General features: G+C 45.3%; 111 protein-coding genes, 1 rRNA gene and 5 pseudogenes (2 of these 117 cut by a window edge). 37 read left to right on the plus strand and 80 right to left on the minus strand.

Features of this window, described 5'->3' with window-relative positions:
* Together PUN35_RS10120 and PUN35_RS10125 are read right to left on the minus strand one after the other, a co-directional pair.
* A 16S ribosomal RNA gene (locus PUN35_RS10120) occupies nucleotides 1-1510 on the minus strand; it reaches 40 nt to the left of the window's first position.
* A gap of 291 nt (nucleotides 1511-1801) precedes the next feature.
* The gene (locus PUN35_RS10125) at nucleotides 1802-2686 is read right to left on the minus strand and encodes a nucleotidyltransferase-like protein (RefSeq protein ID WP_003243727.1); all 885 of its coding nucleotides are present in this window, start codon (nucleotides 2684-2686) and stop codon (nucleotides 1802-1804) included.
* Between the two features lie 207 nt (nucleotides 2687-2893).
* Here PUN35_RS10125 and PUN35_RS10130 point away from each other — a divergent pair, with 207 nt between their 5' ends.
* Nucleotides 2894-3247 (plus strand): YgzB family protein, encoded by a 354-nt coding sequence (locus PUN35_RS10130; protein ID WP_014479226.1) that lies wholly within the window; start codon nucleotides 2894-2896, stop codon nucleotides 3245-3247.
* A gap of 34 nt (nucleotides 3248-3281) precedes the next feature.
* On the opposite strand, the gene perR is transcribed toward PUN35_RS10130, so the two are convergent.
* Both perR and bcp read right to left on the minus strand, forming a co-directional pair.
* Nucleotides 3282-3719, minus strand: a complete 438-nt coding sequence (gene perR / locus PUN35_RS10135) for a peroxide-responsive transcriptional repressor PerR (protein WP_003223285.1) — start codon at nucleotides 3717-3719, stop codon at nucleotides 3282-3284.
* A gap of 122 nt (nucleotides 3720-3841) precedes the next feature.
* On the minus strand, nucleotides 3842-4315 hold the full coding sequence (gene bcp, locus PUN35_RS10140; protein WP_003233532.1) for a thioredoxin-dependent thiol peroxidase: 474 nt from the start codon (nucleotides 4313-4315) through the stop codon (nucleotides 3842-3844).
* Between the two features lie 151 nt (nucleotides 4316-4466).
* Between bcp and PUN35_RS10145 the strand changes: the two genes are divergently transcribed.
* Together PUN35_RS10145 and PUN35_RS10150 are read left to right on the plus strand one after the other, a co-directional pair.
* Nucleotides 4467-5756: a glutamate-1-semialdehyde 2,1-aminomutase gene (locus PUN35_RS10145; RefSeq protein ID WP_014479225.1), complete on the plus strand. Its 1290-nt coding sequence runs from the start codon at nucleotides 4467-4469 to the stop codon at nucleotides 5754-5756.
* Nucleotides 5757-5976: 220 nt separating this feature from the next.
* Nucleotides 5977-7038, plus strand: a complete 1062-nt coding sequence (locus PUN35_RS10150) for an aromatic acid exporter family protein (RefSeq protein ID WP_014479224.1) — start codon at nucleotides 5977-5979, stop codon at nucleotides 7036-7038.
* A gap of 76 nt (nucleotides 7039-7114) precedes the next feature.
* On the opposite strand, the gene PUN35_RS10155 is transcribed toward PUN35_RS10150, so the two are convergent.
* The 5 genes from PUN35_RS10155 to fabL form a co-directional block, all read right to left on the minus strand.
* On the minus strand, nucleotides 7115-8857 hold the full coding sequence (locus PUN35_RS10155) for an ABC transporter ATP-binding protein (RefSeq protein WP_009966836.1): 1743 nt from the start codon (nucleotides 8855-8857) through the stop codon (nucleotides 7115-7117).
* Nucleotides 8858-8944: 87 nt separating this feature from the next.
* On the minus strand, nucleotides 8945-9475 hold the full coding sequence (locus tag PUN35_RS10160; protein ID WP_003223272.1) for a nucleoside tri-diphosphate phosphatase: 531 nt from the start codon (nucleotides 9473-9475) through the stop codon (nucleotides 8945-8947).
* 143 nt (nucleotides 9476-9618) lie between these two features.
* Entirely contained in the window at nucleotides 9619-9879 is a 261-nt protein-coding gene (locus PUN35_RS10165) for a YgaB family protein (protein WP_003242708.1), read from the minus strand.
* Between the two features lie 172 nt (nucleotides 9880-10051).
* The gene (gene sspE / locus PUN35_RS10170; protein ID WP_003233541.1) at nucleotides 10052-10306 is read right to left on the minus strand and encodes a gamma type acid-soluble spore protein SspE; all 255 of its coding nucleotides are present in this window, start codon (nucleotides 10304-10306) and stop codon (nucleotides 10052-10054) included.
* A 68-nt stretch (nucleotides 10307-10374) separates the two neighbouring features.
* The gene (gene fabL / locus PUN35_RS10175; RefSeq protein WP_003223262.1) at nucleotides 10375-11127 is read right to left on the minus strand and encodes an enoyl-[acyl-carrier-protein] reductase FabL; all 753 of its coding nucleotides are present in this window, start codon (nucleotides 11125-11127) and stop codon (nucleotides 10375-10377) included.
* Between the two features lie 82 nt (nucleotides 11128-11209).
* Here fabL and PUN35_RS10180 point away from each other — a divergent pair, with 82 nt between their 5' ends.
* Entirely contained in the window at nucleotides 11210-11434 is a 225-nt protein-coding gene (locus PUN35_RS10180) for a hypothetical protein (protein ID WP_003233542.1), read from the plus strand.
* Between the two features lie 7 nt (nucleotides 11435-11441).
* On the opposite strand, the gene mutY is transcribed toward PUN35_RS10180, so the two are convergent.
* Nucleotides 11442-12551, minus strand: coding sequence for an A/G-specific adenine glycosylase (gene mutY / locus PUN35_RS10185; protein WP_014479222.1), 1110 nt, complete (start codon nucleotides 12549-12551; stop codon nucleotides 11442-11444).
* A 215-nt stretch (nucleotides 12552-12766) separates the two neighbouring features.
* Here mutY and PUN35_RS10190 point away from each other — a divergent pair, with 215 nt between their 5' ends.
* On the plus strand, nucleotides 12767-13750 hold the full coding sequence (locus PUN35_RS10190) for a metal-dependent hydrolase (RefSeq protein ID WP_014476212.1): 984 nt from the start codon (nucleotides 12767-12769) through the stop codon (nucleotides 13748-13750).
* Here the strand turns inward: PUN35_RS10190 and PUN35_RS10195 are convergent.
* The 6 genes from PUN35_RS10195 to PUN35_RS10220 form a co-directional block, all read right to left on the minus strand.
* On the minus strand, nucleotides 13743-16328 hold the full coding sequence (locus PUN35_RS10195) for a YfhO family protein (RefSeq protein WP_014479221.1): 2586 nt from the start codon (nucleotides 16326-16328) through the stop codon (nucleotides 13743-13745). The two genes, PUN35_RS10190 and PUN35_RS10195, sit on opposite strands and share 8 nt — an antisense overlap.
* A gap of 71 nt (nucleotides 16329-16399) precedes the next feature.
* Nucleotides 16400-17389: a glycosyltransferase family 2 protein gene (locus PUN35_RS10200; protein ID WP_003244113.1), complete on the minus strand. Its 990-nt coding sequence runs from the start codon at nucleotides 17387-17389 to the stop codon at nucleotides 16400-16402.
* A gap of 230 nt (nucleotides 17390-17619) precedes the next feature.
* Nucleotides 17620-18480 carry an epoxide hydrolase EphM gene (gene ephM / locus PUN35_RS10205; protein ID WP_014479220.1) on the minus strand — a complete coding sequence of 287 codons (861 nt, stop codon included), beginning with the start codon at nucleotides 18478-18480 and terminating at the stop codon, nucleotides 17620-17622.
* Nucleotides 18467-18799, minus strand: coding sequence for an SdpC immunity protein SpdL (gene spdL / locus PUN35_RS10210; RefSeq protein WP_014479219.1), 333 nt, complete (start codon nucleotides 18797-18799; stop codon nucleotides 18467-18469). The genes ephM and spdL overlap by 14 nt, the downstream gene beginning before the upstream one ends.
* An 84-nt stretch (nucleotides 18800-18883) precedes the next feature.
* Nucleotides 18884-19402 (minus strand): SH3 domain-containing protein, encoded by a 519-nt coding sequence (locus PUN35_RS10215; protein WP_014479218.1) that lies wholly within the window; start codon nucleotides 19400-19402, stop codon nucleotides 18884-18886.
* A gap of 144 nt (nucleotides 19403-19546) precedes the next feature.
* Entirely contained in the window at nucleotides 19547-19816 is a 270-nt protein-coding gene (locus tag PUN35_RS10220) for a YfhJ family protein (RefSeq protein ID WP_003243789.1), read from the minus strand.
* Nucleotides 19817-19940: 124 nt separating this feature from the next.
* Here PUN35_RS10220 and PUN35_RS10225 point away from each other — a divergent pair, with 124 nt between their 5' ends.
* A complete protein-coding gene (locus PUN35_RS10225; protein WP_003223241.1) occupies nucleotides 19941-20093 on the plus strand; it encodes a small, acid-soluble spore protein K in 153 nt (50 codons plus the stop codon).
* Between the two features lie 31 nt (nucleotides 20094-20124).
* Here PUN35_RS10225 and PUN35_RS10230 read toward each other — a convergent pair whose 3' ends face one another.
* The 3 genes from PUN35_RS10230 to recX form a co-directional block, all read right to left on the minus strand.
* Nucleotides 20125-21318, minus strand: a complete 1194-nt coding sequence (locus PUN35_RS10230) for an MFS transporter (protein WP_003243500.1) — start codon at nucleotides 21316-21318, stop codon at nucleotides 20125-20127.
* Nucleotides 21319-21460: 142 nt separating this feature from the next.
* Nucleotides 21461-21775: a YfhH family protein gene (locus tag PUN35_RS10235; protein ID WP_003244592.1), complete on the minus strand. Its 315-nt coding sequence runs from the start codon at nucleotides 21773-21775 to the stop codon at nucleotides 21461-21463.
* Nucleotide 21776: 1 nt separating this feature from the next.
* Nucleotides 21777-22571: a recombination regulator RecX gene (gene recX, locus PUN35_RS10240; RefSeq protein WP_014479217.1), complete on the minus strand. Its 795-nt coding sequence runs from the start codon at nucleotides 22569-22571 to the stop codon at nucleotides 21777-21779.
* Nucleotides 22572-22659: 88 nt separating this feature from the next.
* Here recX and PUN35_RS10245 point away from each other — a divergent pair, with 88 nt between their 5' ends.
* The 3 genes from PUN35_RS10245 to PUN35_RS10255 all read left to right on the plus strand — a co-directional run bounded on the left by PUN35_RS10245 (nucleotide 22660) and on the right by PUN35_RS10255 (nucleotide 23993).
* Nucleotides 22660-23571 (plus strand): TIGR01777 family oxidoreductase, encoded by a 912-nt coding sequence (locus PUN35_RS10245; RefSeq protein WP_014479216.1) that lies wholly within the window; start codon nucleotides 22660-22662, stop codon nucleotides 23569-23571.
* Between the two features lie 54 nt (nucleotides 23572-23625).
* A complete protein-coding gene (locus PUN35_RS10250) occupies nucleotides 23626-23736 on the plus strand; it encodes a YfhE family protein (protein ID WP_003223230.1) in 111 nt (36 codons plus the stop codon).
* Nucleotides 23737-23801: 65 nt separating this feature from the next.
* Nucleotides 23802-23993 (plus strand): YfhD family protein, encoded by a 192-nt coding sequence (locus tag PUN35_RS10255; protein WP_014479215.1) that lies wholly within the window; start codon nucleotides 23802-23804, stop codon nucleotides 23991-23993.
* A 38-nt stretch (nucleotides 23994-24031) separates the two neighbouring features.
* Here the strand turns inward: PUN35_RS10255 and PUN35_RS10260 are convergent, their stop codons facing one another.
* From PUN35_RS10260 to PUN35_RS10275, 4 genes are all read right to left on the minus strand, one after another.
* The gene (locus tag PUN35_RS10260) at nucleotides 24032-24616 is read right to left on the minus strand and encodes a nitroreductase family protein (protein WP_033881364.1); all 585 of its coding nucleotides are present in this window, start codon (nucleotides 24614-24616) and stop codon (nucleotides 24032-24034) included.
* 87 nt (nucleotides 24617-24703) lie between these two features.
* A complete protein-coding gene (locus PUN35_RS10265) occupies nucleotides 24704-25585 on the minus strand; it encodes a PhzF family phenazine biosynthesis isomerase (RefSeq protein WP_014479213.1) in 882 nt (293 codons plus the stop codon).
* A gap of 114 nt (nucleotides 25586-25699) precedes the next feature.
* Nucleotides 25700-26731 carry a FecCD family ABC transporter permease gene (locus PUN35_RS10270; protein ID WP_003233568.1) on the minus strand — a complete coding sequence of 344 codons (1032 nt, stop codon included), beginning with the start codon at nucleotides 26729-26731 and terminating at the stop codon, nucleotides 25700-25702.
* Complete coding sequence (locus PUN35_RS10275) at nucleotides 26728-27729, minus strand: FecCD family ABC transporter permease (protein ID WP_003233570.1); 1002 nt, start codon at nucleotides 27727-27729, stop codon at nucleotides 26728-26730. The genes PUN35_RS10270 and PUN35_RS10275 overlap by 4 nt, the downstream gene beginning before the upstream one ends.
* 132 nt (nucleotides 27730-27861) lie before the next feature.
* Here PUN35_RS10275 and PUN35_RS10280 point away from each other — a divergent pair, with 132 nt between their 5' ends.
* On the plus strand, nucleotides 27862-28839 hold the full coding sequence (locus tag PUN35_RS10280; protein ID WP_014479212.1) for an ABC transporter substrate-binding protein: 978 nt from the start codon (nucleotides 27862-27864) through the stop codon (nucleotides 28837-28839).
* A 17-nt stretch (nucleotides 28840-28856) separates the two neighbouring features.
* On the opposite strand, the gene mprF is transcribed toward PUN35_RS10280, so the two are convergent.
* On the minus strand, nucleotides 28857-31427 hold the full coding sequence (gene mprF, locus PUN35_RS10285; RefSeq protein WP_014479211.1) for a bifunctional lysylphosphatidylglycerol flippase/synthetase MprF: 2571 nt from the start codon (nucleotides 31425-31427) through the stop codon (nucleotides 28857-28859).
* A gap of 171 nt (nucleotides 31428-31598) precedes the next feature.
* Between mprF and PUN35_RS10290 the strand changes: the two genes are divergently transcribed.
* Together PUN35_RS10290 and PUN35_RS10295 are read left to right on the plus strand one after the other, a co-directional pair.
* Nucleotides 31599-32081 (plus strand): MarR family transcriptional regulator, encoded by a 483-nt coding sequence (locus PUN35_RS10290; RefSeq protein WP_003233577.1) that lies wholly within the window; start codon nucleotides 31599-31601, stop codon nucleotides 32079-32081.
* A gap of 111 nt (nucleotides 32082-32192) precedes the next feature.
* Nucleotides 32193-33749 (plus strand): annotated as a pseudogene (locus PUN35_RS10295) (MFS transporter).
* Here PUN35_RS10295 and bstA read toward each other — a convergent pair.
* Nucleotides 33746-34282, minus strand: coding sequence for a bacillithiol transferase BstA (bstA, locus tag PUN35_RS10300; RefSeq protein WP_014479208.1), 537 nt, complete (start codon nucleotides 34280-34282; stop codon nucleotides 33746-33748). The pseudogene PUN35_RS10295 and the gene bstA sit on opposite strands and share 4 nt — an antisense overlap.
* 122 nt (nucleotides 34283-34404) lie before the next feature.
* On the opposite strand from bstA, the gene PUN35_RS10305 reads away from it, so the two are divergent.
* Nucleotides 34405-35658 carry an MFS transporter gene (locus PUN35_RS10305; protein WP_014479207.1) on the plus strand — a complete coding sequence of 418 codons (1254 nt, stop codon included), beginning with the start codon at nucleotides 34405-34407 and terminating at the stop codon, nucleotides 35656-35658.
* Nucleotides 35624-36241 (plus strand): TetR/AcrR family transcriptional regulator, encoded by a 618-nt coding sequence (locus PUN35_RS10310; RefSeq protein ID WP_014479206.1) that lies wholly within the window; start codon nucleotides 35624-35626, stop codon nucleotides 36239-36241. The genes PUN35_RS10305 and PUN35_RS10310 overlap by 35 nt, the downstream gene beginning before the upstream one ends.
* A 35-nt stretch (nucleotides 36242-36276) precedes the next feature.
* Here the strand turns inward: PUN35_RS10310 and PUN35_RS10315 are convergent, their stop codons facing one another.
* On the minus strand, nucleotides 36277-37365 hold the full coding sequence (locus tag PUN35_RS10315; RefSeq protein WP_014479205.1) for an acyltransferase family protein: 1089 nt from the start codon (nucleotides 37363-37365) through the stop codon (nucleotides 36277-36279).
* 188 nt (nucleotides 37366-37553) lie between these two features.
* Nucleotides 37554-38186 carry an esterase EstB gene (gene estB / locus PUN35_RS10320; protein ID WP_014479204.1) on the minus strand — a complete coding sequence of 211 codons (633 nt, stop codon included), beginning with the start codon at nucleotides 38184-38186 and terminating at the stop codon, nucleotides 37554-37556.
* Nucleotides 38187-38478: 292 nt separating this feature from the next.
* Here estB and padR point away from each other — a divergent pair, with 292 nt between their 5' ends.
* Nucleotides 38479-39027 (plus strand): transcriptional regulator PadR, encoded by a 549-nt coding sequence (gene padR / locus PUN35_RS10325; RefSeq protein WP_014479203.1) that lies wholly within the window; start codon nucleotides 38479-38481, stop codon nucleotides 39025-39027.
* 72 nt (nucleotides 39028-39099) lie between these two features.
* On the opposite strand, the gene lnrN is transcribed toward padR, so the two are convergent.
* The 17 genes and pseudogenes from lnrN to glvA all read right to left on the minus strand — a co-directional run bounded on the left by lnrN (nucleotide 39100) and on the right by glvA (nucleotide 61020).
* A complete protein-coding gene (lnrN, locus tag PUN35_RS10330; RefSeq protein ID WP_014479202.1) occupies nucleotides 39100-40257 on the minus strand; it encodes a linearmycin resistance permease LnrN in 1158 nt (385 codons plus the stop codon).
* A 13-nt stretch (nucleotides 40258-40270) separates the two neighbouring features.
* The gene (gene lnrM / locus PUN35_RS10335; RefSeq protein WP_014479201.1) at nucleotides 40271-41461 is read right to left on the minus strand and encodes a linearmycin resistance permease LnrM; all 1191 of its coding nucleotides are present in this window, start codon (nucleotides 41459-41461) and stop codon (nucleotides 40271-40273) included.
* An 11-nt stretch (nucleotides 41462-41472) separates the two neighbouring features.
* Nucleotides 41473-42408 carry a linearmycin resistance ATP-binding protein LnrL gene (gene lnrL / locus PUN35_RS10340; RefSeq protein ID WP_014479200.1) on the minus strand — a complete coding sequence of 312 codons (936 nt, stop codon included), beginning with the start codon at nucleotides 42406-42408 and terminating at the stop codon, nucleotides 41473-41475.
* Between the two features lie 147 nt (nucleotides 42409-42555).
* On the minus strand, nucleotides 42556-43218 hold the full coding sequence (lnrK, locus tag PUN35_RS10345; protein ID WP_014479199.1) for a two-component system response regulator LnrK: 663 nt from the start codon (nucleotides 43216-43218) through the stop codon (nucleotides 42556-42558).
* A complete protein-coding gene (lnrJ, locus tag PUN35_RS10350) occupies nucleotides 43215-44417 on the minus strand; it encodes a two-component system sensor histidine kinase LnrJ (RefSeq protein WP_033881373.1) in 1203 nt (400 codons plus the stop codon). Before lnrJ ends, lnrK begins: the two co-directional genes overlap by 4 nt.
* 123 nt (nucleotides 44418-44540) lie before the next feature.
* Nucleotides 44541-45772: pseudogene (locus PUN35_RS10355) on the minus strand (Gfo/Idh/MocA family protein).
* 9 nt (nucleotides 45773-45781) lie between these two features.
* The gene (locus tag PUN35_RS10360) at nucleotides 45782-46723 is read right to left on the minus strand and encodes a sugar phosphate isomerase/epimerase family protein (RefSeq protein WP_003244504.1); all 942 of its coding nucleotides are present in this window, start codon (nucleotides 46721-46723) and stop codon (nucleotides 45782-45784) included.
* A 26-nt stretch (nucleotides 46724-46749) separates the two neighbouring features.
* Nucleotides 46750-48198: a sugar porter family MFS transporter gene (locus PUN35_RS10365; RefSeq protein WP_003244331.1), complete on the minus strand. Its 1449-nt coding sequence runs from the start codon at nucleotides 48196-48198 to the stop codon at nucleotides 46750-46752.
* Nucleotides 48199-48372: 174 nt separating this feature from the next.
* Nucleotides 48373-49317, minus strand: coding sequence for an AraC family transcriptional regulator (locus PUN35_RS10370; RefSeq protein WP_003243004.1), 945 nt, complete (start codon nucleotides 49315-49317; stop codon nucleotides 48373-48375).
* A gap of 93 nt (nucleotides 49318-49410) precedes the next feature.
* Nucleotides 49411-50268: a catechol 2,3-dioxygenase gene (catE, locus tag PUN35_RS10375; protein ID WP_014479195.1), complete on the minus strand. Its 858-nt coding sequence runs from the start codon at nucleotides 50266-50268 to the stop codon at nucleotides 49411-49413.
* Nucleotides 50269-50285: 17 nt separating this feature from the next.
* Nucleotides 50286-50690 carry a DoxX family oxidoreductase CatD gene (catD, locus tag PUN35_RS10380; RefSeq protein WP_014479194.1) on the minus strand — a complete coding sequence of 135 codons (405 nt, stop codon included), beginning with the start codon at nucleotides 50688-50690 and terminating at the stop codon, nucleotides 50286-50288.
* 153 nt (nucleotides 50691-50843) lie between these two features.
* Nucleotides 50844-52658, minus strand: coding sequence for an ABC transporter ATP-binding protein (locus tag PUN35_RS10385; RefSeq protein ID WP_014479193.1), 1815 nt, complete (start codon nucleotides 52656-52658; stop codon nucleotides 50844-50846).
* Nucleotides 52652-54373, minus strand: a complete 1722-nt coding sequence (locus PUN35_RS10390) for an ABC transporter ATP-binding protein (RefSeq protein WP_014479192.1) — start codon at nucleotides 54371-54373, stop codon at nucleotides 52652-52654. Before PUN35_RS10390 ends, PUN35_RS10385 begins: the two co-directional genes overlap by 7 nt.
* Before the next feature lie 414 nt (nucleotides 54374-54787).
* On the minus strand, nucleotides 54788-57121 hold the full coding sequence (locus PUN35_RS10395) for a peptidase G2 autoproteolytic cleavage domain-containing protein (RefSeq protein WP_014479191.1): 2334 nt from the start codon (nucleotides 57119-57121) through the stop codon (nucleotides 54788-54790).
* Between the two features lie 122 nt (nucleotides 57122-57243).
* Nucleotides 57244-58827: a PTS maltose transporter subunit IIBC gene (gene malP, locus PUN35_RS10400; RefSeq protein WP_014479190.1), complete on the minus strand. Its 1584-nt coding sequence runs from the start codon at nucleotides 58825-58827 to the stop codon at nucleotides 57244-57246.
* A 14-nt stretch (nucleotides 58828-58841) separates the two neighbouring features.
* Nucleotides 58842-59606, minus strand: coding sequence for a MurR/RpiR family transcriptional regulator GlvR (gene glvR, locus PUN35_RS10405; RefSeq protein ID WP_014479189.1), 765 nt, complete (start codon nucleotides 59604-59606; stop codon nucleotides 58842-58844).
* Nucleotides 59607-59670: 64 nt separating this feature from the next.
* Nucleotides 59671-61020, minus strand: coding sequence for a maltose-6'-phosphate glucosidase (gene glvA / locus PUN35_RS10410; RefSeq protein WP_014479188.1), 1350 nt, complete (start codon nucleotides 61018-61020; stop codon nucleotides 59671-59673).
* A gap of 335 nt (nucleotides 61021-61355) precedes the next feature.
* Between glvA and PUN35_RS10415 the strand changes: the two genes are divergently transcribed.
* From PUN35_RS10415 to PUN35_RS10440, 6 genes are read left to right on the plus strand one after another with little or no spacing between them, the layout of a single operon-like run.
* Nucleotides 61356-61670 carry a WXG100 family type VII secretion target gene (locus PUN35_RS10415; protein WP_003243177.1) on the plus strand — a complete coding sequence of 105 codons (315 nt, stop codon included), beginning with the start codon at nucleotides 61356-61358 and terminating at the stop codon, nucleotides 61668-61670.
* Between the two features lie 5 nt (nucleotides 61671-61675).
* On the plus strand, nucleotides 61676-62899 hold the full coding sequence (locus PUN35_RS10420) for a hypothetical protein (RefSeq protein WP_014479187.1): 1224 nt from the start codon (nucleotides 61676-61678) through the stop codon (nucleotides 62897-62899).
* A gap of 11 nt (nucleotides 62900-62910) precedes the next feature.
* Nucleotides 62911-63678 carry a hypothetical protein gene (locus PUN35_RS10425; protein ID WP_014479186.1) on the plus strand — a complete coding sequence of 256 codons (768 nt, stop codon included), beginning with the start codon at nucleotides 62911-62913 and terminating at the stop codon, nucleotides 63676-63678.
* Between the two features lie 31 nt (nucleotides 63679-63709).
* On the plus strand, nucleotides 63710-64267 hold the full coding sequence (locus tag PUN35_RS10430; protein WP_003244496.1) for a YfjD family protein: 558 nt from the start codon (nucleotides 63710-63712) through the stop codon (nucleotides 64265-64267).
* Nucleotides 64268-64276: 9 nt separating this feature from the next.
* Nucleotides 64277-64819, plus strand: coding sequence for a YfjD family protein (locus PUN35_RS10435; protein WP_014479185.1), 543 nt, complete (start codon nucleotides 64277-64279; stop codon nucleotides 64817-64819).
* Nucleotides 64820-64872: 53 nt separating this feature from the next.
* Nucleotides 64873-65199, plus strand: a complete 327-nt coding sequence (locus PUN35_RS10440; protein ID WP_014479184.1) for a YnfA family protein — start codon at nucleotides 64873-64875, stop codon at nucleotides 65197-65199.
* Between the two features lie 35 nt (nucleotides 65200-65234).
* Here PUN35_RS10440 and PUN35_RS10445 read toward each other — a convergent pair whose 3' ends face one another.
* The 12 genes from PUN35_RS10445 to PUN35_RS10500 all read right to left on the minus strand — a co-directional run bounded on the left by PUN35_RS10445 (nucleotide 65235) and on the right by PUN35_RS10500 (nucleotide 78625).
* Complete coding sequence (locus PUN35_RS10445) at nucleotides 65235-65414, minus strand: small acid-soluble spore protein H (protein ID WP_014479183.1); 180 nt, start codon at nucleotides 65412-65414, stop codon at nucleotides 65235-65237.
* Nucleotides 65415-65467: 53 nt separating this feature from the next.
* A complete protein-coding gene (acoR, locus tag PUN35_RS10450; protein ID WP_014479182.1) occupies nucleotides 65468-67285 on the minus strand; it encodes an acetoin dehydrogenase operon transcriptional activator AcoR in 1818 nt (605 codons plus the stop codon).
* Between the two features lie 116 nt (nucleotides 67286-67401).
* A complete protein-coding gene (gene acoL / locus PUN35_RS10455) occupies nucleotides 67402-68778 on the minus strand; it encodes an acetoin dehydrogenase complex dihydrolipoyl dehydrogenase (protein ID WP_014479181.1) in 1377 nt (458 codons plus the stop codon).
* Between the two features lie 20 nt (nucleotides 68779-68798).
* On the minus strand, nucleotides 68799-69995 hold the full coding sequence (acoC, locus tag PUN35_RS10460) for an acetoin dehydrogenase complex dihydrolipoyllysine-residue acetyltransferase (RefSeq protein ID WP_014479180.1): 1197 nt from the start codon (nucleotides 69993-69995) through the stop codon (nucleotides 68799-68801).
* A gap of 13 nt (nucleotides 69996-70008) precedes the next feature.
* Nucleotides 70009-71037 (minus strand): acetoin:2,6-dichlorophenolindophenol oxidoreductase subunit beta, encoded by a 1029-nt coding sequence (gene acoB, locus PUN35_RS10465; protein ID WP_014476166.1) that lies wholly within the window; start codon nucleotides 71035-71037, stop codon nucleotides 70009-70011.
* 3 nt (nucleotides 71038-71040) lie between these two features.
* Nucleotides 71041-72042 (minus strand): acetoin:2,6-dichlorophenolindophenol oxidoreductase subunit alpha, encoded by a 1002-nt coding sequence (gene acoA / locus PUN35_RS10470; RefSeq protein WP_003242898.1) that lies wholly within the window; start codon nucleotides 72040-72042, stop codon nucleotides 71041-71043.
* 230 nt (nucleotides 72043-72272) lie between these two features.
* Nucleotides 72273-72962 (minus strand): YfjL-like protein, encoded by a 690-nt coding sequence (locus PUN35_RS10475; protein WP_014479179.1) that lies wholly within the window; start codon nucleotides 72960-72962, stop codon nucleotides 72273-72275.
* A 29-nt stretch (nucleotides 72963-72991) separates the two neighbouring features.
* Entirely contained in the window at nucleotides 72992-73444 is a 453-nt protein-coding gene (locus PUN35_RS10480; protein ID WP_014479178.1) for a DUF6884 domain-containing protein, read from the minus strand.
* Between the two features lie 195 nt (nucleotides 73445-73639).
* Nucleotides 73640-74617, minus strand: a complete 978-nt coding sequence (locus tag PUN35_RS10485; RefSeq protein ID WP_033881375.1) for a tRNA dihydrouridine synthase — start codon at nucleotides 74615-74617, stop codon at nucleotides 73640-73642.
* A 747-nt stretch (nucleotides 74618-75364) separates the two neighbouring features.
* Complete coding sequence (locus PUN35_RS10490) at nucleotides 75365-75649, minus strand: YfzA family protein (RefSeq protein WP_021481197.1); 285 nt, start codon at nucleotides 75647-75649, stop codon at nucleotides 75365-75367.
* Nucleotides 75650-76247: 598 nt separating this feature from the next.
* Complete coding sequence (rlmD, locus tag PUN35_RS10495; protein ID WP_003233644.1) at nucleotides 76248-77648, minus strand: 23S rRNA (uracil(1939)-C(5))-methyltransferase RlmD; 1401 nt, start codon at nucleotides 77646-77648, stop codon at nucleotides 76248-76250.
* Nucleotides 77649-77761: 113 nt separating this feature from the next.
* Complete coding sequence (locus PUN35_RS10500; protein ID WP_014479176.1) at nucleotides 77762-78625, minus strand: DNA-3-methyladenine glycosylase family protein; 864 nt, start codon at nucleotides 78623-78625, stop codon at nucleotides 77762-77764.
* Between the two features lie 117 nt (nucleotides 78626-78742).
* Here PUN35_RS10500 and corA point away from each other — a divergent pair, with 117 nt between their 5' ends.
* Together corA and PUN35_RS10510 are read left to right on the plus strand one after the other, a co-directional pair.
* Nucleotides 78743-79702, plus strand: a complete 960-nt coding sequence (corA, locus tag PUN35_RS10505) for a magnesium/cobalt transporter CorA (RefSeq protein ID WP_014479175.1) — start codon at nucleotides 78743-78745, stop codon at nucleotides 79700-79702.
* A gap of 98 nt (nucleotides 79703-79800) precedes the next feature.
* The gene (locus tag PUN35_RS10510) at nucleotides 79801-80661 is read left to right on the plus strand and encodes an NAD(P)-dependent oxidoreductase (protein ID WP_014479174.1); all 861 of its coding nucleotides are present in this window, start codon (nucleotides 79801-79803) and stop codon (nucleotides 80659-80661) included.
* 36 nt (nucleotides 80662-80697) lie between these two features.
* Here the strand turns inward: PUN35_RS10510 and pdaA are convergent, their stop codons facing one another.
* A complete protein-coding gene (gene pdaA, locus PUN35_RS10515) occupies nucleotides 80698-81489 on the minus strand; it encodes a delta-lactam-biosynthetic de-N-acetylase (RefSeq protein WP_014479173.1) in 792 nt (263 codons plus the stop codon).
* 100 nt (nucleotides 81490-81589) lie between these two features.
* Nucleotides 81590-81775, minus strand: a complete 186-nt coding sequence (locus tag PUN35_RS10520) for an SE1561 family protein (protein WP_003223132.1) — start codon at nucleotides 81773-81775, stop codon at nucleotides 81590-81592.
* A gap of 144 nt (nucleotides 81776-81919) precedes the next feature.
* Between PUN35_RS10520 and yfkAB the strand changes: the two genes are divergently transcribed.
* Entirely contained in the window at nucleotides 81920-83041 is a 1122-nt protein-coding gene (gene yfkAB / locus PUN35_RS10525) for a radical SAM/CxCxxxxC motif protein YfkAB (protein WP_003233655.1), read from the plus strand.
* Entirely contained in the window at nucleotides 83042-83884 is an 843-nt protein-coding gene (mscC, locus tag PUN35_RS10530) for a mechanosensitive ion channel protein MscC (protein ID WP_010886444.1), read from the plus strand.
* Nucleotides 83885-83922: 38 nt separating this feature from the next.
* Here mscC and PUN35_RS10535 read toward each other — a convergent pair whose 3' ends face one another.
* Both PUN35_RS10535 and cax read right to left on the minus strand, forming a co-directional pair.
* Nucleotides 83923-84717 (minus strand): YfkD famly protein, encoded by a 795-nt coding sequence (locus PUN35_RS10535; protein WP_003233657.1) that lies wholly within the window; start codon nucleotides 84715-84717, stop codon nucleotides 83923-83925.
* Between the two features lie 70 nt (nucleotides 84718-84787).
* Nucleotides 84788-85843, minus strand: a complete 1056-nt coding sequence (gene cax, locus PUN35_RS10540) for a calcium/proton exchanger (RefSeq protein WP_003233658.1) — start codon at nucleotides 85841-85843, stop codon at nucleotides 84788-84790.
* A 167-nt stretch (nucleotides 85844-86010) separates the two neighbouring features.
* On the opposite strand from cax, the gene PUN35_RS10545 reads away from it, so the two are divergent.
* Nucleotides 86011-87186 (plus strand): MFS transporter, encoded by a 1176-nt coding sequence (locus PUN35_RS10545; protein ID WP_003243008.1) that lies wholly within the window; start codon nucleotides 86011-86013, stop codon nucleotides 87184-87186.
* 23 nt (nucleotides 87187-87209) lie between these two features.
* Here PUN35_RS10545 and PUN35_RS10550 read toward each other — a convergent pair whose 3' ends face one another.
* The 4 genes from PUN35_RS10550 to yfkJ are packed head-to-tail and all read right to left on the minus strand — an operon-like array spanning nucleotide 87210 to nucleotide 89043.
* Nucleotides 87210-87332, minus strand: coding sequence for a hypothetical protein (locus PUN35_RS10550; RefSeq protein ID WP_014479171.1), 123 nt, complete (start codon nucleotides 87330-87332; stop codon nucleotides 87210-87212).
* A gap of 51 nt (nucleotides 87333-87383) precedes the next feature.
* Nucleotides 87384-88211 carry a YihY family inner membrane protein gene (locus PUN35_RS10555; protein ID WP_014479170.1) on the minus strand — a complete coding sequence of 276 codons (828 nt, stop codon included), beginning with the start codon at nucleotides 88209-88211 and terminating at the stop codon, nucleotides 87384-87386.
* A gap of 23 nt (nucleotides 88212-88234) precedes the next feature.
* Nucleotides 88235-88555, minus strand: coding sequence for a hypothetical protein (locus PUN35_RS10560; protein ID WP_003233665.1), 321 nt, complete (start codon nucleotides 88553-88555; stop codon nucleotides 88235-88237).
* Nucleotides 88556-88572: 17 nt separating this feature from the next.
* Nucleotides 88573-89043 (minus strand): protein-tyrosine-phosphatase, encoded by a 471-nt coding sequence (yfkJ, locus tag PUN35_RS10565; RefSeq protein ID WP_014479169.1) that lies wholly within the window; start codon nucleotides 89041-89043, stop codon nucleotides 88573-88575.
* A 202-nt stretch (nucleotides 89044-89245) separates the two neighbouring features.
* Here yfkJ and PUN35_RS10570 point away from each other — a divergent pair, with 202 nt between their 5' ends.
* Both PUN35_RS10570 and PUN35_RS10575 read left to right on the plus strand, forming a co-directional pair.
* Nucleotides 89246-89461 carry a DUF1128 domain-containing protein gene (locus tag PUN35_RS10570; RefSeq protein WP_010330293.1) on the plus strand — a complete coding sequence of 72 codons (216 nt, stop codon included), beginning with the start codon at nucleotides 89246-89248 and terminating at the stop codon, nucleotides 89459-89461.
* 109 nt (nucleotides 89462-89570) lie between these two features.
* Nucleotides 89571-90761 carry an MFS transporter gene (locus PUN35_RS10575; protein WP_014479167.1) on the plus strand — a complete coding sequence of 397 codons (1191 nt, stop codon included), beginning with the start codon at nucleotides 89571-89573 and terminating at the stop codon, nucleotides 90759-90761.
* A 65-nt stretch (nucleotides 90762-90826) separates the two neighbouring features.
* Here PUN35_RS10575 and PUN35_RS10580 read toward each other — a convergent pair.
* Nucleotides 90827-91977 (minus strand): IS3 family transposase gene (locus tag PUN35_RS10580; RefSeq protein ID WP_087614160.1). Its coding sequence is split into 2 segments (ribosomal slippage): nucleotides 90827-91704 and nucleotides 91704-91977, totalling 1152 coding nucleotides; the frame shifts between segments, so codons are not numbered across the junction.
* 113 nt (nucleotides 91978-92090) lie between these two features.
* Complete coding sequence (gene yfkM, locus PUN35_RS10585) at nucleotides 92091-92609, minus strand: general stress protein 18 (RefSeq protein WP_014479166.1); 519 nt, start codon at nucleotides 92607-92609, stop codon at nucleotides 92091-92093.
* A gap of 242 nt (nucleotides 92610-92851) precedes the next feature.
* Between yfkM and PUN35_RS10590 the strand changes: the two genes are divergently transcribed.
* Nucleotides 92852-97240 (plus strand): multifunctional 2',3'-cyclic-nucleotide 2'-phosphodiesterase/3'-nucleotidase/5'-nucleotidase, encoded by a 4389-nt coding sequence (locus PUN35_RS10590; protein WP_072592514.1) that lies wholly within the window; start codon nucleotides 92852-92854, stop codon nucleotides 97238-97240.
* A 36-nt stretch (nucleotides 97241-97276) separates the two neighbouring features.
* Here PUN35_RS10590 and PUN35_RS10595 read toward each other — a convergent pair whose 3' ends face one another.
* The 4 genes from PUN35_RS10595 to treP form a co-directional block, all read right to left on the minus strand.
* On the minus strand, nucleotides 97277-97942 hold the full coding sequence (locus PUN35_RS10595; RefSeq protein WP_014476144.1) for an NAD(P)H-dependent oxidoreductase: 666 nt from the start codon (nucleotides 97940-97942) through the stop codon (nucleotides 97277-97279).
* Nucleotides 97943-98081: 139 nt separating this feature from the next.
* A complete protein-coding gene (gene treR, locus PUN35_RS10600; RefSeq protein WP_003233679.1) occupies nucleotides 98082-98798 on the minus strand; it encodes a trehalose operon repressor in 717 nt (238 codons plus the stop codon).
* Nucleotides 98799-98818: 20 nt separating this feature from the next.
* Nucleotides 98819-100504 carry an alpha,alpha-phosphotrehalase gene (gene treC, locus PUN35_RS10605; protein WP_014479164.1) on the minus strand — a complete coding sequence of 562 codons (1686 nt, stop codon included), beginning with the start codon at nucleotides 100502-100504 and terminating at the stop codon, nucleotides 98819-98821.
* Nucleotides 100505-100574: 70 nt separating this feature from the next.
* Nucleotides 100575-101987 carry a PTS system trehalose-specific EIIBC component gene (gene treP, locus PUN35_RS10610; protein WP_014479163.1) on the minus strand — a complete coding sequence of 471 codons (1413 nt, stop codon included), beginning with the start codon at nucleotides 101985-101987 and terminating at the stop codon, nucleotides 100575-100577.
* A 188-nt stretch (nucleotides 101988-102175) separates the two neighbouring features.
* Here treP and PUN35_RS10615 point away from each other — a divergent pair.
* Nucleotides 102176-102361, plus strand: a pseudogene (locus tag PUN35_RS10615) (spore germination protein); the annotation flags it as partial.
* Between the two features lie 255 nt (nucleotides 102362-102616).
* Nucleotides 102617-102889, plus strand: a pseudogene (locus PUN35_RS10620) (spore gernimation protein); the annotation flags it as partial.
* On the opposite strand, the gene PUN35_RS10625 reads toward PUN35_RS10620, so the two are convergent.
* The 3 genes from PUN35_RS10625 to PUN35_RS10635 all read right to left on the minus strand — a co-directional run bounded on the left by PUN35_RS10625 (nucleotide 102886) and on the right by PUN35_RS10635 (nucleotide 104974).
* Nucleotides 102886-104301: an alanine/glycine:cation symporter family protein gene (locus PUN35_RS10625; RefSeq protein ID WP_033881273.1), complete on the minus strand. Its 1416-nt coding sequence runs from the start codon at nucleotides 104299-104301 to the stop codon at nucleotides 102886-102888. The pseudogene PUN35_RS10620 and the gene PUN35_RS10625 overlap by 4 nt on opposite strands.
* Nucleotides 104302-104425: 124 nt before the next feature.
* Nucleotides 104426-104818 (minus strand): DnaJ family domain-containing protein, encoded by a 393-nt coding sequence (locus PUN35_RS10630; RefSeq protein WP_003233692.1) that lies wholly within the window; start codon nucleotides 104816-104818, stop codon nucleotides 104426-104428.
* 18 nt (nucleotides 104819-104836) lie between these two features.
* The gene (locus PUN35_RS10635; protein ID WP_072592513.1) at nucleotides 104837-104974 is read right to left on the minus strand and encodes a hypothetical protein; all 138 of its coding nucleotides are present in this window, start codon (nucleotides 104972-104974) and stop codon (nucleotides 104837-104839) included.
* Nucleotides 104975-105074: 100 nt separating this feature from the next.
* Between PUN35_RS10635 and ltaS the strand changes: the two genes are divergently transcribed.
* Nucleotides 105075-107024: a lipoteichoic acid synthase gene (gene ltaS, locus PUN35_RS10640; RefSeq protein ID WP_014479159.1), complete on the plus strand. Its 1950-nt coding sequence runs from the start codon at nucleotides 105075-105077 to the stop codon at nucleotides 107022-107024.
* 32 nt (nucleotides 107025-107056) lie between these two features.
* Here the strand turns inward: ltaS and nagE are convergent, their stop codons facing one another.
* A complete protein-coding gene (nagE, locus tag PUN35_RS10645; protein WP_014479158.1) occupies nucleotides 107057-108415 on the minus strand; it encodes an N-acetylglucosamine-specific PTS transporter subunit IIBC in 1359 nt (452 codons plus the stop codon).
* Nucleotides 108416-108586: 171 nt separating this feature from the next.
* Here nagE and map point away from each other — a divergent pair, with 171 nt between their 5' ends.
* The 4 genes and pseudogenes from map to PUN35_RS10665 all read left to right on the plus strand — a co-directional run bounded on the left by map (nucleotide 108587) and on the right by PUN35_RS10665 (nucleotide 110278).
* Nucleotides 108587-109336: a type I methionyl aminopeptidase gene (gene map, locus PUN35_RS10650; RefSeq protein ID WP_003233698.1), complete on the plus strand. Its 750-nt coding sequence runs from the start codon at nucleotides 108587-108589 to the stop codon at nucleotides 109334-109336.
* Between the two features lie 81 nt (nucleotides 109337-109417).
* Complete coding sequence (locus tag PUN35_RS10655) at nucleotides 109418-109732, plus strand: DUF3243 domain-containing protein (RefSeq protein WP_014479157.1); 315 nt, start codon at nucleotides 109418-109420, stop codon at nucleotides 109730-109732.
* A 106-nt stretch (nucleotides 109733-109838) separates the two neighbouring features.
* Nucleotides 109839-109984: pseudogene (locus PUN35_RS10660) on the plus strand (hypothetical protein).
* A 156-nt stretch (nucleotides 109985-110140) separates the two neighbouring features.
* Nucleotides 110141-110278, plus strand: a complete 138-nt coding sequence (locus PUN35_RS10665) for a YflJ family protein (protein ID WP_003239885.1) — start codon at nucleotides 110141-110143, stop codon at nucleotides 110276-110278.
* 40 nt (nucleotides 110279-110318) lie between these two features.
* Here the strand turns inward: PUN35_RS10665 and PUN35_RS10670 are convergent, their stop codons facing one another.
* A complete protein-coding gene (locus PUN35_RS10670; protein ID WP_014479155.1) occupies nucleotides 110319-110984 on the minus strand; it encodes an MOSC domain-containing protein in 666 nt (221 codons plus the stop codon).
* A 66-nt stretch (nucleotides 110985-111050) separates the two neighbouring features.
* On the opposite strand from PUN35_RS10670, the gene PUN35_RS10675 reads away from it, so the two are divergent.
* Nucleotides 111051-111326, plus strand: coding sequence for an acylphosphatase (locus tag PUN35_RS10675; RefSeq protein WP_003233709.1), 276 nt, complete (start codon nucleotides 111051-111053; stop codon nucleotides 111324-111326).
* Here PUN35_RS10675 and nosA read toward each other — a convergent pair.
* The 5 genes from nosA to PUN35_RS10700 all read right to left on the minus strand — a co-directional run.
* Nucleotides 111317-112408, minus strand: a complete 1092-nt coding sequence (gene nosA, locus PUN35_RS10680) for a nitric oxide synthase (protein ID WP_014479154.1) — start codon at nucleotides 112406-112408, stop codon at nucleotides 111317-111319. The genes PUN35_RS10675 and nosA overlap by 10 nt on opposite strands.
* A gap of 118 nt (nucleotides 112409-112526) precedes the next feature.
* Nucleotides 112527-113321, minus strand: a complete 795-nt coding sequence (locus PUN35_RS10685; RefSeq protein ID WP_014479153.1) for an MBL fold metallo-hydrolase — start codon at nucleotides 113319-113321, stop codon at nucleotides 112527-112529.
* Nucleotides 113322-113376: 55 nt separating this feature from the next.
* Entirely contained in the window at nucleotides 113377-114678 is a 1302-nt protein-coding gene (gene citM / locus PUN35_RS10690) for an Mg(2+)/citrate complex secondary transporter CitM (protein ID WP_003242978.1), read from the minus strand.
* A 43-nt stretch (nucleotides 114679-114721) separates the two neighbouring features.
* Nucleotides 114722-114847 (minus strand): hypothetical protein, encoded by a 126-nt coding sequence (locus tag PUN35_RS10695; RefSeq protein WP_003233716.1) that lies wholly within the window; start codon nucleotides 114845-114847, stop codon nucleotides 114722-114724.
* A gap of 26 nt (nucleotides 114848-114873) precedes the next feature.
* Nucleotides 114874-115343, minus strand: the 3' end of a protein-coding gene (locus PUN35_RS10700) for a tripartite tricarboxylate transporter substrate binding protein (RefSeq protein WP_014479152.1). 490 nt of this gene lie beyond the right edge of the window; only the last 470 of its 960 coding nucleotides appear in the window; the start codon falls outside the window, past its right edge — the gene reads right to left on this strand; it ends in the stop codon at nucleotides 114874-114876.

The following is a 115343-nucleotide window of genomic DNA, read 5'->3' on the forward strand; positions in this document are numbered from 1 at the left end:
TGTTACGACTTCACCCCAATCATCTGTCCCACCTTCGGCGGCTGGCTCCTAAAAGGTTACCTCACCGACTTCGGGTGTTACAAACTCTCGTGGTGTGACGGGCGGTGTGTACAAGGCCCGGGAACGTATTCACCGCGGCATGCTGATCCGCGATTACTAGCGATTCCAGCTTCACGCAGTCGAGTTGCAGACTGCGATCCGAACTGAGAACAGATTTGTGGGATTGGCTTAACCTCGCGGTTTCGCTGCCCTTTGTTCTGTCCATTGTAGCACGTGTGTAGCCCAGGTCATAAGGGGCATGATGATTTGACGTCATCCCCACCTTCCTCCGGTTTGTCACCGGCAGTCACCTTAGAGTGCCCAACTGAATGCTGGCAACTAAGATCAAGGGTTGCGCTCGTTGCGGGACTTAACCCAACATCTCACGACACGAGCTGACGACAACCATGCACCACCTGTCACTCTGCCCCCGAAGGGGACGTCCTATCTCTAGGATTGTCAGAGGATGTCAAGACCTGGTAAGGTTCTTCGCGTTGCTTCGAATTAAACCACATGCTCCACCGCTTGTGCGGGCCCCCGTCAATTCCTTTGAGTTTCAGTCTTGCGACCGTACTCCCCAGGCGGAGTGCTTAATGCGTTAGCTGCAGCACTAAGGGGCGGAAACCCCCTAACACTTAGCACTCATCGTTTACGGCGTGGACTACCAGGGTATCTAATCCTGTTCGCTCCCCACGCTTTCGCTCCTCAGCGTCAGTTACAGACCAGAGAGTCGCCTTCGCCACTGGTGTTCCTCCACATCTCTACGCATTTCACCGCTACACGTGGAATTCCACTCTCCTCTTCTGCACTCAAGTTCCCCAGTTTCCAATGACCCTCCCCGGTTGAGCCGGGGGCTTTCACATCAGACTTAAGAAACCGCCTGCGAGCCCTTTACGCCCAATAATTCCGGACAACGCTTGCCACCTACGTATTACCGCGGCTGCTGGCACGTAGTTAGCCGTGGCTTTCTGGTTAGGTACCGTCAAGGTACCGCCCTATTCGAACGGTACTTGTTCTTCCCTAACAACAGAGCTTTACGATCCGAAAACCTTCATCACTCACGCGGCGTTGCTCCGTCAGACTTTCGTCCATTGCGGAAGATTCCCTACTGCTGCCTCCCGTAGGAGTCTGGGCCGTGTCTCAGTCCCAGTGTGGCCGATCACCCTCTCAGGTCGGCTACGCATCGTCGCCTTGGTGAGCCGTTACCTCACCAACTAGCTAATGCGCCGCGGGTCCATCTGTAAGTGGTAGCCGAAGCCACCTTTTATGTTTGAACCATGCGGTTCAAACAACCATCCAGTATTAGCCCCGGTTTCCCGGAGTTATCCCAGTCTTACAGGCAGGTTACCCACGTGTTACTCACCCGTCCGCCGCTAACATCAGGGAGCAAGCTCCCATCTGTCCGCTCGACTTGCATGTATTAGGCACGCCGCCAGCGTTCGTCCTGAGCCAGGATCAAACTCTCCGATAAATGGATCACAGGTTAAGTTCACCGCATCTCGCGGTGACACCTGTGTGACCTGCGTCGTGCAGGCCCTAGTTTGACTGACTACGCACATCGCTGTGCGATTTTTAAAAATGAATTAACAGGTACGTTTTGTCTTGTTTAGTTTTCAAAGATCATTTTCACTTCTTGTTGAAGCGACTTTATTAATATAACATTTTGACTTTCTTTTGTCAAATGTTTTTTTGATTTATTTTCCCGCCGCTGTGAGCTTGTTTTCTCAGAAGCGCATCAGCGACGTTTAATAATATAACACGGTCAAGAATCAGAGTCAACACCTTTTTTAAAAGAATATCCTCGGTGATAGACAGCCTGTCCTTTCGTTTCTATCTGGCAGACGTTGATAAGTCCCTTTTCTGTCAAGTAATCAAGCATAACGCCAAGATCTTGGGTAAAGTGCTTTAGGTCATGATGTTGAAGAAGCTCACCGAATTGCCAAATGTCTTTTTCTTTCATTACTTCGAAAAGATGCGCCGAACCGATCTCGGCTTTGGAATGGATGAGAAAATCATTTGCTAAGAATAATAATTCAAGTCTTTTTTCCAGGCTCTCGTGACTTTCAATCAGCTCGGAATATAACTTGTACACTTGCGGCTCCATCTGGCGCACTTGGCTCCACACCGTGGTTTCGGGATGGAATCCTCTGTCGATTACTTCAATACGTGCTAAATGATGCAGCGCATGAACAACGGCGTTGTAGGCATCTAAAAATTGATTGGCTTCAAAAAAAGCTTTCCCTTCAACATACCTTCTGATTAATTTGCCGTATTCGAGTCCGATCTTCAGTTTACGTTCGGCAAACGGAAATGTATTCAGCCTGTCAATCAGTTCAACTACGTATTCATTACGGTCAAACAAGACTCTGCCATTTACAATCCAATCTATGATTCTTCTATTTGTTCCAAGCAAAATCCATTCTTGAATCTGAGAATCTGTTACCACATGCAAAGAAGCTGTTTGATGATCAAATTCATAATGCTTTATAAAAACTGGCTCATCAGCATCCTTTACAATCACCAGCAAAGCTGCATCAAAGTTATCTGTTAAGGAAGATGTTTTGTTTCTTCTCTCAATCATAATGACAGCCAATGTATTGGGGTGACTTGCTCTTTCTTGGTAAATTGGACGGAGAAGATTTTCCATCACTATTCCTCCAATGCAATTGTTCAAATTTTTTTATTCTCTATTTGATTCAATTCTATGGTTAAAACGAAATTCCTTTTTTCTAAACACATTGAACTATTATAAACAATTTCACAGTAACTCTCCATATGTAAATTCCAGTTCAACCGAAAACATGAAGAAAATCCCATCGGGTTTGTGCTATAGTTAAATCAGAGGGGGATGGACATGGCGAAATACTCCAGCAAAATTAATAAAATCAGAACATTTGCGTTAAGTTTGGTTTTCGTTGGGTTTATCATTATGTACATCGGGATCTTTTTCAAAGAGTCAGTTTTGCTTTCTAGTTTGTTTATGATACTTGGGCTTTTATCCATCGGTCTCAGCACGGTAGTTTACTTTTGGATCGGAATGCTTTCGACTAAAGCGGTTCGCGTCATTTGTCCAGGCTGTGATAAAGAGACAAAGGTTTTAGGAAGAGTCGATATGTGCATGCATTGCCGAGAGCCGCTGACTTTAGATAAGGGATTAGAAGGAAAAGAATTTGATGAGTCTTATAATAAAAAGAAAATGTCGAAATAAAATAAGCTGACCGTTTCGTGCGGTCAGCTTATTTTTAATGATTTTCTTTTTTCGAACACTCTTGGCAGACGCCGTAAATTTCTAAACGGTGGTGGCTTACCTTGAAGCCTGTGACGTGGGCAGCGAGCTGTTCCACTTCATCAAGGCCCGGGTAGTGGAAGTCCACAATTTTACCGCAGTTTTCGCAAATCGCGTGATAGTGATCAGATGTCACAAAATCGAATCTGCTGGAAGCATCACCGTATGTGAGCTCTTTTACCAAACCTGATTCCCGGAACACACGCAAATTGTTATATACTGTCGCTACGCTCATGTTAGGAAATTTCCCTTCCAGAGCTTTATATATATCGTCCGCTGTTGGATGAGCCATAGAGTTAACGAGATATTCCAGAATCGCATGACGTTGAGGAGTAATGCGAACTCCGGTTTCCTTCAACGTTTCTAAGGCTTCTTTTAGTTCATGTGCAGCCATCCGTCATGCACCTCTCTTCTAAAAAAAATTCTTACATTGTAATGTTTATAATTAGTGTAACTCTTTCTACGATAATTTGTCAATTGATATCAGGGTAAAAGTAAGCATAGGCTCATAGAGATTTACTTTTCCGACATATCTTTGAGGGTTTGAAGCGCTTCGGCTACATGGTCCTTTACTTTTACTTTTCTCCATTCTTTAATGAGCCGGCCTTCTTTATCAATTAAAAAAGTGGAACGCTCGATTCCCATATACTCTTTTCCAAAGTTTTTCTTCAGCTTCCACACATCAAATGCTTCCGCCAGCTTATGCTCGTCATCTACAAGAAGCAGAAATGGAAGGTTATGCTTCTCTTTAAATTTTCCGTGTTTTTCCTGGCTGTCCGGGCTGACGCCAATAATGACGGCATCCAGTTCAGCGAAGCTTTCGTGACTGTCCCGAAAATCGCATGCTTCAGTTGTACATCCCGGTGTCATGTCCTTTGGATAAAAATAAAGCACGATGTACTTTCCTTTATAATCCGATAATTTTACTGTTTCCCCATGATCGCCTTTCAACTCAAGATCAGGCGCTTTTTGTCCGATTTCTATAGTCATTACGTTACCTCCGGATGTTTTTTATTAAGCGTATCCAATTCTTGTCCAGATTACAACCATCTCAGCTGAATCTGAAGCCCGAAGCCATTGTTCTTGTTCGGAAGCATGCTACAATAGAAAGGACGCATGGAGATATAGGAGGTTTTTATTCTTGCATACAAAATCAATTGAACTTCACAATGAGGCATTACAGCACATTGTCGGCGGTGTAAACAGCCCGTCTAGATCATATAAAGCAGTCGGCGGCGGTTCTCCTGTTGCAATGGAGAAAGCAAGCGGCGCTTATTTTTGGGATGTGGACGGCAACAAATACATCGATTATTTAGCGGCGTACGGTCCGATTATTACAGGACATGCCCACCCGCATATTACAGAAGCGATTAAAAAAGCGGCAGAGAACGGTGTATTGTATGGAACACCAACGAAACACGAGGTTACATTTGCAAAGATGCTCAAAGAAGCCATTCCCGCTATGGACAAAGTAAGATTCGTCAATTCGGGTACAGAAGCCGTTATGACGACCATCCGCGTGGCTCGCGCATATACAGGCCGGACAAAAATCATTAAATTTGCGGGCTGTTATCACGGGCATTCGGACCTTGTGCTTGTCGCCGCAGGCTCCGGCCCGTCTACTCTTGGCACACCAGACTCAGCCGGTGTACCGAAAAGCATTGCAAACGAAGTGATCACAGTACCATTTAATGATATCAATAGCTATAAAGCGGCTCTTGATAAATGGGGCAGTGAAATCGCGGCGGTTCTCGTTGAACCGATTGTCGGCAACTTCGGTATCGTGGAGCCGAAAGAGGGCTTCTTAGAAAAAGTAAATGAATTGACACATAATGCAGGCGCTCTCGTTATTTACGATGAAGTCATTACGGCTTTCCGCTTTATGTATGGCGGCGCGCAGGATCTCTTACAGGTGAAACCAGATTTAACAGCACTCGGGAAAATTATCGGCGGCGGACTTCCGATTGGCGCCTATGGCGGCAAACAAGAAATCATGGAGCAGGTAGCTCCGCTAGGACCTGCTTATCAGGCAGGAACAATGGCAGGGAACCCCGCTTCCATCCTATCAGGCATCGCTTGTCTGGAAGTGCTCAAAGAAAAAGGCGTGTATGAAAAGCTTGATCACCTTGGCGCTATGCTTGAGGAAGGTATTTTGAAGCACGCAGAAACACACGGCATCACCATTACGGTCAACCGGTTAAAAGGTGCGCTCACGGTATATTTCTCTGATGAGAAAGTGGAAAATTACGAGCAGGCTGAACGGAGTGACGGAGAAACATTCGCTACGTTTTTTAAGCTGATGCTGGAACGCGGAATTAATTTAGCACCTTCTAAGTATGAAGCTTGGTTTATTACCACAGCACATACAGAGCAGGATATTAAAGACACGCTTGCAGCGGTCGAGGATGCATTTAAACATCTAAAAAACTAGAATCAAATACCTTGAACAGGAGCTTTGAGCTCCTGTTTTTTTTATGGAATCAAACAGCGTGTAAGATTTTGGTCTTTTTCTAGAAAAATAGCTTGAATATTTGTATCGATCCCTGTATATTACTTAATTGTTTAGCAAATAAACTAACCGGGAATTTTAAGGATTAGCCCATTTGCTATGTCACACAATTTACTATAGAAAGGAATGCACGCACAAACCAATGAAACTTGGTGCCCGCATTTTCAAAACCGGGATTGCGATTACACTTGCCCTTTATTTGGCTTCGTGGATCGGGCTTCCCGCGCCGATTTTCGCTGGAATTGCAGCGATATTTGCGATCCAGCCGTCGATTTACCGCTCTTTTCTCATTATTATTGACCAGGTTCAAGCAAATATCATCGGAGCTGTGATTGCCACAGTGTTCGGCCTTATTTTCGGACCCAGCCCGATTATGATCGGGTTAACAGCAGTTATTGTCATTACAATCATGCTGAAACTTAAAATTGAACATACAATTTCAATTGCTCTTGTAACAGTTATTGCGATATTAGAATCCGCCGGTGACGACTTTTTAATGTTCGCGCTGATCAGAACAAGCACAGTCATCTTAGGGGTGCTTTCTTCCTTTATCGTCAACCTTGTGTTTTTGCCTCCTAAGTACGAAACAAAGCTGATTCATAATACCGTCGAAAACACCGAAGAAATTATGAAGTGGATCAGATTGTCCATGCGGCAGTCGACAGAGCATTCGATTTTGAAAGAGGATATTGAAAAACTGAAAGAAAAAATGATCAAGCTTGATCAGACATATCTTCTATATAAAGAAGAAAGAAGTTACTTTAAGAAAACGACTTATGTGAAATCAAGAAAGCTTGTCCTGTTCAGACAGGCCATTATTACTGCAAATCGGGCGCTTGATACATTGAAGAAGCTGCATCGTCTGGAAAACGAGATCTATCATATGCCGGAAGAGTTTCAGGAAACACTGACTGAAGAACTTGATTACCTGCTTTACTGGCACGAACGGATTTTGATGAGGTTTGTCGGAAAAATCAAGCCGCATGATGACGCGGTTGAAGAAGGCATCCAGTATAAGCAGCTTTTAACAAAGTCATTTTTAAAAAATCAGCAAAATACGGATGAGGAGCTTATTGATTACAACATGCTCAATATTATGGCAAGCGCCGTGGAATATCGCGAGCAGCTTGAACATTTAGAAACACTTATCACAAGTTTTCAAACGTATCATCCGAAAGACTGCGAAATAGAAACAGAAGAGTAACCCGGTTAAACAGCCGGGTTTTTTTATATACAAAAAAATCTTATATCCTTCGTTAAAAGGATATAAGATTGATGTTTTAGTTCAAATTTTGAATGGTAAATAAATGCTTGTACTGGCTCTCATAGTCCATGAGTTCATCATGGGTTCCGATTTCAATGATTGTGCCGTTTTCCATGACAACAATCTTATCCGCATGGGTGATTGTCGATAAACGGTGGGCGACAACAAAAGTTGTTCTATCCTTCGCCAGTTTGTCCATCGCTTCTTGAATGTAATGCTCACTTTCCAAATCCAGAGCTGATGTAGCTTCATCTAAAATGAGGAGCGGCGGATTTTTCAGGAATACCCGCGCAATTGAGATCCGCTGCTTTTGTCCGCCTGAAAGCTTAACGCCTCGTTCTCCCACCCGGGTCTCATATCCTTCTGGAAAACTCATGATAAATTCATGGGCATTTGCAGCTTTGGCGGCTTCGATTATCTCTTCAAGGGTGGCATCAGGCTTGCCGATCGCGATATTTTCCCGAATCGTTTCACTAAATAAAAAGGTATCCTGAAGCACCATACCAACCTGGTTGCGAAGGCTTCTTGCTTCATAATCGCGAATATCCGTCCCATCAATCAGCAGTCTGCCGCTTGTTACATCATAAAATCTTGGGATCAGGCTGACGAGCGTTGATTTTCCTCCTCCGCTCATGCCGACGAGAGCTACAGTTTCTCCTCTATTTACTTTTAAGGATACATCATGAAGAATATTTTCTTTGTCCTTCTCATATTGAAACGAAACGTTTTGAAACTCCACTCCTCCGCGAATCTGATCGGCCTTTATCGCATTTGGTTTGTCAGTGAGTTCATAGGGCTCGTCAATAAATTCAAACACCCTGTCCATTGATGCGATTGACTGTGTCAATGTTGTAGAGGAATTGATCAGCCTTCTAACAGGGTTGTACATTCTGTCAATATATCCGACAAACGCGACCATTGTTCCGACTGTCAGCGGTCCATTAATGACAAAATACCCGGCGCACGCTATGACGATGAGCGGCGCCAAATCTGTAATGGTATTAACGACCGCAAAGGTTTTGGCGTTCCAATTCGTGTGGCGGATGGCTTTATCTAAGAAATGCCCGTTTTTCTCATTAAATTGAGCCTGTTCATGATCTTCTATCGCAAAGCTTCTGATGACAGGCATGCCTTGAATGCGTTCGTGCAAATGCCCCTGCACTTGAGCAAGAGCCTGTGAGCGCTCCCTTGTCAGCTTTCGTAAACGGCCGTAAAAATACTTCACTGATATTCCGTATAATGGGAATAAAACGATAGAGATCAGCGTTAATTTAACGTCCAGTGTGAGCATGATCGAGATTACAATCAAAATCGTCAGCATATCGAGCCATATATTCATAAGCCCTGTGATGACGAAATCCTTTGTTTGTTCTACATCATTAATCACTCGGGAAATGACTTCCCCTGTTCTTGTATTCGCGTAAAAACGTAGGCTCAGTTTTTGTATATGGTCAAACAGCTTAGCTCTTATATCATAAAGCACCTTGCTGGCAGTCCACTGGGCAAAATATTGCCGGTAATATTCAACAGGCGGGCGCAAAATTAAAAATAAGGCGAACATGATCGCCATAATCGTGAACAATGACGTGGTTTTGTCACTGGCCGTGCCGCCTCCTTGAATAATGTCGTCAACTACGTACTTCAGAAGCAATGGGAGAGCAAGCGGAATGGAGAATTTTACGATCCCGATTAACACTGTAACGAAAATTTGCTTCTTATAAGGTTTGACGAATTGCATGTAGCGTTTCATAACCCCCACGTTGATTCCCCCTCTCTCTTTATCATGATGTGTGTGAGCCCATGTGAAAAACCTGTTGTACCCCGCAACAGGTTTTTTACGTAACCATTATTTTGTATAGCGCAAATACCGTTCATACCACATATCGACAAACTCGGGCGCAAACGGTCCCTGACGCTGGTGAATCCAATGGAGCAGCGTATTTAAGTAGTCTCTTAAAATACTGTCGATTTCTTTTGGATAATTCATGGCTTTCCGATGATCATCATATTCGTCTTCATCGAGAATATTGTAGGTCATGTCAGGAAAAACCTTAACATCTAAGTCATAATCAATATATTTAATTGCTTCGCCATCATAGGCAAACGGAGAACTGATGTTGCAATAATAATGAACCCCGTCTTCCCTCAGCATCCCGATGACATTAAACCATTGTCTTGCGTGAAAATAACAGATTGCGGGCTCTCTGGTTATCCATGTCCGGCCGTCTGATTCGGTTACCATCGTCCGGTCATTGGCTCCGATGACACACATTTCTGTACTTTTTAAGATTGTTGTCTCATTCCAAATTCTATGAATCAGCCCGTTGTGCTTATAGCTGTGAATTTGAATGGTTTCTCCTTCCTTGGGATAGCCCATATTTCTCCCCTACTTTCTATAAAGCCCTACAGTTAGTATGTCCAAATTTGCTTACCGACAACGTCTTTTACCTATTATAACGTTACAAATTGAAAAATGAAAATAAAAGAGCCATTCCGGCCGGGGAATGGCACATTCCTGCACTACACAAAGGAAGACGGCTTTTCTGAGCTGCGATATGAACGAATGACCTGCTCTGTCTGCTTTTGAAACATATCCTGTATATCGGCAAGGTGTTTCCGTTTTACCGCAATTTCAGCCTGAATCCCACGCAGCCTTGCATCCCTTTCCAAATGCCGGAGTTCCGCCTCAATTTGTTTGCAGCGGTCGAGCTCTGATTGGAGATCGAGAAGCTTATCCATCGTTTTCATCTGTTCACTTACCAGCTTTTCAAATTCGGTCATCGGTTCCTCCTTCAGCCTGATGAAAGTATAAACATTTCCTCCTTTAATCATTTCGATCTCCGTAAAGCAAACCCTTTGACTCATTCTGTAGACCTTCCACAAGTTTTGTCGTTTTTCAAACAGAAAAAAGCACTTCCACCCGAAGATGAAGTGCTTTTTTCTGTTTCAGTGATTAGCTGTTTTGTTGTTTGTTTTGTTCAGCAGATTGGTTTTGCTGTCTTACCTGCTGTGCGTCAGTTTCACTAGCGAATTCAGTGCCGAATTGACCTTGTTGTCCAGCTGATTGCTGGTTTTGTTTTCTGACTTGCTGAGCGTTTGTTTCGCTAGCAAATTCAGTGCCAAATTGACCTTGACCAGCAGCTGATTGTTGGTTTTGTTTTCTAACTTGTTGAGCGTTTGTTTTGCTGAAGTTATTTGAGTTAGCCATTGTTATCACCTCCACGGTCATTAGAATGTGCAGGTGATCGTATAGCTATTCCTCTTTTTTAAAAATTTTTAAACGAGCAGTGAGCGTCCGCCGTCAACGATAATTGTCTGTCCGCGGATCATGTCAGCCTTGGAAGACACTAGAAACTCAACAGTATCAACCATGTCTTTAATTTCGACCATGCGTCCCGCCGGCGTGTTTTGGCGCGCATCCTCAAGCAGATCTTCTCTATTCGGGAAGTGTTTCAGCGCATCTGTGTCGATCGCTCCGCCTGAAACAGCATTGACGATAATTTGTTTTGGTGAAAGCTCAACGGCAAGATAACGGGTTAAAGCCTCTAACGCTGCTTTTGATACACCGACCGTGGTGTAGTTTTCAAGATAGCGGATAGAGCCTAATGAACTGATGCTGACAATATGCCCGCCTCCGTTCTTCTCCATTAGCTTGGCAGCTTCCTGAGCGCAGAAAAGCAATGCTTTCGCATTAATGTTCATCGTCCAGTCCCAGTGTGTTTCTTCTAATTCCATGACAGGTCTTAGTACTCCTGAAGCGGCATTATTGACAAAAACATCAAGTCTGCCGAACGTTTCATCAATTTGCTGAAACATTTCTTTGATTTTTGCAGGCTGTCCTACGTTTGCTTTTACGACAAGCACTTTAACGCCAAGCTTTTCAATTTCTTCCGCTGTTTCTAATGCTGCTTTTTTGCTGCGTGCATAGTTAATGACGATGTTATAGCCGTTCTCAGCAAGTCTGATCGCGGCCGCTTTTCCGACACCGCGGCTGCTTCCTGTTACGAGTGCACATTTATTTTGTTCCATTTTTCCTCATCTCCTTGTAGCGTATAGTTCTTTTATTTCCACAAACAATAATGGCAAGAACTTTTAAAGGGGGTCTTCTGTTATGTATGTCGGACGTGATATGAGCGAATTGAACATGGTTTCCAAAAAAGATTGGAAGAACAGTGAACTCGCTTATTTTCATCATGCCTTTCAGCAAATTATGCCTTATTTGAACGAAGAAGGCCAATCAAAATACCGGGAATTAACGCAAGAAATTGAAGCGCGCGGCGGAATGAAGCGCAATGAAGCGGACTACAGCCACGGCACGCGCGTCTCTTACGATTAAGAATGGTTTACGGAGCAGCCGAGATGGCGGCTGCTTCTACTGCCATCTTCCAGATTTTTTGATGTGATACCGGGAACGCAAATTGTTCGAGCTCTTCTTTCGTTACTTTTTTCAGCTTGCTGGTATCCGACACTTGTTTTACTTTACCGAAAAACACTGAAATATTCCATACCAGGTGGGTGAAAACATGCTCGACTACACCTTGCAGATCACTGATATCAGCTTGTATGCCATATTCGTTTTCTAAGAAAGCAATGAGCTGTTCACGCTCAGTTTTGATCCCTTTTTGTGTTTCAAGATTCGGAAATTCCCACAGGTTGGCGAGCAAACCTTTAGACGGCCGTTTGTGGATATACACTTGTCCGTCTTCATCAGTCAGTACGATCGCGGCCATGGTTTTGATCCCGGGCTTTTTCTTTTTGCTTTTTACCGGAAGCTCCCGTTCAGTGCCTTCTTCAAATGCTGAGCAATGCTGCTGAACCGGGCAAAGCAGGCATGAGGGTGATTTTGGCGTACAGATCAAGGCTCCAAGCTCCATCAAGCCCTGATTAAATTCAGATGGTTTTTCTTTGGAAATAAAAGCTCGTATGGCGTCTTCAAAGATCGTTCTTGTTTTTGGTTTGGCAATATCATCCCAAATAGATAGAATCCTGGACATGACACGCATCACATTTCCGTCAACCGCGGGAATGGGTTTATTGTAGGCAATGCTGAGCACCGCTCCCTTTGTATAAGGGCCGACGCCTTTTAACCCGCCAAAATCTTTCTCGTCTGGAGGAACAATGCCGCCGTATTCCTGTTTCACTTCTTTTACCGCGCTTTGCAGGTTTCTGACTCGCGAATAATAGCCGAGCCCTTCCCATGCTTTCAGCACCTTTTCTTCATCAGCATCAGCGAGCGCTTCCACTGTCGGGAATTGTTCCACAAACCGGAGAAAGTAAGGAATCACTGTCTCTACTCTCGTTTGCTGCAGCATCACTTCAGATACCCACACCTTATATGGATCTTGGTCCTCTCTCCACGGCAAAACGCGCTGCTCTCGTTCAAACCATGAGATTAAATCATCGCGAAATTGCTGTATGTCTTTTTGTTTTAATTTGTCTTCAAGTACGTTCATATGTGTTTCTCCCCAGTCTTTCGCGCCCCGCTTTTCTTTAGACTGTTTTTTGTTGTACACTAAGGGCACAGTACGATAATATGTTACATTAAATAGTAATAAAGAAAAAGCGGAAACATATGAGAACGATTGAATCAGTTTAAAAATTGGGTATATGAAAATGGGGAATTTCTTACAAAGTGAATGTGCAGGATCACCCTGCAAGGAGGTCACCTATGGATACGGGCACACATGTCGTTATGGGCATCGCACTGGGCGGTATTGCGACGCTTGATCCTGTTGTCGGATCAGATCCGGCAATGGCTCACGCTGTTATGATCGCAACGCTTGCGGGCTCTCAGGCTCCGGATATTGATACTGTGTTAAAGCTTAAAAACAATGCTGTTTATATAAGGAATCACAGAGGATTTACCCATTCAATTCCCGCCGTTTTGTTTTGGTCTGTCATCATCCCGGCGATTCTGTATTTATTTTATCCTCAGGCCGATTTTCTGCACCTGTGGCTGTGGACACTGCTGGCAGTCGTTCTGCATGTCTTTGTTGATATATTCAACGCCTATGGAACACAAGCCATTCGTCCGTTTTCGAAAAAATGGGTTGCGCTCGGGCTGATTAATACGTTTGATCCGTTTATTTTTATCAGCCATCTGGCAGCTATCGCGATTTGGTATGCAGGCGGGAGTCCCGGCATCACGTTTCTCAGCTTATATATCATATTGGCAGGCTACTACTTGGTGCGCCTGATCATGCAGCTGAGAATTAAACGGAAGCTTCATGAGATGATTCATGATGAGATCGAAAGCATTATTATTTCTCCAACGATGAAATTCAGGCAATGGCGAATCGCAGTGACGACAGCACATGCTTTCTATGTAGGAAGAAGCATGGAAGGACATGTCGTGATTCTGGATACATTTAATCGGGTGCCTGTTCCTGAAACCGATGTAATGCATGCGGCAAAGCAGGATGATAACATCGCGGCGTTTCTGTCCTTTTCTCCGGTTTACCGGTGGGAAGTGGATACGTTTAAAGATCATTATGAGGTGAGATTTATCGACCTGCGTTATCGGAGCAAAGGCCATTATCCGTTTGTCGCAATTGTTCATATCGGCCATGATCTCACGATCCGTTCGTCCTATACGGGATGGATATTCAGCGAAGAAAAACTTCAGAAAAAATTAAAGCTCGGCTCTATATAGAGCCGGGCTTTTTACGTCTTATATAGAAAACAGCAAGCAGCAGACTGACGAGAGATATGATCGCCGATATTTTGAAGTATGGCGGATAGTAAGTCAGCTCAATGTGATTGTCTCCCTTTTGCGCCTTGAAGCCTATAAAAGCATAATCCGCTTTTTCGATCTTCTGTGTTTTTCCGTTGATCTTCAGCTCCCAGCCTTTTTCATATGGGATCGGAAGCATGATGTACTGGTCTTTTGACAGATGATAGGCAAAGGTCAGTCGATTTTTGTTCCAATTCAGTTTGTCTGCTTTCTCTGTTTTATTTTGCATTACAGCGTTTTTCAGCGTTTGGTAATTTTCTTCATAGAGCGCTATGTTTCTCAGCTCATAGGTTCCTTTCGGAAGATTGATTGAGATATGGCCTGATTTAGGCACTCTTACCGTTATATTATTTACTCCGGTTTTATATATCGATTTGTTCGATTTCCTTGTTGTGACATAATCATTTACCTTTAACGCAAATCCTCTGTCTTTTGCTTTGCTTTTCAAATAAAAGCTGACATAGTAGTCTCCCGGAGCGGATGATGGCTGTTTCGGGGTGATGATCAGCTCTCCTCCGTTTTCTCCAGTTACGGTTAGCAGCCCGTTTTGATACTGGGCTTGTTTTGCGGTAATGTCCGACTTGGTGATCAAATTGGACTGTTTTGGTGTCTGCTCCGTTTTTCCTGATGGATCTTTTAATATGATTCCTTTCAGCATCGCCTGTTCTTTCGCAAGAGCGGGCAATCGGTCCAGCTCACTTTCGCTGTATATGGCATCCGCTGTTTTAACGAATGGAAGCATGTACTGATTCTCATAAACTGCATAATGCTCTGTTTCTAAATGCTTTTTGAAGCCGTACGGGACGCTGGCTTCGTTTGTTTTTTCGGTCATATAATATTTGCCGTAAAGCAGGCTGTATAAATTCGCCCTGTCTCCCAATGACGCGTAACGGCTGACGCTTTCCCTGCCCATATCGATGCTTAAATCATTCCAATAGAAGGCCAGCAGATCTTTGTTTAAAATGCTGGAATACGCGCTGAAGCCATTAAATCCGTAAATGATTGGCGTATTATTGCGGACCCCGTTCATCCAATCGATTCTCATGAGCGGATCATCGTCTTCCTTCTGTAAACGTCTGATGAGCTCAGATGATTCCCGCCCTCTGTATTCCTCACTTGTAAGATATTCTTTTGTCACACTATCCAAATCGCCGCCTTCTGAGAGCGCGTATTTTTGATAGGAGTTGGCGACAAACAGCGAAGAAAGAATGATTATACCGTACACAGCCATTTTTGCCCGTTTTTTCGCAAAAGCTGCAGCAAACAAGGCTGCGATTGTCATGAGTAAGAGCAATAGAATACTTTCATTCGCAGGCTTCCATATATCGAGCTTATACCTTTGAATATGATACAAGTAAAGAAGCAGGACGACAGCTGCGGCCGGGAGCAGTTCTTTCCGTTTCAATTCAGACAGCTGTGACAAACCAGCCGCAGCTGCTCCCGCAATGGTAAAGGCCAGAATATATTCAAACCGGTTTTGCGGGGCGGAAAAACCGTTAAAGACGCTTGCCGCATACGGACTGAAATGAAACAGAATAAACAGCAGGCTCAACCCGGCAAAGAGACGAAACACACGGTTTTTGTAAAAAGAAATCATAAACAAAAACAGCAGAAAAGCGGCCGGCACAATGATGATCCGGCTCGAAAATAAGATATTATCATCGAAATTGAGCCACTCTATTTTCTGGCTGTATGGAGGGCGCAGGTTGTTTAAAAAACCGTATACTACCGGCACAAACGCCGCCGCACTGATGCCAAAAGAAATGAAGCCTGAAACGAGAAATAATCTGATTTGAATCCATCTTTTCTCTTCATGTGGTTCCAAACTAATCAGCCATCTGAACAGCACATAGATTCCGATGAATATAAGGTTTATGTATGCAAAGTAAAAATTGTTGATTAACGTCAGCGAACACGCAACGATAAACCACGCCGGACGCCGCTCTCTAATAATTTTTTCTGCGCCAAGCACAAGCAGCGGAAGCCAAACCATTGTATCGGTGAAAAATTCCCAATACGCTTCGTGACGGAAATAAATAATTGAGACGCCGTATAACACGGCTCCCGTGAACGATGCCGCCCTGTGCTTAATAAGATAATGAAAAACAGAAGCGGACGTAAAGATGATCAAGCTCAATTTAAAAATACTGATAAAAACAGCTGACTCAGCCCAAAAAAGCGTATCCGCTTCTCCGATCAGCTGGACGGCTTGAAGCATCCAAACAGCGGCGGATACAGCAAGAAAAAGAAAAGACGCAGAAAAATAATAGCCGAGCTGACTGAATGTGCCGCCGCCAAGTCCGAATGAATAATTGTAGAAAAAATTCCCGTGTGTATATTGGTCAAATAATAATTTTTTAAATACGATCATTTGCGCAAGCCCGTCACCCGGACCTGTCATATACCTGCCTTCCGCCCATTCTTTCACAAAAAAAGCGTGTGCCAGAACGGACACCAGCAAACTGGCCGCATAGATCATGATATGTTTTCTTTTCATATGAATTCTCCAGTCTTGCTTTTAAGATAATAGACACGCAAAAAAAGCACTGCCAATGGCGCTTGGTATTTTCAGTGCATTTTTGTCAGACGCCGCATGCTTTTTAATTCGTTCGTTTCAGGCAGGTCTTTGTTCGGGATATTCGCTTCTTTGATCAAATAATGCGGGCGTTTTTTTGTTTCATAATAGATTCGGCCGATATATTCACCTATAATTCCAAGGCTTAACAGCTGTACTCCGCCGAGAAATAACACTGCTGAGATAATGGTGAAATACCCAGGCACAGAAATACCGTTAGTCAGAATTTTAACGAATGTGGCAATGATATAAATGATGGAAAGCAGCAGGATGAAAATGCCTGTATAAAAACATAATCTCAGCGGCTTATGATTAAATGAAACGACGCCGTCCATGCCGTAATTAAACAGACTGCTGAACGACCATTTGGAGGTGCCGTTTTTTCGTTCGACATTTTCATAAAATACAATTTTCTGATCAAAGCCAATCCAGCAAAAAAGGCCTTTTGAGAAGCGGTTTCCTTCGCTCAGCTTCAAAAGTGCATTCACAGCTTGGCGGCTTAACAATCTGAAGTCACCGACACCGTCACGCAAATCGACTTCCACCGCTTTATTAATGAACTTGTAGTACATAGATGATAAGAGTGAGCGGACAAAGCTGTCCCCTTTTCTGTTCCTTTGGGCAATGACTTGGTCATACCCTTCTTCGTAGCCTTTGATAAATTCCTTCAGCAAATATGTCGGATGCTGCAGATCGGCATCCATTACAATAACCGCCTCGCCCTGAACATGCTCAAAGCCCGCCAAAATTGCGGCTTCTTTTCCAAAGTTTCGAGAAAAAGATATATATTTTACCCGGCTGCACGTCGCTGCCAAGTCTTTGATCTGCTGAAGCGTGTCATCAACACTTCCGTCGTTTATGAAGAATATTTCATAGTCATAATGAATGTTTTTAAATTCCTTTTTTAAAGATTCATGAATGAGTTTGACATTATACCCTTCATTGTAAGACGGGATAATAATCGAGATTAATCCTTGCTTCATTAAGGCACCTTCTTTTTTTATTCTTTTTAAGTATTGCCTTAGGGGAGTTTTACACAAATCTTCAGTAAGGCTATTCCTTTTTTTAAAGTCGTTTAAACCTGTTTTTTGTTACAATTTTATGGTGACATTCATGATTTTTAATGTTATTTTGTCATGTTTAAAACAGACTATGAAAAAAACGCACAGAAAAAGTCTGCCATTATGACAGACGGATGGAGAGAAATTTTGGCTTATTGGTTCTTAAGATATTCCAAAATCAGCTGATTGACGATGGCTGGCTTTTCGTGGTTAATCCAATGGGAAGCTTCATCAACAAAGATGAGATGTCCATTCGGGCAATGCCTTTCCGTCTCTTTCGCAAGCTTTCTGCTCAAAAAGCGGTCTTCCATTCCCCAGATCATTCGGTAAGGTACTGTTTCGTAAGAGGGTTTCTCTGCCAAGCTTCCTTTTCTGAGGGCTCTGTACCAGTTCAGCATAGCTGTCAGCGCGCCCGGCTGCTTCCACGCTTCTTTGTACCTGCTGACATCCTCGGATGTAAAAAGCGCGGGACGGTCGGATAATCCAATCGCTTTGTCTAATGTTTCATAATCATTTTCCCTTAGTGATGCCTCCGGTATATCGGGCAGCTGGAAGTATGCGATATACGAGCTTTTCAGCCATTGCGGCGGATAAAGCGGCGTTACGGTTTTCATGACGTGCGGGTGCGGGATATTGATCGCGATCAGTTTTTCAAGATATTCCGGGCGTGTGGAAGCCAAATGCCATGCGACAGCTCCTCCCCAGTCATGACCGATGACAATTGCTTTTTCATCAGTGAATTGCGTAATAAGCCCGATGATATCATCTCTTAATGTATCAATCCGATATGAATCAATTCCTTCCGGTTTGTCACTGAGATTGTAGCCCCGCTGATCAGGAGCAATGACCCGGTAACCCGCATCAACAAGCGGTTTGATTTGATTTTTCCAGCCGTACCAAAACTCAGGAAATCCATGGAGCAGGACAATTAACGGGCCGTCTTCCGGTCCTGCGGCTGCAACGTGGAGCGTGATTCCGTTCGTATTGACAAACTGGCATTTAACTCCGTCCACTTCTATCTCCTCCTTGACTGTGCGTCATGATTTTCAGCCTTTTCTCCGTCAGCATAAATGTTATAACACAGGCGGCAATCAGCAGGATAAGCTGAAGAATAAACAAGTTTGATCCCAGCAGCAAACCCATTCCCGCAATCACCAAGCCTGACAGGATCATTAATGATGCACTGTAACGGTTCGCTTCATTCCATAATCTTTGATCTGACATTGATCGTCTCGTTCTGTATCCGTACACACTGTTGATCGATTTGGGAGGAAACAGTTTGATCAGTATGCCCGCAATGATCATAAGCCCTCCGCCGACTAAATCCGTCATATCCTCATCTCCTTTCTCATTGTTACGTGCAGAAAGGAGAAATGTTTCATGCATAGGCAAAAAGACAAGCCTCGGCCTGCCTTTTTATCGCATTTGTAAATCCTTTGTGTGAATATAGCCTTTAACTCCGCCATAATCCACGAACGCCCAAGTGAAGTCAAATCCGCCGTTTTCACTGAATCCCCACCCAAGTATTGTCACCTCTGTTCCAGATGAGAGCTGTTTAGCTTTTCCATTTTCGGGCGTCGGTGCATAGAAGGCTGTCTGTTTCGTTGTTTTCGCTTGGCTTGCGGTTTTCATTAAAAAGTGAGTTGAAATATATGCTTTCTTTCCTTTGAAATGAATTTGAGCCCAATCGGCATTTACGAACCTATCGACTTTTACCTTTTGTTCTGATGATACAGTGCCGAGAATATCACCTTCATGATTTGGCTCAGTCCGGACATTCAGTTTTCCTGCTTTTATGATGTAAGTATCGGATGATGGCATGCTGACAGATATGTCGTGAAGGGGCGCAGCTTTTGCTGCGGGAGCGGAATGAAGTGCTGTCAAACCCAGTCCTGCGGCAGCTGTTAAAGCGAGCATTACTTGTTTCTTTTTCATATAAAGCTCCTCCTCGCATTTTGACAAGATATAAGTGGTATTCCCTGATTGACAGGCTGGTGAAACATGTTTTGTTTATGATTTCTTCCTTTTAAGGTAATTTTAAGAAAATGAAAAAACCTGCCGGTCGTTAACGGCAGGTTTTTAATGCAAAAGGCCTCTGCTTTGATTTAAGTAATCATTCACGTCGTTACGGGAGCTTTGAAAAAGGTGGAGCTGGCCGCCATAGTTTTCAATCCATTGTGTGACGATTTTTTCAGTCATTTTTTCACCTTGATAGGCGTGTCCGGCTTTTGCATAGGTTGCTTCGAAATCGCTCCATAACAATTCCACCCACGTTTTTGCCTGTATATAGCTGATCATCTCGTTCTTTTCCAGAAGCAGATTAGTCAGTTTCTCAATGTACATATTCATGTGTGCAGTCTCCTTTCTTCAGGAAAAAAATAACGCTTTATTACGTGGTGTTCTCCATATACTAACCTTACGTCTTCATCTGGAAAGACGCAACTTTTTGATCTCGAACCTAGGGGGATATGACATGGTCCGAAATAAAGAAAAAGGATTTCCTTACGAAAACGAAAACAAATTTCAGGGTGAACCGAGAGCAAAGGACGACTATGCTTCAAAGCGTGCTGACGGATCTATCAATCAGCATCCTCAAGAAAGAATGAGAGCCTCAGGCAAACGGTAAAGAAGAACAGCTGCATACACTGCAGCTGTTTTTACCCTTTATTGACTTGATATTCGTAGACGCTCTTCTTTTCTGATAAGTGTGCGAAGGTAGAAAGCACAAGTCCGCATGCAGTCATAAGCGCACCGCCTGCAAACAGCCAGGAATAAGAGCCTGTTCCGTTTAAAATCATTCCGCCGATCCATGCACCAAGGGCATTGGCAAGGTTAAATGCTGATACGCTGACAGCTGCGGCAATGGTTGTGCCGCCCTCAGATGAGGAAATGACCTTTGTTTGCAGAAGAGGCGGCGTGCCGAATGCGCATGCCCCGAATAGGAACGTTGCCACAATGGCTGCAGCCGGGTAAATGGCGATGTAAGGAAATACAGCCAGAACACCGATTAAACCGATCATTACGCCGATCATCGTCCGAGTCAGCAAAGGCAGCGGTACTTTTCCAGCAAAGAAATTCCCGGCAACGCCTCCCAATCCATACGCAAAGAGAGCACCTGTAATGCCAACCGTGCTGAATCCGGCTGAATGCCTTAAAATGGGTTCGATAAAGGTGTAGGCGATAAAGACACCGGAATAGCCTAAAATGGTAATCGCGAAGGAAAACAGCACTTGTTTGTGTTTAAAAACCCCCCACTCATTCATAAGCATTGGGATCACTTTTGGTTTTCTGTTCGGCACGGCAGCCATAAGGCCTAAAAATCCGATGACACCAAGAGCCGTAATGATGGAAAACACCGCTCTCCAATTCAGGACATCTCCGAGATAAGAGCCGAATGGAACACCAAGCATTAGAGCCACTGTCAGTCCGCCGTTCATTGAAGCAGCAGCTGCAGCACGCTTTTCCGGCGGAACCATTTCACTTGCGAATACCATGGCAATCGCGAAGAAAGCGCCGTGAATGGACGCAGATAAAATTCTTGAAATGGCCAATACCGCAAAATTCGGCGCCAGTGCGCTCATCAGGTTTGAAAGGATAAATATCGCCATAAGCCCAAGAAGCACAGGCTTTCTCGGAAGCTTGACGGAAATGATGGTGACGAGTGGCCCTGTCAAACAAACGCTTGCCGCATAAGCCGTGACAAGAAGCCCTGCGGATGAAACCTGTATATGAAAGTCATTGGCAATCGACGTCAAAATACCCATCACCGCGTATTCTGTATAGCCGATTGAAAATGTGCAAATCATAAGAACAAATATAATAAATTTTACAGATGGGTTTTTGATACTCAACGTCATCGCCTCCTTTGATTTTAAAAAACAACGAGTTTCATCTTAAAAGATTTTTCAAGTGAATTCAATGATTTTTTCTTTAAGAATTCGTGTAAATGTGCTGCAAACAAAAAGAGGCTGATCATCAGCCTCCTGTTACGCTTTATTCTTTTTCTTGCAATACTGAGATTGGCAGAGCTTCCTCTTGCTGGGGGGAAGAGGTCCTGTATCCCCATGCGAAAACGCCATTTAAATAACTGATGGTAAACTCGTCCTCAGTGTTTTCCACACGATATGTTTCTCCCGGTGAGTAATCTTCCGGGTTCAGCAAATATGCTTTTGCCATCGTAATTTTCCGTTCGAGCACTGCCAGTTCGTTTATGATTCCATGCTGTTCGGCTTTTCTTGCTTTTTCAGAAAGTAATGCGATTTCGGTATTGAGTTCGTGAGGTGTCATTTGACTGTATCGTTTCTCCATTTCAGTACTCCTCTTCCTGCAGTAATTGCTCGATTAAATCGAGTGAGAATCCTTTGCGGAATAAAAATTGTTTGACCTTAATGGCGCTTTCATATGAGCCGTCATAGCGGTATTTTCTAAACGCTTTTTCCGCGTGAAGGCGCAGCGCTTCTTTCTCCGTGTCTTCATCATTTTCATATTCAATCTGATCCATCGCCGCGCTGATAACATCAAATGAGAAGCCCTTGCGCTGAAGCTGCAGCTGGGCGCGCTGTTTGAATTCTTTCGTCGAAAGCTTTTTATCTTTTTTGAGAAGCTTTTCAACATGCTTGACCGCTTCTCTTGTCTGATCTTCAAAGGAAAAGGAACTTAGCGCCTCCTTAATTGTATCGTCATCAATTCCCTTCGCTCTTAGCTCTCTGAACAAAACATCAGGGCCTTTTCCGTTTGTTTTTTTGTGAGTGCTGACATAGGCTGCGGCAAATTCCTGGTCGTTTAAGTACTTGTAATCGTTAAGCCTATGGATGACTTCCGCAATGACGGGGGGCGAGGTTTCTTTTTTCTTTAAGTGGTCCTCGACCTCTTTCGTCGACCGCATTCGATAGGATAAAAAGTCAAGCGCACGGTTGAAGCCTTTCTTCACTTCATCGCCGTATTGAATCTCAATGATGTCAAGATCATCGAGTTCTTTTCCCTTCTTGAGCTCAAATTTCACGAGCACATCCGCGTCCACGCTGAAGGCGTATTTATCATCCAGAAAAATATTGAAGCGTTCCGTATTCTTTTTTTGCGTTGATATTTTTGTAATAAACGGCATCTTAATCTCCCTTCTCAGGCCTGAAACGCGTTTTCTTTTATTACAATGAGGTAAAGTATATTTATTAGAACGATGAGGAGAGATGTTCATGAATATCGCAATGACGGGCGGAACCGGTTTTCTCGGCCAGCATCTGACAGGCGTTCTTACCCGCCAGGGACACCATGTTTATATTTTATCAAGAAACGCAAGGGAAGCTGAACAAAAAAATATGACATATGTCCAATGGCTGTCGGAAGGAGCCGCACCGGAGCAGGAACTTCCTCATATTGATGTCTGGATAAACCTTGCGGGAAAATCGATTTTTGGCCGCTGGACGGAAAAAACGAAGCAGCACATTCTCTCCAGCCGTATCAATGCGACGCGTGAAGTGCAGCGGCTTATTCAGAAACAGAAGGAGAAGCCGCAGACACTGATCCAAGCCAGTGCCGTGGGTATTTACGGCACAAGCCTTGAGAAAACCTTTACAGAGGATTCTGCAACGTCAGATGAGGATTTTCTCAGCCATACTGCACACCTGTGGGAAAAGGAAGGACAGCATATTGAGGCGATGGGCATCAGGACGGTTTATGCGAGATTTGGCGTGATGCTTGGAGAAAAAGGCGCTCTCCCGCTCATGATTCTCCCCTATAAGTTTCTGGCCGGCGGAACGATCGGAACGGGAAGGCAGTGGCTGTCATGGATTCATGTCGAGGATGCGGCCCAGATGATCCGATATGCGGTGGAAAACGCCGGCATCTCAGGCCCAATGAATGTCACCGCGCCCAATCCTGTGGACATGAAGCAATTCGGAAAAACGATTGCACGGGTGAAGCACCGCCCGCACTGGCTCCCCGTCCCGGAATTCTTTTTATCAAAAGCATTGGGTGAAATGAGTCTTTTGATTGTGAAAGGACAGCGCGCTCTTCCGAAAAAAGCGATAACCTCTGGATTTCGTTTTACATATTCGGATCTTGAATTTGCACTCTCACAGCTCATAGCGGACCGAAAGACTGTATAAAAACAGCAGGATGCGTCAACCTTAAGAATAACATGGTTGAAGGAGGTCCTTTTTATGGAAAAAAAGAGGGAGAAGCACCAGCAAGGCGCCAACCTGAAGAAAATGCAGGAAGTTCTTTATTCAGGCGAATTTAAAAAAGCGGAAAAAGCTGCTAAGCGGAAGTAGGAATACATAGCCCCTTAAAACCAAATACTATATTTGTTTGATATCACTTTTAGGGGGAATTTGATATGGGCAGAAATCATATCCACAAAAACCGTGATAAAAACAAACAAAAGCTTCCACAAGTTCCTGATGCCTTAAAAAGGGAAACTGACGGCGTTTACGAAGAATATTCAAGCGAGCTTGCTGATGCAGATGACCGCGAAGCGCAAGAGCGTGCGAAAGCAGCCGACAACAGAGCGAAAAAGAAATCTCGTTAATGAAAAACCCCTTGTCTCCGTTTGAGACAAGGGTTTTTTTACATTTCAGTGAACCGGTCGCGGATCGGTGTGCGTTTTTTCACTTCCGGCGCCTCGTCAGGATAACCCGTTTGTATGATAGCGGCGAAACGCTCATTATCCTGCAAACCAAAGGCCTGATGGACTTCTTTGTCATAAAGGATTTTTCCGCTTTTCCAAACCATGCCGATTCCTTTTTCCCAAGCGAGAAGCTGAAGATTTTGAATCAACGAGCTTGTTGCCGCAAAATCGTCGTCCCGCGCTCTTTCGTTTTCATCTTCCCGAAACACGACGAGGAGAAATCCCGGAACGCGCCCAAGTGTGTTTTTGAAATTTTGAAGCTTTTCCTCTGTCATATCCGGCTTGGATTTCATAGAGAACGCTGCAAATGTATTGATGAGGTTCGCTTTACCTGTCTCACTGGAAACGTAAATAAATCTCCATGGCTCTGTCACTCTGTGATTTGGCGCATATTTTGCCGTTTCAAGCATGTCAAGAATGACTGCTGAAGGTACTGGCTCTTGTTTAAACTTTCGAATCGATCTTCTGCTGCGTATGATGTCCCGCAGTACTGAATGCTGATGTATTTGTTCGGTTTGAGGCATACCGTCTCACCTTCCTATGCAATTGAAAATGATTATCATTTCATAATAATAACGGAAAGTGCATCTTTTTGTAAACCATCATCCGTATTAGAATTTAAGAATACGGGTTTCTGAGTAAACGGCTGTTCCTGTCATGTTCACTTTCACATGGCCGCCGGCTTCGTTCATTTCGATCTCCACTTTTCCATCTTTTCCAATTTCCTGCCCTTGTTCAATGATAAATTTATGCTGCTCGGCATTGCCATAATGTTTCATATAAGCCCCCATCACGCCGGATGCTGTGCCGGTCACGGGGTCTTCAATCGTTCCCGAATACGGGGATGAAAAGTGGCGCCCGTGCAGGTCGCTGTCGGGATGGACGGTTTCAAAGGTAAACGGATGGACTGAAGCTTTTGGCAGATCAACTAACACTTCCGGAAATTGTTTGTTATCTGGCACCATTTTTTTGGAAGCCTCCAATGATTTAAGCGGAACGATGGCTGTCCATATCCCAGTGCTGCCAAACACAATCGGAAGGTCTTCATGAAAATCTTCATCGGTGATACCCAGTGCGTCCGCAAGTTTTTTCCGATCGCCTGTAAATGGTTTGAATTGCGGAGAGGCCTGTTCAAGCGTGATATGAATGCGGCCATCTTTTTCAGAAATCTTCACAGGCAGGATACCCGCTTTCGTTTGGATGCTGTACGTTTTACCGCTCTCCAGCATTCCTTTCTCACATAATGCGTAAAGAGAAGCAACTGTCGCATGACCGCACAAATTCATTTCGTGTCCAGGGGTAAAGTAACGGAGTTCAAGATCGGCCGACTCGCTTTTTCGGATAAAGGAGGTTTCTGAATACCCGGCACGTTCAGCTATGATCTGCATCTCGTCTTCCGTATAATCGTCTCCCTGCAAAACGACGCCTGCGGGGTTTCCTTTGCCGGGACTGCTTGTAAATGCTTCATATTTTAATACCTCTGCTTCTTTCATTCATCTGCCGCCCTTTCTTTATCAATGTCTCTGTCAGTATAGCAAAAATAATTACGAATCTTCAGTCATTATCAAAAAAACCCATTTTCTTTTTTAAGAAAATGGGTGTAACGATTAAGAATTTCTTGTTTTATAGAGCAAATAAATAAAATAAGGTGCGCCGATAGCCGCTGTAAAGACGCCGGCCGGCACTTCCACCGGAGCAAATAAGGTTCTGCCGACGATATCAGCTGTTAAAACGAGCAGAGCTCCAATAAGTGCCGACGCTGGGAGCAGCGCGCCATAAGATGAGCCGACAAGCCGTCTTGCAATATGGGGCGCCATCAGCCCGACAAAACCGATTGTGCCGGCAACTGAAACTGCACAACCAGTAAGAGCCGTACTCAAAAGTAGCAAGAAAAAACGATTTCGCTGCACAGCGCTTCCTGCACCCGCCGCAATATCTTCACCCAGCACCTGTATATTCATATTTTTTAGCGCGACAAAACAAATGAATAAGAGAATGACAGATAAGATAATAGCTATTTTTACATGCTGCCAGTTTGACCCATAAACTGACCCAGTGATATACACATTGGCTTGTGATGCCCGGTAAATCGGACCTTTGATCATCAACAGGGTAGTCATCGCCTGCGCCGACATTGAAAATCCGATTCCGATCAGCACCAGCCGAAATGTGGAGGCGCCATTTTTGTATGCCAGTAAATAGACGATGAGCCCGACAGCCGATGCGCCGATAAATGCGGCTGCTGGAAGCCATGACAGACTGATCGTAAGTGAACTGCTGCGGTCTGAGAAGAACATCATTAAAAGCACGACCGCTACCGCCGCTCCTCCTGTTATTCCGATAATATCCGGAGATGCGAGAGGGTTTCTGACGAGCCCCTGCAATATCGCGCCTGCCGCTGCCAAGCAGACACCGGCGCATAAAGCTGTCAAAATTCTTGGCATGCGGAACGACATGATCATCAGTTCATCCAGCTTGGAACCTGCACCAAAGAATGTTTTTGCTACATCCCAGGGAGGAATAAACCTTTGTCCGAGACCTGCGCTTATGATGAGTACAGCAGCTGTTAACCCCAGTAAAATTAAAAAGACGATCCATGCTTTCTTTTCAGCCGCAGTAACGCCAAAACGAAGTTTCATAGCTTCGCCCCCCTTCTTGCGATGTACACAAACACAGGCATTCCGATGATGGCGGTCATGACCCCGACAGGAACTTCCTGAGGCATAATGATATATCGCGCACCGATATCCGCGCAAACAAGCAAAATGGCACCCAAAACAGCGGAAAATGGCAGAACCCAGCGATAATCATTACCAACGACAAAGCGGGCAAAATGCGGAATAATGATGCCGATAAAAGAAATCGGCCCGGCAATGGCGACAGCGGACCCTGCAAGCATGACAACACAAAGCGCCATCACAAATTTCAGCAGGCCCGTTTTTTGGCCGAGTCCTTTTGCCACATCTTCTCCCATAACGAGGAGGTTAATTTTTTGGCCGAGAAAGAAGCAGATTACCAGCGCTGCCGCTGCATATGGAAACATCGTCATCAACAGATCCAGACTCCGGCCCTGCACAGAGCCAGTCAGCCAAAAAAGCACCTGGGCAAGCTCGAGTTCGTTGACAGAAAGCAAGCCTTGTGTCAGAGAAGAAAACATGGCTGCCATGGCAGCTCCCGCCAGCGTCAGTTTGATTGGCGTCAGTCCTTCTCTTCCAAGCGAGCCTGCTGCATAGACGATCGCAGCGGTAAATGCTGCCCCCAGAAACGAGCTCCATACTAATGCCTGAGGTGACTGAATATGCAGAAAAAACGATCCGGCAACAATAAAAAAACCTGCACCGGCGTTAATCCCGAAAATGCCCGGTGACGCAAGCGGATTTTTTGTAAGCGCCTGCATGAGGGCGCCCGCGGCTGCAAGCGAGGCGCCGACAACTGTGGCAACCAAAGCGCGCGGAAGCCTGACATCCTTGATGATGACATGCTCATTTGTTCCGTTGAAGGAAGTAAACGCCTGATAGACCTGTCTCCATGACGTACCTGTATAGCCGTACACGACGCTTGCGCAGACAGCCGCCAGTAAAATGAAAATCAGACATACTAACACAATCCATTTTGAAGATGCCTTTTTGCAGATCATGATCTAATATTCTCCTAGTTATTTACTATGTAATGTTTGTTTTTGAGAATAATCCTCAATTAGGGATTGACACTCTTAACACTGCTTATTATGATCTAAATGATAATGAATTTCAATATTGGGAGGAAAAAGATGAAAAAGCATATCAGCATGCTATTCGTATTTTTAATGGCCTTTATGGTACTTTCTGCCTGTAATAGTTCAGAAAGTTCAAGCAACAGCGAGGGGTCAAGCAGCAAAACAAGAACGGTCAAACATGCAATGGGGACATCAGACAACATTCCCGCCAATCCAAAACGGATTGTTGTTTTAACAAATGAAGGAACAGAGGCGCTCTTAGCGCTTGGCATTAAGCCGGTCGGAGCCGTAAAGTCATGGAAGGGCGACCCGTGGTATGACTATCTGAAAGATGACATGAAAGGTGTTAAAAACGTCGGTCTTGAAACGGAACCGAATGTGGAAGCCATCGCAGAATTAAAGCCTGATTTGATTATTGGAAACAAAGTGCGCCAGGAAAAAATTTATGATCAGTTAAATGCAATTGCGCCGACTGTTTTCGCTGAATCTTTGGCCGGGAACTGGAAGGATAACCTGACTCTATACGCCAACGCGGTGAATAAGGCGGACAAAGGCAAGGAAGTCATTGCCGATTTTGATAAACGCGTTTCTGATTTAAAAAACAAGCTGGGCGACCAGACAAACAAAACCGTTTCTGTCGTACGCTTTTTATCCGGTGAGTCAAGAATCTATTATACCGATTCATTCTCAGGGATTATTTTAGACCAGCTTGGCTTCAAACGCCCTGAAAAACAAGTGGAGCTGTTTAAGAAACAAAAGGACCAATTTACGTTCTCAACCGACAGTAAAGAATCTATTCCTGATATGGATGCTGATGTGCTGTTTTATTTCACTTATAAAGCCGATAATGCAAAGGAAAATGAAAAATGGGCCAATCAGTGGACAAGCAGTTCACTATGGAAAAACCTAAAGGCCGTGAAGTCAGGTAATGCACATGAAGTCGATGACGTCGTATGGACAACCGCAGGCGGAATTAAAGCCGCAAACTACCTGCTTGATGATATTGAAACCTACTTCTTAAAAACGAAATAAAAAAAGACTCCGTCTTATTAGACGGAGTCTTTTTTGCTTTTGCCAATCAGACGTGTAACGAGGAACATGGTGACAGAAAGAGATCTGTTTTTCCGATACGCTAAGTATTTCCCTCGCCACTCCGGTTTATATTTTTCTTTAAAGGCTCTTAGGCCGCTGAAACTGTACATGTATCTGACATTATTAAAAATGACAGCGGCAAACCTTTCGGACCAGAAGGATGTAAAGGCAGTGCCGACATTGGCCAAGGGTGCCATCCCCATATTAAATGACGTACAGCCCTCTTCCTTTGCCCATAAAAACATACGGATAAACAATGCGTCCATAATGCCATTTGGAGCGTCGCCGCGATAGCGCATCAGATCGACCGATATCTCTCCTTCCTGGTACATCGGCATGACATTTGCGAATGCAACGATCTCTCCTTCTGCATTTTTCATATAGGCGATCGGCGCTTTCTGTAAATAGGAAGGATCAAAAAATCCGAGCGAGAATCCCTTCTCTTTTTTCGAGCCGAGCCATTCGTCTGAGATTTGCTTCAGCTCCTCCAAAAACGCATCAGAAAATGGGGGATGATCCACACGGAAAGTATACTCCTCCCGCTCAAAGCGGTTATTGATTGCCCGAAGGCCGGCTTTTTTCTTCCCAGTCAAGGTAAATGTATTTAAATCTACATATGCTTCCTCGCCCAATTTAAAGAAGTTGTAGCCAAAATCGTGATACAGCGCCATGTCCTCTCGTTCAATTTGATAGAACAAAACACTGAATCCCTTCTGATGCGCTTCGTTCAGAAATTCTTCCAGCACGAGCGGGAATGATTCTCTTTGGCCAGACGGATCGCCGAGCACGACCAGCCTTCTGGCGATTTTCCCAAACAGAAGCAGTGCATTCCCATCGCTGGAAAAATAAAACCGCTTATCTCCAAGAAAACCGAGATGGCTCAGCGCGTTGCCGCCTTTTTCATTAAGAAACGCAGCAAGACGCTCAGGGTCAGCTTGCTCTCCGATCGGTTTCGTTCTCTTATGATAGACCACTGTAAATATCAAGAAGAACAGCGGCACAATGATGATCGCCATGATGGTTGCATGTGTAATATGCGAGGTGCTGTGGACGAAATATTCGTGACGCAGCACCTTCTTCATCCGGTCCCAAATAAAGCCCGCGATCAGATTGTAGTTAAAGAGCGCCACAGTAAACAGCGCCACAGCGAATATCAATTGTCCCAGTGTATAGGATGCCTGTTCGCGGACAAATTGTTTTTTCAATAGCACAAGCAATACGATAATCATCGGCAGTACGAATATCGCGCTGATGTTAAGCCCTTTTAAAAAGCTGAACACAAAGCCGCCGACAAGCGCTGTAATGGCCATCGTGTAGGAACGTTTTGTCCGTTTATAAAGCTCGATCGGCAAAATTAGCAGAATGAGTGCTGAGCTTAAGGACAGGCCGTTGAACAGCAAAAGCGCCGGGCGCGGAATGTGCGGTATAACCGTCAGCCTGTCAATCGGCAAGGAAACTGAGGCCAAGACAATCAGACCTGCTACGAACACAATAAGGGAAAGCGAGCCTTGCAAAATTCTCACTAATACCGCACGCTGAACAACAAGCAGAACGTTTGTCGTCTCAATTGCCGGTGCGATGCGCGGGTTCGTTTCGAGCCGCTTCATTGTATTTTCCGTCAGGTCGCCTGCGGCAAAGAACAGTCCCAAGATAAATGGGATAAATGAATAGGCGAGCCTGTACAACACAATAGAAGTAACGATGGCCTCCTGATGATAGCCAAGCTGCTCCATCCCCAGCAAAAATAAAAGGTCAAACGAGCCGAAGCCGCCCGGCACGAGGCTGATCATTCCTCCGATCGCCGCAATGACGAACACCCCGAACACATACCTGATATCTGCATGAATGCCCATAGCGAACAAAGCAAAATAGATGACGATCCCGGCCATGAGCCATTCAACAACTGAAGCTCCAATATATGCGAAAATCGGATTTTTCACTTTGTCCGCATTCTCTTCGTCCCCAGCTTTGCGGTCTTTTATTTTGGACACCGCCAAAGACAGCGGCAATATCAGCGCAAAACCGATAACGACCGCCCATAGCCAAGGCTTTTCATGAATCACTTCATCCACTGGCAGCACTCTCGCAGCGACGAAAATGCTGAAAACAGATAATCCGAGCAGCATAGATGATGTGAGCCAGGCGATTCCTTTCACGAGTGCCTTATGGTCTTTCGTATGCTCCTTATATAACATCATTCTTAACCCGACGCCGGCTAAACCGCCGAAGCCCAGCACATTATTAAATGAATTGGCGATCCAGGAAACCCTGAATACTTTTCCGTTTGTGATCGATAGGCGAAGTGAGTATTTCAGGACGTAATCATACAGCGACATGGCCGCAACAGCCAGCAAGCCGATCAACACAAGCATAAATAAGTCAGTTCGTTCCAGTCCGTTGATGACCATGAGCGTACGTTTGAATGACAGATTTGTCAGTTCTTTTTTCGATTGATAAATAACAAATAGCAAAACAGCAATAGGAAAAACGATTTTTAATATTGATAAAGCATTCTTTTTAATCAGCAATGGTCTCTCCAATCATATTCTAGTTCGATCCTCTCCCCCAATAATCTCCAACTCATTATACACTACCGTTATTTTTCGGACAAAGTCCCGCATGCGGTTTCTGCTCACTTTCTTTCAGGAGTGAAAATCGAGTAATATGGTAAGAGGAGTGAATGATGAGGAAGTGATGAAATGGAATATAATTTACACGATACAACAGTATTAAACGAAAACATTCTTTCATCGGAGGAACGGGAAATATGGGTGCTCTATATGAAAGTCTTAACGTCCGCCGGCCTCGGTGATGTGTCCGAGTGGATGAAGCTGGATATGAGCATGCCGCAAATGAAAGTGCTGATGCTATTAAACAACCATGGAACATTGAAAGTGAGCGACATTGCTGAAAAAATGGGGGCTTCCCTGTCCAATACAACTGGGCTGCTTGACCGCCTTGAGAAATCAGGGTTTGTCAAACGCTCACATTCTGAAGAGGACCGCCGCTCTGTAGTTGTTCAGTTGACAGAAAATGCGAAAAAGATTTTCCGGGGTTTGTATGAAAAAGGCCACCTGAAATTGAAGCGTTCATTAGAGCTGCTGTCCCCTGAAGAAAAGCAGGCTGTTTCCGAAGGGCTGTCTATCCTTTCAAGAGCATTAGAAAAAGCGAAAAAAGAATAAATCTGTAAGTCTGTCATCCGCAAACTGCGGGAGCAGGCTTTTTTTATTTGGCATTTAGTTCATTTAAAATGAATAATATACTTCAAGTGAATAAAAAAGGGGTTGATGAATATGTCTGAAGCATTAACAGAGCAGAAAGGCCAAAAGTGGGCGATCAGCCTGTTTACGATTGGTGTATTTATGGCTGCGCTAGATAACGGAATTATTTCAGCTGCCTTAACAACGATAAACGAGTCGTTTGCCGTTTCTCCTTCCTGGGGATCATGGGGCATTACCCTTTATACGCTCGGTCTTAGCGTCAGTGTGCCAATCGTCGGAAAGCTTTCCGACCGCTACGGCAGAAAAAAACTCTTTCTCATTGAGGTTTGCCTGTTCGGACTTGGTTCTTTGCTTGTTGCTTTGAGCCAAAGCTTCCCGCTCTTTCTGATATCGCGGCTGATTCAGGCGCTTGGAGGCGGCGGGATTTTCATCATCGGCAGCTCTCACATTCTCGCGACCCTTCCAAAGGAAAAACAGGGGAAGGCACTTGGGCTGCTTGGCGCAATGAACGGGATGGCCGCTGTGCTCGGGCCAAATATCGGAAGCTTTCTGCTTGATTGGACCGGGTCTTGGCATTGGCTATTTTTGATTAATTTGCCGATTGCCGTGCTATTGGTTGTTTTCGGCTCATACTTTATCGCGGAAACAAAAGCACCTGAAGCTAAGCGCCTCGATGCGGCCGGAATCTTCCTTCTGTCCCTGTCGATTTTAGCCGTGATGTACGGCATGACGAACCTTGACGGGGTAAATCTCTTACACAGCTTGGGGAATCCGGAGGTTTATGGATGTATTATTTTTGGCATACTCTGTTTTGCAGCGCTTATCTCGTATGAAAAGAGAGTTGAAATGCGAGGAGGCGATCCCATTTTGGCGTATTCTCTGCTGCGAAACCATATGTTTCAGCGCACGCTTATCATCGGTTTGTTATCCGGGGGGCTCTTGGCGGCAGTCATTTTTATCCCGTCATATGTCGAGCAGTATTTGGGTGTCCCTGCCGCAAAAGCAGGCTATTGAATGACACCGCTTGCGTTGGCTTCCGGAATCGGCGCTTGGCTTGGCGGAGCGCTTACCGACAAAAAAGGTCCTGTAAAAACCGTTATTCTTTCGGGAATCATCTCATGTGCGGGGTTTGCTTTATTTCCGCTCTGGGTCACGGAAAAATGGGAGTTTGTGATCGCAAGTGTGGCAGCTGGGATCGGTTTTGGCTTTCTGTTAGGCGCTCCGCTGAACGTCCTTGTATCAGAAGCGGCAAAAACAAATAAGGGTACAGCTCTTGGCACGCTTTCATTAGTAAGGCAAATTGGACTGACCTTGGCGCCTACTCTTTATGCAGGTTTTATCACAGCCGGGTTTGACCAAATAGGTGATGAGATCAACAGCCGCTTATCGGACAGCGGATATTCAGAAAAGGCGATGCAGATGATTCCGGAGATCGACAGTTCTGATGTTTCTTCTTTACAAGAACAGATCGAACGCATTCCCGTTCCTGAAGTCAAAACCGCGATAAGCGACGCCATTCATGCGAGTGTCGCCAGCGGCTATGATCATTTATATGCAGCGGCTGCTGTGATCTCACTTCTGGTGATTGCTGCTATCAGTATTCCGGCTTTCCGCCGGCAAAAGCGTTAAGACCACCCCATCCGTCTAGAAAGCTCCGTAATATGAGCGATATGGTGATGTGAGTGCCAGACATACAGGCCGAGCGTGTTCTCCAGGGTAATGATCTCCTTTGTATCAGGGTGATAAAATCCGCGCTTAAATTGCTGATCCGTCAGAGTGCGGAGCAGAGCCGTCCATCTTCCGTGAAGCTCCTGCAAAAGCGAAAGCGAGCCGCTCGGATCTGCCGTTTTCGAGTCTTTTAGCTCCGACCATGCTTTTTCATCATACGGACGGATAGCCGGTGTCTCTTCCGTCAAGCTCAATTTAAAACGAATATAGCTGTTCATATGACTGTCAGCCAGATGATGAATAACTTGCCGAACGGTCCATCCACCGTCCCGGTACGGTGTGTCAAGCTGGCTGTCCGTCATGCCCTCTACAGCTTGCTTCAATTTTGCCGGCACTTCTTCAAGTACTTGAATCCATTTATCTTTTTGCTCCTTCGATATGGATTCCCTCGGCTTGTATTCTCCTATTGGGTAGCTTAGATTGACTGATGTCATGAATGTTCTCCCTTCTATTCACTCTTCTCCTTTATTTTACAAGAAAAAGATTGTATATTGTGTCTTTTTCCCATACAATAAAAACGACACTAGTGTCATTTTAATAATCAGGAGGATGAATCATGGAAAAACCGTTGTTTCGCAATCAAAAAGGACTGATGACACTGTTAGCCTCGCAAACCATTTCTTCACTTGGAGACTGGCTTCACATTTTGGCCGTGCTAACATTAGCCGCTTTTCAGCTTCATGCTTCTCCATTAGATATGTCGCTTTTAATGATGTCGTTTGCTTTGCCTGTCATTGTACTCGGACCTGTATCGGGTCTGCTTGCCGACCGTTTTGACAGAAAAACGATCATGTTTCTGTCTGAAATCGGACGTGCCCTCACCGTTATCAGCTGCGTTTATGTCAGTGAGCTTTGGCAGCTTTACGTATTGCTATGCCTTCAGAGCTGTTTTTCTTCACTTTTTTCACCTGCTAAAAACGGAAAGCTTAAGGAATTGGCTCCGGAAGCACACATTCAGCAGGCTGTTTCCGCCAGCAGCATCATTGATAACAGTGCAAAAATCTTCGGCCCTGCCCTTGGCGGCATGCTGATCGCTGCTGTCTCTATACATTCTGTTTTCTATATTAACGCCGGCGCCTTTCTTCTTTCCGCTGTCATTTTGTTTTTCCTCCCCAAAGATGCTTTTTTACAAAAAGCCAATACACCTCAAGAAAAAACATCAGCACTTGCTTCTATTAAAGAAGGCCTTCAGTATTTGAAACGGATGCCACTTCTTTTAATAGGCTTACTCACAGCTTGCGTCGTTCTCTTTGTTTTGCAGATTGGTGATTCCCAGGCTATCATTCTTATCCGTTCTTTTTCAGGCGCTCCGCCTGAGCTTGCAGGCTGGTGCATGGCCGTCAGCGGAGCCGGCATGCTCCTTACGGCGGCAATTGCCGGCAGACGGCGAATCACCTCTTATTTTCTTTATTTCTCAGCTGGGACCTTTCTGCTTGGACTAGCAACTGGAGGCGTGCCATTTCTGAGCGGAATGGGAATTGCCGGCATTGCTCTTTTTATTTTCGCTTTTTTCATCATGGGAGCGGCTTTTGGTCTGGTCCATATTCCATTTCAAATTCTCGTGCAAACAACAGTGCCGGTTGATTACAGCGGCAGGGTGTTTGGCGCCATTCAGAGCGCGACAACCCTCGCCTCCATCCTCGGCATGGCGGGCGGAGGCATGCTGGCGGAATGGATCGGTGTTTCACTTGCTTTTCTTGTCTGTGGCTGCTTGCTGATCTTGATTGGGTTGATTACACTTGTAGGTAAGAAAGTTTCAGAAAGCAGGCGATATCTTGTCACCAAAAGTAACAAAGGAGCACAAGGATAAACGGCAGACAAAGATTTTAGAGGCTGCCAAAACGGTTTTTAAACGTAAAGGATTCGAATTAACGACGATGAAGGACGTTGTAGAAGAGTCAGGTTTCAGCCGGGGCGGTGTCTATCTTTATTTTTCAAGCACTGAGGAGATGTTTCGCCGCATTATTGAAACAGGGCTGGATGAAGGACTCCGAAAGCTTGATAAATCAGCTGAACACCAAAGTGTTTGGTCCGCCATTTCAATCTATTTGGATGAACTGTCTGAGGGCCTGCGTGATGTAGCAGATACGCTGGCGCCGGTGCAATTTGAATATTTAGTGACAGCTTGGCGGAATGAGGAACGTAGGCAGTATTTGGAGAAAAGGTATGATCTTTTTGTGGAAAGATTTTCAAATCTATTGCAAAAAGGGATCGATCAGGGAGAGTTTCAGCCGCTTCAGCCTCTTGCGACTATCGCCAAGTTTTTCCTCAATATGAATGACGGCATCATTCAAAACGCCCTGTATTTCGATGAAGAAAAAGCTGATGTATCTGGACTTGCTGAGTCTGCAAAACTATATTTAAAAACAGTTCTGCAAGCGGATGAGAAGTAAAGAAACGCGGCAGGATCCCCCCTGCCGCTTGTTTTTCACCCTGCGTGATCACGCACTTCGACTGTTACCTTCTTCTGTTTTGGCTGATAAATTTTCCCCACAAATAAATACCCGTATTTGAATTTATTCAGTGCCCACGAGGTCAGAATCGGGCCGGCTGTACACACGGCAAACAGCAGGAGAACAGCCGGTACGGCAGGAATTTCGGGCATATTCAAAAGCAACACGTAGCCTATAATCATAAAATAGGCATGAAGCAGATAAATCGAAAAGGAATAGTTGCTGATAAACATCATGATTTTCGGCACATGCTTCATTTTGGAAAACAAGTGAAAACACAGGAAAATCATGCTTGTTGAATACAGCATGATATCAGGCCGCTTCGAGCTGATCATGCCGATTTCACCGACATAAGAAACAGTGACAACCAGCGCCCCAGAAGCAATTGCGGCGCCGTACACCACCCAGCGGTATTGGTTCAGCAGCGCTAAAAAACGCTTGTATTCTTTTCCGCAATAGTAGGCTAGACAAAAGTAGAAAAGCCAGCCTGCGAACGGAACCCAGAAGAACGGAAATGCCCCGCCCTCTTCAGAAGCAGGAGCCGGGCTGGCTGCGGAGAAATAGCCTAAATAAGCGGCTGTCACCACAAATGAGATAGACAGCACCCATTTCGGCGATGCTTTTTTCAAGTACTCATGAAACATCATATGCAGCATGTAAAATTGAAAGATGACGAGAATGAAGTATCCGATAAAGTTTCCTAAGAATACGTTCGCCAGATATTTTTGCACAAACGCGAGAAAGGTTACCTCTCCCCCCATCGCACTGGTCATCAGCAGCGCATCGATGGCCGCGATAAATAAAAAAGGAACAAAAATCACTTTTCCCCGCTTCTTTAAAAAACCGTCAGGCACCCCATCAGGATAAGAACGGGCCAGTAAAAATTCAGAGATGAAAATAAAAGCGGGCGTGCTGAACATCAGGAGTGTGCGGAAAGAATCAACAGTGTGAGAAATATCTGCAAGAGCTTCTGCCTGAAGCATCAGGACCATTGAAATGATATGGAGCAAGACGACACTTAAGCACGAAACGCAGCGGATCATAAAAATTTCTTTAATTTGCATAACAGCGCTCCTTTTATTTCAAATTGATAGAAATCGATGGTTGTACCTTAACATGTCCGCTCTATTTGAAAAAGTGCCTGATGTCATAAATTGACGTATGCATGATAGACTAAGGTCATAAGACCCTATGGCTTTCTCAGACGAAAAAACCCACTGTAACGGAGACAGCAGGTTGTTTTTTGAAGATATTAATTTGTATTGAGGCCTCCGCCATTCAGCCCTTCTTTGATATAGCCGTTCACTTGGCTATTAGAAAGCAAGCCAATATGACCGATGCCATAAAGCTGGATGTTTCGCGCTCCTTGTAACCGAGACAAGCTATTGATTACAATTTGATCATTGAGACTGTAAATAGATGTATAGAGGATCTTTTGATTAGGGTCTGTGCCCGGCAGCGCGGTTGATGACACTAAACCATTAGCCCCTCCAAGCGTTACGACATTTTGAATCTTATTGCCCCCGCCTAAATATTTAATATAGTACAGCGTATTGGCGCCTCCCATACTATGAGCCACAATATCTACTTTTTTTGCCCCCGTCTCTTTTAAAACACGGTCAACATATGAAGCAAGCTGCGGGCCGTTATTTAGGTTGTTTCCTGTTTTATCATAAAAATCAATTGCGTATAGTTTGTTGCTTTGCCAGCCTTGAGAAATTAAGTAGTTTTTAATAGCGAAAAAGTTGTATGATGCACCACTTATTCCATGAACAAGAACGACAGGATTATGTACGGCTTCAGCCTTTGCGCTTGACGGCTGAGCTGTTAAAACAGATAGAATCATTGATAAACAGATGACGGATGCAATAAATGCTTTTTTCATACTTTTCCTCCTTAAAATGTTTTGAACCACTAATTTCCTATTATACGTAAAAAATCAATATTGTTAATAATTTTTTTCGGAATAATCAATTAAATATATAGTCTTGATATGTTTAAGGGTTCCAATATGATTTTTTCTAGAACTCGTGACCTACCTGCCATCCTTATTTAACAAGCAGACCGGGTTGTGTTCCCTTTCTCCCTTTTCTATAATAAAGGGAATAGGCAGTTAGGATCACAGATGAGCACAGGCTCATCTTTTTTGTGAAACAGCCATAGACATGGAGGATTGCATGAGAGTATTAAAATACGCCATATTAGGGCTTTTGCGAAAAGGCGAATTGAGCGGATACGATATTACGAGTTATTTTAAAGAGGAGCTCGGCCAATTTTGGAGCGCCAAACACAGCCAGATTTATCCCGAGCTCAAAAAGCTGACGGATGAAGGGTTTATTACGTTCCGGACAACGATTCAAGGCACGAAGCTGGAGAAAAAGATGTACACCCTGACAGACAACGGAAAACAGGAGCTTCATGCCTGGCTGATCCGCCACCAGCCGATACCCGAGACGGTGAAGGATGAATTTATGCTGAAGGCTTATTTTATTTCTTCTCTATCGCGGCAGGAGGCTTCTGATTTATTTACAGACCAGCTTCAAAAACGCAAGGCTAAGCTGTCCGATCTGCAGGAAAGCTATGAAAAGCTTATGGCTTCAGCAAAGCCGATGTCGTTTTCTTCACCGGACTTCGGCCACTATCTTGTGCTGACGAAAGCGCTGGAGCGGGAGAAAAATTACGTTTCTTGGCTGGAATCAATTTTAGCTATGATAGATAAGGATTAACCGCAGTTCAGGCTACACCCATACGAATGTACCCACATGCAAAAAAACATCTGCCTAAACGGCAGATGTTTTTTAGGCTCGGAGCGCCTTAAGCCCCGCTGCGAAAGTGATTGCTGCAAAAGCAAGCAAGATGCCGCAGATTCCGAGAATATCTGTGACGCGGGCACCGTTAGCGATAATCTCCGTCAGCCCGCTCATCGCCCACTTTTGCGGAAGAAATTCAGCGATGGATTGCATAAATTTCGGTTCAATGTCGATCGGCCAATACATCCCGCTCACCATACATGTTGCGATGACGAACAAGTTGCCAAACGCGAGCTGCTGTTCTGGCGTTCTGACATTGGCCGCAATCATCAATCCAATGCCGACAACGGTCAATAGAAAAAGTGACACTAATACAATAACCGCAGCCGGATTCCCCCAGTTGATGCCAATCAGCCAATGGGTTGAAAGAAGCAATATGCCAAATTGAATCCAGCCAATGACAAAGAAGGACAGCACATACCCAGCACCGATTTCCACTCGGCTGACAGAGGCTGTAAGCAATCTGGACCAGACGCCGTTTTTTCTTGCTTCTAAAATGGTTCCAGCCGCTCCCATCATGGTCAGCATGACAAACAGGATGGAAAAGCCTGCTGCTCTGGAGGCTGTGTCACTCGCTTCCGCACCCTCTTTTTTATCGCTGAGCGTCTGTCGTTTTACAGCCGGAGCTGAATCTTCATGTTTTTTGGCGAAAACTGTTTTATACGCCGCCTTCCAGCTCTCTCCCGCTGTCTGAGCTGCCGTTTTCGCCGCGGTAACCTGAATATTGAGCGTTGCCAATGTGCTTTCTGCATATTGTTTGACCATCGGCGCTTCCGACAGCTCGGGGCCGTGACGGAAAATCAGCTCAGGATGTTTGCCTTTTTCCAGCTGTGTCTGGAACGAGCGGGAAATGACGATGATCCCGGCAATTTTCTTTTGTTTCAGCTTATCTGACGCTTTGTTTTCAGACATGCTTTCGAATGTATACATATTATCATGCGCCTTTAGCTGCCGAATATAGTGCTGTGAGAGAATCGTGTCGTCCTGATCAACGATTGCAAGCCGCACTTTATCATCATTGCCGCTGAGCATACTCCCAAATACAAAGGTAAGCAAAAGCGGGGCAGCAAACATGATCAAATAGTTCTGTGGCTTCTTAAAAATGAGAGAAAGCTCAATGCCGCAAATGGCTAGAATTTTTTTCACCTTTTGTACCTCCTTATCTTGTATGAAGCCGTCTGATACCAATTGCAAGTGAACAAAAGCCGATCGCCGCAAAAAGAAGCACAGGCTTTTGAAGGTCAGCCCAGCCTCCCCCTTCCATTAAAGAAAGAAAGCCGTCAAGCGCCCAGCGATTTGGCACCGCTTTGGATATAGACTGCAAGACGTCCGGAAATTGATACAGCGGCAGCATGGATCCGCCGAGAACCGCAAGCAATTGAATGCCGAAGCCGCCGATCGCATCCGCAGATTTCATATCGCTGAGGAAAGACGCAAGCAGCATTGAAATGCCAGATACAGCGGCGGCGTAAGAAAGCCCGAGTACACTCACAAACAGCAGATTACCGCCCCAGTCCACACCAAATACATTGATTGTGACGATCAGAAATATGAAAAATTGTATGATGGCAAACAGATACGTCCCAAGCCATTTTCCGAAGAGAATGACGGATTTTTGCGCAGGCGGCATCAGCATTCTGGCAAGCGTCTCCGTATCCTTTTCCTGTAAAAACGATTTCGCCCCGACTGTCATATGAAACAGCATAAACATGCAAAGCATTGCCGCCGAATAGTATTGAAAACTGGTAACGGCCTTGCTGCCGACAGATTTTTCTGCAATAGTCAGCTTGTCACCTGTTTCTTTTTCAAGCGCCTTTGCCAGCTTTTCTGCAAACTGTGCAGGGTCAAGTTTTCCTTGCTTTACAGCTTCTGTTTTACTGATGTAGTCCATTGAGGCTGACGCGGCTTCCTTTACCGCTTTATATTGCTCTATAAAAGAGCTTGCAGCTGTTTCGATGATGGAACTTTTCAATGTTTGATCAGGAGTGGCATAAACAACAGCTGAGGTTTTGCCGGCTTCCCAATGGTTCGGGATGACGATACCTACATCAATTTTCTTTTCATCAAGCAGTTTTTTCATCTTGTCCTCGCTGCCGGCTTTTGTGACCTTTATCGACTTCATTTTTTTGAGAACACCTTTTGTAAACATGTTCGCTGCATCTGACTGGTCTGATTGAATGTAGCCGACTTTGATGTCATCAATCCGGCTGCCTCCGTCAACAACTGATCCGAGCGCCGCGCCTAAAATACAGGTTAGGATCAGCGGCATTAGGATAAGCATCATAAACCCTTTTCTGTCCGTGATTCTGATTTTGACATCTTTCCATGCGATCCATATGCTTTTTTTCATTGCCGTCCCTCCTAATCCCGCAACGTGCGGCCTGTCAGATTCAGAAACAGGCGCTCCAGATTCGGTTCCTGCACCTGAAGAGACAGCAGGTTTATATGATGAGCAGCGGCTTCAGCAAGCAGACTCGTGACGACTTTCTCATGATGAGCCGCAGAAATGTCAATTTTGAGTTCTGACTCCTGGACTGTTACATCATTCACATGAGCCAGGGAACGGATCGCCAAAAGAAACGCTTCATCGATTCCGCTGACCGTGAGCTGAATGATGGTATCGCCCCCAAGGCGGCTGCACAAATCAGTTTTTGTGCCAATCGCAATCATTTCCCCCTGATCAATTATCCCGATCCTGTCGCATAAAAACTCAACCTCTTCCATGTAATGACTCGTATAGATCACCGTCATGCCCGTTTCGTTGAGCTTTTTGACCGTTTCTAAAATGTGATTTCTCGATTGAGGGTCAATACCGACAGTCGGTTCATCCATAATCAGCAGCTCGGGCTTATGCATTAAAGCCGCACCGATGTTGATTCTTCGTTTCATCCCCCCGGAGAACGTTTCAATCTTATCTTTAGCCCGCTCAGTCAGACCGACATATTCAAGGACCTCTGCCGATCTTTTTTTGGCCTCACCGTGCGTAAGTCCGTACATTTTCCCCCAAAACATAAGATTCTCATGAGCCGTCAGTGTCGGATATAATGCAATTTCCTGCGGAACAATGCCGATTTTTTGTTTCGCTTTGGCCGTTTCTTTTCCGATGACATAGCCGCCCACCGTGATGTTCCCGCTGTCATGCGGCACAAGGCCGGAAATCATCGAGATGGTTGTGGACTTCCCGGCACCGTTTGGCCCGAGCAGACCGAACGACTCCCCCTTTTGGAGGGAAAAAGAAATACCTTTCACGATTGTTTTTTTTCCATATGCCTTTTTGATGTTTTCTGCTTGCAGCACGTCGTCTCACTCCTTTTTTTGATCCATTGCCATTGATTGTAGAAGAAAGAAAGGCGTGCGGCATGTAGCGGCAGATAGAACATAGGGCATGAAAAAAAGGCCTGTAAAAGGCCTTTTCAGAGAAGCGTATATGCAAAACGGCATATGTCAAAAGACAGATACACCATATCTGACCGAGTAAATGGCGGCTTGGGTTCTGTCCCTGACAGCCAGCTTGCTGATAATATTTGAAACGTGGTTTTTGACTGTGCCTTCTGTAATGTAAAGCTTTTCGGCAATTTCTTTGTTATTCAGCCCGTACCCAAGCTCAGCCAGAACTTCGATTTCGCGCTCTGTCAGGTCGAGCAGCTCCTTAGGTTTTTCTATCTCATTTATTCCTTTCAGCTGTTTTTCACGCTTCCATTCATTCAGCATTTGGGCAGTCAATTCCGGCGGAAGCACCATTCCGCCAGAATGAACAGTCATCACCGCTTTTACAATCGTATCTGCCGACATATCCTTCAGCAGGTACCCGCTTGCTCCTTCTTCAAGCGCTTCAGCAATCAGCTCTGAATCCTTAAAGGTTGTCAGCATCAAAACCTTTACGCCGGGCAGCGAGCTTGTGATTAATTTTGTTCCCTCCACCCCGTTGGAAACCGGCATGCGGATGTCCATTAACACGATATCCGGCTCCAGCTCTTTCGCCTTTTCGAAGGCTTCCTGTCCGTTTCGCGCCGTTGCGATCACATCGAGCTCTTCTCGGAGCTGGAGCAGGGATGCCAGCCCTTCTCTGACGATATCCTGATCGTCGGTAATGATGATCTTAATCATGATAAACTCTCCTTTTGCTGCACGGGCCCGAAGCTCCATTTTTTATTGGCGAGTGAAAATTCTGCATTTACAGTAAATCCTTGATCCCGTTCGCTTTCAAAGCGGATCGTTCCGCCATGTTCCGCTGCCCGCTTTTTCATATTCAAGAGACCAAATCCAAGTGCTGCCTCGGGATTGCCTTTGCCGTCATCCTTAATGACAAGGCTGATGCTGTCCGTTGTGCAGGCAAGCTGTATCGAACAAGCTGCGGCGCCGCCGTGCCGTTTGGCATTGGTCAGTGCTTCCTGCACCGTTCTGATCAGGGTCGGATGGAGAGACAGCGGGATGATTGCAGGATCACCGTTGACCGCAAATTCTGTTGTGACTCCTGCATTTTTGCAAAAGTCCTCTGTCAGCTGTTTCAGCGATTCGATTAGCGAAGGATCGTTTTCAGTTTGCAGAGTGCGTACTGATAAGCGGACATCATCAAGCGCTTCACGGGCAAGTGTTTCACAGACACCTACTGTCTCATCCGCTTTTTTGCTGTCTCTTTTTTGCCATTCACGCAAAAGCTGCAGCTGGACGAGAAGGGCCGTCATTTTATGCCCCACTGTATCATGGATTTCCCGCGCCATTCTGTTCCGCTCGTAAATGGCAGTCAGCTCTTCAACCTGCTTCGCATATAAATGGAGCTCCTGATGTGCAGCAGACAGCGCCAGATGGGACTCCGTCAGTTCCTGAAACTGCTGTTTTGCCGTATCCTGCGCATCCAACAGCTTGCGGATTAATTTGCCGACGACTCCGCAAAAGACAACGAATGTCATGCTAGTCAAATGATCAATGACAAATTCATTGCCGAACATCGCATATGTACGGATGAGAACGATCAAAAATAAAATAGAGCAAAGACATAAGACAGACCATGCTGTTCTTTTAGGAAACCCCCGCAGAAAAAAGGCGACCGCAACCGGACAAAGCATAATAATGAACAAACCTGTGCCGGGAAAGATAAATCCGAACGAAAAGCCGATTGCAATATCAATCAGGCAGAACCAGATGGCATTTGTCTCTTTTGTCAGCAAAACATGATTGGCTGCATACATGGCAGCACCTGCTGCTATAAATACATATCCAAACCAGTTATCCTCTTTCACAATGGACAGATACATTAAACAGCTCACCATCAAGGTGAACATTCTCGTAAAAAAAAGAGCTTTCACGCTCATCACTCCCGATACCCAATTCCCTTCTTATCATACCTGCCTCAGGGCATTTTTGACAGGAGTTTCTGGAAAATAAAAACCGCATATGAACTTTATGTCATATGCGGCGCATTCCCTCATTTATTTAAATTCAACCCAAACTGACCCTTGGTTTGCCGAGCGCACGCAGTTCTCAATCCAGCGAATGCCCTCGATCCCTGCATCAATGTCAGGATAAACCAAGTTGTTCAAGATTTCTTCATCTTCACGGTTTTTGGCGTCTATCGCAATGGCAAATTTAAGATAAATATTGGCCCATGCTTCGGACAGCCCTTCGCTGTGTAAGGCGCCCAGTCGTTCATCGGCGTTGCAAACATCATCTAAATACGGCATGCCGCGAACGAGTGTCTGGCCCGGCTCTCCCTGCACTTCATACGTCAGTTCATTTGGCTTGCTGTCCCACCACTCAATGCTTGCCTTTGAGCCAACAATCCGGATTCTATGGCCATCCATACATCCGGCATTGATTGACGATGTCCACATCGTTCCGACCGCTCCATTTTCATAATGCATCAGCACATGGGCATTATCCTCTAGCGGTGCGCGGCTGCCGACGAAGCTCTGTCGGTCACACAGCAGCTCCTTAATTTTCATCTTTGGCATAATAAGCTGTGACATATAATACGTGTGGGTAGATAAATCGCCCAGCACAAAGCTTGGCCCGGCGATCGCAGGGTCGACACGCCATTTCTGTGCAGCGCTTATCTTTTCACCTTCATCTGTTGCACAAAAACCGTGTGTGTACTGCAAGTCAACCACGCGAATATCGCCGATCATTCCTTGTTCAATCATCGCACGCATTTGAAGAAGCATTTGATTGCCTGAAAAACCGTACGTCACGCCGACAATTTTCCCTTTTTTCTCTGCGAGCGCTTTGATTTCCTGCCCCTCTGCTGAAGTGAAGAACAGCGGTTTTTCACAGATGACATGCACTCCTGCTTCAAGCGCCGCCTTACAAATCTCATAATGAGTGCCGTTCGGAGTGGCAATCGATACTACCTCTATGCCATCCTGTCTTTTCGCTTCCTCGGCAAACATGGTTTGATAGTTGGGATAACAGCGTTCCGCATCCACTCCAAGGTTCACCCCGAAATCTTTTCCTCTTTCGGCATCGATATCAAAAGCGCCAGCAGTTACCCGAAATCTTTTCCTCTTTCGGCATCGATATCAAAAGCGCCAGCAGTTAATTGAAAAGCAGTATTGTCTCTCAGCGCTCCAATACGATGTTTATATCCAACCTGGCTGAGCCGCCCGCCGCCTACCATTGCCCAGCGAAGCGGCTTAGAGATGATTCTTTCTCCATTTAGCATCATGAAAACCTCCTATTGGCTGATGGTTTGTTTTAAAGCTTCTACAGAAGTACGGATGCCCGCTTCAGGTGACATCGTCAGATCCTCCATTTCTAAAGAAACCTCACCTTCATATCCCATCATTTTTACAACTGAAAAAAATTCCTTCCACCACTGTAAATCCTGTCCGCAGCCGACAGCTACGTAATTCCACGCCCGGTTTGCAGGATCTGTCACTTCTTTTGTTTCTAAAAGTCCGTTGACCGCCGATAAATATCTTTCAATTCTGACATCTTTCCCGTGGACATGGTGAATGGCTGAGCCGAGCTCCCTTGCTGCGATGATCGGGTCTGCGCCCATCCATAACAAATGGCTCGGGTCAAGATTCAAACCGACCATCGGGCCGACTGCATTTCTGAGCCGAAAGAGAGTCTCAGGATTATAGACTAATTGAGAGCTGAAGTTCTCAAGCGCTATTTTCCCCACGCCGCAGGCCTCCGCTTTTTTGACAAGCTTCTTCCAATATGGGATCGCAACGTCTTCCCATTGATAGTTGAGGATATCTTTTAAAACGGGAGGCCAGCTTACTGTGTATGTGATCCAGTTCGGCACTTTGTCGTCCGGGCCGCCGGCTGGCAAACCGCTCATCATGATCACTTTTTTGACGCCTAATAATCCAGCCAGCTCCATCGTTTTGTCAGTTATGTCTCTGTGCGATTTGCCCAATTCACCCGGATCTAAAGGGTTCCCCGAGCAGTTTAATGCGCAAAGTGTCATGTTCCGCTTTTCCAGCGCTTGTGAAAATTCTTTTCTTTTTTCGCTGCTTTGCAGCAATTCATCAAGATTCAAGTGAGGTGCCGGCGACCAGCCCCCGGTTGTCATTTCAAGTGTATCGATCCCAAGCTTTGCGGCAAAATTGAGCATGTCTTCAAAAGGCAAATGCCCTAGGCTGTCTGTTACATAAGATAGTTTCATTGATAGATTCCTCCTGGTATCTCAGGTTACGATAAGTGAGTTGTTTGATTTTGGATTTCCTGATCAGCGCGGCGGCCATACTGGCGAAAGGAATGCTCAAGCTGTTCAAGTGACCGCCCTTTTGTCTCAGGCACATATTTTTTCACAAATAGAATCGCTAGGATATTCATAGCGACAAAGATAAAAAATGTCGCCGACATCCCAATATGATTGAGCAAAATGGGAAAGGTGAATCCAATGAGAAAGTTAGCTGTCCACAAGCAGAAGGTGCTGATCCCCATGCCAAGCCCCCGCACATGCATAGGAAAGATTTCCGAGAGCATCAGCCACGTCACCGTAGAAATGGCAGTCTGCTGAAACGCAAGAAACAAAATGGTCAAACTCAGCACAACATACGGCAGGGCGGGTGTTCCTTCAAGGACAATGGATAAAATCCCGATCAGCAGAAGGGCTGTCATCGTGCCAATCTGTCCGATGATCAGCATGGGCCGGCGACGGACTTTGCCGAGAAGCCATATCCCAAAAATGACCGCAATAACTGAAATAACACCGTTTGCAATATTGCCGATTAATGCAGCTTCTGTTTGAAAACCGGCTTCTCTCAGAATTTCTGTCCCATAGTACATAATCGAATTGACACCGGTAATTTGCTGTACGATGGCGATTCCAATCCCAATGAATAGAATGCGCCTTATCCACGGCTCTTGAAAATCATGAAAGCCGGCCTTTTTTGCTGTGCCCTCAATCGCATGTTTGATTTCTTTTATTTCCTGCTGTGCCTGACTGTCTTCACGGATTTGCCGAAGCACCCGCAGGGCGTCACCCATTCTGCCTTTAGCTGCCAGCCAGCGCGGGCTTTCAGGCACGATGAGCATTCCGAACCATAACACAACAGCCGGAAGTGTCGCGATGACCAGCATATACCGCCATACATTTGCGCTCTCCCCCATTGTGCTGCCAATAATGGCGTTAAAGGTGTATGCCAGAAGCTGGCCAATTACGATCATCAGTTCATTTTGTGTCACGATTCGTCCCCTGCGTTCTGCCGGCGAAATTTCCGCTAAAAAGGTTGGAACCGTTACAGAAGCGCAGCCAACCGCCAGTCCAAGCAGAAAACGAAAGGCAATCATCACGGACGCGTTTGGTGAAAAGGTACAGCCAAGTGTGGCTGCGATGAAGAGTAAGGCTAAATAAAGGATCGTTTTTCGGCGGCCGTGCCGATCGGACAGACGTCCTCCAAACATCGCCCCGAAGGCTGCCCCGAGAAGCAGGGAACTCGCAACCAGTCCTTCTGTAACAGGTGTAAGATTCAGCTGACCTGCAGTTGCCATAAAAGGAAGTGCTCCATTAATGACACCCGTATCATAACCGAACAACAGGCCGCCGAATGTAGATACCAATGTAATCGTTCGTAAAAGCCCTTTATGAGCTAAGCTTTCTTTTCCTATTACAGCCTCTTTCTTTTTTGTACTCACGGCTTTCTTCCCCTTCTTTCAAGAATGGCAGAGCACCCGACACCAAGCATAAGCCAATGCATCCCTCCTTCAGCAATACCCCTTGTTGTAACCGCTTTCTAAAAAGATTATAAGACAACGAGATTTCTCGCGTCTTTATCATATGAAGACATTGTTTTGTCATTTCAGGACATCTTATTCGTGCGGCTTGGCCTGTTCGATTTTTTGAAAAGGTTTATTGATTTGAAATGCGGTCATTTTTGAGTCTTTATAAAGGGAGCGGAAAAGCCCTGGAGAGCTGCCGATTTTAGCGGAAAAGACGCGAGTGAAATAATGTACTGAGAAACCGATTTCTTCCGCTATTTCTTTAATCGACAAATTCGTTGATTTCAGCAGTTCGGCAGCTTTGTTTATTTTTTCATTTTGGACAAATTCTGAGTAGCTGACGCCCAGTTCTGCTGCAAATAAACGTGATAAATGCCTCCCTGAGATATGAAAGTGGCTAGCGACATCCGTCAGCTTTAACGGCTGTGACAGATTGTCTTTTATGTGCAGTTTCACCTCTGTCAGCAAAGCAGAAGATGTGTGAATGGGCTGCTTTTGTTTCGGGCGTTGGGCGTACGGGAGAAAGGTTTGGATTAATGACAGGATCAATGCATGCGACAAATGAGATAGGATCTCTTTGTCAAAAGCATTGACAGGTTGCGCTGCTTGCAGCATTAACGTTTTCCAAAGCAGGCCCGGCGGTTCGCCATCTTTCAATTGCATTGTGATAAAGGGGCTTTGTTTCACTTCTTCCATCACTTTGATCCATTCGGCGCTTGACTGATCCTCGCTCAGCTCGAAAGCGACGTAAAAAAGGAACAGCCCTGTTTCACTTTTGATTTGGTGCAAATGCTCCGGCTTTGACAAAAAAATCGTCTGTTCACGAAGCGGATATGTACGATCGCCTTCAAGGTAATATCCTTCACCTCTTACCACGTAACAAATTTCATAAAAGGAATGCTTATGAAGCAGTGTGTTATAGTGGTTCGTCATCGCTCCCCAGTAGTGGACGTAAAATGAAACATCCTTTTGCTCTAAGCGATGCACATATTGATTTAATGCTATTTTGCCCGTCACAAGGTGGTTGAGTTCCATGTAAACGCCTCCTAACAAGTTGGTTCTCTCATCATAACAAGGCGGACAAAAATAAAAAATCCCCCTGCCGTTATTTCGGCAAGGGGATTGCAGTTAAATCACAAATGTAATATAGGCGCCGGAAACAGGGTCTTTCACACGAAAGCTGTTTTCCGTCTCTTCAATCGAATACCCGGCATGTTTGACTCGGTTTGCCACCAAATCCAGCTCCTCTTGGTGAGGCAGGACAACAGTATAATAATCTAGTCCGCTGGCATTTGTCGGTTTAGGCGGCGCATTTCTTCCCGCCCAAATGTTTAAGCCGATATGATGGTGGTACCCCCCGGCTGAAACGAAGAGGGCGGACATGCCCGCATAGTTTCCGACAATGTCAAAGCCCAGTACATCTGTATAAAACGCCTTTGCTTCTTTCAAATCACTGATATGCAGATGAATGTGTCCGATGATTGTATCGTTCGGAAGCGATGTTTTCCGCTCATCTCCTGCCTCTTCCAGAAGGCCCTCAATGTCAACAGCGGTTGTCGTCATGACGTAGTTTCCTTCCCGATCACGCTGCCATGTGCTGCGGGGGCGGTCAGCGTACATTTCAATGCCGTTTCCGTCAGGATCAGACAGGTAAAGCGCTTCGCTGACAGCATGGTCTCCATGTCCGATAGCAATGCCGTGTTCAATCAGGCGGGCGAGCGCGATCCCAAGTTCTTTCCTGTCCGGAAGAAGAATCGCAAAGTGATAAAGACCTGTCACAGACCGTTCAGGCAAGACGACAGCGCTCGGATTTTCTTCAAGAATAAGCAGTACGCGTTTCCCGTCAGCCGTTAATTCAGCTTGGCGATCCGTCTTTTTTAAGACTTGAAAACCGATGACGTTACAGTAGAACTGAAGCGAACGCTCCAGACTGCGAATTGTGAGTTTGGCATAGCCAATGTGTGTATCCTCATGAATGCTGGTCATGCTGCATGCCTCTTTTCTTATGCTGAAACGTTTCTGTTCTTTTTTCCTTTAAACACAAATGGGTCCAGCGCCAGGAATCGGCTTCCAGTAAGCGCCAGGTGAATGGATGTCAAAAGCAGAAGGTAATCAAATTCTGCATTGCCCATGAATGGCGCTTTCAGCTTAACAGTGATGATGGCACCGATCAGTGTAAGAGCGAACAGTACACCGACAATACGTGTAGCCAATCCGAAGAAGACAAGCACTCCGCCAATGAGTTCAATCGCTGCGATGACATACGCCATAAAGCTTGGAAGGCCTATGCTGCCGAAAAATTGGATGGTGCCCTCCATTCCCTGAAACTTTGATAAACCGTGAACAAAAAAGATAATACCTGTAATAACTCTTAAAAGTAATGTGCCAATTTCAAATGATTTATTCATTTTATCCTCCTTGATAAATGTTATCACTTACTTAATGTAAGTTAGTATATATACATAACTTGTTTACGTCAAGTAATTTTGTTACATTTTACGAAAATGAAATAAAAGTACTATAAAACTGTAACAAAAAAGACCTCTGTGCAGGACAAAGGTCTATTTCTCAAATTGGCTTTCATATAAGTCACTGTAAAATCCTTTTTGCTGAATCAGCTCGTCATGGCTGCCTTTTTCAATCATTTCACCGTCTTTTAGCACCACAATCTGGTCCGCTCTTTGAATGGTGTTCAGCCTGTGGGCAATGATGACGCTTGTTCTTCCTTCCATTAAACGGGCAAGCGCTTCTTGAATGTTGACTTCTGTAACGGTATCAATGTTGCTTGTCGCTTCATCCAAAATGAGAAGAACCGGATCGGCAAGCACCGCCCTCGCTATAGAAATCAACTGCTTCTGTCCCTGACTGATGCCCGAACCGTTTTGCGTCAGCACGGTGTCATACCCTTTTGGCAGCCTTTCAATAAAACTATGGGCATTCGCTGTTTTTGCAGCGGCTTCGACTTCCTGATCAGAAGCATCAAGCCTGCCGTAGCGAATGTTTTCTCTGATCGTTCCCTGAAATAAGAAAGAATCCTGAAGAACAAACCCCATGTTTTTTCTCAGGCTTGCTCTAGTAAGGGTTTTAATATCTGTACCGTCGATTAAAATTTTTCCTTCGTCAGGCTCGTAAAAACGGGCGAGAAGGTTAGTGACGGTTGTCTTCCCCGCCCCCGTCGGTCCGACAAACGCGATGGACTGCCCCGCAGGCACGGTGAACTGTAAATGCTTCAGTGTCTGCTGCCCTTTATCGTAACCGAAGGAAACATCCCTGAATTCAATGCTGCCTGTTTGGATGGGCTGATGCACGGCGTTCTTTTCATCATCGCGCTCTTCTTTTTCATCAAGCACGGCAAACACCCGTTCAGCGCCGGCAATTGCGGACAGCATCGTATTAAACTGGTTGGCCAGATCGTTTAAAGGGCGTGTAAATTGTCTTGAATACTCGGCAAAGACGACGATGGAGCCGATCGAGATCCAGCCTTTCAGCGCAAACAAACCGCCGATTGCCGCAATCATTGTAAAGCTTAAGTTATTCAAAGAGTTCATGACCTTCGGGATAAACCCGGAAATCGTCTGCGCCCAAAAGCCCGACGTCTTGAGTGCAGCGTTTTTTTCGAGAAATTCAGCAGTAATCTGCTTCTCACGTGAATATGCTTTGATGACCTTTGCGCCTGAAACAGATTCCTCAATATACCCATTCAGATCACCTAGGTTTTTCTGCTGTTCTTTAAACAGCTTTCCCGTTCGGTTGGTGATCCATTTCAGGCTCGCTGCCATCACCGGAATAATGGTCAGCGTAATCAATGTAAGGAGCGGGCTCATGTACAGCATCACCGCAATCGTCCCGGCAAAGGTGATCACGCTTGACAAAATTTGAATGACTGACGTGTTTAAGGTAGAACTGACATTTTCGATGTCATTCGTCACCCGGCTCATCAGCTCGCCGTGCCGCTGTTTATCAAAAAATGGAATCGGCAGCTCATGCAGATGGGTGAACAATTCGCTTCTCATTCTGAAAACCGTGCCCTGCGAGATCGTAATCATCCAATAGTTTTGAAACCAAAGCGACAGGGACTGAATGATATAGATAGCGAGCAGAAGAAGCAAAACGGGAATCAAGCCGCTGACCGTTTTCCCGACGATAAAATGGTCAATGGCCTTTCCGATCACAAAGGGGCCAAGGAGCCCGAATATCGCGCTGATGACAACCATCAGCATGACAAGTACGAGCAGTCCTTTTCTTTCAGCCAAGTAAGACCAGATTCGTCTCAGTGTGCCCTTTGTATCCTTTGCTTTCGCCCGCTTTTTCGCTCCTTCTTTTTTGTCAATTGGCAGTTTGGGATATTGGAAAGGCTTGCGGATGTCTTTTAGCATGACTCGCTCCCCTCCCTTCCGAATTGTGACTCGTAAATGCGCTTGTATAACTGAGATGCAGAAAGCAGCTCACTATGAGTGCCTTTTTCAATCAGTTCGCCGTCCTCAAGCAGCAAAATCTGATCAGCTTTCATCGCCGTGGTTATTTTTTGTGTAATGATCAAAGTTGTGCAATGGTATGTGCTGATTGCTTCAAGCAGCTTCGCCTCCGTTTGCAGATCAAGCGCGCTTGTGCTGTCATCTAATAGAAGGATAGCCGGTTTTCGAATCAGTGCCCGCGCAATGGAAATTCGCTGTTTTTGGCCGCCGGACAGGTTGACGCCTCTTTGCCCCAAAACTGTGTCATATCCATTTGGGAGCTTCAAAATCGTTTCATGAATTTGCGCATGTTTGGCCGCATCCATTATTTCATCTAGTGAAGCATTTTCTTTGCCCCAAGCGATGTTTTCTTTGATTGTGCCGGAAAACAAGAGGACTTCCTGCGGTACATATCCAATTTGCCTGCGCAGCCCTTCAGCCGGAATATCTTGAACCGGCTTTTCATCTATGTAAATGCGGCCTGAATCCGGCTGATAAAGCCGCGGGATGAGCTGAAAAAGCGTGGACTTGCCCGAGCCCGTCGCACCGAGAATCGCGATCGTTTCTCTTGGCTTTGCGGAAAATGAGACATTCCTGAGCGCTTCTCTGTCCATTTCAGGATAGCGAAAGGATACATGCTGAAACTCAATCTGTCCTGACAAACGATCAAATATGATGCCTTCCTCCCGCTCGTCGCCTTCTGTTTCAAGCACCTCACCGATTCTATCCCCTGAAGCCTTCGCCCTGGTGAAAATCATAATCAAAAACGGAAACATCGAAAGCGCGCCTGTAATTCGTGTTGCGTAGTTAATTATCGCAACAACATCGCCAACCTGAGTGCTTCCGCTCGTAATACTGTAGGACCCCGCCCACAAAATCAAAAGGATACAGAGATTCATCAAAAGCATCAGTACAGGCATCGTGAATTCCACAAGCTGAAAGGCCGAAACCGTTTTTTCCATCAGCCTTGTGTTGGCTTTGATAAATCGTTTGACTTCGTGGCTGCCGCGAAGCAGCGCTTTGATCAGCTTGATTGCGATTAAATTTTCCTGCATGATGGTGTTCACTTGATCCAGCCTTTTCTGCACTGAGCGGAACAGTGCCCCGCCTTTCCTTAATACCCATAGCAAAAACAAGATCAGGATCGGAATGGTCACAAGCAGAAAAAAGCCGAGTTTCACATTAACGGCAAGCGACAGCACAATGCCGCCTGCAATCATTAAGGGAGCCCGCAGCATAAACCGCAAACTCATAAAAATCATATTTTGAACCTGTGTGACGTCGTTTGTCAGCCTTGTAATATAAGAAGAGGACGAAAACTGTCCAAATGTGGAATAGGAGAAGGACTGGATTTTTTGAAAAAGCCCTTTTCTCGTATCATAGGAAAAGCTTTGGCTGACATGGGCGGCATAAAAGGAATTCAGCATCCCCGCCGCAAAGGATAACACGGTCAGCCCGATCATGACCGCGCCCCATATCCATACATGCCGCAGATCTTGCTTCAATATCCCATCGTCGATGATTTTTGCAATTAATAAAGGCTGCATCAGTTCAACTGCAAGCTCCGTCAACATAAGAATCAGCGCAATTCCCGCCAGCAATGAATATGGTTTTAAAAACGACAAAGCCTTTTGCATGTAAAAGCCTCCAAACCCCTTTTAGCAATATGTACTTTTTATTTTAATTGTTTATAGGGCTTGATGAAAGAATTTTACTGTCATGAAGTGTTATGAAAGCATAGAAAAGCACTGAATTTATCGATAACCAAAATCACTTTATCTTTTATTCGAGAGCTATTCACTGCTGATCTGCGTTCATTAAAAAATATCAAAGATTTTACTCTACTTAAGTTGAGGTGCTGGATAGACTTAGATAAATTAGGAAGATTGCTGGAACTGCAGGAATAATGAAAAAGATAAATTTTAAAATGAAGACCTTTTTGCGAGGAATATAATCTCATAAAAATGCGGTGAAAAATTTCTAAAATCTAATTAAAACTCTAAATAGAGTGCATTGTTAAGCACTCTATTTAGAATCTGTACATTTTAATGTTACCGAATAAAAACTAAAACCACTCCATATCCCTTACTTTTGTCGAACTCTTTGATGACTCTCATGACCTGCCACCTTTGTTTAGGAGATACCGTTTTTGTAGCAATTCCGTTGTTATGCGCTTGAATAAAGTCTCCGGCTTCTACTGTGCTGTCGCATCTTACATAAACCTGTCCTACAAGGCCCACAACATTCCATTCATCCCTCTCTTCCCTAGAGGCATAGTTCTTATCTGGCTTATAATCAGGGTTTTCCATAGGCGCCATGACGATTTGGCCATTGGCATCTTTCTGTTTTTCATAAATATACCCGCCAAAATCATTCTTCAGGTATCTTCCAGACCAATGGAAGCTTGACTCACCAAGTATCACACCAGCTGTTTCAGAAATAACTCCAAGCATAAAGTCACCTTTTTTTGCAGGTCTAATTTTATCACCCTCCAAAGTAACTAGGGTTCCTGCCGGAATTTTTTCACCGCTTAGGCTCTCAAAATATTCAGCGTAATCCGAGAACGTTTGGGAACTTTTTATGCTTCCTGAAGCCTTAATCGTTCCATCTTTTGCATGAAATTCTATCTTTCTGTTTGATGAGGATGGTGTGCTCCCACTTGCCCATCCTAAAGCAACAGAGTCTGAGTTCGGATTGATCGTATTATATGAGGCTATCACAGAAGATTGAGCAGCCCCAGTTGCTCTGCTTCGAACAGATCCAGCTACAAAATTATTATTTCCAGTAGCGTGGGAATCACGAGAGCCAATAATCCCGCTTCCTTTATGTTTAAACAAAAAGTACGGCGTCACAACGCCGCCAATCTTAAAATCTGTTTCGTAGCCTGAAAAGTCACAATTAGAAACATTAAGATCAGGGTCAACAGAAAAAATTCCCACTGTACCACTGTTATTTTTAGGCGATCTTTGCCCCCATACATTACTAACTACAGATTCGTACATACCGCTCCCAAAAACAACACCCTTTTCGGCTGAATCGATCAATGTCACACCATCAATCATTACCTTGCCGACAGAATTGTCGCCACCTACAATATAAAGATCATTATCAGCAGTTTTAAATCCTCGAATCGTTATATTCTTTAAATTGATTAGACGCCCTTTATAATACACGCTTACGACTGAATTTCCCTTATAGTTAATGGAGGAATCATCGCATATAGCATGAAAATTAACCACATTGACGCCATCGTAACCTGAAATTTGCAATGCATTCGGCCCTGCCCCTTTGTACAGATCACTCGGCTTAGGGTTATATGCGATACAGTTAGCCAGCTGAACGTCATGAGCTGATGCTGATTGAGGATCACTTGCTGTGTGGTGTCCTATATGCCGAATGCAAAAACTAATTGCATTTTCATAGGCACGGCAGTTCACAAGTTGAACTCTTTTTGCAGCCGGAGCATAATCATGAGCTTTAATTTCAAATCCTCGAACTCCTCCAATTGCGATGCAGCTATCAACCATTACATCCTGAGAGCCATCATCGATTTCAAAACAGTTTGTATTTGAAGACCCATCATTTAACCCCATCGGATGGTAAGAAAGACAATGACTAAAAGTCGTATGCTTTCCAAAGTGACATGTGAAATTATCATCGCCAGAGCCTGTTGCTTCGCAATATGAGAAGGTTACAAAGTTGCAGCCACCAGGCTGATAAAAGGTAGGATCATCATTTTCTCCGTGTCTGTTATAATTAGGGCTTGTAGCATCAAACCCGTGAAGGCCGGCATTTTTTGCAAAAACATGCTCTACAAAAGAGTAATCCACATTTGCAAAAAGCAAGCAGCTTGAAGTGGGCCCCTTAGGGATCTTCCATCCAGCAGGACGCGTATCTTTATTCCAGTCCAGTGTCAAATGTCCAATGTAGATATTTTCATTACCATTTGTATGATCACTATTGGTGAGTACAGAGTGACCAACTGGCGTATCGTCTAATAACTTGATGATGGTCCTTTTTTTACCCGCTCCAACCAGCATTGTATTCGAAGGAACGAGCAAGCCAGATACCCTAAATACGCCTGCAGGGACTTTTATGAGATAACCGCCTTCGGCCATCGCATCATGAAATGCTTGCGTATCATCTGTGACCCCGTCTCCTTTAGCTCCATAATCCATTACGTTTCGTTCATCAAGGTACTCAAATCTGTTCTCATACATTTTGAGTCTTTCATTTAAGTTTTCAAAAGTTGTTATTCCATTACTTAATGCAATCCCAATTTTACTATCAATCGTTTCGAAATTCTCGGCAAGCTTGGAATCAATTTCAATACTTTCAGTGCTTTCAGGTTTGTAAAGACCTAAAAACGTTGTATAATTTTCCATTTTTACTCCCCCTATTGGTTTCAGTTTTTAAGAAACATAACATCCCTTCCACTTATAAGTGGCAAACGTATGACAAACAAAAAAGCGCTGTCTTTAAACAGCGCAAGATAAAATAATTTTGACTATTCATTCAGTAATTTTTCCACACGCTCCCGCATCTGCGGTACGCTTAATCCGATAATCACCTGAAACGCCTTCCCGTTCCTGACAACGCCGTGTGCGCCAAGCGCGCGGAATACGTTGTCGGGTTCAACCTTTGTTTCATCCTTGACACTGACTCTGAGGCGGGTTGCGCAGTTTGTGACTTCAGTGATGTTGTCTTTTCCGCCCAGCGCTTCAATATACAGAAAAGCGGTGTCATCAGCCGTTTCAGCAGCGGAGGCCGTTTCATCCTTGTTTTTTCTTTCTCTATATTCCTTTTTCGAATATAGCTTTGTTTCCTGCTGTTCATCCTTTTCCCGTCCTGGTGTAGCGATATTGAATTTGAGGATTAAAAATCTGAAGACGAAAAAATAAATTGCTGTAAACGAGAGTCCGATCAAAATTTGATATACATATGTCATACCGTGGCTTCCAAAGAGCGGAATCCAGTTCAAGGTTACCGCTTCGATCAGTCCGCCCCCCATGTTTCCGACGACGCCGGCCATATACATAACTGTCGACATTGTGGCGGCAAGCACGGCGTGAACCGCAAATAAGAAAGGTGAAATGAATAAGAACGTAAACTCAATTGGCTCTGTAATACCGGCGACAATCGCTGTCAGTGTGACAGGAATCAGCAGCCCTGCGACGAGTTTTTTCTTTTCCTTTTTGGCTGTCACATAAAAAGCCAGGGCGATACCCGGAATACCGAAGATTTTCGAGTTGCCGTGAAGCGCGAATCCGCCTTGCGGAAAGAGCTCCTTCAGCGGTTTGGCGCTTTGCGAATATTCGCCGAGATGCTGTGCCCAATACGTGACGATCCCTCCTTCCGCTACAGCCGGGCCATAAATAAACGGCGTGTAAATAAAGTGATGAAGGCCGGTCGGAATTAAAATCCGTTCCAAAAACGTGTATATCCAAACGCCCACCGCCCCAGAAGCAACCAGGAAGCTTTGAAGCGAGCCGATTCCCGATTGAACCATCGGCCAAATATAAGACACAGCCAAGGCAATCGGAATCATAATAAAGAAGGAAATCATCACGATATATGTTGAGCCTTGAAAGATGCCGAGAAAATCGGGCAGTTTTTTATCAAAATAGCGGTTATGCAAAAAGACGACAATCGAAGAAATAAAGATGGCTCCGATAATGTTGGTATCGAGCGTTTTTATGCCTGCAATCATCGTTAACCCGCTCGTTCCGCCGACCTCTTGGTTCATGTCGACGCCAAATGCTCCTCCCCATACCGTCAATATCGCGCTGACAAAATAGTTGAATGTCAGGTAAACAGTAAGCGCTTCCAAACAAGCGCGTGCCTGAGCTTTCTTCGCCAAAGCAACCGGGATGCCGATGGCGAATAAGAGCGGCATTTGGTTAAAAACAGTCCAGCCGCCCTGCTCAATAATATACCAGCACTGATACCAAAAACCGTCGGGATCGGCGAGCGGGCCCATGAGGGTTTTATTTTTAAAGAGCGTGCTGATACCGACGATAATGCCGGCGAACGCGAATAATAAAACAGGCACAAACATCGCGCTTCCAAAGCGCTGAATTTTTTGCATCATACCAAAACCCCCTGCTACTCATTGTCATTTTTTTCTGCCTCTTTGTAATCAACATATGCGCGGAACAATGCTTCGCCAACGAGAAAAAACGGTGCAAAAGCGACAATTTCCGTTTTATCGCTTAATGTCACAGGTTTGCTTGTCGCATAAAGATTATGCGGAGTCAGCTGGGCGAGGACATTGTTTTTTAAATTCGTAATGGAAATAAAGGGAATACCCTTTGCAGAAAGCATTCTTGCCTGAGGAATCAGCTCCGGTGTTTCTCCGGAAAGAGAAATGATGATAAACAGATCGTTTACTTTAAAATCATCGCGCATCAAATTAAATTCATTTGTATCTTCAATCAAAATAAGATAGCGATGGCGCGGAATAAACATTCTTTGCAGGTCGCGGGCGCATATCTTTTGCGCATTTCCAGAACCGTAGACGAAAATGCGGTCCGCTTCATCAATCAGCTGGCACATGTCCGTCATGTCCTTTGTCCGTAAGAACTTCAAATTTGCTTCAATATCATCAAGCAGCTTTTGAAAACTCATACTCTCGCCTTCTTCCGGCTGATCTTCCCACTTTAAAAAGACGCGAAATTCACTGTAACCGCTGAAACCGAGCTTTTGGGCAAGCCGTAAAATTGAGGAACGCGATACACTGCAAGCTTTGGCAAGCGCGTCGATTCCAAGGTGATAGCATGTGTGCTTATGATTCAATATATATTTTAAAATATGAAAATCGTTGTCATTCAATTTGCTGTAGTGCTGATTGATCAGTTCTTCGAGCTGCATATCAGATCCCCCCATTTTCTTTCTATTATATACAATTACAGATTCGAAAATGGGGGAATTTCAGTTATGATATACGGGTCGGGCTTTGATCAAGCTCAGGCCAGAAGTCTTTGTTGGCCTCCATTAAATCCTCGAGAATGAGTCTTGCCACACGCGCGTTCGGCACTGTTTTTGACAAAATTAGCGCCTGCCACAGCTTTTGGAACGATTTCTCCGCCCACGCTTCAACAGTCAGCTTCTCAACGGATACCTGCTGCTCCATAAGCCCTTTTTGGAATTGCGGAATGGTGCCGACGGTAATCGGTTCAGGCCCATTTGAGCCGACAATGCATGGCACCTCGACCATCGCAGTCGGGTCAAAGTTCGCAATTGCGCCGTTATTTTCAACGATCAACAGCATTCTTTCACCTGTGTTGTAGGCAATCGCCCGGGCAAGATCAACGATATATGATGCGTGGTCATCGATTTTGATTTCGCTGTTTTCTGTGGACTGCTCACGTGTAATCATGTCACATTGGCTGAAAATAAAAGCTTCGCGCCCTTCCATCACTTCATTTGCCCGCGTATGATTCGGATTTGATTTTTTCACCATATCATCCGGGAACAAATAATATTGCAAATACGTATTCGGCAGTGTATCAGGATCTGCGGCCTGCACGTCACGCGCTTTGGCGAATGTGTCATTCCAGCTCGCTTCCACCGCTTCAGCCTCTGTTTTCGGAATATAGCCGTATTGAGATACATGCTCCTTCAGCTTCGGCATTAAATCGTTGCCCTCTTGATCCTGAATTGATGTCCACCAGCCGAAGTGATTTAATCCGTAATAGCGGACCTTCATTTCTTTTCTTGAGGATAAGCCAAGAATTTGCGCCATCCGGTCTTCGATCCCAACCGGCATATCACAGATATTGAGAATTTTAGAATTCGGTTTAAGGCGTCTCGTAGCTTCAGCCACAATTGCCGCCGGATTGGAATAATTGAGCATCCACGCATCAGGCGAGTATTTTTCCATGTAATCTAATATTTCAAGCACACCGCCGATCGAACGCATACCGTATGCGATCCCGCCCGGCCCGCACGTCTCCTGGCCGACAACTCCGTACTTTAACGGAATTTGCTCATCAAGCGCACGCATCGCGTATTTCCCTACTCTGATGTGCGCCATAACAAAATCGACATCTGTAAAAGCTTCTTCCGGGTCAGTCGTCGCTGCAAATTCCATATCCGGCGCTTTTTCTCTGATAAAAACGTCACAGGCGCCTGCAATTCGATCCTGTCTCTCCTTATCATTATCATACAGCTTCAGCTTTCTGATCGGAAACTCCTCCAAATGGTCCAAGAGCATGAGTACGATCCCTGGAGTGAAAGTGCTCCCTCCGCCCGCTATTACGATTGAGAATGATTTTTTCTTCATATGACGACCTCCTTGATAACGTTTACAATTTCATTTATACCATGAGATAGCTCGTCCCGTAACACGTTTGGCGCACTTAGGTCATTTGATCAACTTTAGTGTTTTTTCCCATAGAGCGGGAAATTTCTCATTTGCCTTATGTCTGAGAGATTTGGTTTTTTTACCTTTTTTGTAATCTTAAAGTCTCACCAACTGTGAATTTTAAGTGAATATACGCCCTTCCAATTCTTATGAAAAGGTTCTTTTGTACGATTCGGATACATGCCGAATTATTTATAATCATTTATATAAAACATCCAATTGTGCGTGAATTTAGAAAAGGCAGGGGACAAAAGTTGGACTCATATAAAGTCATTGAGCTGGCAAACAAGTATAGTGCGGCCGCAGAAGAGGTCAGAAGCTCCAAAATGCTGCTTGAATCCCGGTTATCTGCATTGGGAGATGCTTGGCAGGGCAAAGCAAGAGATTCGTTTGACCAGGATTTCGAGGAAACGAAAGCCGCCTACGATCAATTCGAACAGGAGCTGCTTGAAACAAGCCAAGAGCTGAAGGCTGCCGCTGTCAAAATAGAAGAACGAAAAGCTGAAATTGCCAGAATGGAAGAACTGGAGCGTAAAGCAAGAGAGGAAAGACATAAACTCGGGAGGTGAACGGTGTGTCAGGAAACATTGCAGTTGATCCGGATAAGCTCGAACAGCTTGCAAATGATGTAGTCACTGAATTAACTGATATGGAAAACAAATATAAGGACCTGCATGTGGAGCTGGGGCAGATGATTTTGCAATGCGATCCCCGCTACAGCAGCTGTTTTTCTGGAGTGGGCGATGCGTGGAGCTCAGGAAAGGCGCTCGTCACCAAGCTGAGTGACAATGAGATTTTCATCAGAAAAACAGGCGATAAATTTGTGGAACAAGATGATATTTTGCGAAAGCTCTACAATGCCTACGACAAATACGGTACGATGACAAGCTTAACCGCTCTTATGCTGACGCAGGGAAAATATTACGGATTAGGGCTTACGAAATTTGTGAAACAACCAAGCGGCTTGCATACAGCCCAGCACTCAAAACTGCTCTTGGATATTTCCAGGGCCGTTGACAGCTCACGTTATCAAAAAGCAGCAAGAGTGCTTTTGAATCCTAAATATTTGTTGAAAAAGACAAACCGTCCATTTTCAGATTTGGTACATAAAAAGTTTACAAAATACTTCCCTCAGGACACGGTGGATTTTTCAAACAGCGTCAGAAGCTACACAAAAGGATTTCTTAATGAAGCCGGCGTACGCTCCACTTTGAAGGATGTGGGAAAAACGGGCTTGAGATTCGCGAAAGGAAATGCCATTACCGCCACACTGATTACCGGTGCGACCGAAACATTCGGAGCAGGCGTGAAAATTGCTGAAAATTATGCAAAATACCAGGACAAACCCGAAGTTCTCAAGCGTGAAAACGCCAAGGCCGTCGGGAATGCTGTGAATAACACCATTTTTATTGCCGGCGGTGCCACAGCTGGTGCTGTCATCGGCGGTGCAATTGGAAGCTTTGCAGGACCTGTGGGTACTGTCCTTCTTGGGGCAGCAGGTTCATACATTGGCGGAGTCGTCGGAGAACAAATCGCCAAATATACAGCCGGTTTTGCCGAAAAAGCAGCCTTAAAGCTGAAAGAACCGATCCATGCTGTCGTTGATACAGCCAAAAAAGGGCTGGAATCAGCCGGCAAAGTCGTCAAATCAGTGAATGACGGCATAGATGCGGCGAATAAATCGATACATAAAGGGATAGACAGCGCGAAAAAAGGAATGGAAAAAGCAAAGAAAACAGCGGATTCGCTCATACACGGCGCAACCCATTTCCTTAAAGGGAAATTTTCATTTGGATAGGAGAATAAACAATGAAGCAGTTTACAATTAGCATAGAAGAACTCTTATTTTGCTTTTACAGCGAAGGGTTTTTTGAACAGGGGATGGCCTTGAAGCAGGCCTATTTTCCGGAAATAGAAGATGAACAGCTCGGCGCTTTGTTCGAAGCAGCTTGCCGCTCACTCTTAGCTAAGGATGCAGCGGAATATCGGAACCATCAATATCGGTTAAAGGACGAGTACTGTCCGTTTATCCATGTATTAAACGACGCTGACTATACAGTGAAGCTTTCTAAATTTAACGGGCAAGGCGCCGAACAGAATGTGTCCTGCCATGTATCAAAATTCGGCACCTACTCTCACGAACTCCTTTTTGATGAACAAGTCCATCGCATTACAAAAATGGAATCAAGTGAAGGGTTACTTGCTAAGACAGATGAGTTTTTACATATAATAGATACAGAGGATAAAAGAGAATCGATTGTGACATTGACATCAAATGAATTTGAAAAACTCTTGGAGGGCGCTTCAGACAACCCTTCATATCTAAAAGAGTTCCTTGAAAAACATGACCACCAAGAGGACGTTACCCGATTTGCAAATGATCTGGCTATGCGGAAAGGGAAAATGGATACACTTATGCGTCTGGCATATGGCAAAGATAACACTCCTGAAGTGGCTGACATGGCATTTGTCCTGCCGGGGGCCCACCATACTTGGCTTGTCACAGGCATCACCCAGAATGAATTTTCTATCCTCCCTGCTCATAAGGATGTTGTAAATCAAATCATTTCAAAATGATAAGAATTGAATTAACAAAAGGAGAAAAGCATTGAAAAACCAAGAAATCATTGAAGTCAAAAGCAAAATGTTCCTGAGAATATGGGCTTTTGTCGGATCTGCCGGTATGGGATTAGCATGTTTGTGGCTCTTTTATATGGGTATTACGTTTCAAACGAAATATTACCTATTAGCCATTCCTGCTGGCTTTCTGTTCACCTTGTTTTGTTTATATTTATTTATCATCTTCTTTCCGGCTTTCACCCCGCGGGGAAATACCATTTTCCGCATCAAGACAGGAAAAAATGGAGAAGTGTTCACTGACAAAGTGTCTGTTACGTTTACTGATATCAAGAAAATTGAGATGAGCCGCCATAAATTTAGTCTAAAAGGAATTTTCCAAGAAGATATATTGATCCAAACCGTTGATCAGAAGACCATTCGCATTCCCACTTGGAACATCATTCCGAATCCGTTGTTTTTCGAAGCGGTTGAACGCTATATCCTTCCACATCTGAATGAAGAGGCGAAAAGCAATTGGATCGGACAGTTTACAGACATCCAACGCAGTGCGTATTTGAAGGAATTTGAGAATCATCCGAAGCTTTAGGGGCAGCACATGATTGAAGTAAAAAGCATGATGTTTCTAAGAGCTTGGCTGTTCCTCGCTACAGGGGGCGCTTTTATTGCAGGAGTATGGCTGGTGTCTGAAGCTCTTACATTTGAATCTAAGTATGCCCTGCTTTATTTGGGCGGCGGATTAATGGCGATCGTTTATGGATTGATCACATTTTTTATGGCTTTTCCGGCGTTCACAAGCCGGGGAAATGTCATTTTCAGCGTAAAAACAGGGCCTGATGGCGAGATTTTCTCTAGAAAGCGCAGCGTGATGTTTTCTGAGGTAAAACGGATTTATATGGGACGGCATCATTACAGCTTGAAAGGGATCTTTTTTGAAGATATTATCATCGAGAAAACAGACGGAAAAGTCGTTCGCATCCCTACTTGGAACATTATCGCGAATCCATTGTTTTTTGAAGCGGTGGAACGCTATATCCTCCCTCATCTGAATGAAGAGGCGAAAAGCAACTGGATCAGCCAATTTACGGAGATTCAGCGCAGCGCGTATTTAAAGGAATTTGAAAATCATCCAAAGCTTTAACAGCTCTCCTCCTTTATAATGAAAGAGAAAAGCAACTTGAGGAGTGCTCATGAATGCTGGTTACCATTCTTTTATTTCTCGCGGCGGGGCTTGCCGAAATTGGCGGCGGATATCTGGTTTGGCTATGGCTGAGAGAGGCAAAGCCAGCCGGCTACGGAATTGCCGGGGCGCTGATCCTCATTGTATACGGCATTCTTCCGACGTTTCAGTCCTTCCCATCTTTCGGCCGTGTATACGCCGCTTATGGCGGAGTATTCATCGTGCTTGCGGTCCTGTGGGGATGGCTTGTTGACCGGAAAACACCTGATCTGTATGACTGGATCGGCGCATTCATTTGTCTCATCGGTGTATGTGTTATTTTATTTGCGCCGCGCGGATAACAAAATGGCCTGCTTATGAAGCGGGCCATTTTTGTTTAATCCTCTTTTAAGCTGTTCAGCTGCACTTCATGCTCCTCTTGCGGTTCGTCAAGCGGATTAATTCTTGCTGTTCCAGTTTCTTCATTTACGTGCTGAATGTAAATAGGAACGCCGTTGTATGTTACTTTTTTCATATCGGGAGATTCTACAATTTCTTTCGCCCTTTGAATATTCATCGTAACACCCTCCTTCAATACATAACGTTTCCATTTCCTGAAGGAAGTATGCTTTATGATTCAGCGGACAAGTTGAATTTTTTCAGGCGTTTGTAGAAAGTGCTTCGGGGGATCCCGCTGATTTTTGCGGCTTGAGAGACGTTTCCTTTTGCTGATTCAAGCGCTTTGATCATCATATCCTTTTGGATTTGCTCACGAAAGGTAAGCACGCCGGCAGCAGCCGGCTTTTTTTCTGCAGAGCTGGCCGGCAATCCAGCGGCTTCCAGTAAAGCGGGTAGCGGTTCATCCCTCAGCCGGCCGTCCGGAAATCTGATAGAAAGACGTTCAAACACATTAAACAGCTCACGGATATTCCCCGGCCACTTCCATTGCTTCAGCACATTACAAAAATCAGAAGGAAGTTCGCCTGGCCAATGATTCTTCTGTTTGTAGTGCTCAAAGAGGTCCGGGATATCCTCGGTGCGATCGCGTAATGGAGGGAGTTCAATTGGATAGACATGAAGACGGTAAAACAAGTCCTCTCTGATTTTTCCGTTTTCGGCAAGCTCGCGTAAATCACAATGTGTGGCGGCAATAACTCTGATATCAACCGGAATTTCTTTCGTCCCGCCGATTGGCGTTATCTTGCGTTCCTGAAGCACCCGTAAAAGCGCAACCTGCATCGAGTGGGAAATTTCTCCGATTTCATCTAAAAATAATGTGCCTTGATTCGCTTTTTGAAAGGCGCCTTTATAGCCATTTCGTTTCGCTCCCGTAAAAGCGCCCTCTGCATATCCGAATAGTTCGCTTTCAATCAAATCAGACGGAATCGCTCCGCAATTGACAGCAATAAACGGACCGTGCCGTCTCTCACTGTTCTCATGAAGCGCGCGAGCCGCGACTTCCTTTCCCGTACCAGTTTCGCCCGACAAACAGACCGTTGCATCTGCCGCAGCTGCACGTTCAAGGTTCATCAGCATCGCTTGCGATCGGCCGCTTTGCCCGATCACTCCATTGAATCGAAACACCTTCTTTTTCTTTTGTTCCGAAAGATAAAAACAAGTGCCGCCATCTCCTATGGTGACAGCTTTTTCGATTGAGTAGCCCCGTTCCTTCAGCTCATACAGGTGCCGGCCCTGCCAATCCGGTATTGAGGTTCGAATCGGTATGCTCGCACTGATGATGTGCTGCTTGGTATTGCATAGCACCATCGGCACACTGGATGCAGCCCTCTCTCCAAAACGGCTGATCAGCTCGAGCTCTTTCTCACGGCTTTTAGCTGCGAGTTCCCGTTCAGCTGCATAGGCGATCGCAGTGGCAATACCGAGCATATGAGGATGAGCGCCTGCCGCCGGACACGATATGTCAATCACACCCGCAAGGCTGCCATCCTCATGGTGAATCGGAGCGGCTGAACAGTTCCAAAGATGGGAAGCAATGGAGTAATGCTCTGATCCTTGTATCGCAACCGGCTCGCTAATGTGGAGTGCCGTGCCAATCGCATTTGTTCCGACAGCCGTTTCCGTCCAGCATGCCCCTTCGACAAAGTTGATGCGTTTGGCTTCATAGAGCGCGCGGGAATGGCCGTCCAATGCCAAAACAACACCGTCTGAATCAATTAACAGCGCCATCATTTCCATTTCTTTTATGGCAGGCAGCAGTTTTTCGAGGTAAGGCTTTGCGGTCGTCAAGAAGAATGAATGTTTTTTTGACTGCTGATCCAGCTCCGTTTGCTGTAAAACCTTCGGGCCTTTTTCTAAATAAGGATTGACCTCAGCTTTTTTGCAGCGATGCCATGACTCTGCAATCCGTTTTCTTAATCGGGCTTCGTCAAGCACACCGTCTTTCACAAAACGTTTCCAGGTTTGCAAATCGTTTGGGACCGAATTCATTTCCTTGATCGCTCCTCCCTTACACGCCGTTTTCATCTATTGTAGGGGAAAAATAAAGCGCTTTCAACAATAAAAAAAGCAGGCGCCTTATATCCATGCGCCTGCTTTTTCCTTTATTATGCATGTACCGCAAGGCCGATCGTGCTTAACAGCGCCTCATGCAATGTTTCCGATAAAGTCGGATGGGCGGCGATAAAATGCTCCGCCATATCTGCCGTCATCTCACCATTCATGATCGCTGCCGCTTGGCCGATGAGCTCGGTTACATCCGGGCCAATCATCGAGACACCCACGATTTCGCCGAATTCCGGTTCAGCCATGATTTTGACCTTTCCTTCCGCTTGCTGTTTAATGAGCGCCTTGCCGTTTGCGGAAAAAGGAAATTCGCCAATTTTCACATCGCCGTATATTCTTCTTGCCTGTCGTTCTGTCATTCCGATACACGCGATTTCTGGGGACGTATAGATGCAGCGCGGCACATGTTTCTCATTGATTTTGACATCCCTTCCGGAAGCATGAGAAGCAGCGATGATGCCCTCATGGAAAGCGGCATGCGCGAGCTGAATGCCCCCTATAGCATCTCCGCACGCGTAAATATGAGGCACGTTCGTCTGCATGTGCCCATTCACCGGAATGCCCTTTGGAGAAAAATCAACTCCGGCCTGTTCAAGCTGTAATCCGTCAAGACGGGGTTTTCTGCCGATCGCCACCAGCACATAATCGGCCTTCGTTTTAAACTCTCGCTGACCGCTTTTCCATATTGCCGTTTTGGCCGTTTGATCCACCCGTTCTAATCTGGATGAGGTATGCACTTCGACACCGTCTTCCTCAAGTTTCTCCTGAAAAAGACGGGCAATATCTTCGTCTTCAGCCGGGATCAGCTGGTCCGCTGTTTCAATGATGGTCACCTTCGATCCCAATCTGGCGAACAGCCCTGCATACTCACACCCGATGACACCGCCGCCGACAATGACTAGTGAAGACGGAATCTCGGAAAGAGAAAGCGCGTCTTTGCTGTCGAGGATCCATTCGCCGTCAAACGGGGCGAAAGGCAGCTCGATTGGCTCTGATCCGGAGGCAATCAATACTTGGTCCGCCTCTCTGATTTCTTTTCCTTTTTCTCCTTCGATCAAGAGCTTTCTTTCAGAAAGAAAGGAGGCTGTTCCCTTTACAACCTGTATTTGATTTTTCTTCATTAGGTACTGAACGCCTTGGACAAGCTGACTGACAACCTGTTGTTTCCGGCTTTGCATTTTACTCCAATCGACTGATATCGCACCTGCCGGAAGTTCGATTCCAAAGCTGTCGGCATGCTTGATTTTATCAAGAACGTTTGCGCTTTCTAACAAAGACTTTGTCGGGATGCAGCCTTCATTCAGGCAGGTCCCTCCAAGCTTGCCTTTGTCAATAAGCAGCACGTTTCTGCCCTGCTGTGCCGCGGAAACCGCAGCCGCATAGCCTGCAGGTCCGCCGCCGATAATGGCTAATGTCATGTCGTTTTCACCTGCTTTTCCTATAAAATTAATGCTGCGGGTTCTTCCAAATATGTTTTCATCGCCTTCAGGAATGCAGCGGCAGGGGCGCCGTCACACGCTCTGTGATCAAATGTCAGGCTGAGTGGCAGGATCGTGCTTCTGACGATCTCCTCCCCTTGATACACCGGCGTGTCATAGCTTGCTCCGATGCCGAGAATGCCTGTTTCCGGCGGATTTAGTATCGGTGTGAAATGCTCAACTCCAAACGCGCCAAGGTTTGTAATGGAGAAAGTAGATCCTTGCAGTTCTTCGCTTCCCGCACGTCCCTCGCGTGCTTTTTTGGCATTTTCTGAGATAGATTGAGCCAGTTCTATCAGCGATAGCTTTTCAGCATGGCGGATGACAGGCACCACTAAGCCATTTTCCAAGGCTACAGCCATACCAAGGTGCACATGGGGATGTGTGATGATGCGCTCATTTTGATAAAAGCTGTTCAGCACAGGGTGAGCTTGCAGAGCGAGAACGGCGGCTCTTGAGACAAAATGAGTGATCGTCAGTTTTGTGCCGTATCTCTCTTCCGCAGTTGGTGAAAGCTGTTTTTGAAGAGTGGCAAGCTTGGTGATATCAGCTTTCATCGTGATCGTCAGCTGCGCGCTGTTTGCCAAGCTTTCCTGCATTCGGGCAGCGATGACCTTTCTCATGCCTGTCACCGGGATTTCCTGCGCTTTCTGCTCCGACACAGGCTTTGCCTGATCTTTTTTCTGTTCAGCAAGAGCCTTTGTTACGTCATCCTTCACGATTCGTCCGCCTGGTCCAGTTCCTTTCAGTTGTTTTAGGTCTAATCCTGCTTTTTCTGCTATTTTCCTGGCGACTGGAGATATTTTCATTCGATCTTTTTTGGAGGCTGCGGGTTTGTTTTCTTGTTTGACGGGCTGAACGGCTTGCGGCATATTGTCTTCAGCAACAGGCGCGCTCGCCTCTTCCTGCACCGACTCATTGGCGTCCCCGATATAGCAGATCGCTGTGCCGGGCGGAACCTCTTCTCCCTCTTTCACTTTGATATCGATCAGCGTTCCTTTTTCAGGCGCTTCGATCTCCATTTCAATTTTCTCCGATTGAATGCTGGCAATGCTTTCTCCCTTTTCAACCGGGTCGCCTACTTTTTTATTCCATATCGATACTTCCCCTTGTTTCATGGCCATTCCCAATTTTGGCATCACTACTTTTACCGCCATTTGTGTTCCCCCTTTAATTCATTGCCGGCTCGCCAAGCAATTCAAGCGTGACGCTGACAATTTTATCTGGTGTCGGCAAATATTGATCTTCAAGCACTGGTGAAAACGGAACCGGTGTATGCGGCGCTGTAATCCGTTTAATCGGCGCATCAAGCAAATCAAAGCCCTTGTCAGCGACAAGCGCAGCAATATCCGTGGCAATGCTGCATCGCGGATTGGCTTCATCAATGATGATCAGACGATTTGTTTTTTCTAACGATGTGAAAATCGCATCCTCATCCAGAGGGGACAGACTGCGCGGATCAAGGACCTCGGCTTCGATGCCCCTCTCTGAAAGCTGTGCAGCCGCTTCAAGCGCAGTATTGACCTGCTTGCCGACTGCAAAGAGCGTAACATCATTGCCCTCGCGTTTGATATCCGCTTTTCCAAGGGGAATTGTATAATAATCTTCCGGCACCTCGCCCTTCATGTTGTAGGACGTTTTGTCTTCAAAGAAGAACACCGGATCATTATCTTCTATTGCTGCAAGCAGAAGACCTTTGGCATCATACGGATTGGATGGAACAACTGTCTTCAGTCCAGGGATGCTCGTGAAAAGGCCATACAGCGCTTGTGAATGCTGGGCAGCGGCCCGGAACCCTGCTCCGTATGTGGTGCGGACGGTAATCGGCACTTGCGCTTTTCCGCCAAACATGTAACGGAATTTCGCCCCTTGGTTGATCACCTGGTCAAAGCACGTGCCGATAAAATCGTTAAACATCAGCTCGGCAATCGGTCTCAAACCGGTTGATGCCGCAGCCATAGCCGCACCCATATAGCCCGCCTCAGAAATCGGTGTGTCCAGCACTCTTGTACGCCCGAATTCCTGTACGAGCCCCTTTGTGACCCCTAATACACCGCCCCATGCTTCATCATCCTGCAAATGATCGACAGCCGCTCCCCCGGCGACATCCTCACCGATCAAAAGCACATTTTCATCTCTTCTCATCGCAAGCTTCATTGCTTCATTGATCGCGTCTGACATGCTTATGACTCTCGCCATCTCTTACATTCCTCCTTTTTCATATGACACGTACACATCTGTCAGCAGCTCCGAATCTTTTGGATATGGACTGTCTTCGCTGAACGAAACGGCTTTTTCAATCGATTCGCTGACACGCTGTTCAATGTCTGACAGCTTATTAGCATCTGTTTCTTTTAAAAGGTAGTTTTTAAAACCTTGAATGGCATCTTTTTCTTCAAGGTGCTCAACTCTTTCATCCTTCGTTTTATAGGTTTGGGCATCTCCTTCGAAATGGCCGTAGTTTCTGTAGGTCATACATTCAATCAAAGACGGGCCGCCGCCGTTTCTTGCTCTTTCTATCGCTTCCTCGGCTGCCTGGTAAACTGCTAAAATATCTTTGCCGTCAACTGTAACCCCCGGCATGTTATAAGCAGCTGCCCGATCGGCGATTGAATCACAGGCTGATGCGTACTCAAATGGGGTAGCTTCGCCATAGCCGTTGTTTTCAGCAACAAACACGACAGGAAGGTTCCATACAGCCGCTAAATTCAGCCCTTCGTGGAAGGTGCCTTGGTTATTTGCCCCGTCCCCGAAAAAGCAAACGCTTACATTTTTAGTCTGTTTATATTTAGCCGTGAGCGCTGATCCGCATGCGAGCGTAAAGCCGCCCCCGACGATTCCATTTGCGCCTAACATGCCTTTATCAAGATCCGCAATGTGCATAGAACCGCCCTTGCCTTTGCACAATCCGGTCGCTTTCCCGAAAATTTCCGCCATCATGCCGTCCAAATCACAGCCTTTGGCGATACAATGTCCATGTCCCCTGTGGGTGCTTGTAATGCTGTCGCCATCATGTAAATGAGCGCACACCCCTACAGCCACGGCTTCCTCACCGGCATATAAATGAACGAATCCGGGAAGCACTCCCTGGGCGAACAGTTCATGCACTTTGTCTTCAAAGCCCCTGATCTCCAGCATCTTTTGGTACATCCACAGCGCTTTTTCCTCAGTTAATGACAAGCCTTCTCGTTTTAACAATTTCATTTTGTGCGCCTCCTTCTATTTAGGGTTCACCATTATAAATGCAAGAAGTGTGCCAGTCTTTTGAACCCGTAAAATCAGTCTTCTCGTCTTCACTTTGGAGACAGTTTGAGACGTGTGTCTCGTTTTGTCTCAAACTGATTCATTTGTCTCGTTTTACAGCATGCAAAAAAAGACCGGATATCACCCGGCCTTTGACAATGATCGACGTATTTATTTCCTTGGAAATCTTTTTAACTTCCTAGTTCCTCTGCATCGTTTGACTGAGTAGCTGCTTTTGAAAGAAAATCAATTGAATATTTGACATATCCAATACCGCCGACCCCGTCCTTCTGCATACAGTCTATCGTGCCGTTTGAGTATGTATATCCCTTTTCATTAAGCGTTTTTCTGACCGTTTCCGCCATCTTTGCGGCATCTGTTTTTGATAACCCGCTGGCGTCTAACTGAATCGTCATGCTCATAGGCGCTTTTTCAGCCAGCTGTTTGTTCCATTTTGTATCTAACGTGAACTGTCCGTTTTCAATACTCAAAGCAGCATCAGCTTTTATAAGTCGAGGAACCGCTTTTTTCAGATCTGCTTCGATTGCCTTCGTTGCTTCTTCATTTACATGTTTTGATACTGATTCGGTATACGCTTCTTCAATTCCATCGCACGTTACTTTAGGATGCAGAAATCCCTTCGTACACATTGGGTAGCGATGAGATTGGGAGGTTGCTTCGAATACATATTCAGAGGTTTTAGCGTTATATACCCCATTCGTGATCTTGATTTCTTTCTTAGGATAGGTTTGTTTCACATAAGAGACTAGCTTCTGTTCTGCAGCATTTTTCGAAAATGGATCACCGAACCATACATGATAGATATATAGTCCGCATCCGAATAATGCAATGGCAAGCAAGCCAAACACAAGTTTTTTCATGTTCACACTCTTTTCTTCATATGTATGTGCTACAGTTCATGCTTTTCTTCAACAGCCCGGTTCAGCGCTTGGAGCATATAGCCTATGCCTTTGTAAGATGATAGCGGCCAGCTGATATGCTGGTGTTCTCCGATGACGGCGTTTAGAACGCTTCGATATTTTTTTCCGCCAAGCATGACTAGCTCTTCGATATCAGAAAAGCCTTTTTCGTGAAATTGGCGGCTCAGCTCGTCCGCTGTCATGATTTCCGGATGACCGGTGCCAAAAGTGACATCGTAATTTCCCGAAACGAGATCATCAGGGCGGAGGAACCCGTGCTTCGCAGACAAAATCACCCACTCATCGAAAAATGCTTTCGCATACCGTTCGCACGCCTGATGAAACGGGCTGAGATAAGCGTCCTCTGCTCTTACCGGCCCGGCATCAGGCTGGACGTCCCAGATTTTTTTCTTGCCGCAGGGGATGATGCATAGCCGTTTCATTTTCCTCTCCCCCTTTATAAGATATCTCCACTAAATATACCATTATTTTCTTACAATAAATTAGAGAAAAGACAGGCTGAGTAAAAGCTGCGTACAAAAAAGACCCGGATTTACCGAAAATCCAGGTTTATTTTAGTCAAGAATGGTGTAAAAATCCCTTTATTTTGTTAGCCTTTTTTGAATCAAGCACTGCTGTTATTCTACCCCATCAAGATACTTTCTCTCAAAGTCGTCGAGCAATGCACGCACTTCATCTGTTGACTTTGTGTTCATGCATTGATTTCTTAATTCACTTGCCCCTCGGAACCCGCGGAGATAAATTTTGAAAAAGCGAGGAAGAGGCTTGTACGGACGGGCTTCTAATGCTGAATATTTCTCATGAAGATCCAGATGCAGCCTTAAGAGATCAAGCAATTCCTTGCTGCTATGCTCTTTCGGCTCCTTTTCAAAGGCAAATGGATTTGTAAAAATACCGCGCCCTATCATAATGCCATCGACGCCGTATTGTTCAGCAAGTTTCAAGCCGGTTTGGCGGTCAGGGATATCTCCGTTGATTGTCAACAGTGTATCTGGTGCCACCTCATCACGAAGTTTCTTAATCTCCGGGATGAGCTCCCAATGCGCATCTACTTTGCTCATTTCTGCCCTTGTACGCAGATGAATAGAAAGATTCGCAATATCCTGTTTCAAAATGTGTGTCAGCCACTCGCGCCATTCATCCACATCCGTGTATCCAAGTCTTGTCTTCACGCTTACAGGCAATCCCCCTGCTTTTGCAGCTTGTATTAATTCTGCCGCCACTGCAGGACGGCAAATAAGGCCGCTTCCCTTTCCATTCCCTGCCACATTAGGTACAGGGCAGCCCATATTGATATCTAAGCCTTTAAATCCTAACTCTGCCATGCCAATACTCATTTTACGGAAGTTTTCAGGCTTATCCCCCCATATGTGGGCTACCATTGGCTGTTCATCCTCTGTAAACGTCAAACGGCCACGCACACTATCCTTCCCATCCGGGTGGCAATAGCTCTCTGAGTTTGTGAACTCTGTAAAAAATACATCCGGTCTGCCTGCTTCACTTACTACATGCCGGAAAACAACATCTGTCACATCTTCCATTGGTGCCAGTACAAAAAATGGCCGTGGCAATTCACGCCAGAAATTATCTGTCATAATACATTCAAATCCTTTCATTATGGGATACGGCTGAACCTTTATCCCAAATTAAAAACTGACCATGCTTCTTTTTACACTTATCGCATGCGAAAGCATTTCTTATCAATCTATAGTTAATTTTGAACATTTCACGTGGGATGATTATCTACCCTATTTTTTATATTGTGGTTAACTGGCGCTGACCTTCGTCTTTCTTAGTGGCCTTACTTTTGAACTTTTGGATAAAAAGGATTCCAACCTAAATAGAATATCATATGAGTTCTCCATATTACCAACGCAAAATAATTGTCCTGTTATTGAAAATAAGATATTTAACGCTACACCATATCCGTATCTCAATATCATATTTGCGGAAAAACTAATTTCAAGAGATAAACTTTGATTAAGCAAATTGAGTTGGGGGTGGTATAACTGAATACTCAAGAGAATGAAAAAACCTCTACTTAAGCTGCTACCACTTGTGAATCACATGGAGTAAAGAGGATGAGAAGAGAAAATAAACCCTTATTTAAAAGAATTCAAGAACTTCAATCTGAACCATTTGGGATTTGCTCATGATTTAGAAAATAACCAACGCAGCAAGTGGCAACCTACTATATATTTGTATAGGGTTATAATTCGGTAATCCTGATCCAGAACCAATAAAATAGACTGCTGACTAAATGTCGCAGTCTTCACTCATAAGATAATTAAGAAAGTGTTCATTTTCTTTCATCATTAAATAAGGCATCAGAAGTTATTGCTTTAATTTCGAATATCCTTTGTTATCCCTGTAATTATTTGTATAATAGTGAAAACTCCCAAGAAAACAGTAATAATATTAAACCATGGATTATCATAGAATGAAAGATATGTTTGAAAGAAATCTAGTTCAACTATGTTTGCTGGGAATCCATTCATTTCTCTGTACTTAGGACCCCATCCCGTTAATTCTACAAAATTAAAATAAAGCTGAGATACTAAAAATGCCAAAAATGTTTGAAACCAACTTCTTTTATATAACGGTCGTTTTTTATATACTTTATCCATTTAGTTATCCATTTCCTTCTCTGCAATACTTTTTAGCCAAGTGTCAATCTAAATTATTATGAAGCATGATTGTCGCAAGGATATAACCATTGTAGGTATTACTGTAATAGTTGTTATCGTCGGCACTATTATTTAATTGTTGTAGTGCTCATACGTTATTCATTTTAAAATGGGGTTGGCCATCATTTTCACCTCTTTCGTTTATTACAATGTTTCAACTTTTTACATCGAATGACTCTTGAAATGATATACGCCATACCTTTCCTTATATTCCTATCATCAATATTTCACACGTAATAACTGCAAGTCAATATATAATTTTTCAAATTATGAAAAATATATCTATGATTTTACATCATTTTACTCATGTATTTTAATCATACTGGAAGGAAATTTTTCCGGTTAAATAACGCTTTTTTTCACCCGCTTTTCAACACGTTTTTTCAATTCTTTTCGCCAGTTAAAATAAAGATAAAATTGGGGAAAGACAGTTAGGACAAGGGCTGCGCACGAAAAAGACCCGGAAATCGGAATTGTTTATTTTACCGAAATCCAGGTCTTATTAGGAAAACTATTTTATGACTGGGAAATGTTCTTTTTAGTTAGACGATTTCAATACAAGTCTCGCCACTGCTTCAACATGCGCCGTCTGCGGAAACATATCGACAGGCTGAATATAGTCCACGCGATAGTCCTTCGACAGCGTCTGCAAATCCTTCGCAAGCGTGGATGGATTGCAGGAAACGTAGACAAAGCGTTTCGGTTTGACTTTTTTGATCGTGTCCAAGAACGTGCTGTCACAGCCCGTTCTTGGCGGGTCTACAATGACGACGTCCGGGCGGAAGCCTTCTTTCGTCCATTTCGGGAGCCAGTGCTCGGCTGTTCCTGTTACGTATGTGGCATTTGCCATGCCGTGTTTTTTGGCGTTTTTCTTGGCATCGTCAATTGATTCCTTGATGACGTCCATGCCGCGGACTTCCTTCGCTCCGTCCGCAACCCACATGCCGATAGTGCCGACGCCGCAATACGCATCAACGACTTTTTCTTTTCCGGTCAGCTGCGCCGCTTTTTTCACTTCATCATACAGCTTGACGGTCTGTTCCGGATTGAGCTGGAAGAAAGCGCGGGCGCTCAATTCAAAAGATACGTCGCCGAGCACTTCTTGAATCACTGTTTTTCCGGCGAGCTGTTTTGTTTTCTCACCAAAAATCACTGAGGTTTTCGCCCCGTTTACATTCTGAATAATGGATTTGACCTCTGGCAATCGCTTTTGAATCGCTTTGACGATTTCTTCCTTGTGCGGAAGCGTTTCTTTTGCAGTTACAAGCACGACCTGCACTTCGCCTGTTTCAAAGCCGACTCTCGTCACGATCGTGCGAACGTCGCCTTTTCGTTTTCTTTCATTATAAACAGACACATTGAAGTCCTCTAAAATGCGGCGGACGATGCCTGTTGTTTTGTTCGTTGCCGGATGCTGAACGATACAGTCTTTAATCGGCACGATATCATGAGAATCAAGGCCGTATAAGCCGGCGATGATGCTCCCACTTTGCGAGCGTCCGATCTGGAATTGGCTTTTATTGCGGTAATTCCACGGGTTGTCCATGCCAATCGTTTCTTTGATTTCCATGTTTTCAACTTTAAACTTCGTATGGCGTTCAAGAGACTGAATGACGATATCGCGTTTTTCCCGAAGCTGCTGGCTGTATGCAAGGTGCTGAAGCTGGCAGCCGCCGCATTGCTCATAAACAGGGCAAGGCGGTGCCACCCGGTGCTCAGACGCCTTGCGGATTTTCTTAATGCGGCCCTCCGAAAACTTCGGCTGGACCTTTGTGGCCTGCACAACAACTTCTTCGCCAGGAAGCGCGCCGGGCACGAAGACGACTTTTTTCTTAAAATAGCCGACACCTTCTCCGTTAATGCCGAGACGCTTAATCGTCAGCGGAAAGGTTTGTCCGACCTTCAGTTCGACGGGCGCCTGTTTCTTTTGTTGGTTCACGTTGTTCTCTCCGTTTCTATATGAAGCTTTCTGCAGCTGGCAGAAAGTGAAATGGTTTTTTCACATCTTTCTAGTATAACACGTTTGCAGGACTTCCTTCATTGTCAGACGAATTATTCTATACTTCTCCACAAATACAAAGACGCATAGCTTAAATAAGGCTCCCACTCCTTGCTCATCGCCAGCATGACATCCTTTGCCGGCTTATCGTCCAGCTGAAAATGGCGTTTGATGGCATTCTGGAGGCCGATATCGGCAAGCGGGAATAAATTGGGACGGCCAAGTCCGAACATGAGGATATTTTGCACGGTCCACGGGCCGATACCCCTAATTTTGATCAGTTTCTTCATAATGTCTTCATCCGCCATATGCGGCAGCTCTGACAAGCTGAGTGTGCCTTCTGCGATCATCCTTGATGTATCAATGGTGTATTCCGCTTTTCTCATGCTGAATTGCAGATCACGCAGATCCTGATAATCGAGTTCTGCAATCGTTTCCGGCTTTGGGTAGCACCACACGCCATCCTTCTGCTCGCCAAACGCATGAACAAACCGTTCTGTTAGCGTGTAAGCGAAGGAAAGATTGAGCTGCTGGTGGATAATGCATTTCATCATGCAGTTGTACACGCTGTAGTCCAGAACAAGCGGCGTCCCGGCATGCTCTTCAAAAATAGCGGACAGGCTCGTTTTTGAAAAATGATCCAGAACGTGCTGCAAATGATTTTCCCATTGAAAAATCCGCTTGATTTCCTTCATCATTTCTCCCTGATCCGTTTCCCCGCTGACGAGGAACTCAGGATCGCCCGCATGTCCTAACGCTTGTACCTTTACAATACATACGTCCCCCGCTTGATTTCTGATTGGCACACGGACTTCCCTTGCCTCTCGATCAACAGCATTGAGGGGGTCTAAAGACAGCCTGTCCAGCACGCGGTCAAAATGATACGGAGGCGTGACAGATACTTTTTCCTTCCACATGAGATCCACCCTTTTTCCGTTTTTGTTCAGTATAACATGCCGCTTGAATTAGGCAGAGAGTACCGTATACTTTTCTCATAAAGACCGCATGATATAATGGCAGGTGGAGGGTTGTTTATGATCAACATTACCGCAATCACAACAGAGCATCAGCTGCTGAAAAATATACCGATCGAACGAGTGGAACAGCCTGATATTGCATGGTACTGGGTTGATTTTTACGGCCCGGAGGATACGGAAACGGCGTTATTGAGAGATTTTTTTCATTTTCACCCGCTTGCCATTGAGGATTGCTTCCAGCACATGCAGCGGCCGAAGCTTGACCATTATGACGGCTATCGTTTTTACGTGATTCATGCGCTGAATAAGGAAACACTTGAGACGGAGGAAGTCGATATCTTTCAAGGCGAAAAATTTGTCGTCACCTTTCATTTACACGAAACGCCAGGTATCGCTAAAGTCCGGGAGCGTTTGTATGCTTCACCGGATATATTGAAAAAAGGGCCCGGGCATATTTCTTATATGATCATGGATCAGCTTGTTGATGAATATTTTCCTCTCGTGTATAAAATCGAAGACCGGCTGAATGAAATTGAAGAAAGCCGTCCCCACAAAACGTATGGAATGCTGATGAACGAGGTGTTTGATCTCAGAACAGACCTATTGCATTTAAGACGGACGATTATCCCGATGCGTGATTTGCTCTACCGGATTTTAAGCCTTGACCATGTGAAAGAGCAGCGGGAGACGAAAGCCTATTTCAGCGACATATATGATCATTTGTTAAAGTTGTCTGAAATTGTGGAATCCAACCGTGACATGACGTCCGACTTGCGTGACAGCTACGTGACGCTAAACTCAAACCGGATGAATGCGATTATGATGACACTGACGATCGTATCAACCATTTTCATCCCGCTCACCTTTATTACCGGTGTATACGGTATGAACTTCGACTTTATGCCGGAGCTGCATTGGAAATACGGATATTTCGCTGTACTTGGCCTGATGGCTGCGCTTGTGATTGGAATGCTGATTTGGTTTAGATATAAAGGATGGTTCAATATTTTTAAATGAGGACAGCGAGCAGCTGTTCTTTTTTGTTGTAAGCCGATCGCTATGCATATTCTGTTCATATTGTTTATAATGGAAAAAATATTCAGGGAGTGATCAGATTGAAAATTGCTGTCATCGGACTCGGCAATATGGGACAGCCCATTGCCCGAAATGTTCTTCAAGCAGGCTACGAATTGACTGTCTATAACCGGACGAAACAAAAGACAGAAGAACTTGTCACAGAAGGCGCACAGGCAGCTGATACGCCGCGGCTGGCGGCAAAGTCCGCTGATATTGTCATCACAATGCTTGCAGATGATGATTCTGTCAGCACCGTGACATTCGGAGAAGACGGGCTGCTTGAAGGATTAGCAGAGAACGGCATTCACATCTCGATGAGCACAATCAGTGTTGAGTTCTCAGAAAAGCTCGCAGCGGCTCATGCAGAGAAAGGACAATTTTTTCTCGCCGCTCCTGTCCTTGGCAGACCGGATGCCGCAGCCAAAGCCGCGCTCCGTATCATAACAGCCGGACCGGCGGAAGCAAAGCAAGCTGCCAAGCCTCTGCTCGACAGCCTGAGCCAGCAGGTATTTGACGTCGGCGAAGAAAGCAAGACGGCAAATGCAGCCAAAATCAGCATCAATTTCTTGCTCGTGTCCATGCTGGAGGCGTTATCTGAATCCTTCTTAATGATGGAGAAATACGGCTTAGAACAAAAACAATTTTTAGAAATCGCCAGCGCGCTCTTTGGTTCTCCAGTCTATCAAAATTACGGAACCATTATGGCCGAGCAGAAATTTGAGCCGGCCGGCTTCAAAATGTCTTTAGGGCTGAAGGATACCAACCTGGCACTCGCCGCCGCAAAACGGGTTTCTGCAAATCTTCCTCTTGCCGAGCTGGCCAAGAGCCATTTTGAAAACGGGATTGAGAAAGGCTTCGGGGATCTGGACTGGGCCGCACTGATTAAATGTATAAAATAAAGAAAAGCCTCTCCATTTCAGGAGAGGCTCTTCTCATTACAAGGACGGCATCTTCATTTCTTTCTCAAACATCAGATCATCAATGCTTTTAAAAGTGTAGCCCTGTTTTTTCAGATCTGTAATCGCATCATCCAGTGCTTCAGCATTGTCCCTTGATACGGTGTGCAGCAGGTAAATGGCTCCCGGGTGCGCCTGCTTAATCATATGATCGTAGGCATATTTCTTCCCCTTTTGGTTGTTGATTTTCCAATCAACAAAAGCGACCGACCAGAAAACGGTTTGATAGCCGAGGCGTTTCGTTTCTTTCAGTACGTACTCACTGAACACGCCACGCGGCGGACGCAAGTACAGATTGTCCTGCTTTCCCGTAATTTTATAAACCTCTTCGTTGACTGAATCTAGTTCATCCTGAATCTGATCAGCTGTTTTTGTCGTTAAATCCGGATGGTGAAAGGAATGGTTGCCGATAATATGGCCCTCATCTGACATTCGTTTGATCAGCTGAGGCTGGTCCTTTACGAAATGCCCGGTGACAAAAAACGTTCCTGTTACGCGATGTTTTTTTAAGACATCAAGCACTTTTGGCGTATAGCCATTTTCATATCCGTTATCAAACGTTAAGTAAATCGTTTTTTCCTTTGTATTCCCTAAATAAAACGCGTCATATTTTTCAATTAAACTGTTCAGCTGCTTCCCGGCATCTGGCGGCTGATGATTGACACTTCGTTTAAAGCCCCAATTAATCGGCTCATTCGGCACCGCTTCCGCCTGTGCTGCACCTCCGGCAAGCAATACGGCGGCGCAGCATATTGAACACATCCACTTCATGGCCAGCGCTCCTTCTGCATTTTTTCTTATTTTACAGATAGGGGCTTTGTTTTATACTGTTGCTTTATGCCAATAAAAAAACCGCGGCGGGCGCGCGGTTTTATTCCCAATCTTTTTTAAAACGTTCGTATTTGGCTTCCAGGTCATCAAGCATGCTGATAAGCCTGTCTATATCTTCAACGTCGGTTGCTTCAGGGTCTAATGAATCGATGACGTTCATAAACATGTCAAGTCTGTTCTTTAAATAATCAATCTGCTGATCTTTATTGTTTACGGCATTCCCCATTCTGTTCCTCCAATCATTTTTTATTATGGTAGCTCATTTTTTGCCGTTTTTCAATCGCCGCGCTACTTGCGATCTTGGCAAATCAGGTCTAAAATTAACTGTTGGCAGCGTTAGTATGCCCATTTATAAAGGAGTTAGATAGTCATGACACAAAACACGAAGCTGCGTCCGATTACGCCCGAGTTTGACCCTTGGGAAGCCTATATGGATGTTGACCAATACGGAGACATGCAGCTGACAAACGTTGAATTCACAACAACGACACTGTGCAATATGAGATGCGAGCATTGTGCTGTAGGCTATACATTGCAGCCTAAAGACCCGAATGCTCTGCCAATAGATCTTCTGTTAAAACGGCTGGAGGAAATCCCGCGCCTCAGATCCATCAGCATCACAGGCGGAGAGCCGATGCTTTCGTTGAAATCAGTAAAAGAATATGTTGTTCCTTTATTGAAATATGCCCATGAACGGGGTGTGCGGACACAAATTAATTCAAATCTGACCCTCGACATCGAGCGGTACGAATGGATCATTCCGTATCTCGATGTGCTACATATTTCTCATAACTGGGGTACAGTTGAAGATTTTGCTGAAATCGGCTTTGCCATGATGGACAGAAAACCGACCTTCGAACAGCGCGCGCGCTATTTTGAAAAAATGATCGAAAACAGCCGCACGCTCGTGGATGCCGGAGTAATGGTATCTGCGGAAACGATGCTGAACAAACGAACACTTCCGCATATTGAGCATATTCACCGCCAAATCACAGAAGATATGAAATGTCAGCGTCACGAGGTCCACCCAATGTATCCAAGCGATTTCGCAAGCGCTCTTGAATCCCTCAGCCTGAAAGAGATGAGACAGGCCATTCACCGCTTGCTGGATATTCGTGATGAAAATACGTGGATGCTGTTCGGAACGCTGCCGTTTTATGCCTGCAGTCCGGACGAAGACGACCAAAAGCTGCTTCGCCGGCTTCGCGCGGCGAAAAACGTCACAGTGCGAAATGACCCTGACGGCCGGTCCCGCCTGAATGTGAACATTTTCGACGGAAACATTATCGTGACCGATTTCGGTGATACCCCGCCGCTTGGCAACATTCAGACGGACAGCCTCCCTTCCGCCTATGAAAAGTGGAGAGAGACCAAGCTTGCGAAAGAACTAAGTTGCCACTGCCCGAATGTCCGGTGCCTCGGACCGAATGTTCTTGTCAAAAACAGTTATTATCAGGATACAGACTTCACAAAACGTCAAGCCAGGAGTTAGATGCGGATGAAAGAAACACTTACGGAGATTTTTCAAAATAAAATCGTCGATATTCTCCTCGTTGCCGTTATCCTTTGGATCGGTGTCTTTATCATCAACCGGCTGGTACAGCTATTTTTTAAACGGACGGATTTTATTGAAGAAAAAAAGGAAAAAACGATTGAAAGCCTTGTCCGTTCTGTCACCCAGTATACGGCGACAATTGGTTTTATCTTTTACGTTATTTCTTTATTTGTGCATGATTTCGGCAAGATATTGGCCGGGGCGGGCGTAGCAGGTATCGTGATCGGTTTTGGCGCCCAATCGCTGATCAAAGATGTGCTGGCTGGTGTGTTCTTAATATATGAACGCCAGCTGCACAAAGGCGATTATGTCACCGTCAACAACTTGTTCAACGGGACAGTGGAGGAAATCGGCCTCCGCTCGCTGCAAATCCGGGAATGGAGCGGGAAGCTGCTCACCATCAGCAACGGCGAGGTCAGACAAATAGAGAACTATAATATTGATTTTATGCGGATTACCGAATCCTTTCTTATCAGCTTTAAAGAAGATCCGGACCGCGTGTACAGCGTGTTGGAAGAGGCATGTGACATGCTGAATGAAGAGCTTCGTGATTCATTGAAGCGGGATGAATTCGGCAATCCGACAGAACCGTTTCAAATCCACGGCATCACCGCATTGAATAAAATCAATCGCGGCGTCGAATTTACGGTTAAAGGCATGGTGAAAGATGATGATTATTTCAGTGCCAGCCTTGCAGTCAGACGGGTTCTCGTTCGCCAGCTCTACCAAAACAATGTGCAAATGCTTGAGGAAGCGGTCCGAATCGAGAGAACCCAATAAACAAAAAAACTGATTCCGAGTTGGAATCAGTTTTTTATTTATCTTGGCAGTGAGGAAAGCTGAAAACCAAACGTGACATGATCTTGAACTGGAATCCACGCGCCGATTCCCTGTGACGTGACATTTTTCACGACGAGTTTTCGTTTATTTCCTTTCAGCACTAAGTACACTTCTCCGTAAGTCACTTTTCCTTTTTCATTCACAGCCGGTGCATATGCATGTAAATAACCGATTTTTTTAGGAGCGACTTTATAAATCTGATCCCGTTTTGTGCCAGCCCCAATGACCGTCTCAAATGCAAGCGGAAGGTTCGTTTTCTTCATTGCTTTTTGCATCATCATGCTTTTGACATCTTCAGCATTTGGAACTTTAGCTGTCAGGCCGCCCTTCACTCTGTACTGCTGTTCCTGGGCATAATGCATTTCAGCCGTTTCTTTCCCGCCGCGGTTATCCGCACGGTTTGTATTGATTTTTTTATACTCCCAGTTTGCGACTGTTTCATTTGATTCATAGCCGAGCGCCCATTTCCCGAGAAATATTGTCGCCCGGTACCCTACTGCAAGCGGTGTGCCGGATATGTTGGATTCATTCAGCATTTTGATGAGATGCGGATTTTCAATCTTCACCTCAGAATGATCGAGCAATTCCTTTGCCAGCTTGCTCGGCTGAAGCATTGGCTGATCCTGCGAAGCATTCGGATACGTGTTTTCCTTTGAAATGCTTGCGACAGAATTAGGAACCTTAAACTGCTTTTTCGCGTGGATGGGCTGAACGCCGAAAAAACTAAAGAATAACAACACGATAAGTGTGGAATGAAATAGCTTTTTCATCATATCACTCTTTCTATGGCATTTTCCCTTAGTCTTTTCATCCCGCTTTGTTGTTATCCATCATTTTTTCAGGTTAAAGAAGGAAAAAGCCGATCGCCATAATGACATATGCAGCAAGCAGTGTCGCCCCTTCAAACCAGTTGGAATCCCCGTCATTCGAAATCGCGATCATCAAGAGAACCGCTGATACCATCGCGACGAGCTCAGGCAATGTAAATACAAGCGGCATGCTTGTCGGAAAAAAGATAGAACAGATGACGAGAACCGGTGCGACAAACATAGCGATCTGCAGCGTAGAGCCGACTGCAATTTCAACCGCAATGTCCATTTTATTTTTGAAGGCCATAATAATCGCTGACGCGTGCTCCGCCGCATTTCCTACAATCGCCACGATGATGACCCCGATAAACAGCTCGCTCCACCCGAACTGTTCAGCAACCGAGTGAAAGGTATGGACCAGGTTTTCGGATATGTATGCAACCACAATCGTTGCCGCAAACAAGACAATCGTCGCAACCTTCCCTGACCATTCCGGCTCTTCCTCTTCTTCAGACTGAGCGGCATTATTCGGCTGATAAACGCCCCGATGCGTGACAAGTTTAAAGTACAGCGCCGCCACATACAACAGAATCATAATGATGCTGATGCCGATGCTTAAATTGAGCTTGCTGGCGTTTCCCATACCAACAGAGAATACCTCCGGAATCACAAAGGCGACAATGATGGCAAAAATCAGAAGCCCGGAGTTATGGCGGGCATCATGGATATTAAATTCCTGCCGCTTATATTTTAAACCGCCGACAAAAAACGATAGGCCCGCTACCAGCAACAGGTTCCCCAGCACTGAACCGGTTAAAGAGGCAAGCACGATTCCTGTCAGGCCTTCTTTTAATGCAAAAAGGGAAATAATCAGCTCCACCGCATTCCCGAAGGTGGCATTCAACAAACCGCCGATACGCGGTCCTGCAATGATGGACAGTGATTCTGTCGCCCTCCCCATATAGCTTGCAAGCGCGATAATCGTCACGCAATAAACTGCAAATAGAACCGCGGAAGGCCAATGCATCAAACTGCCAATCACAGAAAGCGGAACACCGGCCGCCACTAAAATAAAAAAGATACGATTCATGGTGAAATAGCTCCTTTTTTATGACTTGTTTTATTTTTATTCTTCACAAAAACCTTCATGATTACACGAGGGCAAATGTATAGCGTGATATAGGCTTTTTTCAGGTTGCCTGTTTTTGGAAAACATTGTACGATCAACATAGATTCCACATAAGGAGAACTGACACGATGTCACGATTTCATTTCTTTATCCTTGTCTTGCTCGTATCCATTTCCGGGTTTTCACAAGGCATGCTGCTGCCTGTCATTTCAATCATTTTTGAAACAAATGGAGAATCCGCTGCTATCAACGGCCTGCACGCGACCGGGCTGTATATCGGTGTGCTTTTGGCTTCGCCGTTTATGGAAGCGCCGCTCAGAAAGCTCGGGTTCAAGCCGCTGATCGTCATGGGCGGAAGCATTGTCATTTTAAGCTTATTCGGATTTATTTGGCTTCAGTCAGTTTGGGTCTGGTTCCTGCTTCGCCTGTTCATTGGAATCGGCGACCACATGCTTCACTTTTCTACGCAAACGTGGGTGACCTCCATGTCATCAAAACAAAATCGCGGAAGAAACCTGTCTATTTACGGGCTTTCCTTTGGCCTTGGCTTTGCCGCAGGCCCGTTCATGGTGCCGCTTGTCAAGCTGAGTCCGTCGCTTCCTTTTATCGTGTCCGGCTGCATCAGTCTGTTTGCGTGGCTTTTTGTTTTCTTTCTACAAAATGCATACCCGGAAACCAGTCCTCATGAAACCAAATCAGACAATAGTTTCAGGCGATTTTATCAGGCCATGCTGTTTGGGTGGGTTGCCTTTATGCCTACATTTGGCTATGGCTTTTTGGAAACGGCGCTGAACGGAAGCTTTCCGGTGTACGCGCTCCGTTTGGGGATATCAGTAGACGCAGTAGCGATCATCCTTCCCGCATTTGCGATTGGAAGCATTATTTTTCAGTTTCCGCTCGGCATCCTCAGCGATAAATACGGCAGGCGGAATGTGCTGCTGGTGATTTTACTGACTGGGGCTCTTTGCTTTTTCATCGCCGGTGTATTTCCTTCGCCTTACGTGATCGGCGGCTGCTTTTTTATTGCGGGAATGGCAGTCGGATCAACCTTTACACTTGGCATCAGCTATATGACAGATCTTCTTCCGCCTCATCTCCTGCCGGCGGGAAACCTGCTTTGCGGCATTACATTCAGTCTCGGCAGCATCCTCGGTCCGGTTGCCGGCGGCTGGTATATGCAGACATTTGAAAGCGCAAACTTGTTCTACTTCATTACTCTCACGCTTAGCGCTGTGTGGCTGGCCCTTGTGCTGGGCAAACCGAAAAGCTGGTCACCGGCTGAAACCTATTCTTCATCTTCTTAATCAAAAAGCCTCCCGACATCATGTCAGGAGGCTTTTATGCTAATGGTAGCCGTTTTGTCCGTTGGCGCTTCCGCTTGTTTTATGGCTCGATTTGCTTTCGAATTTTGTTTGTTATGGCTTCCGCCTTTTTTCGTATGCTTGGTCATCACGATATCCCCCCGACTTCTTTTTGAACCGAAGTTCGTTTATAGGGTGCGCTAATGGTAGGGATTTTCATCAGGAAGCTTTTTACGTTTATGTAAAAGAGCGTTGATTTCTCCGCCTAGGATAATTAAAATGCCGCTCAAGTAAAACCAAATCATCAGAACGATGATTCCCCCGATGCTCCCGTAAGTGGCGCTATAGTTCGCAAACGTGCTGACGTAAAATGAAAACAATGTGCTGACAACGATCCAGCCGATGGTCGCAAAGACCGCACCCGGCATGACAAACCGGAGAGACAGCTTTTTGTTCGGCGCAATCACATACAGCGCGGAAAAAACAATCAAAAGCACAAGCGGGCTGACACCCCAGCGAATGGCGGCCCAGACGGATAAAAACAGATCCGACGCGCCGACAAAGTCAGAAGCGAGCCTTCCAATCTCCCGGCCAAATACCGGCAGAAGCAAAGCCACTAAAATCGTAAATACCATGGCAATCGTCAAAAAAATCGAGGTTAAACGAACAATGATAAAAGAGCGGTTTTCTTCCACATCATACGCGTGGTTCAGCGACCGGACGATCGCGTTCATTCCATTAGACGCAGACCATAATGCGGCGATAATCCCGAATGACAGCAAACCGCCATTTCGATTATTTAAGGTTTGATGGGTAATGGATTCAACGAGAGACATCGCACTGGCGGGAGCATATTGTTCTATGACTCCTAAAACATCATCGGTAGAAAGCGGAAGATACGCGGTGAGCGTCAGCATAAAAATCAAAAACGGAAACAGTGACAATAGAAAAAAGTACGCCAGCTCCGCTGATTTACTTTGTCCTTCATGAAGGGTGTATCTGCTGAAAAGCTCTTTCAAAAAACTCATGTCGTCTCACCTCGCATGTTTGATCATTTTTTTGAAAAATGCTCTTTCGTTTCTTGCACGAGTTCCATCACTTGCGGCGTTGTTTTCTTCAGCTCTTTCACCTGCTGGTTCACAAAGTCGACTTCCTTTGAAAGCGTTTGGGCGAGCTTTTTGGCCTCATCCACTTTTGTGATAACAGTGTTTTTTAACAGCTCCGGATTGCTTTTATACAGTGAAAGTTTATGCTTGCATGTCAGCCATCTCATGCCGCACGCCTGTCTTGTCGGCTTATGGAGCAGTGATAACGCCGCGCCTGCCGCAGCTCCGAGAAATATCCCTTTCAGCATTAAACGTTCGTTGTTCATGCAAATTCTCCTTTCACTCACAATTGTTTTTCTTTTTGAATAGACGCAAGCAGATGCTCACAGCCCGATTTGATTAATTGGCAGACTTCTTCAAAATTCCCTGTGTAGTAAGGATCGGGAACGTCAGCCAGATCTGAATCTTCAACATAGTCCAAGAGCCTTTTGATATGCGAGGTGTTTTTAAAACCCGCCATGCTTCTGAGACTTCCGATATTTTCTGCATCCATTGCAATGATGTAATCAAAATCGTCCAGATCCTGTTCGCTGACTTGACGCGCCAGCATGCCATCAAAGCTGATTCCTTCTCTGCGCAATATCTCCTGCGTTCCCTCATGCGGGGGGTTGCCGATGTGCCAGCCGCCAATACCGGCTGAGTCCGCCTTGATTTTCCCCTCTAATCCTTTTTTGGCTGCCAGGTCCCGAAAAATCGCTTCCGCCATCGGAGACCGGCAAATGTTACCTAAACAAACAAATAACACGCTTATCATGATGTGCAACCTCCCTATTCTTTGCCCCTATTTCTCTAAAAAGAAACCTTCATGAATATCTTAGTAGGATGTTCATTTCCTTTTCAACTGATGTCTTCACTTTTTTGGAATTAAAAGCCTGCTTTTAGAATAGGGTTTTTTTCTGATGGAATTCTGTTAGAATAAAACATACCTATATTGCGCATAGAAAGGATGGAACCATTTGTCCAGCCCAAATACAGAAACATTAACTCAAATGATTGAAGAGATTTCCCAAAAGCTGAACATGCTGAACGTCGGCGTAATCAAAGCGGAGGATTTCAGTGATGAGAAGATTGAAGACCTCACGTACCTTCACAGCATGGTGATGAAAAAAGAATCATTCAGCCCAAGTGAAATGCAGGCGATTGCTCAAGAATTAGCCTCGCTTCGTAAATAATGGAGACTGGCCGGAAACTCGGCGAGTCTTTTTTATCATTTCCCCAAACCAATTTTCCTTAGAACAGTAAACAGCAAAGTGTTCGAATAAGATTTGAAGGAGTACAAGCATGCAAACGACATCTATCAAAACAGCATCCGGAATGTATATCAACTACTTCTTTCTGGGGATGGTCAACATCATTCTCGCATCCAATATGTCTTCATTAACAAAACAGTGGAATACCGATCCGACCGGCATCAGTTATGTCATTGCCGCTATCGGGTTTGGCAAACTGCTGACATACGGCATTTCCGGCGTTCTATCAGATAAAATCGGCAGAAAGCCGCTTGTTGTCGCTTCTGCGGGAATTATGGCCGTCTTTTTAGTCGGTATTCCTTTATCACCGAGCTATGAGCTGGCGTTTGTGTTCGCCTTATTAGCCGGAGTCGCAAATTCAGCGATGGATGCCGGAACATATCCGGCCCTAACCGAGCTCTTTCCGTCTGCTTCCGGTTCGGCGAATGTCTTGGTCAAAGCCTTTATGTCTGTCGGGGCCGCACTTTTGCCGCTTTTGATCACATTTTTAGCAGACCACAGCATGTTTTACGGATTTGCTTTTTATCTGCCGGCAGCGGTCTATCTCCTGAATATTATTTATTTATCAACGCTTTCGTTTCCTAAAAAACATAAGAAACCAACTAATAGCGGCCAACAGGAATCTCCCGTTTTCTTGTCTGAACCCGTTTTTCAGAAAGAAGGCACCGCACTGATTATCATCGGTTTTACATCCACGGCTTTATTTACGGTTTCTCAAATCTGGCTCCCGAGCTACGCGCAAAAAGCAGCCGGTTTAGCTGAATCAGCATCTGTACAACTGCTGAGCTATTATAGTATAGGATCTCTGGCATCTGTTTTATTATTAGCCGTTTTGCTGAACAGATGGGTCAAACCTGTCTTCATAACGCTCTTATATCCTATTATTACTTTATGTACGCTCGCAGTCATGCTGACCGTTCACATCCCAGTTGTGCTGGACATCACTGCCTTTTTCTTAGGCTTTTCAACTGCGGGTGTGTTTCAAATTACCATTACGTTAATGACAGAGCTTTTCTGGAAGCGAAAAGGAACCGTTACCGGAATTGTAGCGACCGCTTCAAGTCTTGCATCGATTCTGCTGCCGATTGCAACAGGGCTTATCGCAAAAGCGGGGGGCATCGCTCATATTTTCATATTCGACTTCGCCATTGCGGTTATCGGAACGGCTGCAGCTGCTTTCTTGTATTACAGGTACAAGAAACTGACAGGTGCTCAAGCCTAAGCAACAAAAAAACGGACGCCCAAGGGGACTGACCCCCGTTTTTGAGACAGGGATCAAAACACCTTTTAAACAGCCAATTGCCGATAATTTATCGGTGATTGGTTGTTTAGTTTCGTTTGAATACGAATATTGTTATAATAATGAATGTATTCTATGACAGTGCGTTCTACGATGGCGGTCGTGGTTCGATCAATGCTGTTAAGATAGAACGTTTCAGACTTTAGTGAGGAATGAAACGATTCGATGGAGGCATTATCAGCGGGTGTCCCTTTGCGGGACATGCTCATGGTAATGCCTTTTGTTTTAACAGCTTTCTGATACTCGTAAGATGTATACACAGATCCTTGGTCACTATGTAACACGCAGTTCTCAGGCAGTGTTGGCAGTTGATCAAGTGTGTGTAAGACAAAGTCTGTGTCCTGCTTATCTCCAATCGTAAAAGCAATCACTTCTCCATTATATACATCCAATATACTGGAAAGGTACAATTGTTTCTGTCCATAAGGCAAATACGTGATGTCTGTTACTAGTTTTTCAAGAGGATGATCAGACTGAAAGTTCCTATCTAATATATTGTCGACCACGGCATATGGCTGCCCATTCTTCTTGCGCTTTTTCACCTTAACCCGGCACTGCCACTGATTTTTCTGCATAATACGCTGAACCGTTTTATGGTTAATACACATTCTCTTTTTTAATATAGCTGTGATTTTTCGATATCCATATCGATACTGGTGCTCTCGGCACAACGTGCCGATTTGTTTTTCTAAATGGCGCTTGGGATGATCTTTCTTCAGATTCTTCTTCCAACGATAATAAGACGAGCGAGAGATACCTAAATGAATACAGATATCCTGCACGGTCATTGTGCTGTGCAATTCTTCTACAAGTTCGACTGACGTTTGGCTATCAACTTCCTTTCCAATTCGTTGTACTTTTTTAACACTTCATTCTGTTGTCTCAGATATCGATTCTCTGCCTGCAGTTTCTCTAATTCGGAAGAATACTCCGGACCTTTTCCATAAGTGTATTGCTTACCAACAGGCTGTTCAAATCGATGTGTATCACCAGCCTTATACCATCTGACCCATGTCTTAATCTGCGTATTATTTTTGATATTCAACTCCTGCATGATCTCTTTCATAGGTACGCCTGCCAATCTCATTTCTACAGCCTTCTGTTTCACTTCAACCGGATAACTCACTCTTGTCCCCATAGAAAAAACACCTCCAAGTCTAATTTCGGATAACAATCATCCGTATTCAAACTTGAAGGTGTTTTTATTTGTCTCATCTTATGGGGTCAGTCCCCAAGAGCGTCCGTTTTTTCTTATTTCTCAAGCAATGCCAATGACTCGCGGTTAAATGCCGGTATATCTTCCGGTGTGCGGCTAGTGACCAATTGATCCTGGCAAACAACCACTTCCTTGTCCACAACGTCGGCACCGGCGTTTTCCATGTCAACACGAATGGACGTATAGCCCGTCGCTTTTCGGCCGTCGAGCGCTTTCGCATTGATTAAAAGCTGCGGGCCGTGGCAAATGGCGAATACCGGTTTTTTGTCAGTCATAAACGCTTTTGTAAATTGGACGAAACGATCGTCAGCGCGAAGCTGGTCTGGTGAAAATCCTCCGGGAATCAAAAGCGCATCAAAGTCTGAAGGGTTTACGTCGTCAATGGACGCGTCAACCGTCACTTCCGCTTTTCCCTGCTTGCCTTTTACTGTTTTTCCTTTTTCTTTTTCGATGACAGTCAGTTCATGTCCCGCTTCTTTAAAGGCTTTCGCAGGCTCAGTGTACTCGCTGTCCTCAAAATAATCTGTTAAAACAACTGCAATTTTTTTCCCCATGATTCATAACCTCCCGCTTTATATGTCTACATAAAACACTCTACCCCAGCCACACTAAAATAAACATTCCGCGATTGTGACAAACGTTAAGCATAAATACCCAGTATTTGTCGCTTGATACTGATACATAATACTCATTTTTCTCCCTTTTACAATAATCATAAAGAAACACCTACAAATAGTTACAAAATATTCTTACAATAGGAGCTGTAACACAAATTTCGTTGAAAGGTGGAGAACTGGTGAGAATACAGAAAAGACGAACACACGTCGAAAACATTCTCCGTATTCTTTTGCCCCCAATTATGATACTTAGCCTAATCCTCCCAACACCACCCATTCATGCAGAAGAAAGTGCGGCTCCTCAGGTGCATCTGAGTATTTTGGCTACGACTGATATTCATGCCAACATGATGGATTACGATTACTACAGCGACAAAGAAACGGCGGATTTCGGTCTGGCGAGAACAGCGCAATTGATCCAAAAGCACCGCGAGCAAAACCCTAACACCCTGCTTGTGGATAACGGCGACTTGATTCAAGGGAATCCGCTGGGTGAATACGCGGTGAAATATCAAAAAGACGACATTATCTCCGGCACGAAAACCCATCCGATTATCAGCGTCATGAATGCGCTGAAATACGACGCCGGAACGCTTGGCAATCATGAATTCAACTACGGGCTCGACTTTCTCGACGGCACAATCAAAGGAGCCGATTTCCCGATTGTAAATGCCAACGTCAAAACAACTAGCGGTAAAAACCGTTATACGCCGTATGTGATTAATGAAAAAAACCTCATTGATGAAAACGGTAATGAGCAGAAAGTAAAAGTCGGTTACATAGGCTTTGTCCCGCCGCAAATCATGACATGGGACAAAAAGAATCTCGAGGGGCAGGTTCAGGTGCAGGATATCGTAGAGTCCGCCAATGAAACGATCCCGAAAATGAAGGCGGAAGGCGCAGATGTCATTATTGCCCTCGCCCACACCGGCATTGAAAAGCAGTCACAATCATCAGGTGCAGAAAACGCCGTGTTTGACCTTGCCACTAAAACGAAAGGCATTGACGCGATTATCTCGGGCCATCAGCACGGACTCTTTCCTTCCGCGGAGTATGCGGGTGTTGCTCAATTCGACGTGGAAAAGGGAACAATTAACGGCATTCCTGTCGTCATGCCAAGCAGCTGGGGTAAATATTTAGGCGTGATTGACCTCAAGCTTGAAAAGGCGGACGGCTCATGGAAGGTAGCAGATTCCAAAGGAAGTATTGAATCTATTGCTGGCAACGTCACATCAAGAAACGAGACCGTTACAAACACCATTCAGCAAACACACCAAAACACACTGGAGTATGTCCGAAAGCCAGTCGGCAAAACCGAAGCAGATATTAACAGCTTCTTTGCACAGGTCAAAGATGATCCTTCCATTCAGATCGTGACTGACGCGCAAAAATGGTATGCCGAAAAAGAAATGAAGGATACCGAGTACAAGGACCTGCCGATTTTATCCGCTGGAGCACCATTTAAAGCAGGCGGCAGAAACGGAGCCAATTACTATACAAACATTCCAGCCGGAGATCTTGCGATTAAAAATGTCGGTGACTTGTATCTTTACGATAATACTGTTCAAATCGTCAAACTGACAGGCAGCGAAGTCAAGGACTGGCTGGAGATGTCAGCAGGCCAATTCAATCAAATTGATCCAGCCAAAGGCGGCGATCAGGCCTTGCTGAACGAGAATTTCCGCTCCTATAATTTTGACGTGATTGACGGTGTCACATATCAGGTCGATGTGACAAAACCGGCTAAATACAATGAGAACGGAAAAGTGATCAATGCGGATTCATCCCGGATCATCAACCTTTCCTATGAAGGCAAGCCGATCAGCCCAAGCCAGGAATTTCTCGTGGTCACCAATAACTATCGTGCGTCAGGAGGCGGCGGGTTCCCTCATCTGACGAGTGATAAAATTGTCCACGGCTCTGCGGTTGAAAACAGGCAGGTGCTGATGGATTACATTATTGAACAAAAAACAGTCAATCCAAAGGCAGACAACAACTGGTCAATCGCGCCTGTTTCCGGCACGAATCTGACGTTTGAATCCTCGCTTTTGGCCAAGCCATTTGCCGATAAAGCAGACGACGTCGCTTATGTAGGCAAGTCTGCGAATGAAGGCTATGGTGTGTATAAGCTGCAATTCGATGATGATTCAAATCCAGATCCTCCTAAAGACGGACTGTGGGACCTGACCGTCATGCACACCAATGATACGCACGCACATCTCGATGATGCAGCAAGACGAATGACGAAAATCAACGAAGTACGCAGCGAAACAAATCACAACATTCTCCTTGATGCGGGAGATGTATTTTCCGGCGACCTGTATTTTACAAAATGGAACGGTTTAGCTGATCTGAAAATGATGAACATGATGGGCTATGACGCCATGACCTTCGGAAACCATGAATTTGATAAAGGCCCGGCAGTGCTTTCTGATTTTCTCAGCGGAAACAGCACAACCGTCGATCCGGCCAACCGCTACCGCTTTGAAGCGCCTGAATTTCCGGTCGTCAGCGCAAACGTGGATGTGTCAAATGAGCCTAAGCTGTCATCCTATGTCAAAAAGCCGCAAACCTTTAGGGCGGGTGAAAAGAAGGCGCCCGGCATCCACCCTTACATTCTGTTAGACGTTGACGGTGAGAAAGTCGCCGTATTCGGACTGACAACGGAAGATACAGCCACCACATCGAGCCCGGGCAAAAGCATCGTCTTTCATGATGCGTTTGAAACCGCACAAAACACAGTCAAAACGATACAGGAAGATGAAAAAGTAAATAAAATTATCGCTTTGACCCATATCGGTCATAACCGTGACCTTGAGCTGGCGAAAAAAGTAAAAGGCATTGACCTGATCATCGGCGGACACACCCACACCCTCGTAGATAAAATGGAAGTCGTAAACAATGAAGAGCCGACGATCGTGGCGCAGGCAAAAGAATACGGTCAATTCTTGGGGCGCGTTGATGTCGCGTTTGATGAAAATGGCGTTGTGCAAACAGACAAATCAAATCTGAGCGTGCTGCCAATTGATGAGCATACAGAAGAAAATGCAGAAGCCAAACAAGAGCTCGATCAGTTCAAAAGTGAATTAGAAGACGTGAAAAATGAAAAAGTCGGCTATACGGATGTGGCGCTTGACGGCCAGCGTGAGCATGTGCGCACGAAGGAAACAAATCTCGGAAACTTCATTGCGGACGGTATGCTGGCAAAAGCGAAAGAAGCAGCCGGTGCCAGAATAGCGATAACAAATGGCGGCGGCATCAGAGCCGGCATTGACAAAGGCGATATTACACTCGGCGAGGTGCTGAACGTGATGCCGTTCGGCAATACGCTTTACGTGGCCGACTTAACCGGAAAACAAATTAAAGAAGCCCTTGAACAAGGCTTAAGCAATGTGGAAAACGGAGGCGGCGCTTTCCCTCAGGTGGCCGGAATTGAATATACCTTTACATTAAACAACGAACCTGGACACCGTGTGTTAGAAGTGAAAATTGAATTGCCTAACGGAGACAAAGTTGATCTACATACGGATGATACCTACCGCGTGGCAACGAATAATTTTGTCGGTGCCGGAGGAGACGGATATTCTGTCTTTACTGAAGCGTCCCATGGTGAAGACCTTGGCTACGTTGATTATGAAATTTTCACCGAACAGCTGAAAAAACTAGGAAACAAGGTCTCTCCTAAAATTGAAGGACGCATCAAGGAAGTATTCCTGCCGACTAAGCAGAAAGACGGCAGCTGGACACTTGATGAAGACAAATTTGCGATTTACGCTAAAAATGCCAACACGCCTTTTGTCTATTATGGAACACATGAAGGCTCTCAAGAGAAGCCTATCAATCTTAAAGTGAAAAAAGACCAGATCAAACTATTGAAAGAAAGAAAATCAGATTCTTCATTGACGGTGTTCAACTACTGGTACAGCATGAAACTGCCAATGGCGAACCTCAAAACCACGGATACCTCAATCGGAATTACGTCAACGGGAGAATTTGATGTCTCACTTGCAGATGTGTATGACTTTACAGTGAGGCAAAAAGGAAAAGAAATAAAATCATTCAAAGAGCCCGTTCAGCTTTCGCTTCGCATGTTTGACATTGAAGAAGCTCATAATCCGGCCATTTACCATGTCGATCGGAAAAAGAAAGCTTTCACAAAGACAGAAAACGGATCGGTGGAAGATGATATCGTTACAGGTTACACAAACCACTTCAGCGAATACACGATTTTAAATTCCGGTTCCAACAACAAACCGCCGGCATTTCCGTCCGATCAGCCGACAGGCGGTGATGACGGCAGCAATGGAGGAGGCTCTGACAAACCGGGCGGAAAACAGCCGACTGACGGAAACGGAGGAAATCATACACCTCCCGGCACTGATCCGACAAACGGCTCTGGAGGAAACGGATCAAGCGGATCAGGCACTGACGGCCCGGCTGGCGGCTTGCTTCCGGACACAGCCACATCCATGTACTCCATCCTTTTGGCTGGATTTCTGATCAGTGCACTCGGAACGGCATTGTACTTGTATCAAAGAAGAAAACAGAGTAAAGCAAATCAAGCATAAAAAAGAGCTGCTCGCTAAGCGAGCAGCTTTCTTTATTTACACCCATTTCACAACATCTTCAACAGCAGATCTTGTTTTCGGACGAGGGTCTCTCACACGGTAGCCGAATGCCACCATCACAGAAATATCAAAGCTTCCGTTTTCCAGAAGGCCTTCTTCTTCAAGAATACGGTGAATGTGATCGTACTGGAAGCCTTCGATCGGGCAGGAATCAACACCGATTTGCGCAGCGGCAGTCATCATGTTGCCAAGCGCGATATAGGTTTGTTTTGATGCCCAGTCAAACAATGTTCTGTCACTTTCAAGCAAATGCAAATCGTTTTTCTGGAATTCTTCTGTTTTGCTTAAATAGCCTTCGTACACGTCTTGAGGCATTTGTTTTACTTCTTTTAAATGACGTTTGATGTAGTCCGCATTATATTTGATATCCTTCGCTGTACGCGCAAGAATCAGGACGAAATGGCTTGCGGTCGGCAGCTGCTTTTGCGCGCCCCATGTGTATTCACGAAGCTTCTCGCGGAACTCCGGATTTTGGACGACGACAAATTTCCAAGGCTCAAGGCCGAGTGAGCTCGGAGACAGTCTTCCTGTTTCTAAAATAAATTCAAAATCGCTGTCTGACACTTTTTTATTCGGGTCAAATTCCTTAGTCGCATGCCTGAAATTGTATGCATCCAGAATTTGTTTCTTTAGATCTGCCATGTAAAACACCTCTCCTTTAGGTTACTCTCATCTCTATTGTAGCCATTATGATAAAAAGTAAAAGTACGCACATTTTTGTTGGATAGTATCAATTTTGATACCAAACAAAAAAGCGCGCTGCCGCAGGCAGGCGCCTCTCTCATTTCCCCCGCCGCGCAAAATCAACAAATCGGAATTTGTCGAGACGGTGTCTGCTTTCCGTATATTGAAACAAACTGGTATCCTCCAAAAAGACGTAGTTTCTCACCACGACCATATGGTCATAGCCGCGTAAATCGAGCAGCTCTCTGTCCTCGTCCGTACACGGCTCGGCGACAATTTCTTTTTGGGCGTAACTGATCGAAAGACCGAGCTCTCCTTCTATATATTCATATATGGAGTTTTCACAAATTTCTTTCGTCAGGTGAGGGACATGCTTTCTGAAAAAGTAATCCTTGTCCAAAATCACATGTTCCCCGTCAATCTTTCTAGACCTGATGACTTCCCAGATGTCGTCATCCAGATTGGCCCGGAGCTGTTTTTGGATCAGCTCTGACGGAGGCTCCAGCCCGAATTTGTGTACAGTTGTTTTCGTTTCTTTGCCAAGCGTTTGCGCGAGCTCCTTGAAGCTGACAAGGCCCGAAACGGGAAACTGCATTTTTTCACGATTGAGCACGACGGAGCCTTTTCCCCTGATTTTCTGGATATAACCGTTTTGCGCGAGCATATGAAGCGCCTTTCGGACCGTTTCTCTTGATGTACCGTACTGTGCGGTCAACTCATGTTCAGACGGAAGAATCTCCTCCGCTTTCCATCGGCCGCCTTCAATTTGCTGTGCGATGTCTTTATAAATTGTGATGAATTTATTCACCTTCATTATGGACCACCCAGCTTAGTTTAACACGGTTTCATTAAACGATAAACAATGGACTCATACGGGCGAAGCGTCATGTTCTGAAGCCCTTCCCTTGCTTCATCGTTCGTCAACAGCACCTCTGCCTTCCATTCGTCAGGCGCTAAAGAGTCCGGCAGTGTAAAGGCCGCCTCTGTCCCGTAAAAATTATTGATCACGAGCAGCTTTTCATTGCTGCCGTGTCTAAGATACGCAAAAATGTTCGGGTCATCCTTTGCAATTATCTCATACGTACCCTCTGTCACAATGTCATACATTTTGCGAATCTGAATCAATTTTTGATAATGGTAAAACACCGAATTCTGATCCCTCAGCGCCGCTTCAGCATTGATTTCCCGGTAATTTCCTGCAACCGGTATCCATGGTGTGCCCGTTGTAAAACCGCCATTTTCCGTAGCATCCCACTGAACGGGGGTTCTGGAATTGTCACGGGATTTCGCCTGTAAAATGGCTGTAATATCTTGATCAGCCATTCCTTTTTCCTTAAAGGCGTGATACATGTTCAGCGATTCGACATCCCGATAGGAGCTTATGTCAGTGAACTTCGGATTCGTCATCCCCAGCTCCTCGCCCTGATAAATATAAGGCGTGCCCTGCATCAAATGAATGGCCGTAGCAAGCATTTTCGCCGATTTCACCCTATATGCGCCATCATCTCCATATCTTGATACAACGCGCGGCTGATCATGATTGCACCAGAACAGAGCGTTCCATCCTCCTCCTGCGTGCATCCCCGTTTGCCAGTCAGATAGGATCTCCTTCAGCTTCAAAAAATCAAACGGCGCCAAGGCCCATTTTTCGCCGTTAGGATAGTCAACCTTGAGATGATGGAAGCTGAATGTCATATCAAGTTCTTTATTGTCAGGATTCGTATACCGGATACAGTGGTCTACGGTTGTTGAAGACATCTCACCGACCGTCATGCTGTCGTAATGCGAAAACACCTTTTCGTTCATTTCATGCAGAAATTCGTGCACCCGCGGCCCATCAGTGTAAAAAGAGCGGCCGTCGCCTTCCTCCGCATTCGGAAAGCGCTGATCTTTAGAAATCAGGTTGATGACATCAAGCCTAAAGCCGTCTATTCCCTTTTCAAACCAAAAATGCATCATGTCATAGACATGCTTTCTGACCTCTTCATTTTCCCAATTCAAATCAGCCTGTGTCACATCAAACAGATGCAAATAGTATTGGCCTGATGCTTCGTCAAGCTCCCATGCCGAGCCGCCGAATTTCGATTCCCAGTTCGTCGGAACAGAACCGTTTTCCTGTGGGTCTTTCCATATATAAAAATCACGGTACGGGCTGTCTATTGAAGAGATCGCCTCGCGAAACCATTTGTGCTCTGTTGACGTATGATTGACAACAAGATCCATGACGACTTTCAGGTCTCTTTTATGTGCTTCGGACACTAGCCGCTCAAAATCCTCCATCGTTCCGTATTCAGGATAAATCGAGTAATAATCACGAATATCGTACCCATTATCATGCTGCGGAGAATCATAAATCGGCGTCAGCCAAAGCACATCCACCTGAAGTGTTTTTAAGTAATCAAGCTTTTCAATAATGCCGTTCAGATCGCCGACACCGTTTCCTGTCGTATCGTTAAAGCTTTTCGGATAAATTTGATAAACCACAGCTTTTTTCCACCATGGCGTTTGTTCTGTTTTCATCTGTTTCCACCACCATATTTAAATTGAAAACGGGAAAAGGGAACGTTCAACACGTCCCGCTCCCCATTTGTTATTTATGTTTGAATCTCGCATACGCGTATGTTCCGGCAAACGGCACGATCAATACAATAGCCATCCCGATTGCAAACGCGCCCCAGTACTGGCTCATGATTGAGAAAATCCCCGGCACGCCGCCGACACCGACGGAGCTTGCCAGCACACCTTGAGAAGAAATATACATTCCGGCCAGGCCAGAGCTGACCATTGCAATGATAAACGGGAATCTGTATCGCAGATTCACCCCAAAGATGGCAGGCTCTGTAATGCCAAGATAAGCAGAAATCCCTGATGTGAGGGAGAGGCCTTTTTGTTTCTCATCCTTCACGATAAACATCATGGCTAGAGCGGCCGAACCTTGTGCGATATTAGAAAGCGCCAGCATCGGCCATAAAAAGGTGCCGCCGAGCTTTGAACCGATGAGCTGCAGGTCGACTGCAAGAAACGTGTGATGCATACCGGTAATCACGAGCGCTGAGTAGAAACCGCCATATAACAGACCGCCCAGTGCGGCAAAAGAACCAAACACCGAGATAAGCCCTGAAGTCAGTACATTACCGATCGCAAATGTAATCGGGCCGATAATGATAAAAGAGGCAAATCCTGTTAAGAGAAGCGTAATTGGTGCGACAACGAGCAGCTGTATGCCCTCAGGTGTGCGTTTTGTTAAAAATACCTCAATCTTCGCCAGCATATAAGAAGCAAGCAAAATTGGGAGTACCTGGCCCTGATAGCCGACTTTCTGCACCTCTAGGCCGAATAGATTCCATACCGGGATCTCTCCGCTTTGTTCTGCCGCGCCATATCCCCACGCATTCAGCAAATCAGGATGCACGAGCATAACTCCGAGCACAATGCCGAGAAGCGGATTGCCGCCGAACCGCTTGACGGCAGACCATCCGATTAACGCAGGCAAAAACGTAAAGGCCGTGCCTGCAATCAGGTTAATCATATTAGCAAGATCCGCCCACTGCGGATAAACCTGCACAATCGATTTTGTGCTGAAGAAAATGCCTTCCGCCGTTAAAATGTTATTGATCCCCATTAAAAGACCCGCCGTGACAATCGCAGGCAATATTGGAATAAAAATGTCTGCAAGCGTTTTCACAGTACGCTGCAAAGGATTCATATTTTTTTCTGAGGCCTTCTTCACTTCATCCTTTGTTGACTCGCCAATCCCCGTTTCCTTAACCAGTTCAGCATATACTTTGTTGACAGTTCCCTGGCCGATTACGACCTGAAACTGTCCGTTTGTCGAGAATGATCCCTTTACCGCATCAATTTGATCAAGCATCTCTTGGTCAACCTTGCTTTCATCTATTAAAGCAAAACGCAAACGTGTAACACAATGAGTTGCCGCTGCAATATTTTCAGCACCGCCGACTGCTTCGACAATCTGACGTGCCGATTTGTTCAGTTCCCCCATGCCAACCCCTCCGTATCCGTTTTTATAACTTGTATATACAACTTATAATCATATTGTATTCCTGTATATACATGTAGTCAACACTTTTTTATAGCGCTTTCATCCTAGTCTGGAATATATGAAACAGACAAGGTTACCCTAAAAGTCACAAGCACTTATTGTGACATTAAAAAGCAGGGTGAGTCTCTATGAATAAACGCGACAAAGCGCTTCAGCTCATCAAAGAGCTTGAAGACAATCAGGACAGACCGATCTCTCCCAATTTGAAGGAAAACCTCGATAATCTGACCTTATTAACAGAAGGCTGCTCAGACATCGTATTTAGACAATTTGACTTTGGAAACGGGCTGTGCGGATTTATTGTTTATGAAGAAACTTTGAAAAGTTAATAACAGAATCGACCATCAAAGGATCGAGAGAGGGCTTCACTGAAAGCCTCAGGGTATAATGTTCACCGCGGCGTCTGCCCGCTAGCCGATTTCTTTCCCCGCCAAACAGCTGAGGCTCTCCGTGAAAAGGGAGTGCGCCTGCCGAAAACCGTTGGTCAGACGGTCGGCATCCTCGGCGCTCTTGTTATTGGGACAGTACTGATGCGGAAATTGTGTCTGCCCCATGGTGATGATTGTATCTTGGATCGTTCAGGCCTGATCATCACGGCCTTTTGGATTTCCGTCATTATAGTGAAGTATCGTGGTACAGCCTATCGCTCTTACACTCAAAAAACGACCCGAAAGCCATGTATACACCAACCGGCAGCTTTTGGTTCTTCTTACATACAAATCAGCTTCGACTTTAACAGAATCAAACCAATCATTAATGTAGTGATTTCTATTTTGCTGCCTTTACTCATTTATTTGATCATAAAAAGCAAAGCGTTGTTCGGCGCCAAAGCAAAGCACTAGGAGTTTTTAGCTTCTTTTGTTTGATAAACAGGATTCTGTTTTGTTTTCCTTATATCTTTCAGGTAGTACTGTTCAGATGTAAAGAATTCGGTGTACAGCGCTTTTACCTTTCTGCTCAATAACAACAGCGCAATCACATTTGGAACGAGAATAAAAGCCAATGCTAAGTCCAAAAAACCCCAAATGGCTTTTGCTCCGCCTGCGGCACCTATGATAATAGCCGCTAAATAAACGAATTTAATCACGTGTCCTGCCAGCCGCCCGAACAGAAATTCAGCTTGCTTTACGCCGTAAAAAATGACAACCATAATGGTTGATACGACAAAGAAGACTAGGGAAACCGAAACGAAGTACCCTCCGCCAGAACCGAAATAATGCTGAAATGCAGCCGTCGTCAGTGCTGCCGGGTCAATTGAGGCGTTCTTCCCTGTCCAGACACCAGATGCAAGAACGACAAAAGCGGTGGTCGTGCAGATGATCAAGGTGTCAATGACAATGCCGATCACAGACCAAAACCCTTGCCGCACAGGATGATCAGTCATTGCTGCCGCATGTGCAATCGGGGCTGTTCCCATTCCGGCTTCATTAGAATAAAGCCCGCGGGCAAATCCCCAGCGAACGGTTTCCGCCAACGCAGCACCTGCGAACCCTCCAACTGCTGAAGAAGAGGTAAACGCATTTGAAAAAACGAGAGAGAAAAACGCCGGCACTGATGATAGATTCATGAGAACAATCAGGAGACCGGCTCCCGCGTATGCCCCTGCCATAAGAGGTACGACAAACTCTGTTACTTTTCCGATCCGCTTTACCCCTCCTATCACCACTAAGCCGATCAAAAACGCAATTCCGATTCCTGAGTATATTTTATTGAAAGAAAACGTCTCAGCAAGCGAGACTGAAACCGAATTTCCCTGAACCATAATGCTGGGGATCAGCTCCACAATCAGCGCAACAGAGAAGAATACGCCGAGCCATTTCATGCGCAGCCCTTTTGTTATGTAATACATCGGTCCCCCGACGTATTCACCCTGCTCATTTTTTTCTCTGTAATGAACAGCAAGAACACTCTCAGAAAACTTAATCGCCATGGCAAATAAGGCAATCAGCCACATCCAAAAAACCGCTCCCGGCCCTCCAAACATAATAGCGGCAGGCACACCGACAATGTTCGCTGCACCGATCGTTGAACTGAGGGCTGAGGTCAATGCCTGAAGCGGTGTGACTGTGCCCTCTCCCTTCGGTTTTTTTCCTACGCTGCCGATTGTCTGTTTGAAAATGTATAAAGGATAGCGAAATTGAAAACCTTTCAGCAAAATAGTGAAATACAACCCCGTCCCCGTCAGCAGGATGATTAGCGGCGGACCCCACAGCCAATCAGATATATACTCTATCCATACTAATAGTCGTTCCATCCCATCACCCTTTTTTCGTTTATGAATCATTTCCCATAGATGGAAAAACATAAACCTTTTGACATAGAATATGGAACATAAAAAGGATGGCTTTTATCAATCGCCACCCTGCAGACAAGACAAATCAGCTGGAAGAAGGTCTGTTTCGTCCAAGCCGGTCATATACTTTATTCTTATAAAAAGCGGATGCTGGCTTTGAAAACATGCCTTTTTTGTCGACAAGCTTATCAAGCAGCAATTGCTTTTCAGATTTTTTTCTGATTAATTGCTCGCGTTCTTTTTCGTCATAGCACTTTTCGATTAAATGGTCGATGGTCATAAGCTCTTTTTTGAGCGCGCCCTCGTCCTCTGCCATTCCCGCGTTTTTCAAAATACGATAGCCCATGCGCAGCGATTCCGGCAAGTGTGCCGCGTCATCCTTCGGCAGCGGCTTCCCCATTCCCGGGAGGTTTTGAAAGTCCCCGTCTTTGATGGCGCGCTTAATTTTATCTTCAGACACAATATGGGAAAAATCCATCATTTCACCTCTTTTTATCTATACCTTATATTTTATCATACAATTCCCAATGTACCATTTTATTCCTCTATTTCTAGAAAGATACCTTGTTTTACATTTGGTAATATCAAAGCGAAACGTTGATTCGACGGCGTTTTTCGCCACTTTCTCCATCATACGATTTTCACTTTTCTAATCTGCTGATTCGTGTTATATTGGATACGTTCGTTTTTTCTATCGTTTCGCTCGAACTGGATCGGAAAAAAGGAGTGTAACAATGAAAACATTTATAAAAGAAAGAGGACTGGCCTTCTTCTTAATCGCGGTCGTCCTGTTATGGATCAAAACGTATGTCAGTTATGTCCTGAACTTCAACTTAGGAATAGACAACACGATACAAAAAATATTGCTTTTTGTGAATCCTCTTAGCTCAAGCTTGTTCTTTCTTGGCTTTGGACTCTTGTTCAAGAAAAAATTACAGCAGACAGCCATTATAGTGATTCATTTTTTAATGTCTTTTTTACTGTACGCCAACATTGTGTACTACAGATTTTTCAATGATTTTATTACAATTCCGGTCATTATGCAGGCTAAAACAAACGGCGGCCAACTCGGTGACAGCGCATTTTCGCTGATGAGACCGACTGACGCCTTTTACTTTATCGATACGATCATCCTGATCATCTTGGCGATCAAAGTAAACAAGCCTGCCGAAACGTCAAGCAAAAAATCGTTCCGAATTATTTTTGCGTCTTCAATTCTTGTGTTCTTGATCAACCTGGCAGTTGCGGAATCAGACCGTCCTGAATTGCTGACAAGATCATTCGACCGGAACTATCTTGTGAAATACTTGGGAACATACAATTTCACGATTTATGACGCTGTACAGAATATCAAGTCCAACAGCCAGCGCGCGCTTGCCGATTCCAGCGACGTGACGGAAGTAGAAAACTACATGAAAGCCAATTACGATGTGCCGAATAACGTGTATTTCGGCAAAGCGGAAGGAAAAAACGTCATTTACGTTTCACTTGAATCTTTGCAGTCATTTATCATCGACTATAAAATTGACGGCAAAGAAGTGACACCGTTCTTAAATAAACTGGCACATGATAACGAAACGTTCTACTTTGATAACTTTTTCCACCAAACGGGACAAGGCAAAACATCTGATGCTGAATTTATGATGGAAAACTCTCTGTACCCGCTGGCTCAAGGTTCAGTTTTCGTAAACAAAGCGCAAAACACGCTGCAATCCGTTCCGGCGATTCTGAAGTCTAAGAATTACACATCTGCTACTTTCCACGGGAACACGCAGACGTTCTGGAACCGTAACGAAATGTACAAAGCGGAAGGCATTGATAAATTCTTTGATTCTGCCTACTATGACATGAACGAAGAAAACACGAAAAACTACGGCATGAAAGACAAACCGTTCTTCAAAGAATCAATGCCGCTGCTGGAAAGCCTGCCGCAGCCGTTCTATACGAAGTTCATTACCCTGTCCAACCACTTCCCATTCGGAATGGATGAGGGAGATACAGACTTCCCGGCTGGAGACTTTGGTGACTCTGTCGTCGATAACTACTTCCAGTCAGCCCATTACCTTGATCAGTCCATTGAACAATTCTTCAATGACCTGAAAAAAGACGGGTTATATGATAAATCGATTATTGTGATGTACGGAGACCACTACGGCATCTCTGAAAACCACAATAAAGCGATGGCGAAAGTGCTTGGCAAGGATGAAATCACTGATTACGACAATGCCCAGCTTCAACGGGTGCCGCTCTTTATCCACGCTGCCGGCGTGAAGGGCGAGAAAGTTCATAAATATGCCGGAGACGTTGATGTGGCTCCTACCATTCTGCATCTGCTCGGAGTGGATACGAAGGACTATCTGATGTCCGGTTCTGATATTTTATCGAAAGAACACCGTGAAGTGATTCCGTTCCGCAACGGAGACTTTATTTCACCGAAGTACACGAAAATATCCGGTAAGTATTACGACACGAAAACCGGAAAAGAACTCGATGAATCCGAAGTCGACAAGTCAGAAGACTCGCTCGTCAAGAAGGAACTTGAAATGTCCGATAAAATCATAAACGGAGACCTGCTGCGGTTCTACGAGCCGAAAGGTTTTAAGAAGGTGAATCCTTCTGATTATGATTACACAAAACATGACGAAGATTCTTCCGAAACGTCAAAGGATAACGAAGATAAATAAGAAAAAGCGGAGAGGTTGCCCTCTCCGCTTTTTTATTTGACAGCAGCCCTCAATTCCTCAGCTGCAAATTCCACATTCGGGCCAATAATGACTTGAACCGATTGCCCGCCCGATTTGACAACCCCTTTTGCGCCTGCTTTCTTTAGCAGCGCTTCATCCACCAAAGCGGTATCCTTCACAGTCAGTCGCAGCCTTGTGGCGCAATGATCAATGGTTTGAAGGTTTTCTTTTCCGCCGAGCCCTTTCAGCATGATGTTTTCATTTACATCCTGAACAGTATTTTCATCCAGCACTTCATCCACATCATCGTCTTCCCGTCCAGGCGTTTTTAAATTCAAAGCCTTAATCAGTACATAAAACACGATAAAGTATACCGCTGCATAGCATATACCTACCAAAAGCAGAAGCAGCGGTTTTTCCGCGATTCCATAGCTGAGCACATAATCGATAGCTCCGGCTGAAAAAGAGAAGCCTGAGCGGATGCCGAGCCAGTTGACGATAAATAAAGATAACCCGGTTAAGACCGCGTGAACAGCGTATAAAAGCGGAGATAAAAACATAAATGCAAACTCAATCGGCTCCGTAATCCCTGTGATAAACGCCGTTAAAGCAAACCCAATCATCATCCCAGCCGTCGCTTTCCGTTTAGACGGCTTCGCAGTCACAACCATAGCCAGACACGCCGCCGGAAGACCGAACATCATGATTGGGAAGAATCCCGTCATATATGTGCCCGCTGTCGGATCTTTCGCGAAAAAGCGCGCCAGATCCCCTGTCACTCCGTTATATTCTCCAAATTGGAACCAGAAAATATTGTTCAGTACATGGTGAAGGCCAAGCGGAATTAACAGCCTGTTGAAAAGGCCGAATATGCCTGCCCCGATGCCGCCGAGCCCGAGCATCCACTCTCCAAACGAGTTGATACAAGATTGAATCGGCGGCCAGACGACTCCGAATATGCCCGCTAAAATGATCGTAATAATGGCTGTTATAATCGGCACAAGCCGTCTGCCACTGAAAAATCCGAGATATTCAGGCAGCTTGGTATCCTTGAAGCGGTTATAGGTGTAACCGGCAATTAAACCGGCAATAATTCCCCCAAACACCGCCATGTTATTTGTTTTATCAATTGTCTTTGTAGCCGCGTCAAGCATCAGATACGATATCGCCCCTGATAAACCCGCGGCCCCATTGCTGTCTTTTGAAATGCCGATGGCAATTCCGATCGCAAAAATAAGCGGCAGATGATCAAAAACCGCCGTCCCCGCCTGATAGACAAACGGGATATTAAATACATCCTCTCTGCCAAGCGCAAGGATAATTCCAACCGCAGGCAGAACCGCAATCGGGAGCATAAATGACTTCCCGAGTTTTTGTAAAAATGAAAGCATACCCATCCCCCTCATACCCTTTTTTTTCAAATATACCATATAAGATATCTAGTGATCTATACCAATTTTCCCGGGGGTATTTCTTTTTTCCCAGGCCCGTGTGTTTCCTATTTTTAAGACAGTTGTGGTAAGCTTAATCTAGATTATTTAAAAAGAAAGCGGGAATGACAGATGATTGTAACAAACGATCAAGAATTAGAAGGCCTGAAAAAAATCGGAAGAATCGTCGCGCTTGCGCGTGAAGAAATGAAGCGGAAGGCAGAGCCCGGCATGAGCACAAAAGACCTTGACCTTATCGGAAAAGCTGTGCTTGATGAGCACGGCGCCGTTTCAGCTCCTGAGAAGGAATACGATTTTCCAGGCGTGACATGCATCAGCGTAAATGATGAAGTGGCTCACGGCATACCAAGCACATCCAAAATTTTAAAAGCAGGGGACCTTGTCAACATCGACATCTCCGCTGAATTTGGCGGCTTCTATTCCGACACAGGCATCTCATTTGTGCTCGGTGAAGGAGAAGAACGCCTTCATAAGCTTTGCCAATGCGCGGAAAACGCTTTTCAAAAGGGGCTTCAGCAGGCAAAAGCGGGCAAGCGCCAAAACCAGATCGGAAGAGCCGTTTATCATGAAGCACGCTCTCAAGGCTTTACCGTCATCAAAACCCTGACCGGCCACGGAATCGGCCGAAGCCTGCATGAAGCGCCGAATCACATCATGAACTATTATGATCCGTTTGATAACGCACTGTTCAAAAATGGCACAGTCATCGCGCTTGAACCGTTTATTTCAACGAAAGCAGAAACGATTGTTGAAGCTGGAGACGGCTGGACGTTCAAGACGCCGGATAAAAGCATGGTTGCCCAAGTTGAACACACGATCGTCATCACAAAAGATGAACCGATTATCCTGACGAAACTGTAAAACACATTCCGGGCTTCCGGCAGGTTTAACCTCCTCCAATAGCAGGTAAAGCATCATTATTCTGCACGAGGAGGTCTTGCAATGCACAGAGATCAAGAAAAAATCCAAATTGAAAACGAAATAAACGCGATGCATGGCACAATAAAAGAAGACATTTTAAAAGACTTTGAGGAATTTAAAGGCTACCTGAAAAAACAAGTCAACCGAGGCAAAAAGCTGGGATTGGATGACGGCAAGCTTGTGAAAAGCGCTGCGATTCTGGGAGACTACCTCGCAAAGCATGAAGAGCCGCAAAACGGTGAAGAAATGCTGCTGCAAGAGCTTTGGAGCGTTGCGGACGAAGGTGAGAAAGAACATTTGGCACAGCTTCTGGTCAAATTGGTTGATAAACAATAAAACATGAGCCGGGCGATATGCGCCCGGCTTTCTTGATATTGTCACAGCCCGGCTCTTTCAGATATGCTACACTACTATTATGTCTGTGAAAGGAGCCTTTATCTGCATGTGGTTTATTATTTTCGGCATCATTTTTTTCATTGAAGGCATCATTACGGCGTTAAGAAAAAAAACGGGATGCTCACATATATCGGCATTGTTTTCGCCATTATGACATTTGGCGTTGTCATGATCAAACTAACCGGCCATTAAATCATATTCGGCTTTTGCTCCGCATATACATACAGAAGAACATTCGTACATCTAGTGCGAAAGGCTCAGTTTTCCCCGCATCTCTTTTCAGCATCTTTTTATAGATGTTACAATGCCAATCGTTTCGAAATCAGATAGGGAAAGGAGTTTTCTGACATGCATTACGGCAGTAAAGGCTGGTATGTGGCAGAACTAAAAAAGCAGGGGATCACGCACCATGAGGGAAGAAAGCTTCAAAGCTATAAAACCTATTTTCTTGCCAACCTGCTTGAAACAAAGAAAAAACAATCTTAAATATGGCAAAGCCGCGCACGTTGATATGCGCGGCTTTTTTCTATTCAACCGGCAGCAGCCTGTCCTTCTTTTTCATAAAGGACGCTCTCCAGCTTTCCGATAGTGCAGCCTCACTTAAAATCAGTTCTATGGCGGTGAGATTTTTTGCATCATGGTAGTTGATGCGGTTGGCGAACTGGACGGAGATGCCCTTCTCTCCTCTGGACAGCAATTCAAGGTTCGCGCCGGGAGACACCCTGCCCTCCTCCAGCACGCGAAAATAAAACCCTGTATAGCCGGTTTGCTGGACCTTCAGCACCATTTCTTTTACACCAAACTTTTTCGCCAGCTTTACACACGGCTGGCGCGGCTGGCTGACCTGAACAACAGCTTCATCAAGCCTGAACACATCCCCGATGCAAACATTCTCCTCAGTCAGGCCCGCGACCGTCAGATTTTCTCCAAATGCGGCATTTGACAGCGGTCTTGAGAGGAACTCTTCCCAAAACGGATAATGCTCCGCCGGGTAGACACAGACAGCCTTATCAGGTCCGCCGTGGTTGACGAGGTCCGCCTGTCCGTCTCCTTCAAAATTCTCCCGATACAGCATGACGGCTGATTCAGCCGGCCGCTTCATGATGCCGGTTTCGATTTTCTTTCCGTCATATTCAAGCGTCTGCGGTTTTCCCAGATTAAGAGAAAGAACTGAATAGCGCTCTGGTTTCATACAAACACATCCCCTTTACAGGTTGTAAAATGATTGATTATCATAAAAAGAAAAGGTGGTTTTTACATGCTTCAATACCGAATCATTGTAAACGGCCGGGTTCAAGGTGTGGGCTTTCGCTATTTTGTTCAAATGGAAGCTGATAAGCGAAAACTGGCCGGCTGGGTCAAAAACCGTGATGACGGGCGTGTCGAGATTTTGGCAGAGGGTCCGGAAAACGCCCTGCAATCGTTTGTTGAGGCTGTAAAGAACGGAAGCCCTTTCTCAAAGGTTACCGACATCTCTGTGACTGAATCCCGCAGCCTTGAAGGCCATCATCGATTTTCTATTGTTTACTCATAAGGCTTATCTTGATAAAAATAGTTCGGCTTAACGATTGAGTTATCATAGGAGCGGTGGAAGATATGAGTGGCAGCGGGTGAAATTGGCGGAATCAGCCACGTCCAGTCTCCCGTCAGCTTTCTGCCCGCTTCTTCCTCCTGTTCTTCAAACCGTTTAAACTGGCTTGCCGCTGTATGATGGTCAACGATGCTGACACCCTGCTTTTTATACGAGTGCAGCACAGCTTTATTCAATTCAACTAGCGCTTGATCCTTCCATAAATCCGTATTGTAATCAGCGGCGATGCCGATCACGGACGCTACTTTTTTCAGCTTGTCGTACCGCTTTTCATCTGCGAGGTTTCTCGCTCCGATCTCCGTGCCCATATACCAGCCGTTAAATGGCGCGGCATTATAATGAATGCCCCCGACCTCAAGCTTCATATCAGAGATGATAGGCACGCCGTACCACTTCAGCTCCAAATCAGCAAACGCCTCGATGTCCGGATGTATGATTGGAACCTCGATCACAAGTGAACGCGGCAGCTCATACCAGACAGGCTGTTCGTCGCCTTTCATGCGAAAAATGAGCGGCAGCAGGTCAAAATCCGTTCGCTCTCCGCGCCAGCCGAGCTCTTCGCAGGCTGCTGTCAGGGAACAGGAAGCCGGGTCGCCGATTCTTTCTCCGTCTGACTCATATCCAGCGTACCGGATCAGCTGATGATTCCAGATCTCGACTTGCTTTTCACCCTTCTCTTCCGGAGGGAAAATCGTAATGGTCGGTCTGATTTTGCCGTTATTGGTGGCGGTTTCAATATGGTGAAAGAGGGCGTCACGCACTTCCTCCTTCGTCCGGACGTCTCGTCTGTCAATAACATTCAGCGAATTCCAGAACAATCTGCCGATGCAGCGGTTGCTGTTTCTCCAAGCCATTTTCGCTCCGTGCTCTAGCTCTTCCTTCGTATGTACATAGCTCCCGGTCAGGTCAATTTCACTTTTAATGTCCTCGAGACGGTCTTTCACTTCCTCCTCCTTTCCCAATTCCTGATAGCATGCGGCAATAAACGCTTTCGCTTCGTTCCAGAGTATTTCTTTTTCTTCCAACAAACTCTCCCCTTCACATCACTTCATGCTTTTCATTGTATCGTTTTTAAGCGGCAAGACAAATGATTTTTCTGCAACTTCCTGGAAAACAATAAAAAACACCCGCGTGGTGCGGGTGTCAAATAGACGATAACCGATTTGCCAATTCAGTTAAGTCACTTCGAAAGTTTTTGCCGGTCATCGGTATGCCGTGCCCTGTCAATAACGCTTCCGGTTCAAGACCGGCCAGCTTCAGAATGGACTCAGCGGCCGTCTCTGTGTCAGGCGTGAAATAAGCCGGCGGACCGTGAAGCTCCTGTTTTTGTATCAAGACGTCAGCCATTTTCTCCTGTTCCACTGTAATAACAGCATCACCTGCCACAAGCACGCGGCCGTCATCGCGGAATAACGAAATATAGCCCGGCGTGTGTCCTGGTGTCGCAATCCACATCCACTCGTCAAGAAAAGGGACTGAACCGTCTTCCGGCAGTGCCTGGACATGTGAGGAAATATCGATGGAGTGCCGCGGAAACAGCGGCGACAGCTTGGCGACCAGCCCGCTCTTGCTGTCAGGACGAGCCGGAGGATAATCTTCTTTACCTGTTACATAGGGCATTTCCCGAGAATGGACATAAACAGGCACATCCCAATGCTCAAGGATCTCTTCGATTGCCCCAATATGGTCAAAGTGCCCGTGTGTGAGGATAATCGCCTTCAGCTGAAACCCTTCACCGAATCTTTGTTTGGCTTCATTGACAATCATGCCGGCTGATTGAGGCATGCCGGCATCAATTAAAACAAATGAGTGAGGTTCAGAAGGCAGCTGAATAAAATAGACATTCGCAATTTGCACAGTCAGGCCGTGCACCCCTTTTGCCGCTTCGAACCCCGTTCCGCTTCTGACTGAAGTCAGCGGCATATAAGGATCACTCATAATGACACCTCCGGAATGTTATATGCCGTTAGTGTGTGTCATTACGCCTGAATTATCATACGGAAATAGAGATCGCACCGATCAATAGAGCGATAGCCGTCATGACGATCACTGCGAGAACCGCCCATTTCAATGCGAATTTTTGATGGTCATCAATAGAAACTCCGACGAGTCCGACAAGCAAATGAGTGGATGGCACAAGCGGACTCAGCATATGAATCGGCTGGCCGATAATAGAGGCTCTGGCAATTTCCACTTTATCCACACCGTATGCGACAGCTGTTTCTGATAAAATCGGCAGCACCCCGTAGAAATACGCGTCATTCGGCATCAAAAATGTGAAAATACCGCTTGTTAAGGCAACAATCGCTGGGATCAATCCGCCCATTTGTTCCGGTATCATGGACACGAGCGAGATCGCCATTTCATCAACCATTTTCGTGCCTGTCAAAATCCCCGTGAACACCCCCGCGGCAAAAATCATTGAACCGATAGCCAGCACGTTGCTGGAATGCGCCGCGATGCGCTGTCTCTGATGCTCGAGATTGGGATAATTCACAATCAGCGCAATACAAAACGCAATGACAAACAGTACGGTTAAACTAACTTTACCCGATACTAAACATCCTATTAAAGAAAGCGTTAACAATAAATTGAACCACCAAAGCTTCGGCCGCTTCCACTCATCTTCAACCGCTGCCGCCGGTTCATTGGCATTGGCTGGCTGTTTCAGTTCAATCACACCAAGGCGCTTTCGTTCCGCTTTTCCAAGCACATACGCAACCGCCACCATACAAAGCATCCCGCTTGCAATGACAGGAATCATCGGCCCTGTAAGCTCAGCTGGATCAACCCCCAGCGCACTCGCCGCCCTCGGCGTCGCACCGCCCCATGGAATTGTGTTCATGATTCCCATGCCGACTCCCGCGATTCCCGCCAGGATAATTGGCCGGATGCCTAGCAGCAAATAGAGCGGAAGCATGGCGCTTGTCGTAATCATGTACGTTGTCGAGCCATCTCCGTCCAAGGCGACGAGCATTGTAAGAACCGCTGTCCCGACAACAATTTTTAAAGGGTCTCCTTTGACCATGCTTAAAATTTTGCCAACCATTGGATCAAACAGGCCTGTATCAATCATAATTCCAAAATATAAGATCGCAAACATAATCATGACCGCAGTCGGCGCGACTTGCTGAATCCCCGAAATCATCATGTCCCCAACTTCAGTAAATCCAAATCCGGCGATAAGCGCAAACACAATCGGCGTCAAAACTAATGCTGTTAAAACAGAAAGCCGTTTTGTCATGATCAATGCCATAAACACAAGCATCATGAGAAAGCCTAAGATTGCTAACACATCCATTCCCCCTTAAATGAATCCGCTTACATTTTTTTCTCCCTTACTCCCCTTTTTGTCTTGCCTTTTTGCCATCGTATGGGAAAACCAACCGCAAGTAAATAATTTGGTTTTTTTGTATTTTTAATTTTTTAAAACCGTTTTGTTCTTTTTGATCAATTTTCGGCATGAAAAAAATCCCGGGATGCCGGGATCTTAATTTCCTGTCATGATGCTTTGATAAAAAGCAGATTGCTCTTCTAAAAACCGTTTCGTTTCCCTGCTGTTCAAATAAAAGCTTTCCCAGTCCTGTTCGTTTATTTTCCGCTTCCATTCAGGTGAGGAGGTGACCTTCTTTAGCGCTTGATCCCAGTAAGAAATCTCTTCCTCAGACATATTTTTCGGGCCCAAAATCCCTCTCCAATGAGAAAAAACAAACGGGATTCCCTGCTCCTTCCACGTCGGTACATTTGGAAAACCGGGAAGTCTTTTATCAGACGTTACAGCGGCTAACGTGATATCGCCGTTTCGTTCATATGGTTTCGCTTCAGAAAGTGTCATGGAAGCCGCTTCTATCTCATGTCTGATCAGCGCCTGAATGAGCTGTTCGCTGCTGTCATACTGTGAGAATTGAATGTCAAACGGGTCAATGCCGTACATATCTGCCGCTCTGACGAACGAGAGCT

It is taken from the genome of Bacillus sp. N3378-2at, assembly GCF_033412715.1.
GTDB lineage: Bacteria > Bacillota > Bacilli > Bacillales > Bacillaceae > Bacillus > Bacillus subtilis.

Coding starts and splice junctions, on each gene's coding strand:
- PUN35_RS10275 (WP_003233570.1), bottom strand. CDS start 27,729: ATGATCTGCAAAAAGGCATCTTCAAAATGGATTGTGTTAGTATGTCTG.
- PUN35_RS10695 (WP_003233716.1), bottom strand. CDS start 114,847: ATGCCGAAAATTGATCAAAAAGAACAAAACGGTTTTAAAAAATTAAAA.
- perR (WP_003223285.1), bottom strand. CDS start 3,719: ATGGCTGCACATGAACTAAAAGAAGCCTTAGAAACGTTGAAGGAAACC.
- PUN35_RS10490 (WP_021481197.1), bottom strand. CDS start 75,649: ATGGATAAAGTATATAAAAAACGACCGTTATATAAAAGAAGTTGGTTT.
- PUN35_RS10440 (WP_014479184.1), top strand. CDS start 64,873: ATGCTGGTTACCATTCTTTTATTTCTCGCGGCGGGGCTTGCCGAAATT.
- PUN35_RS10280 (WP_014479212.1), top strand. CDS start 27,862: ATGAAAAAGCATATCAGCATGCTATTCGTATTTTTAATGGCCTTTATG.
- PUN35_RS10595 (WP_014476144.1), bottom strand. CDS start 97,942: ATGGCAGATCTAAAGAAACAAATTCTGGATGCATACAATTTCAGGCAT.
- yfkJ (WP_014479169.1), bottom strand. CDS start 89,043: ATGATAAGCGTGTTATTTGTTTGTTTAGGTAACATTTGCCGGTCTCCG.
- fabL (WP_003223262.1), bottom strand. CDS start 11,127: ATGGAACAAAATAAATGTGCACTCGTAACAGGAAGCAGCCGCGGTGTC.
- corA (WP_014479175.1), top strand. CDS start 78,743: ATGATCAACATTACCGCAATCACAACAGAGCATCAGCTGCTGAAAAAT.
- PUN35_RS10485 (WP_033881375.1), bottom strand. CDS start 74,617: ATGACAGATAATTTCTGGCGTGAATTGCCACGGCCATTTTTTGTACTG.
- PUN35_RS10220 (WP_003243789.1), bottom strand. CDS start 19,816: ATGAATATGTACATTGAGAAACTGACTAATCTGCTTCTGGAAAAGAAC.
- PUN35_RS10315 (WP_014479205.1), bottom strand. CDS start 37,365: ATGCAAATTAAAGAAATTTTTATGATCCGCTGCGTTTCGTGCTTAAGT.
- acoB (WP_014476166.1), bottom strand. CDS start 71,037: ATGGCGAGAGTCATAAGCATGTCAGACGCGATCAATGAAGCAATGAAG.
- malP (WP_014479190.1), bottom strand. CDS start 58,827: ATGATGCAAAAAATTCAGCGCTTTGGAAGCGCGATGTTTGTGCCTGTT.
- mscC (WP_010886444.1), top strand. CDS start 83,042: ATGCGGATGAAAGAAACACTTACGGAGATTTTTCAAAATAAAATCGTC.
- treR (WP_003233679.1), bottom strand. CDS start 98,798: ATGAAGGTGAATAAATTCATCACAATTTATAAAGACATCGCACAGCAA.
- pdaA (WP_014479173.1), bottom strand. CDS start 81,489: ATGAAGTGGATGTGTTCAATATGCTGCGCCGCCGTATTGCTTGCCGGA.
- PUN35_RS10200 (WP_003244113.1), bottom strand. CDS start 17,389: ATGAAGCAAGGATTAATCTCGATTATTATCCCGTCTTACAATGAAGGG.
- PUN35_RS10395 (WP_014479191.1), bottom strand. CDS start 57,121: ATGGAAAATTATACAACGTTTTTAGGTCTTTACAAACCTGAAAGCACT.
- PUN35_RS10670 (WP_014479155.1), bottom strand. CDS start 110,984: ATGAAACCAGAGCGCTATTCAGTTCTTTCTCTTAATCTGGGAAAACCG.
- PUN35_RS10545 (WP_003243008.1), top strand. CDS start 86,011: ATGTCACGATTTCATTTCTTTATCCTTGTCTTGCTCGTATCCATTTCC.
- PUN35_RS10385 (WP_014479193.1), bottom strand. CDS start 52,658: ATGCTAAAAGACATCCGCAAGCCTTTCCAATATCCCAAACTGCCAATT.
- PUN35_RS10250 (WP_003223230.1), top strand. CDS start 23,626: ATGGAAAAAAAGAGGGAGAAGCACCAGCAAGGCGCCAACCTGAAGAAA.
- acoR (WP_014479182.1), bottom strand. CDS start 67,285: ATGAATTCGGTCCCAAACGATTTGCAAACCTGGAAACGTTTTGTGAAA.
- PUN35_RS10535 (WP_003233657.1), bottom strand. CDS start 84,717: ATGATGAAAAAGCTATTTCATTCCACACTTATCGTGTTGTTATTCTTT.
- PUN35_RS10165 (WP_003242708.1), bottom strand. CDS start 9,879: ATGACCGAATTTGAAAAGCTGGTAAGTGAACAGATGAAAACGATGGAT.
- acoA (WP_003242898.1), bottom strand. CDS start 72,042: ATGAAATTGTTAAAACGAGAAGGCTTGTCATTAACTGAGGAAAAAGCG.
- PUN35_RS10130 (WP_014479226.1), top strand. CDS start 2,894: ATGGCGAAATACTCCAGCAAAATTAATAAAATCAGAACATTTGCGTTA.
- PUN35_RS10425 (WP_014479186.1), top strand. CDS start 62,911: ATGAAGCAGTTTACAATTAGCATAGAAGAACTCTTATTTTGCTTTTAC.
- PUN35_RS10435 (WP_014479185.1), top strand. CDS start 64,277: ATGATTGAAGTAAAAAGCATGATGTTTCTAAGAGCTTGGCTGTTCCTC.
- PUN35_RS10225 (WP_003223241.1), top strand. CDS start 19,941: ATGGTCCGAAATAAAGAAAAAGGATTTCCTTACGAAAACGAAAACAAA.
- PUN35_RS10625 (WP_033881273.1), bottom strand. CDS start 104,301: ATGGAACGACTATTAGTATGGATAGAGTATATATCTGATTGGCTGTGG.
- PUN35_RS10655 (WP_014479157.1), top strand. CDS start 109,418: ATGCACAGAGATCAAGAAAAAATCCAAATTGAAAACGAAATAAACGCG.
- acoL (WP_014479181.1), bottom strand. CDS start 68,778: ATGACATTAGCCATTATCGGCGGCGGACCTGCAGGCTATGCGGCTGCG.
- PUN35_RS10665 (WP_003239885.1), top strand. CDS start 110,141: ATGCATTACGGCAGTAAAGGCTGGTATGTGGCAGAACTAAAAAAGCAG.
- treC (WP_014479164.1), bottom strand. CDS start 100,504: ATGAAAACAGAACAAACGCCATGGTGGAAAAAAGCTGTGGTTTATCAA.
- map (WP_003233698.1), top strand. CDS start 108,587: ATGATTGTAACAAACGATCAAGAATTAGAAGGCCTGAAAAAAATCGGA.
- PUN35_RS10150 (WP_014479224.1), top strand. CDS start 5,977: ATGAAACTTGGTGCCCGCATTTTCAAAACCGGGATTGCGATTACACTT.
- PUN35_RS10445 (WP_014479183.1), bottom strand. CDS start 65,414: ATGAATATTCAAAGGGCGAAAGAAATTGTAGAATCTCCCGATATGAAA.
- PUN35_RS10265 (WP_014479213.1), bottom strand. CDS start 25,585: ATGAAAGAAGCAGAGGTATTAAAATATGAAGCATTTACAAGCAGTCCC.
- PUN35_RS10305 (WP_014479207.1), top strand. CDS start 34,405: ATGGAAAAACCGTTGTTTCGCAATCAAAAAGGACTGATGACACTGTTA.
- catD (WP_014479194.1), bottom strand. CDS start 50,690: ATGAATAAATCATTTGAAATTGGCACATTACTTTTAAGAGTTATTACA.
- PUN35_RS10370 (WP_003243004.1), bottom strand. CDS start 49,317: ATGGAACTCAACCACCTTGTGACGGGCAAAATAGCATTAAATCAATAT.
- recX (WP_014479217.1), bottom strand. CDS start 22,571: ATGCCGTTTATTACAAAAATATCAACGCAAAAAAAGAATACGGAACGC.
- PUN35_RS10560 (WP_003233665.1), bottom strand. CDS start 88,555: ATGAACAACGAACGTTTAATGCTGAAAGGGATATTTCTCGGAGCTGCG.
- PUN35_RS10675 (WP_003233709.1), top strand. CDS start 111,051: ATGCTTCAATACCGAATCATTGTAAACGGCCGGGTTCAAGGTGTGGGC.
- PUN35_RS10180 (WP_003233542.1), top strand. CDS start 11,210: ATGTATGTCGGACGTGATATGAGCGAATTGAACATGGTTTCCAAAAAA.
- bcp (WP_003233532.1), bottom strand. CDS start 4,315: ATGACTATAGAAATCGGACAAAAAGCGCCTGATCTTGAGTTGAAAGGC.
- PUN35_RS10630 (WP_003233692.1), bottom strand. CDS start 104,818: ATGGATTTTTCCCATATTGTGTCTGAAGATAAAATTAAGCGCGCCATC.
- PUN35_RS10195 (WP_014479221.1), bottom strand. CDS start 16,328: ATGAAAAGAAAACATATCATGATCTATGCGGCCAGTTTGCTGGTGTCC.
- yfkAB (WP_003233655.1), top strand. CDS start 81,920: ATGACACAAAACACGAAGCTGCGTCCGATTACGCCCGAGTTTGACCCT.
- PUN35_RS10635 (WP_072592513.1), bottom strand. CDS start 104,974: ATGATGGAGAAAGTGGCGAAAAACGCCGTCGAATCAACGTTTCGCTTT.
- PUN35_RS10190 (WP_014476212.1), top strand. CDS start 12,767: ATGGATACGGGCACACATGTCGTTATGGGCATCGCACTGGGCGGTATT.
- PUN35_RS10480 (WP_014479178.1), bottom strand. CDS start 73,444: ATGAAACGGCTATGCATCATCCCCTGCGGCAAGAAAAAAATCTGGGAC.
- treP (WP_014479163.1), bottom strand. CDS start 101,987: ATGGGGGAACTGAACAAATCGGCACGTCAGATTGTCGAAGCAGTCGGC.
- PUN35_RS10575 (WP_014479167.1), top strand. CDS start 89,571: ATGCAAACGACATCTATCAAAACAGCATCCGGAATGTATATCAACTAC.
- catE (WP_014479195.1), bottom strand. CDS start 50,268: ATGACCAGCATTCATGAGGATACACACATTGGCTATGCCAAACTCACA.
- PUN35_RS10685 (WP_014479153.1), bottom strand. CDS start 113,321: ATGAGTGATCCTTATATGCCGCTGACTTCAGTCAGAAGCGGAACGGGG.
- PUN35_RS10520 (WP_003223132.1), bottom strand. CDS start 81,775: ATGGGGAATGCCGTAAACAATAAAGATCAGCAGATTGATTATTTAAAG.
- nagE (WP_014479158.1), bottom strand. CDS start 108,415: ATGCTTTCATTTTTACAAAAACTCGGGAAGTCATTTATGCTCCCGATT.
- PUN35_RS10245 (WP_014479216.1), top strand. CDS start 22,660: ATGAATATCGCAATGACGGGCGGAACCGGTTTTCTCGGCCAGCATCTG.
- PUN35_RS10215 (WP_014479218.1), bottom strand. CDS start 19,402: ATGAAAAAGAAACAAGTAATGCTCGCTTTAACAGCTGCCGCAGGACTG.
- yfkM (WP_014479166.1), bottom strand. CDS start 92,609: ATGGGGAAAAAAATTGCAGTTGTTTTAACAGATTATTTTGAGGACAGC.
- PUN35_RS10475 (WP_014479179.1), bottom strand. CDS start 72,962: ATGAAAAAACTTGTGTTTGGCTTGCTTGCCATTGCATTATTCGGATGC.
- glvR (WP_014479189.1), bottom strand. CDS start 59,606: ATGCAGCTCGAAGAACTGATCAATCAGCACTACAGCAAATTGAATGAC.
- PUN35_RS10500 (WP_014479176.1), bottom strand. CDS start 78,625: ATGTGGAAGGAAAAAGTATCTGTCACGCCTCCGTATCATTTTGACCGC.
- PUN35_RS10125 (WP_003243727.1), bottom strand. CDS start 2,686: ATGGAAAATCTTCTCCGTCCAATTTACCAAGAAAGAGCAAGTCACCCC.
- PUN35_RS10160 (WP_003223272.1), bottom strand. CDS start 9,475: ATGGGCTATCCCAAGGAAGGAGAAACCATTCAAATTCACAGCTATAAG.
- PUN35_RS10260 (WP_033881364.1), bottom strand. CDS start 24,616: ATGCCTCAAACCGAACAAATACATCAGCATTCAGTACTGCGGGACATC.
- padR (WP_014479203.1), top strand. CDS start 38,479: ATGAGAGTATTAAAATACGCCATATTAGGGCTTTTGCGAAAAGGCGAA.
- estB (WP_014479204.1), bottom strand. CDS start 38,186: ATGAAAAAAGCATTTATTGCATCCGTCATCTGTTTATCAATGATTCTA.
- bstA (WP_014479208.1), bottom strand. CDS start 34,282: ATGACATCAGTCAATCTAAGCTACCCAATAGGAGAATACAAGCCGAGG.
- lnrM (WP_014479201.1), bottom strand. CDS start 41,461: ATGAAAAAAAGCATATGGATCGCATGGAAAGATGTCAAAATCAGAATC.
- cax (WP_003233658.1), bottom strand. CDS start 85,843: ATGAATCGTATCTTTTTTATTTTAGTGGCGGCCGGTGTTCCGCTTTCT.
- PUN35_RS10360 (WP_003244504.1), bottom strand. CDS start 46,723: ATGAAACTATCTTATGTAACAGACAGCCTAGGGCATTTGCCTTTTGAA.
- PUN35_RS10270 (WP_003233568.1), bottom strand. CDS start 26,731: ATGAAACTTCGTTTTGGCGTTACTGCGGCTGAAAAGAAAGCATGGATC.
- PUN35_RS10555 (WP_014479170.1), bottom strand. CDS start 88,211: ATGAGTTTTTTGAAAGAGCTTTTCAGCAGATACACCCTTCATGAAGGA.
- acoC (WP_014479180.1), bottom strand. CDS start 69,995: ATGGCGGTAAAAGTAGTGATGCCAAAATTGGGAATGGCCATGAAACAA.
- sspE (WP_003233541.1), bottom strand. CDS start 10,306: ATGGCTAACTCAAATAACTTCAGCAAAACAAACGCTCAACAAGTTAGA.
- PUN35_RS10235 (WP_003244592.1), bottom strand. CDS start 21,775: ATGGAGAAACGATACAGTCAAATGACACCTCACGAACTCAATACCGAA.
- PUN35_RS10290 (WP_003233577.1), top strand. CDS start 31,599: ATGGAATATAATTTACACGATACAACAGTATTAAACGAAAACATTCTT.
- lnrK (WP_014479199.1), bottom strand. CDS start 43,218: ATGATTAAGATCATCATTACCGACGATCAGGATATCGTCAGAGAAGGG.
- PUN35_RS10390 (WP_014479192.1), bottom strand. CDS start 54,373: ATGCAAAAGGCTTTGTCGTTTTTAAAACCATATTCATTGCTGGCGGGA.
- mutY (WP_014479222.1), bottom strand. CDS start 12,551: ATGAACGTACTTGAAGACAAATTAAAACAAAAAGACATACAGCAATTT.
- PUN35_RS10550 (WP_014479171.1), bottom strand. CDS start 87,332: ATGACCAAGCATACGAAAAAAGGCGGAAGCCATAACAAACAAAATTCG.
- PUN35_RS10255 (WP_014479215.1), top strand. CDS start 23,802: ATGGGCAGAAATCATATCCACAAAAACCGTGATAAAAACAAACAAAAG.
- spdL (WP_014479219.1), bottom strand. CDS start 18,799: ATGACGGATTTAGTCGGCGGAGGGCTTATGATCATTGCGGGCATACTG.
- glvA (WP_014479188.1), bottom strand. CDS start 61,020: ATGAAGAAAAAATCATTCTCAATCGTAATAGCGGGCGGAGGGAGCACT.
- ltaS (WP_014479159.1), top strand. CDS start 105,075: ATGAAAACATTTATAAAAGAAAGAGGACTGGCCTTCTTCTTAATCGCG.